Genomic DNA, 80,967 nt, shown 5'->3' with positions numbered 1-80,967 from the left:
TGTTTATGCAAAACTCTCTTGGCAATTATTCCAAAGAGCAATAAATATCCAAAACAAACCGCATTGACGATATAAGACTCATGAATGCCTATCATATCGGCAATTTTGCCTTGAAAAAAATTCTTTTTTTTATGTGTTTTTTTAGTCAATCTCGTCAATCGCAATACCTTGTTTATGCAAAACTCTCTTGGCAATTATTCCAAAGAGCAATAAATATCCAAAACAAACCGCATTGACGATATAAGATTCGTGTATACCTATCATATCGGCAAGCTTTCCTTGAATTGGAGGCAATATTCCCCCTCCTAAAATCATCATAATCAAAAACGAAGAACCTTGAGCCGTATATTTCCCTAACCCCATGATAGCAATATTAAAGATTGCAGGCCACAGCACGCTACAAGCCAATCCACCAGCTAGAAAGGCATATATAGCAAGCATACCCGTAGAAAAAAGTCCAACGACCATTGCCAATAAACCAAACAAGCTAAACAGAACCATGGTACGGGCAGACTTATTTTTACTCCAAAAAGAGAAGGCAACTTGAATCAACACGCACAAGCTATAGTAGTATAGGTGTTCAATTTCATTTCCTGCAAAGAAGTTAGCCAATAAAATAACCAAATAGGCTGCAAAAGGCACGAGGATAAGGGCAAGTATTTCCTTCGTTCTACTGAGTTGGAAGACGCTCACTGCTCCGGCCCATCTTCCAATCATTAAGCTTCCCCAATACATTGAGACATATGGAGCAATTTCTGCCGATTGCAAAGCGCCAAATTCCTCCAATTTCAACAGTTCCCCTAAGTTGCTTCCGATTCCTACCTCCACCCCTACATAAGCGAAGATAGCCAACATGCCTAACAAAAGTTGAGGATATTGCATGGCGCCCCAGCCTTTTTTGTTTTTTTGACTGTTGAAGTAAGCGAAGCAAATACTCCCAACAATTACAACTAAAGCCCCAGCCAACAAGTAAATACGCTTATTTTCTATAGGGGTAAGTGTTTCTTTTATTTCTGTTTTAATTTTTGCCAATTCAATAGCAGTATTAGCCTTATCAAGCGAAGTACTTTCGCTTTTGAGGCTTAACGTTAGTTCTTCTTGTTGTTTTTGAAGCGTAGTAACGCGCAAATAAGCATCGCTTTTATACGTTCCAAATACAGGTATGAAAACCGCTACTAGCAAGATGGTCATCCCAACTAATAAGCCAATGGCTTTTTTGGCGGGTTTTATTTCAGCTTGACTCCTTCCTGCGGGAATTTTTTTTGAAAAGAAAAAAAGCAAAGCCGCTAGTAGAAACAATCCCCCTACCGCACCGTATAAGACTGTCATCGAATCCAAGCTTAGATGTTGAATTTGATCATCTGTCAATGTTTTAGCGCTCCCATACAGGGCATAGGCCATCAACAGGGGACCTATCGTCGTTCCTAAAGAATTGATTCCCCCGCCTAAGCTAACGCGGCTCGTTCCCGTTTTGGGATCACCCAGTGAAATAGCAAAGGGATTGGCAGCGATCTGCTGAAGAGAAAACCCTAGGGCTACAATAAACAAACCAACCAATAAAGCGGCATAAACACTGATTTGAACTGCCCAAATCATAGCTACTGCTCCAACAGTTGAAAACAATAATCCATAGACAATAGACCGTTTATATCCCCAATTACTTACGATATCACGTTTTTTCCACGCACTGAGTATAAACAGCAACAAGGCACCAAAATAATATGCGGTATAAAAGGAAAAATCGATCAATTGGGACTGAAACTGATCTAAATTAAAAAACGCTTTACAAAAAGGAATAAAAATGCTATTCCCCGCGGCAAAGAATCCCCAAAAAAAGAATACAGTTACTAAGGTATATAGTGCAGGGTAATTTGTTTTAGTAGGCAATGAATTCATAGCGAGCAGCTTATATTTTAAGTTATCTTTAACGTAACCAAAGATAATTAAATAACCTATATCTGCTCTTAAATGTCCCTACTTAAGATAAAAAAAGTATTTTTGTACTCTCGATAACGATATATTTACTTTATGAAAAAGGTTTATACGCTAGCTACTGCTATTTGCTTATTCGGATTAAGTTCTTGCGACGATGGCAAGCTTACCTACAATGATATTGATTTCTCTACTGTAACAACGGTAAACCGCTGTTCAGATCAAGGAGATGGGGCAAAAGTTTTCTACAAATTAAAGGAAACGGATGCTTTTATTTTAATTGCAGACATGGATAATTTCATGCGTGATGAGAGTATTTCAGTGGTTGACGTGGAGATTGATGGAACAAACACGAGTTTAGCCTATAGAAAATACAACGGCAGAGTGGAGAATACCTCTATTTGTACATTTCCATCGCCAAGTGTTCCAACAGTTGTAGAAGAGATTCAAGCTTCACCAGGAGCAACATTGCGTACACAGCGCATGGTTTCTATTCGAAACAACGACCTTACTGAATTGATTGGCGATCATTCTGTGGGGTTAACCTACCAATACAATTTCACCATTTTGAACGTTAACTTCCAAGATGGAGAAACGAGTATTAAATACGATCGCATGCCTTTCGGTACCAACAACTATCGATCGAACACCCTTGCATTCAAGTTTTTAAACAACGACAATACGCTAAAAACAATTAACGCATGTCAAACGCAGTGGATTACGCTTTCCGATAAAGAAGCGATGATACTTCAATTGGCTGCTTCGGATTTCCCAACAGAAGAAGGTGAAAAAGTTATTCCATTATCCGATACACGTCCATTGGTTTACAGACAATATGCCCGTGCGGGAATTAACTTCACAGAAGTTTGTGAAAACGAAGGAGATATACCAGGAAATACTCCAGCGAACAACAATCGCTTAGTAGAAAATTGGAGTGCTACTGTGGGAGAAATTGTCATCAATACGCGATGGACAAGACCTGCAGGAGATGAAGAGCCTAAACTAAGACACGAAATCACCTTAAAAAATGTGGTTTTCATGAAAGCTTTATATGATAACTTAACGTTCCACAAAACAATCTTACCATTTGGAACATTCGTACAAGAATAAAATAGCATTACCCTAAATAAAAAAATCCCCATATTAGCTGGGGATTTTTTTATTTATCGATTTGGATTTTGTTTGATGTAAATTTGCATAGCTCCAACGCCGTATTTTTGGTAGTTTGCATCTTCTGCAACAACCTCTGCGTATCGGCTAAACAAAAATTCGAGTTCTGCTTTTAAGACACCTTCTCCCACGCCGTGAATGAAAACAATACGCGGAATACGGTTGCGAATAGCAAATTCTAGCTGTCCTCTTGCCGCATCCAGTTGTAAGGTCAACATATCGTGCTTTTCCATGCGTTTATAGTCTTTAGTTAGCTTTTCGATATGCAAATCAACTTCGAGAATAAACTCCTCTTTACGCGATTTCTTTTCCTTTACAAAAGAGCGTTTTTTGGGCTCTACTTTGCTTTCTAAGGCTTCTTGAATAGATCCTTTTGAACTTGCTGCTCTAAAATCTACCTCGTCCTCTTTGACTATTTTCAATAACTCTGACGGCTTATAATTCAAAACAAAACCATCTTTCGTTTCAATGGTTACTTGATCACCGATTAGATTGATGACAATGCCCTCTTCGTTTTCATCCAATACTTGTACGTAATCTCCTTTACTCAACATCTTACTTGAAATTATTTTTTTGTTTCATCTGTTATCGAATACATTTCTTCCGCTTGCTCCTCTTCTATTGCTTGACGATCCGTTCGAATGACCAAGGATTCTTTAGGTTTATTACTCGGTGTTTTTTGCATCAAACGCGCCATAGCTATAAAGAATAAAGCTACTCCGATTATTTGTACCCACAGTTTAGGTTGTTCCGATGCTTGTTCCATCAAAGCCCAGATCATAAAGGCTACTACGGCAAGTGGTAGTACTATTTTTTGTATTTTCATGTGTTTATCTTTCTTAAGGGGCTAAGCGCTCCAACGTCCAATCCAGCTGATCTTCCGTAAGGGTATATCGAATACGATCGTGTAATCGATTTGGTCTTCCTTGCCAAAATTCAATACTAACCGGTGCAACGCAAAAGCCTCCCCAGTTTTTAGGTCGTTTTACTTCGCCTTCCACAGCGTTATTCTCCAGTGTTTTCAATGCTTGTACGAGTTCGTCATAGGAAGAAACAACTTCGCTTTGATTGGATACAATAGCGCCTAAGCGACTCCCCAGCGGTCGACTGTCGAAGTAGTTATCCGATTGTTGTTCTGACACTTTTTTTGCAATACCCTTGATGATCACCTGACGTTCCATCGACGGCCAAAAAAATGACAAACACACCTGTGGGTTGGCTAAAATTGCCTTGCCTTTTTCCGAGTTATAATTCGTAAAAAATACGAATCCATTTTCGTCATAAGATTTCAACAAGACCACTCTCGCTTTTGGAAATCCATCCAATCCTATGGAGGAAACTGTCATTGCATTGACTTCCTCTACTCCACCGAAGTCTTCTACTTCACAAAACCAATGACGGAATTGCATCATGGGATTTTGGTCCACTTCAGTTTCGATCAATACTTGTTTTTCGTATGATTTTCTATAGTTACTTAAATCACTCATGCTCTAGATTTAGGAATTAAAGATCAAAGATAACACCATCATCGGCATTTAAAATCGTTCCGTCAAAAACTTCTTCAGCTTCTGTTTTAAAAGCGGTAATATCGGTGTAACGCGTAGAATAGTGTCCTAATATAAGCACCTTAGCCTGAGCGAGTTTTGCAATGGTAGCCGCTTGTTTGGCCGTACAGTGTTTGGTTCGCTCCGTATAATGCGATTCGGACTCGAGAAATGTACTTTCGTGATACAAGGCATCGACTCCTTTTATTATTGGCACAATGGCTTCTGAGTAATAGGTATCCGAACAAAAAGCGTAGCTTTCCGTTGGCTCCGGATCATAGGTAATATCCTTATTTTGGATGACCGTACCATCATCTAAGGTAATATTGCCGCCTTGTTTAATTTTTTGATAGTAACAACGATCAATTTCCAGGTCTTCAATAGCCCCTATTCTCAGTTTTCGATCTCCAGGTTTTGATTCAAACAAATACCCATTGGTGTAAACGCGATGATCCAAGGGAATGGTGCGTACTACTACGCGTTCATCTTCAAAAACGACTACACTTTCTTTGCTTTCTAACTCGTGAAAATACAACCCATATCCTGTATAGGAATTGCTCAATCGCAATTGCAACAAGATAATTTCTTTGATCCCTTTGGGGCCGTAAACGTGTAAATCACTTTGTCTATTTAACAAGGAAAAGGTGGAGATCAATCCGATCAACCCAAAGAAGTGGTCACCGTGTAAATGGGAAATAAAGACGTGGTTAATTCGCTGAAACTTAATCTTGTTCTTGCGCAATTGAATTTGGGTTCCCTCTCCCGCATCGATTAAAAACATATGACCATTCAGTTCTAACACCTGAGAGGTGGGGTTGGTCATGGTTCTTGGTGTTGCGGCATAACAACCTAATATAGTAAGTTTCAATAGATCAGAATTTAATAGTTTGTGGATGTAAGGTACGAAAAAGCCCCTATCATGCAAAAGAAAAAGGCTTAATTACTTAAGCCTTTTCTGTTCTTTATAATTCTAAATCGCGTTGTATTTCGTCCATTTCGATCAAATCGAAGGCCTCTTGTTTGGTAGGCACTACAATTAGATCTCCATCAAAATCGTTAAAGTTCACGGCTTCTGTTACGATGACAAATGATTTATTTGCCTCTTCCATATGCTCAATGGCCAATTCTTCAATAGCTTCCAATTTGTCTTCGGTTACCTCTTCTTGTGAACCTGACAAGTCGATCACTAGGTTATAATCCATAAACAAAGCTTGGTACTGCGCTGTTATTTTTTGCAATACGCCTGCAATGGTATCCGTTCCGATTTGGATTACTTTGGTATGTCCTTTTTCTGTAACTTTCATTGTATACTAATTTTGATGGCACTAAAATAGCTATTTAATCTTTGATGCCAAAAGATAAATAACCGCCATGCGGATGGCAACTCCATTTTCTACCTGATCTAAAATCACAGATTGCTGTGAGTCCGCTACATCAGAAGTAATCTCAACTCCTCTATTAATAGGACCCGGGTGCATGACGACAATTTCTTTGTCCAAGGAGTCTAAGATCTCTTTGGTCAATCCAAATTGTTGGGCGTATTCACGGGTATTGGGGAAATAACTGAAGTCCAAGCGCTCATTTTGCACGCGCAACATATTTGCTACATCACACCACTCTAGTGCTTTTCTCAGGTTTGACTCTACCTTTACCCCCAGACTTTCAATGTGTTTTGGGATTAAGGTTTTGGGACCACAAACGCGCACTTCTGCTCCTTGCATTTGCAAAGCAAAAATATTAGACAAAGCTACACGTGAGTGTAAGATATCCCCAACAATCACAACCTTTTTACCCGCTACATCACCCAATCGCTCGCGAATAGAGTAACTGTCAAGTAGGGCTTGCGTAGGATGTTCATGTGCGCCATCTCCCGCATTAACGATACTCGCTTTCACATTTTTAGACAAAAAATAAGCGGCTCCAGGATGGCTATGACGCATAACTACCATGTCCACTTTCATAGCTAAAATATTATTAACCGTATCAATTAATGTCTCTCCCTTTTTAACAGAAGACTGGGCTGAAGAAAAACTGATCACATCGGCAGAAAGGCGCTTCTGTGCTAATTCAAAAGACAATTTAGTTCGCGTACTATTTTCAAAAAAGATATTTGCAATAGTAATATCTCGCAGTGAAGGTACTTTTTTGATGGGTCTGTTGATTACTTCTTTAAAGTGATCCGCCGTTTCAAAAATTAAATCAATATCGTCTTTATTTATATATTTTATTCCTAATAGGTGATTTACACTTAATTCTTTCATTACTTCAAGTAGGTTTTCCGTTTAATTATGATCAAATTCTTCCAGATAGATGCAGTCGCTTGATCCGTCTTCTGACCAGTGTACGCGTACCGCTTCACGATCAAAAGCATCTACTTGTCTTCCTCTATAATCGGGTTGGATCGGCAAATGACGACTAAAGCGTCTATCGATCAACACCAATAATTCTATTTCTGCAGGTCGTCCAAACGACTGAATAGCCGTTAAAGCGGCACGAATGCTGCGCCCTGTATATAAAACGTCATCTATAAAAACGACTTTCTTATCTTCAACAAGAAAATCTATTTCAGTTCGATTGGCTTCAAGTGGCTTTTGATTTCTCCTAAAATCATCGCGGAAAAAAGTAATATCTAAATATCCCAATGGAATATCTACGATACCATACTCTTTCTCTAAAATGGCTTGAATTCGCTTTGCAAGGTATTTACCACGAGGCTGAATACCAATTAGTAAGGTGTCAGAAAAATCAAGGTGATTTTCTACCAACTGACAGGCCAAACGATGAAGAATAATATCAATCTCTTTTGAAGTAAGTAATACTTTTGGATTCATATAAAAAAGAGTTGTGTTTGGAGGGTAAAATTACAATTAATTATGCTACCCTCACAATTTATCCCCAATAATTTAAAAAGATAAAACCACCCTTTTTTGGGTTCTAAGCGATGCTTTGTTTCCGCTTTACATATTAGGATGAAGTTAACCATACAAAAAACGCAATATCAAAAGTTAATTTACTATCTTTAAATGCCTATAAAAAAAACTGCTTGACTCATGAATAAACACTACATCATCCTCTTCTTTTTGTCCATATTTAGCAGTATGACTATGGCTCAAATCCCTCAGGACTCGATATTGAACACCACCTGGATCTTAACAAAAACCACAAATACGCTTCCTATACAAAGACAAACTACCCTACAAATCAATACGTTAAAATACGAGATTAAAGGTTTTGCCGGTTGTAACAACTATATTTTACCGCTGAGGCGTATTAAAGAACGCAAACACTATACGCAAATACTCACGGATAAGATCATCACTAATGATAGGGAATGCACGCAGCATGTCAATGCTTTCGAAAAAGAATTCTTGGCTGGTATGAGTGATCAAAAAATTCGCATTACCACAGATCAAGGGGTATTGACTATGGTCAATGAAAAAAAGCAAACGTTTGTCTTTTCGATGAAACCGCAAAATCCAATACTCAACTATATTGAGCGCTTTGCGTGGAAGCTGATTCAATTTAAGGGAAACAGCGATAAGGTTTACCATCCCTATCTCACCTTTGACTTTAAGGAAAATACCGTTTCTGGTTATACAGGTTGTAGCTATTTCACAGGAAAGATTGCTATTTCAAACGCATTCAATAAGATACAGTTCATGGACTTGGAGGTAAAGAAAAAAGAATGTGCATCAACCAATCGCAAACAAATGGAAAAGGAGTTTATTGACCTTATAGATGGAGAGACTTTTTCTTTTGACGTAGCCGAACAAACCCTGAATTTATACCAAGACGACAAACTCCTATTGATGTTTGGCTTCATTCCCAAACAGTTCGTCTCAGAACAGGAATAAGTGATTTTAGCAGGGGAAAAGAGTCGCATCACAAATATTTATCGTAAATTTAGGCCGTAAAAAAAAACACTTAATAGTTTTATGAAAGCTTTAATTTTTAATGGTTCTTTGGATGAAGAATCTTTTAGAACGTCACGACGTATTGCACAATACTATGCGGACGAATTCATAAAGGCTAATCTAGAGGTAGAACAAGTACACTTATCTGATTATCAGATCCCTATATTCCAAGCAAAACACATGGAAACCCCTCCTCAAGATGTACATCGATTTATCGAGGCCTTCCGCTCTGCGGATGTGATGATTTGGTTAACCCCTTTATATCACGGAGGAATGACAGGTGTCATGAAAAATGCCTTGGATTGGTTAGAGTTAACTGCCCGAGATATGCCAGCGTATTTAACCAATAAAATAGTTGGTTTTACGTGTTGGTCAGCAGGAAATCAAGCCATGCAGGGAATTCAAGCCCTAGACAATGTTGCTAAAGCATTAAGAGCCTGGTCATTACCTTATAGCATTCCCATTAGCAATATGGATTTGTATATAAATAATGAATTATCTGACGTATATCGAAAAAAAATGAGTATGTTAGCGGAACTTTTGATCGAAAGCAAAAATCGATAAAAAAGAACAAGGTTGGGGATGTAGCTCAGTTGGCTAGAGTGCTTGACTGGCAGTCAAGAGGTCGTGGGTTCGAGCCCCATCTTCTCCACTTTTAGATAAAAAGCTACCTAATAGGTGGCTTTTTTTGTTTTTATACCTCTACTATTCAATAGATTACCTCAAAATCTAATTTTGTATACTAAATACTATACTGATTTAAAGGTTGCAAAATAGGTTGCATGTTTTAAGTGGAGGTTGCATGTTTAAAACTCTTAATTTTGTAAAAACAATACTTTTTCTATTTTTGCATAATTTTAATATAATAATCAACTATTTTCACACATTAAACATTGCTCCCTTCATACCATGAACAACACACATGAACATTATATCATAATTTCAGCAATTATACTTGGAATTGGATCACTTGCTGGAATAACTAATTTTTTGAACTATTATTATAAAAGTGAAATAAAAAATAGATGGGAAATAGTAAAATATGTTTTGGGAGGAATTGGTGCAGCTATTTTAGTTCCCCTATTTTTAAATATGCTATCAAGTGACCTAATCAAAGAATCAGAAAAATACAATTTCTTAAACTATTTTATATTTGCAGGATTTTGTTTTATTGCAGGTTATTTTTCAAATAGATTTATAAATTCAATTGGAGATAAAATACTCAAAGACTTAGAAAATACTAAAATTCAAGTTCAAGAGAATGAAGCTAAGATTGATTTAATGGTAGCTTCTGAAACTGAAAGTGACGAAATTAATGAAAATACAAATATTGATTTCACAAAATTCAGTAATCAATCTTTATATACAGATGATCCTATAGATATCCAAATAAACCAGATTATAAAATCTTTTACCAACAACTTTAAATTTAGGACTGTGAAAGGCATATCTAAAGAACTTAATTACCCTGAATCAGTTACTATTAACATTCTCAAAGGATTAGAAAAAAATGGAATAACTAAACAATTCAAAAACAATGAAGGAAAAACTTTGTGGTCTTTAACCCATATGGGGGTAGCTTATGCAAATTCACTACAAAAATAAATATTCTTTATTTTTTTTTGTTAAAATACATAATTATCTAACTGAACTAACTTTAATTCAAAAAATTCATCTAACAAAATGAGTAAACCTAAAATCTTTATTGGATCTTCTGCAGAAGGGCTTGATATTGCTTATGCAGTTCAACAAAACCTTGAACATAATGCAGAAATAACAATTTGGACTCAAGGAGTATTTGAGCTGTCAAAGACAACAATTGAATCTTTAATAAAAATCTTGGAACAAAGTGATTTTGCAATTTTTTTATTTACTCCTGATGATATTGTAAAAATTAGAAAAGAAGAACACCTAGGTGTGCGAGATAATGTCATTTTTGAATTAGGACTATTTATTGGAAAAATAGGGAGAGATAGAACCTTTATCCTAACACCAAATAAAACAGAAATGCATATTCCAACAGATCTATTAGGGATTACAACAGGTAAATATGAAACAGGTAGAACAGATAATAACTTTCAAGCTGCAACAGGACCTGTCTGCAATCAAATAAAAACACAAATTAATAAACTTGGTAAATTACATACCTCTGAAAATTTGAGTGAAGGAAATACTAATTCTAAAAATAGTAAAAATGAAGCATTAGCTTGGTGGGATTATTATTATAAGAAAGATTATGAAACAGCAATTGAAGTAATTGAAACAGAAAAACAAAGTCTTTCTAACAATAATGAAAAAGTACAATTAGATTATTGGAAAATTTTTTTACAATACCATTTAAACAGCAACGAAACAAAAAATTTGATGTTGAATAGTATTAAAGAAGATTCTGAAAATATAGAATTATACAGAGCCTATTCAAAAATTTTCATCCTCTTAAATGAAACTGAATCAGCTAGAAAATTGATTGAAATAGGTTTGAATAAATCGCCCAAACATCAAAAACTTAAACAAAGAAAAGCAGAATATCTTAATAGTATAGGTAAACATGAAGAAGCAATTGAAATTCTACTGACACTAGATTATCAAGAAGATGAAGATCTAATTATTCAAATAATCAACTATAATGAAAGATTAAATGTAGAAAAACAAATTCTATTTGAATTTGCAGTAGTAAACTATATATTAAATCCATCTTTTTCTAATTTAGGATTAATACTTGCAAAAATAGCTCAAGAATTAGACAAAGATAAAATCGCACTATACATTTTGAATAAAATTTCTAATGATCGAAATAAAAATTCAGAATATTTTGCATATCTTGGAAACGCATGCTTAAATTTAGAGTTAAATAATAAATCAATGTTGTTCTATAAAAAAGCTAATGAATTTGCTGAATCAAAGGAAAGTTGGATTATTAGTAATATAGGAAATATGCTTAAAAATTTAAACTTATTTGAGGAAGCAAAAGAATATCTAAAAAAGGCTATTGAAATTAATCCAGATTCTGATTATGCTCATAATAGACTTTCTGAAACAATTAGATTAGAAAACGAAGAAAACAAGAAGTATCAAGAATACATTGAAGAAGGATTATTAAAATTAAATGAAGAATTTGAAATAATTCAGAATAAAAAAAATAATTAATAAACTTTTTAATCACAAACTACCTCATCAGGTAGTTTTTTTATACCCTAAACCCAACAAACGATGGAACTACATAAATTAAATATACTGTTCATTATTTCTAGGAGTAGAACCAATAAGCAAGGCTTAGCTATCTATTGAAAACAAATTGAAGTATTTTATTGTATTACGCAACATTTTGTTTTAAACAAGAATACTACATCACCACATAAACACTAAAAAAGCCTTATAATATTCAAAATAAATAACAAAATACGGCACATTACCACACCCTTATTAAGTAATCATTCTTGCAAATGTTAATAAATTGTTTATTTTTGCCAAAAAATTTAACAATGAAACCAACCTTACTTACACTATTCTTATTGCTTCCTTTTTTTCTTTTTGCCAAATCGTATAAAGGAACTATTTATTACAAGGGAGATAACAGAGCTGTTAATCTTGAAATTGAAATGCCTTTTAAAGTAAATGCTAAACAACTAAAGGTTAAAATCAATGGCAAAAAAGAGAAAATTGATGCTACTACCTTAGCGTATATGGATATCTATATCAATAATGGACAAAAAAAAATAGTCTTTAAACGTGGAAAGATATCACATTTCAAAAAAAATGGGGAAATTAGAAAAAGACAAAATGTCGACGTATGGTCAATGATCACGGATGTTCGTGAAAACATTATTATCTCAGCCCCAGGATTAATGTACGACGTTAAAAAGCAGAAAGGAGAAGAATACATCCTAATTATTTTCGATCCTACAACACAAGGGTATTACTTAAGCAAGCCCGATTCTGATATACTTGTTAATACTGATCCTTACTTTGACGAGTCTTTTGAGTCTAAAATAGGTGGAGCAAAAGAACTTTTGTTCCCAGAATGTGAAGACATTATGGAGCGTTTTGCTGAAGCTCAAAAGAAAAAAAAGAAATCTGAACGCCTCCACGTTCTTCTTGAAACCTATGAATCATGCCTAACAAAGTAATCATCAGATGAAAACAAAAATACACCTTACTCTCGTTTTGTTTTTTCTTTTTTTCTACTCCTCTTATGCGCAATATTATGGCAATGGTTTTTTCTGCTATACCTGTGATTTTGGTATTGAAATCGGAGGAACTGCTTCTAATATCAATGGATTAGATACAAGTGAAAAAGCAGGAATTTACATAGGTATTTACAACTCTTATGAATTTAACGACACTTGGGCTATCCGTTATGGATTGGGTTATGCAAATCTAGGAGCAAGAAGTAAGGAATACAAAACCAATGTTGTTTTACACACCATGCTCATTGAGCCAATCAGTGTGCACTATAGTTTCAAAAATAAATTTAAGACTTTTACAGGAGTCAATATTGGCAGTACTATTGTATCTAAAAATCCATACAATGAAGAAGAGCCAGGAATGACTCTCTTTGGAAAGGGAATCAAGTTTATGGACATGAGCGTTTTTGCCGGTGCAGGATACAAATTAACGGAAAACATAGACCTTAATCTCAAATATGATCTAGGTTTAACCAATATCAATGACATTGAAGGTTCAAAGGATAAATGGAAAAAAAATTGGCTTACCTTGAGTGTTGCCTATACGTTTAGATAAAGCATTCTTCACCTAAATTAATATGCTTAGGCAGTTCTAACTTAATGGACTGCCTTTTATTTTCCCTTTTCTGTCAAATGGTTGTCTACAATTAAATCTATATATTTGAATTTATTCGAAAGTATTCAATACGATGTACACAAAATGGTCTATTTTTTTGATTCTACTATTTTTCTCTCCTTTTATATGGGCGCAGCCCTTCAATACTGCTAAGGCAGATGAATACATAGAACGCATCAATTCTTTTCAAAGGGGAATTGGTTCTGTGGCTATCTACAAAAATAACAAAGTCATCTACGCTCGTGATTTTGGACATCAATTGGTGGGTGAAGATCAACAAGCTCCTCATTTATATCACATTGGTTCGATTACCAAAATGTTTACTGCTGTTCTGATTTACCAATTGGTTGATGAAGGTAAACTCAAACTTGACGATCGCGTTGCCTCTTACTTTCCAGAGCTCAACATCCCGAACTTATTTATGATTAAAATTAGTTATTTACTCAGTCACACCAGTGGATTAGACGACTACACTTGCTATGAAGACGACTTTTACTGGCTTAGAGAAAGCCAAAGTGAGCAGGCAATTCAGGAGAATATCACACAACAAGGAACCCCACATTTTGGGCTAAAAAAGAAAAACTTTTTCTTTTCCAATACAGGCTATTACCTCCTGGCTCGAATCGTCGAACATAAGCGCCAAATGAGCTATGACGAAGCCGTAAAAAAGTACATCATAAAAAAAATACACTTAGAAAACACCTATACGGCCAGTGATGTTTTACCTTATCCCGTTCAATCCTATCAACTCTTTGACCAATGGGAAGTAATGGATGAAATTAGCTTTGAAAACACTAATGGGGTCAACGACCTCATTTCTTCTGTTGATGATTTGGCTCAGTTTAATCAAGCGTTGTTTTCGAACAAATTAATCTCTAAAAGTAGCTTGGCGAGTATGAAACCCGTTCCATACAAAGAAAAATACGGACGTGGGATGATGTATTACCTCTACAACAAGAAAAATTTTGTCGGCCATACGGGTGGCACCTTTGGTTCTTTTTCGTTGCTCTATTATAGCGAAGAAGAAAAATTGACCCTTGTTTATGCCATTAATGGCGCGGCATTCTCGCATTATCAGCTCTTTGACGCTATGCTTGCGATTTTGTATGCAAAAAAATATACCCTTCCACAATTTGACACTATTCCTGTTACAGATGAACAGCTGCAGCACTATGTAGGCTCGTACCACAATCCCCAATTAGACCTTACCATCGAATTTGTCATTAAAAAAAATAAGCTCTTTTTAAAACCATCGGGTTGTAATCGATATGCCTTATTGGATGCTGTGGGAGAAAATACCTTCCGCTCTCCTGAAGGAACGGTGACCTATAGTTTTATCCCACAGAACAACCAAGTAACAGTACAACAGTTAAAAGCAAATTTTATCCTGAATAAAGTTGAACCAAAAAAATAGAAATCCGCTGCTTTTAGGGTTGTAGAATGATAAATTCTGAACGCCTGTTTTGCTGATCTTCAATTTCCGTACAGCTAGAACAATCAACTTTGGGTTCGCTGCTCCCTACCCCTTTTGTCTCTATGCGATCCCTTGTAATTCCGTGGTCAAACAAGTACTGAGCGGTAGCATTTGCTCTGGCAAGAGACAGTTTTTTGTTGTATTTTTCTCTTCCTACTTTATCTGTATGAGCAACAATTAAAATGCGCAGCGTTTTATGTTCCTCCATCAAAGCAAGGAGTCGATCCAATTCGCGTTCCCCTGCGGTGGTAATGGTTGCTTGATCAAATTCAAAAGGAATATCGTTGAGTATCACTTTATTGTCTTGAATGACGGGTTTCTCTTGTTTTCTCAAGGCAATAGTCTGGAACGTCTCTTGAACTTTAGGATCAATTGCCTCCTCTTCTTTGTAGAAATAGCCTTCTTTAACTACTTGGACGCGATAGGTTTTATGGCAGGGCAAAACCGTGGTATATTGTCCTGTTTCGTCAGTTTGTAGACGAGCTAAAACTTGGCGCGAATGATCCACGAACACCACTTCGGCTTGATTCAATGGTTCTTGTGTTTCCCCGTCCATCACCACACCTGTTACAGTTGCTTCACATTTGGGTAGCACGCGGTAAATATCCTGTCTTCCGACGCGATTGGTGGATAGAAAACCATAGTCGAGCTCGCTGTTGTAAACGAAATTAAAATCGTCTTTTGGCGTATTAATGCCCTCCCCCATATTCATAGGATGAGCAGTGGGGTCATTGAGATCCAAAACATAAATATCCATACCGCCATAGCCTCCCCATCGATCGGAAGTAAAATACAAGCGTCCATCAGCACTGACAAAAGGGTATCGTTCGTTAAATGCCGTATTTATTCGTTCACCTAAGTTTTCTGGTGTTCCAAAAGCCTTTCCCCCTTCGAGAATAGCCACGCGCCACAAGTCTAATTCACCCGAAGAACCTGCCTGATCCGATGCGTAATACAAATAATCTCCCTGTGGTGTAACAAAAGGATCAGTATAGGTATAAGCAGCTTCTACAAAAGGTAATACCTTTATTTTTTTCCACTTTTTCCCTTTTCGTTCTGCCCAAAATAGACTCATTCTCCCTTGTCGTTTCTTGACTTCTTTATTTTTTCGAAACTTGCGATTGCGGTAACTTTCAGAGGTAAAATAGATCATTCCCCCATTGGGATGCATGACGGCTTGTCCATCCATAAAACGTCGGTTGATCGGCCCTCGGAGTAGACTATGTTCTCGCAAGGGTTCATCTTTGGATTTGCGCATCGTTTGATATAGGGCGGTATTGGGTTTTTGCGTACCCTTTTCGCGCGCCTCAAACAGTTTGCGTACCCAGGTTTGACTGTATTTTGTTCGATTTGAAACGAAGAGTAGCGTGTCGGCCGTCGACCACGACAAGCTGTGATCCTCATAAAAAGAATCGTTAATCCCCGATTCCTCTACATAGTAAGCTGAGGGAGTATGCTCCAAATCTACATAGGCCTTGGCGTGTTGTAAAAAATAGCGCCCACGCCCGTCTTCTACTGCATCAGTTGCGAATTTCCTCATCGCTGTTTCTGCAGCCTCATATCGCCCATTTAAATTGAGGTTATACGCCAAGCGATACTGCCATTCTACAGGCAATGTCGGGTCTTGCTCTAAGGATTTTGCATAAAACTGTGCCGCTTGAACGGCAAGTCCCAATTTGTCATAACACACAGCCAATTGCTGGTTGATGTACTTCGGAGTATGTCGCCCCCTCAACAAACGCGTATATTCGTCTTTCGCTTTGACATAGGCTGTCTTTGCGAAATACTTATCCGCTTTTTTTAAACTGGGCTTGCGTTTTCCTTGTGCCGTTACCGTTAGGACAAGAAAAAATAATACTGCAATTCTTCTCATTTTTCTATTCGTTCGCTTTTCTAGCAAACTAACGTCTCAACAGTCGCCTACATTGTCAACACACTGTCGTTTTAATAGCTAATTAACACCGTACTTCCCCCTATTTAAACAATATTCAACTACAGCCCTCTTTTGTTATGATTCTTCTAATTTTAATAGTTTTTCATTTCCATCCTCAAAAAAGCGTAGCTCTAATTTTTATTTTAACGTTTTTTTCGCATTACAAACCCTAACAATCAACTATTTATAAGCATATTTTAAAAAATAAAAAGAATTCTTTGGTTGAATTTTTAAAAACGTTAAATCCTTAGTAATTGTAAAATCAATTCGTAATTTTAATACATCAAAAAAACTATGGATTTACGTCCAAGTAAATCCTTCCAGCAAATTATCGAATGAGAAATTATGTTTTGGCATTAGCTTTATTAGCAGTAAGCCCATCAATTGTAAACGCAAACGAATACGTAAAACAAACATCAACCATGAAAGAAACTTCAAAAAACCAACAAACAATTTATCAGTTTAAGGTAAAAGATTTGTATGGCAGTGATTTTGACTTTGCATCCTTAAAAGGAAAAAAAATAATGATTGTCAATACGGCATCAGAATGTGGACTAACGCCTCAGTACGAACAATTACAGAAATTATATGAAGAGTTTGGCGGGGATGATTTTGTGATCATCGGTTTTCCTGCAAATAATTTCGGCAATCAAGAACCGGGAACCAATGCTGAAATTGCTACTTTTTGTAAAGCTAACTTCGGTGTTACCTTTCCTATGATGGAAAAAATATCTGTAAAAGGAGATGACATGGCTCCTATTTATCAATTCTTAACACAAAAGAGTCTGAATGGTTTTGCCGATAGTACGGTAGAATGGAATTTCCAGAAATACTTAATCGATGAAGAGGGTCATGTAGTCAAAGTAATCAATCCAAGAATACTTCCAAACGATACTGAAATCAAGGAGTGGATTAAAAAGAAATAAGGTAGAATACGGACGCCATAGTAATTTTATTCGTAATTTTATCTTTTTGAAATTACTATGGTTTATCCTTCAATACAGTTAGCCCAAAGCATTATTGCGCTTTGTAAAGCAAAAAATCTAACTAGGGTTGTTATATCACCGGGATCACGTAATGCACCTTTGACGATTGGTTTTACCAACGATCCTTTTTTTACCTGTTATAGCCTTGCTGATGAACGATGTGCGGCCTTTTTTGGAATGGGACTTGCACAGCAAACGAACAGCCCGGCTATTCTTGTTTGTACTTCAGGTTCGGCTCTTTTAAATTATTACCCCGCCGTTGCTGAGGCTTTTTACAGCCAAACACCATTGATTGTACTATCTGCAGATCGTCCTCTGCACAAAATTGACATTGGAGATGGACAGACCATCCGACAACAAAATGTATATCACAATCACATCCTATACAGTGCTAATTTAACAGAAGAAGCGAGTACAGCCAATGACCAAATGATTCAAGAAGCGATTCACATGGCTCTGACTCAAAGAGGTCCTGTACACATAAATGCGCCTTTTGAAGAACCCCTATATCAAACGACGACCGAATTAACAGTTCATCCTACGCTAGTAAAACCAAGTGTTCCTACTTTAGCACCGGTGGATTATACAAAGTATACCCAAGCCTGGGAAAAAGCACCTAAAAAGTTAATTCTTGTGGGGAGTTGTGCTCCCGATACAATTAGTAGCGAAGTCATCACTCGACTCTCTTCAGATGGTTCTGTACTATTTTTAGCAGAAACACTGAGCAACATCAACCATCCCAGCGTAATTAACGCCATTGACCGCTTTGTTATTCCGATGAGTGAGGCTGATTTACACAGCCTTCAACCAACGATTTTGCTGACATTTGGCGGTATGGTAGTAAGTAAAAAAATCAAGCAATTCTTGCGACAATATCGCCCAGAACAGCATTGGCATATTGATACCCTGCGCCACTATGATACCTACGATTGCCTAAGCGATCGCATTTACACAGATCCTCAATCGTTTTTAGACCAGCTAACGGCTCGTGTACAACCTGTTGACTCCCCGTATAACAACTGGGCAAAAGAACTGATGCGCAAGCGTGATACCAAACACAATCAACTACTTGAAGAATCTATTTTTTCCGATTTTACAGCCATTGATTTCTTGGTTCGTCATTTACCTGCCAACAGTCAATTGCAGGTAAGCAACAGTGCCGTTATTCGCTATGTACAGCTCATTGCGCTTGATCCGACTATTGAAGTATTTTGCAACCGCGGTACAAGCGGTATTGATGGTTGTACTTCTACAGCAATTGGTGCTGCCATTGCTTCCGGAAAACCAACCGTGCTCCTAACAGGTGATATTAGCTTCTTTTACGATAGCAATGCCCTGTGGAATAACTACATTCCCAAAAACTTTAAAATCATCCTAATCAACAACGGTGGGGGCGGTATCTTCAGAACCCTTCCTGGGCATCAAGAAAACGAAGTATTCAACACCTATTTCGAAACCAACCACCAACATAAAGCAACACATTTAGCCGACATGTATGGCTTTGACTATGTTCAAGCAGCTGATATGGAAACACTGAAAAAAGCCGCAACTGCCTTTTTTCAACACTCCGATCGCCCTGCAATATTAGAGGTGCAAACCCCTACTTTTTTAAATGACGAAGTATTTAAAAATTATTATCGCAATTTGTGATCTTTTCTATCACTATCTCTTTTATTTTTAGTAACTTGTAGCAACAAATAAATAAAATTATGAGTAAAAGAGCTGAATTAATTGAAAAGTACGCTGCCGATTTAAAGGATAAGTGTGGCGTTAAACCCAACATGGAACTATTAGAAAAAGTAACCATTGGTTGTGGACCATCGATTTACAATCAAGATTCATCCACAGTAGCGAGTTCATCTGCTTCAGAAATGGCAACGGTTCGCAATAATTTCTTAATTAAAAAATTAGGATTAAAAGACGACGCTAAATTAGATGAAGGCTTAAACAAAGTAATCGAGCAGTATGGCGCTTCCAATAAGCACAAATACAGAGTAGTTTTATATTATCTATTGACGGTTCACTTCAAAAAAGAATCGGTATATTTAAAATAAAAAAACAGACGAAAATAGAAAAAGAGCAAGTATTCCTTGCTCTTTTTTGTTTCTGTACCTTATCAACAACGCAAACGCATCAGTTAAAGCAGTAAACTCCTCGGGATGATCGACTTTTTCTTTAGGCCCAACCTTCCTCTTCAAAGAGCAAACTAGCTGTCGTTGCTGTGGTTCAATTTTATACTTCTTTTCTCTTTAACCTTTCTTCCTACTATAGATGTGCACCGGCTGCTTCTAACAAGTTAATTATGTCGGTGAATTTTCTTGATTTTGCGTGATACAGTGGCGTTTTACCATCGTGATCGGGAATATTTACATCCACTCCCCCCTTAATCAATGCCTCAACAATAGCGGTGTGTACGTCACCGCCATCACTCAGTACAATTGCCTCCATTAACGCTGTCCATCCTAAGCGATTCACGTGATCAATAGGGAAGTTTGGCGTTTGAACTAACAATTGCACAACCGCTAAATGGCCTTTTTCTGCTGCGGGAATTAATGCTGTTCCGTGGTATCGGTTGAAAACTGTGAAATCCGCACCATGAGCCAACACTTTTTTTACTAAAGCTAAATTGCCTTCTGCTCCAGCGTATAAAAAGGGACTATTGAGTCTTTCGTCTTGGGTATTGACATTTGCTCCTTGCTCTATCAAGTAAAACGCAATCGCATTGTATTGCTTATATGTAGCTACCATCAAAGGGGTTTCTCCTTTGCTGTTCTTCACTTCGAGGTTAATCGGTGAAGCTGCTACAATTTCTTGCACTCGCTTTAAATTATTAGACGAAACCGCTTGAAATAAATCGCTTTCCATAACTGTAGTGGTATTTTTTAAATCATTATTGTTATTATTCGAACAACTCGCTGCCAAACTCGTAGACAATCCTACGGAAAAAATAAACAGCAAAATATAAGTTACCTTTCTGATCATAAAGCATATAGATTAAAATTACTAGCTACAAATATAGGCTATCACCAAAAACAGCCGTTGTGTTTTTACTATTCTTTCTTGTACATATTATAACTATCTCTAAATTGCCCAGGTGTTTTCTTCCTCCATTTTTTAAAGTAATGGTTAAAATAACCCGTATCGTGAAAGCCCAGTTCAAAAGCGATCTCTTTGATGGACAAGTCAGTCGTAATCAACAAGCGTTCTGCTTCTAGTATAATGCGTTGCTGTATAACGTGACTTGCGGTTATTCCCACTACTTTTTTCGACCGTATATTGAGGTAATTGGGCGTTATATGTAGTTTATCTGCGTAAAACGACACTTGATTTTGCTCCTTAAAATGGGTTTCTAACAAGGACTTAAATTCCAGTATCTTTCGATCAGTCCCTCCTGTTTCAACCCCGTGTACTTTGTTGTAATAGCGCTGTATTTTTTTTAGCACTAAAAAGAATTGCAACACGCTAATTTCTTGTCCAAGAGTATCTCCTTGGGGCAATAATTGATGTAGTTTAACCAACGCTTGATGGATATCTTCGTATTCATCAGGCGATAAAGACAATACAGGCGGTGCGTCAATTTGAAAAAAAGGCAGTGCACTCAACTGCGTAAGCAGGTGCAAGGCGCTAGGAGAAAACATCAATTGATACCCCTTAGTGCCAGGCTCCAATTTCCAATAGTGCACTTGTTGTGGACGTAAAAAATGAATCTGATGGGAATGAACGCCTAATCGGGTGAAGTCAATTTCATGAATACCATCGCCTTGTTCTACAAAGAGAATAAGATAAAAATCGTGTTTGTGTGGTGCTTGAAGATCATTTCTTCCCTTGTCTGCGTGCTCAAAGAGCGTAATATCCCAAGGTTCCTCTCCTATTATCTTAGCGCGACTCCACGTTTCTATGTTCTTTGTACTTTTCATCTGACCTCCTTTTTGCTTCTCCTTTTTTGTTTCAACAAGATAATCAAAAAAAAAACTCGCTTCGAAATTGAAGCGAGTTTTGTGTAGGTTACACTACAGTAACCGGGTTTATTTTTCCTTTTTTAAAGCCACAGCTTTGTCGTACAGCTCTTCATACATCGGTAGGATTTCACTAATCTGAAAGCGCTTTGCCGTTGTGCGAGCTCCCTCTTTAAAGCGACAAAGGGTATCTTCGTCTTCTAAGATGGCTAAGGCATTTTTAACCATGTCATCTACATCTTTGACATCGCTTAGATAACCTGAAACTCCGTGCTCATTTACTTCAGGTAAACCACCTGTATTACTTGAGATCACTGGAACTCCCACAGCCATTGCCTCTAATGCTGCTAATCCGAAACTCTCCGTCTCTGAAGGCAGTAAAAACAAATCAGAATATCCTAAAATTTGATTGACTTCATTGCTATTTCCAAAGAAGATAATCTTATCGTATATTCCCAATTCCATGGCTAAACGCTCTGCTTTTTCCTTTTCAGGTCCGTCTCCTACTAGCATTAATTTGGCTGGTACTGCTTGTTGAATGCCATAGAAAATTTTTACTACATCACCAATGCGCTTTACCTTTCTAAAATTGCTAATATGCGTAATAATGAATTCTCCTTTTTCTGCCATAGCACTGCGTTTACACGGTGTTTCGGCACAATCTACTTCTTTTACTTCAATAAAATTTGGGATAACGCAGATTTCCTTCTTACTTTGAAACAACTCATAAGTCGATTGTTTCAGCGATTCTGATACTGAGGTTACAAAATCAGAATGGTTAATACTAAAAGAAACAGCTGTTTTATAGTTGGGATGATTCCCTACTAAGGTAATATCAGTACCGTGTAGCGTTGTAATCATCGGCAAGTCAATTCCCTCCTCTTTCAGCATTTGTTTAGCCATATAGCCTGCGTAGGCATGAGGAATAGCATAATGAACGTGTAAAACGTCAATATTAAATAGTTTAACAATATCCACTAATTTACTAGACAATGCCAATTCATATGGCTGATAGTGAAATAAAGGATATTCAGGTACATTTACTTCGTGATAGTAAATCTTAGGATTTAATAAGGCTAAACGAACGGGTTGACTATAGGTGATAAAATGTACTTCATGATCTCTTTTTGCTAGTTCCAAACCTAGCTCTGTAGCTACAACACCACTTCCTCCGAAAGTTGGGTAGCATACGATTGCGATTTTCATATGTGAATTATTTGGTGCTTAAAGATACTTCGAATTATTTATACACAATATAAACTTTTCCTGTAGATTTTATACAATACAAATAATTTAACATCACATCATGCAACTATTAATCTATAATTGACTCGTATATAAGCTGTTGTATATTTTCTCGAATATTTTCTTTGGACAGTTTATTTACATTAGAATCGGGATAAGTTCGATTGGATAAAAACACATAGATCAGTTCATTTTCAGGATCTGCCCACGTCATGGTACCAGTGAATCCCGTATGACCAAAGCTGGTTACAGACGCACATCCACAAGTGGGACCTGGCTTTCCTGCCAATTGTGGTTTGTCAAATCCAATCCCTCTTCTATTGCCTTTTGCACAATATACGCATGCATTGAAGACTTCAAAAGTTGCTTTGGAAAAGAAGTGTTCTCCTCCGTATTCGCCTTCGTTTAAGTACAATTGCATCATTTTAGCTACGTCTAAAGCCGTACCAAAAAGACCGGCATGTCCGGAAACTCCTCCTTGCATGGCAGCTCCCATATCGTGTACATATCCATGAACAGTTGTATAGCGATAATAAGTATCGACTTCCGTTGGTGGAATTTCCTTAGCATTAAATTTACGCAACGGCAAGTATGTCAATCGCGTAGCCCCAATAGAGCGATAAAATTTGTCTTCTACCAATTGATCCAACGTACCATGGTACAGTCTCTCTATGTACTCTTTGATCGAAATAAATCCCAAATCGCTGTATTTGTAATCAGGCTTGCTCGCCAATTTACTGTTGGCGATTTCCGCTAACATCACTTGCGTATAATCCTTCTTCAAAAACAAATTTTCGCTTACTTGTGTGGGAAACGCTGTGGAATATTGTAAACGATATAAATTATCCGCCGGATGAGAAGTACTGTCGAGCGTACTTTTGTAAAAGGGAATCCACGCAGCTAAGCCAGACTGATGTGTCAATACATCTTTCAAGGTAATATTCGCTTTATCCGAATGTTTGAATGCAGGAACTAAGTCACCCAGTTTACTTTGTAGGGTGATTTTTTGTTCGTTATACATTTTCATTACCATCGGCAGGGTTGACAGAATTTTTGTCAACGAAGCTAAGTCGTATAAATCTGTATTTTTCACCGGCTCATTTGCTTGATAAGTATGGTAGCCAAAGGATTTGTTGTACACCACTTTGCCGTGACGCGCAACCAAAATTTGTGCCCCCGGTGTCAATTGATTATCAACGGCATATTGAGCAATACTGTCAATTTTTTTTAAGACTAAGGGATTTAATCCTTCATTTGCAGGTGTTGAGAACCCCAAACGGTGAAGAGGTTTAGTTTTGATTCCTGTACCCACGTCATATTTGTCTGTAATGGTAACGGGCAATTCACCTTTTGCACCTAAAGCGCCAAAAATAACCTGTGCGGCTGCTTGCTCTGCAAACACATTGTTTTGATAGCCGACAACCAATCCTTCTAGATCGCGGATCTCTGCTTCAATACCCGTTAAGGCATAGGGTTTAGCAAAGGAAACTAAAAGCGTGCGATTAGCCTTGGCAATTTCCCCCACTATACGTTTTTCATCTGCCGAAAAGTTTTGATTTCTCCATGGATTATCTACTTTGTGGTAGCCAACAACTACTAAGGAATACGCTGATAAACGCGCCAAATCTGACGGTTTTACCACATCTACTTGGGCAAAATTTCGCATCATTTCCAAGAATGGTGTTCCATCGTCATCACCAAGTTGCACATAAACGATCTTTTCCTGGTCTAATTTGCGAATTGGAACAAGCTTATTGTGATTCTTTACTAACGTAATAGCTTCATTGTATAGTTTTGTATTTAAGTCATCATAAGTTGAAGCATTCAAATCCTCTACAAGATTGTTTCGATCAATTTGCAAAGGCTTGTTCAACCCTGCTTTGTATTTGTAGTCTAGTATTTTCTTTACTGAATAAGCCAATCGACTTTCGGTAATATCTCCTTTTTCATAGGCTTCTCTTAACTTACTTGCTGCTTTGGCTACATCTTCAGAAAACAACAATAAATCATTTCCTGCTTGAAATGCAGCTAAATCAACTTCACCAGGAGCCAAATAAGAGGAAACTCCTTTCATGTTTAGTGCATCGGTAAAGATCAACCCTTCAAAGCCCAATTCTTCTCGCAACAACTTTGTTACTACATTATAAGACAAAGAGCTAGGAATGGCATCATTAGGCTCATAAGCCGGCAAATTTAAATGTGCCACCATCACACTAGACAAGCCTTCATTAATCAGCTTCTTATACGGATACAACTCAACGCGGTGTAAACGGTCTTTATCTAAATCAATAAGGGGCAATTTGTGATGAGAATCAGTGGAGGTATCACCATGCCCAGGAAAGTGCTTCCCAGTAGCAAAAAGTCCTTCACTTTGGTAGCCACGGGTGAAAGCCAAGGCGCGATCAGTTACAATTTCGCGTGTTTCACCGTAGGCACGCACGCCGATAATCGGATTTTCAGGATTTATATTGATATCCACAACAGGGCCAAAATTAAATTGAATCCCCAAACGCTTGGATTGCTTAGCCATCGCTTGTCCAACAGCCTCAATCAAATCGAGATTTTGAACTGCACCAAGTGTCATATTATAAGGAAATCGGTAGGTCGAATCCAAGCGCATACGCAATCCCCATTCTCCGTCAATTCCCACTAGCATAGGCAATTTACTCTGTCTTTGTAAGCGATTGGCAATTGCCGCTTGTCTTTGGGGACCACCTTGAAAGAAAATCAATCCGCCAACCTCATTTTTTTGGACTAAACTTTCAAGTTCCTGCACGTGTTTTTCATCTTTATTTGAATAGGCCGCAACCATAAACAATTGTCCTATTCGCTGATCCAACGACATCGAATTGTATACGCTATCTACCCATTGCTGCTGTAGCGTTTCTGGAGAATAAAACTTGTTTTTTGTTTGTCCTATCGACAATAAAGGCAGTAATAATGCTGTTAGAAGTACTTTTTTCATAGATTTTTTTAGCTTTTTTAAATATAGGATCCTCTGCAGAAATACCAAGACGATGTTGTACCTCTTGCAAACTTAACAAATCTACTTTATTTAAAAAAGAAGGTTAGTTAAGTTTGCGTTGTAATATTTCTATAATTTTATAAAAAAAAGTACACTAATTCAGTAAAAAAAACAATATTACTGTGAATATTTTCACACAATTTGTCCCAACATTCAACACAACTCCCTTACTGTCAGTCGATTTTTATATTCTTGCAAAGTTTTCCGCACTACTTCGCAAAATAAAAGGATCTAGCATAAAAAGCAAGCAAAAAAAAATCATCGTCAAGTATTGACGATGATTTTTTTGGATATATCTACCTTGTAGGTTGTATCACTATTTAAAAAAGCGGCTGTGCCAACTTTCTTCAGCTGGGACTTCCCAGTATTCTCTATATTCGCCTAAATCGTTTACTAAATTATTAAACACAATAGTACTAGCAGAAACTGCTTTTGTTTTCACCATTTGTTTAAATTCGACAACGGTTTTAAAAGCGATAAACTCACCTGTTTTATATGTTACGTTCATCTTATCTAGTAAATCAACGCCATATTTTTGTTCTATCTCTTGAATAACGCGTACCGATGCATCAATAGAGCATCCAGAAGCAGGGTGAATTTCTTGATCCACAGCTAGGATGATAAATCGGTTGTATTTAATCTCATAAGAAGCAGTTAAGGGGGTAGCATGGGCAACCCAATCGGCTGTAAAACGACTTAATACTTCGTCTATTTCTCGCACCTCTTCATCGGAAAACTTTCTATTTGACTGATAAATCCAAACTCTTGAATGATCAGGCATTTCTTCAAATGGCTTAAACATAGTTATAAATCTTCTGCGTTTGCAATTAATTCGGCAACGTCAAGCACTTTAACTTCACCTTCTTTTTCTTTAAATTTTACCCCATCGGTAAGCATGGTATTACAGAATGGACATCCTGCAGCGATAATTTCAGCATTCGTTCCAAGGGCTTCTTCTGTTCGCTCTACGTGAACTTCTTTCGTTCCGTTTTCTGGTTCTTTGAACAATTGTGCTCCACCTGCTCCACAGCAGAAACCATTTAACTTAGAACGCTTCATTTCAACTAATTCAGCATCTAATTTCTCGATTAATTGACGAGGAGCTTCAAACACGTTATTTGCACGCCCTAGATAGCAAGGGTCGTGAAACGTAATGCGCTTTCCTTTAAAACTTCCCCCTTCAATTGTTAATCGTCCTTCGTCTAAAAGAGATTTTAAAAATTGAGTGTGGTGGACCACTTCATATTTACCGCCTAAACCAGGGTATTCATTTTTCAACGTATTAAAACAGTGAGGACAAGCCGTTACAATTTTCTTCACCTCATAACCATCTAATACTTGAATATTCATCATGGCTTGCATTTGAAATGCGAATTCATTTCCTGCGCGTTTTGCTGGATCACCCGTACATCCTTCTTCTGTACCGAGTACCGCAAAAGGCACATTGGCTTTATTCAACAATTTTACAAATGCTTTTGTTATTTTTTTTGCTCTATCGTCAAAACTACCTGAACAACCAACCCAAAATAAAACCTCCGGTTGTTCTCCTTTTGCCATCATTTCGGCCATTGTAGGCACTACTAAATTTTCTGACATAATTTATTGGTGTCTATTTAAAATCAACAGCTGTTGTCAATTTATTTTGTTAGTTACTTAGTTTTCGTCCTTCCAGTTTAAGCGATCCATTTGGTTGTACTGCCATGGCGCACCGTTGTTTTCGATATTCTGCATCATATTGTTTAATTCAGTAGGTGCAGCACTTTGCTCCATTACCAAGAATCTTCGCATATCCATAATAATAGACAACGGACTGATATCAATCGGACATTCTTCTACACATGCGTTACACGTATTACACGCCCATAATTCTTCAGGCGTAATATAATCGTTTAACAGTGTTTTACCATCATCTACAAACTTACCGTTGTTTGCATCCAATATTTTACTTACATCTTCCAAACGATCACGTGTTGACATCATGATCTTACGAGGAGATAGTTTTTTTCCTGTTGTATTTTGAGGACAAGAAGAAGTACAACGACCACATTCTGTACATGAATAGGCGTTCATGAGTTGCACCCAATTCAAATCCATCACGTCTTGTGCACCGAATTTCTCAGGTTCTCCTACCGCTTCTGCAGGTGCAGCGAAAGGATCTGCATTTGGATCCATCATCAATGCTACTTCATTCTTAACTGACTCTAAGTTGTCAAATTCTCCTTGCGGCTCTAAATTCGCATAGTATGTATTAGGGAAAGCTAAGAAAATGTGTAAGTGTTTAGAGTAATACAAGTAGTTCATAAAGAACATAACTCCTACAATGTGAGCCCACCAGCAAAAGCGCTCAATAAACGCTACTGTTGCTAGGTCCATGCCACTGAATAACGGTGTAATCAATCCCGAGATAGGGAATGATCCTGCTTCGATATAATGCGGATAATTATTTAACTGAAGATAGTAATCTGCTGCATTCATTACCAAAAAGAACACCATAAGGATGGATTCAATATAGATAATATTATTGGCATCTCGTTTTGCCCATCCTTCTAATTCCGGTTGGTTCAAACGCTTTAATTTGAGAATATTTCTTCTAATCCAAAATACTGCAACTCCAAAAATAACTAAGAATGCTAGTACTTCAAAACACCCGATAAGTACGTCATAAGCAGCGCCTAAGAAACTAAAAGCACGATGCGTACCAAATAATCCATCCACAATAATCTCGAGCATCTCGATGTTGATGATGACGAATCCTACGTACACAAAAATGTGCAATATCGCAGGAATAGGACGTTTTACCATTTTGGATTGCCCCAATGCCACGCGAATCATATTGCGCCATCTTTCTTTAGGTCTATCGGTACGGTCAAGGTCTCGCCCTAACTTAATGTTGCGAATTAATTTCTTTACATTTCGAATAAAGAAGCCAAATCCAGCGATCAGTAATATTAAAAATAATGCTTGGCCTAAATACTGCATAGTTGTAATAAATTGTTTCTGTAAAGTTGTTAGTTTTTTTGGTTAGATTGGTTCTAAATTTCGATTAATTATTGTTGTCCTCTTTTTCTTGGTAAGGTGTCGCCTTTTTACCAAATAATGAAAAGTGAACATAACGCTTTGGATTTTCTTTCAAATCGCGCATCAACTCCTCTAGTTCTTTTGATGCTCCCGTTAGGTTTTTATATAATTCTTCGTCTTTTAAAAGCTTGCCAACTGAACCATTGCCATTCTCAATATCAGCTAAGAGTTTGTCGATATTAGCTGAAGCACTTTGTAAGTTAGCAAATGTTCCGTTAATATCCAACTCACTTAATTCTTGTGATAGCCCCACAAAATTCTTGCTCATGACATTTAAGTTTGTCATTGTACCATTTAATTGAGGCTCAATACCGCGCATTAATCTATTTGCACCGGCTAAGGTTCCGTTCAATTCTGAAACACTAGCTTTTAAATCGGCTTGCATCTGCTCATCTAGGACTCCGTTTACAGCTAGCAACATCGCATTTGCATTAGACAGTACTTCCTCTACTTTTGCTTTTAATGGCTCTAACTCACCCACTAATTTTTCTGTAATATCGAACTGTACGGCTCCTTTTAAATATTGTCCTGTTTGGGCATAATCCGTATCTCCAAATTTTGGATCAATTGAAATCCCTTTTCCACCGAGTAATCCTGGCGAATAAATCGTTGCTACACTTGACTTTGAAATTTCAATGGGATGAGACATCATTAATTCCACTACAAGCTTCCCTGTTTGGGCATTAATATTGATACGAGAGACCTTCCCTACGACCAAACCATTGATCGTTACGTTGGAAGAGGTAGTTAGTCCTTCAACATTATCATATTCAACATAATACTTAGTACTATTATCAAAAATATTTCTTCCATCTAAAAAAGAATATCCCCAAATAAATAAAGCAATTGCTCCTAATACTAAAATAGCTGTTTTAATTTCTCTAGATATTTTCAAAACTCTATATTTTTATATAACACGCAAAAATAAACTTTTATTTTTTAAAAAGCAGTGTTTATTTCAATGCCTCTTCTACAGATATACTCTTCCCGTCCTTATACGCCACAATAAATGAGGAGCTATGTCCTTTTGCCTTAGCTTCTTCTAAGTGTTTTTTAGCTTGATTGTAATCGGAAGTTTGAGCGTAAAAATACTTATGTACAGTTGTTCCTTTTTCCATTGTGACATTCGAAAGCCCTTTGAAATTTTTAGGTTTCAGTTCTAAAACGCGGGAGCTAGCAGCAATTTGCACTTTAAAAATCACGCCTTTGGCTGTCGTAGAGGAAGCGGTAGTTTCTGTATTTTCTTTTGTTTTGGTCGCTTTTGATGTTGACGTAGTTGATGTCGTTGATTTGGATGGTGATTCAATTAAGGTGGCTGTCGCATCACTACCGTAATATGTATTCTTGTAATCAATAATACCCTTAGCAATTGATTCTGCTAATTCTTTTTGCCCTTGTTTCGATGACAAATAAGCGCCTTCATCCTTGTTTGACACAAAGCCCAATTCAATTAATATACTTGGCATAAAAGCACCGTGCAACACCCAGAACGGTCCTTGTTTAACTCCCCTATTCTTACGTTTCAATTCATAGGTAAATCCATCTTGAACACGACTAGCCAAGTCAATACTCTGGTGGATATAATCTTCTTGAAGCAGGGTTAAACCGATAATTGATTCTGGAGCACTCGGATCAAAACCTGCGTATTTTGTTTTATAGTCGTCCTCCATCATAATAACGGAGTTCTCCTTTTTCGCTACATCTAAATTGGATTTATTTTTACTCAAACCCATCACATAGGTTTCAGTACCAAACGCAGTGTTGTTATCCACACCATTGCAATGGATCGACACGAATACATTACCTCCTTTTTCGTTTGCGATCACGGAGCGCTGTTTTACTTCGACAAAAACATCTTTATCTCGAGTGTAAATCACTTCTATATCTTTGTGTTTTTCGAGAATTTTTCCCGTTTCTAAAGCAACAGCTAATACGATGTCTTTCTCCACATTCCTAGAGTGATTCGTCCCCGAATCTTTTCCTCCATGACCAGGATCCAAGACTACTTTAAATTTTTTACTTTGCCCTAAGGTAGCTACCGTAAAGCACAAGAAAGAAAAAACTAACAGCAATTGAGCAACTCTATTGTTCATAAAAAAAAGTCGTTTAGAATTCGTTTAATATAAATTAAATTACATTTTTCAGAAAAAATATATGTAAGTTTGACACGTTAAAAACAACGGGTTTGATTTTACAAAAATAGCACATATTCATAGATTTGCGTACTAATATTTTCAATATCGTCATAGTTTTGTTTGTTTTAGGGATGTTTTCATTCCCTAGAGTGAAAGCTCAAGAGTTCAACAAAACAACTACTTCACTGAAAGCCAATACTAAAGACTCTAAACTCTTTGATAGTTTAGATACGGATACTATGGGATCCATTCAAGATACAACGCCTCCGGCACAGCGTTTGAAAGACAGCATTCAACCTCCTGTAAAGGGGTATTTAGAAGATATTGTTTTTCGCAAGGCAAAGGACTACAACAAGCTTGATCAGAAGAAAAAGCAAATTACGCTCTATAACGAAGCAGAGTTAAAGTACCAAGATTTTGAATTGACTGCTGGAATCATTGTCTTCAACTATGAGCAAAATCAAATTTACGCAGGGCGTATCAAAGACAGTCTCGGGAATTTGAGTCAAGCACCTGTATTCAAACAAGGTGGTCAAATTGTTGAACCTGACTCCATTGTATACAACACTAAATCACAACGTGCCTTAGTGTGGCAATCGAGAACCTCACAAGGGGAATTCAATATCAAATCAGGTATGACTAAAAAGGAAAATGACTCGGTTTATTTTATGGAGGACGTAATTTTTACGACTGCTAAAGATTTGGATGATCCTGAATACTACTTCAAAACGAAAAAAGTAAAATTAGTTCCCAATAAAAAAGTGGTAGTAGGCCCTACCAATATGGTGATTGCTGATGTACCAACACCGCTAGGTCTTCCATTCGCCTTTTTCCCTATGTCGGAAAAAGCAGAATCGGGTTTTATTATTCCCAGCGTTGGGGAAACCAACCAACAGGGGTACTATTTACAAAACGCGGGCTACTATTTTGCCATGAGTGAAAAAGCAGATTTAACCGTGCAAGGGGATTACTACACTAATGGTAGCTGGGCATTGCGCACCAATAGTAACTACGCCAAGCGCTATAAATACAACGGTCGGGTTTTGGTTCGCTATGAAAACAACATTTTTAGCGAACGCGGCTTACCTGACTATCAAAAGAATACCATTTACAACATTCAGTGGAACCACTCCCAAGATCCAAAATCAAATCCTGGTTCGCGTTTCTCTGCTTCCGTAAATATGGGTAGTGGTAAGTACTTTAGACAGTCGAATAACTCCTATAATATTGGAGCTTCGTTGAACAATACGATGAACTCATCCATCAGTTATTCTAAAACATTTGAGAGTACGCCTCAAGTCAATATGTCCTTATCGGCTACACATTCTCAATCGACCAACACGGGTAGAATCAATATGAGTTTACCAACCCTACAGGTGAGTGTAGATCGCATGTTCCCTTTTGCTCCAAAAGTAGGATCGAAAAAAGGATTAATCAAAAACTTAAACCTTTCGTATAACGTAAGAGGGGAAAACAGCGTGAATATTCACGAAGACAACTTCTTCAAGCAAGCGATGTTTGACAGCTTAAACACAGGTTTTCAACATACTATTCCGTTAACGACAAACTTTAAGTTGTTTAAACACCTTTCTGTTACCGCAGCGGCTAGTTATAATGAGGTTTGGGTATTTAACACAATCAAAAAGCAATACAATCCAGAAACGAACCGCGTAGAAGATATTCGTACCAATGGGTTTGATCGATACAATACGTATAATGCATCTACCAATATTGGAACGACGATTTACGGTACGTTTAACTTTGGCAAAGACAGTAAGATCCAAGCCATTCGCCACGTGATGCGTCCAAGCGTAGGTTACGCCTATACACCGAGTTTTGAGAAGTATTACGACACTTATGCCATTGATGCAACAGGGCTAACCATGCAAGACTATTCGCGCTTCCAAGGAGGGTTATTTGGAGCACCAGGTAAGATGAGTTCCAACATGTTAAACATGCAAGTGAGCAATACCTTTGAGGCTAAAGTACGCGATGAAGAAGAAAAAGAAGGATTTAGAAAAGTGATGTTATTGAATAACTTAAACTTATCTACTAGTTATAATATGTCTGCCGATTCACTGAAATGGGCGCCAATGCGCGTTACTACAGGAACTAGTATCCTCAAAGACAAAATGCAAATTAACGTAGGGGCTACTTTAGACCCTTATGCTTTAAATAACAACAATCAGCGTATTGATATGTTCAATATCAATAATGGTGGTAGTTTATTCCGTTTAACTAGTGCAAACGTCACAATTAACTGGTCGATGTCAAGTAGCGATCCTCTATTTGGGAACACGGAAAATCCAAACCAAAACTCTGTAGATAACGGAGGACGTGGGGATGATTTATTCGGTCAGGGAGGAAATTTAGGAGACAGCAGACAAAGTATGTTTGACAATAAGGAAGACCGTCCATTTGAAGGTTTTTACAATGCTAAATTGCCTTGGGATCTGACCTTTGCATATTCCTTGACGTACAACAACTCCGCTAGACAAAATGAAATTACCAATAATACCGTGATGATGTCTGGAAATATCGAGCTTACTCCTCGTTGGAAGGTTGGTTTTTCTTCGGGATATGATTTTGCACAGAAAGGAGTGACTTTTACACAACTTCGCTTTGAACGAGATCTATTGAGTTGGCGCATGGACTTTACTTGGGTACCTATTGGAACCTATACCAGTTGGGGCTTCTTTATTGGAATCAAGTCGTCTATGTTAAGTGATATTAAGTGGGAAAAACGAAAAGCACCAGATAAACGCTATTTTTAATTCTATATCAACATGAAAAAAACAATCATCAATTCTAATCAAGCACCTACTCCCATTGGTCCTTATAACCATTCAGTACTAGTAGGTGATTTGCTTTTTATATCGGGTCAAATCCCATTTAATCAAGCCACTGAGACTTTAGTTACTACAGGTATTGAAGATGAAGCTAACCAAGTGATGGCGAATTTAAAAGCCATTCTATCAGAAGCGGGAATGACGTTTGAGAATGTGGTAAAATCAACTATTTTCCTCACAGACATGAATGATTTCGCCAAGGTAAATGAGGTTTATGGCAGTTTTTTCCAAGCAGCCACTGCACCAGCAAGAGAATGCGTTCAGGTAGTCAAACTACCGCGCAACGTAAACGTCGAAATTTCAATGATTGCAACGAAGTTTTAAATAAAAACACAAGGGGGTCCAAATGGACCCCCTTGTATTTTATTTGGCACTCCTACCCTTATAGCTCACAAGGGTTTGATTTCTGCTATTCAATAGCATTTAACAACAACTGAGCACTGGCTTCGTTTGTTGCTAAAGGCACGTTGTGCACGTCGCATACGCGGAGTAGCATATTAATATCTGGTTCATGGGCGTGTTTTCCCAACGGATCTTTAAAAAACAAAACCATATTTGTCTTGCCCTCAGCCACCCGTGCTGCGATCTGAGCATCTCCTCCTAGCGGACCTGAAAGCATACGTCTCACTTCGAATCCCTCTTTTTGAGCAATTCCACCTGTAGTGCCCGTAGCAATCAATGTTATACCTTCGCCAGTTAAAACCGCTCTATTCTTTTGAATAAAAAGCAGCATTTCATCCTTTTTACCATCGTGGGCAATTATTGCTATTTCCATTTTTCTATTTGTGATAATCAATTAATCCATCCAACGGTTTTTGCATGATTTTCCCAACCGTTATACCCTTTTCTAAGAGTACCGCTCTAAACTCATCTTGTAAAAAATAGGCTACTGACCCCACAAAATGAACAGGTACTGTACTCGCTTCCTCATGGCTTTTAATGTAGTGCTCTACAAAAAAAACTAGTTGTTCTTTAATCATTTGCTGAAAGAAAGGATGGTTTTTGTGTTCAATCAAGAACGGTAAAAAGGAAGCCAAATACGCATTGGGATTTTCCTTTTTATAGAAATTATACTTCACGACATCGGCATCTAAATCGTACTTTTGCGTGAATTTCTTTGCCAATTCCTCTGGCATATAATTTAAGAATAATGCCTTAATCATCAATCGTCCAAACGCACTTCCGCTGCAATCATCCATAGCCATATATCCCAAGGATTGTACCTTTTGATGGATTGTATGTCCGTCGTAATACGAGACATTTGAACCTGTTCCATTAATGCATACAATACCTTTTTCCGTTTGACCTACTGTAGCATAAACTGCCGCATAGGTATCTTCATGTACGTGTATGCCTTGACAATTGACAAAATAAGACGCAAAAAAATCGCGTACAGTTGTTTTACTTCGATTTGATCCACAACCCGATCCATAAAAAAACAATTGCCCGACGTTGTCCTTGTTTTTTGCAATGTCAGGCACTGTATTTACGCGAGTGTAAAACTCTTCTAAGGTAATAACTTCGGGATTAAGCCCGAGGCTAGTCACCGAAGTTATCACTTTATTATCTTGATCAAAAAAGATCCAATCTGCTTTTGTAGAACCGCTATCGACGATTATTTTCATTTGTATATTGTATTACTTTACTGTAGTTAACAACACAGCCATATCTACCATTTTAGCAGCATATCCGTATTCATTATCATACCAAGCAACGAATTTATAAAAAGTTTCGTTTAAAGCAATACCGGCTTTTGAATCAATAATACAGGTATGCGTATCCGAAACGAAATCTTGAGAGACTACATCATCCTCCACAAAGGCCATGATTCCCTTTAGTTCGTTTTGGCTTGCTTGTTTTAAAACAGCCATCACGGCATCATAAGAAGTAGATTTCGCCAATTTTACTGTTAAATCTACAACGGACACGTCAGCAGTCGGTACACGCATAGACATCCCCGTTATTTTTCCCTTTAATTCGGGAATGACTTTTCCTACTGCTTTTGCCGCTCCAGTAGAAGCAGGAATAATATTTACCATAGCCGAACGCCCTCCTCTAAAGTCTTTTTTAGAAGGTCCATCTACAGTATATTGTGTGGCAGTAGCTGCGTGGATTGTCGTCATTAATCCCTCGACGATGCCGAAGGAATCGTTTAACACTTTTGCCAAAGGCGCCAAGCAATTCGTTGTACAAGAAGCATTGGACACAATTGTATCTGTTGCTTTCAATTCTTTTTCATTTACCCCCATCACAAACATAGGAGCATCAGGAGATGGAGAAGAAATCAACACTTTTTTCGCTCCTGCGTCTATGTGTTTTTGTGCACCGGCTAGGTCTTTAAAAACGCCCGTACAATCGGCTACAACATCCACTTGCACGGCATCCCATTTCAACAACAACGGATCGCGTTCTGCTGTTACGCGAATTTCTTTTCCATTGACAATTAAATGTCCATCTACAACCTCAACTGTACCGTCAAAACGACCATGTACGGAATCATACTTAATTAAATAGGCCAATTGATCTACGGCCATTAAATCGTTTACTGCAACGATCTCTATATCATTACGCTTTACTGCTTCTCTTAACATTAGACGACCAATGCGTCCAAAGCCATTAATACCAACTCTTGTTTTCATCTTTGCTTTTTTATTTAATTCGTTATATTATATGGTGATAATATCGGACACGCGCAATAATTCTGCGTCCACAGCCGTATGTCCTTTCACAATATGTTCTAAGGGTGTCAATGCCACTTGATCGTTGATTAGTCCAACCATGAAGTTCTTTTTTCCTTCCAACAGGGTCTCCACAGCTTTCACGCTTAATCGACTGGCAAGCACGCGATCAAAACACGAAGGAGCTCCGCCTCGTTGCATATGCCCTAAAACCGACACACGCACTTCGTATTCAGGCAAGTGTTCTTCTACATATTCTCCTAATTCGAAAACGTTCTTCCCCAACTTCTCTCCTTCAGCTACAATCACAATACTCGATGATTTTCCAGAGAGTTTGCTCTTTTTCAACGATTCAAGCAAGCGCTCCAATCCCATATTCTCTTCGGGAATAATGATCTCCTCTGCCCCTGCGCCAATACCTGCATTTAAAGCAATATGTCCCGCATCACGTCCCATTACCTCCACAAAAAACAAACGCTTGTGAGAGCTAGCGGTATCTCTAATTTTATCTACTGCATCCACAACAGTATTCAAGGCCGTATCAAAACCAATGGTATGACTGGTTCCGTTGATATCGTTGTCTATCGTTCCAGGAATTCCCATCACAGGAATATCAAATTCTTTACTCAACAACATCGCTCCAGTAAAACTACCATCACCGCCAATAACAATTAAAGCGTCAATTTGCGCTTGTTTTAAATTGTCATACGCCGCTTTACGACCTTCTGCTGTGCGGAACGCAGCACTGCGCGCTGTTTTTAAAATAGTGCCTCCTTTGTTGATGATGTAATTGACATCACGAGGTCCCAATACTTCAAAATCACCTTCTACCAATCCTTGAAAGCCTCTAAATATTCCAACACACATCACATTGTGATAGGAACAAGTACGCACAATCGCTCGGATTGCAGCATTCATACCTGGTGCATCACCACCAGAGGTCAAAACCCCTATCTTTCTTATAAGGTTACTCATAATTGCATTTCTTTTTAGTAAATTTAAGCAATACCCTAGATTAAATCAATCCATAAATGCGATTTATTTGCCTAATTGCTATTATATTTTTGTTAAAAATCAATTATTTTTTACTCAAACTTCTCTTAATCAAACTAACAAGCATAAAAAATGTTAATTGATTTCATAACTAACGTTTAAAAAACAAACAAAAAACAACTGATATACAACACCTTACACCCCAAAAACAAGCGTTATCCCCTATTCATACAAACCAAGTTCCACTTAGAGTCCCAAAGGAAGATTCCCCTTCTCGCTCAGCACATAATCTAGATTGAGTATAAATTACAAAGCTAAAATTATCACATAGACATAACTGTTTATATACCAGTACTTTACATACAAAAATAACTTCCTTTACAAATCCTTAAAAAAATTCTACGAATAAAAAATAAAGCTATTTTTGTGGCATGAAAAGAAAGAGAACAGAAAGAATCGTATTCGAAAACGTAGAAGTCCTTGATGCAGGTGCAAAAGGCGTTTCAGTGGCTAAGGCTCCTGACGGGAAGGTTATTTTTATTCCCAATGTTGTTCCGGGAGATATCGTTGATATTCAAACCGTTAAAAAGAGAAAAGCCTATTATGAAGGGATAGCTATAAAAATCCACCATTTTTCTAAGAATCGCATTGAACCCGTATGTCAACATTTCGGTGCTTGTGGTGGTTGTAAATGGCAAAATATGTCATATGAGCAACAGTTATTTTACAAGAACCAAGAAGTTCAAAATAACTTAAAGCGAATTGGCAAAATAGAATTACCGGAGTTTGAACCCATTTTAGGTTCTGAAAAAACGTTATTTTACAGAAACAAAATGGAATTTTCGTTCTCTAATGCTCGTTGGTTAACGCCAGAAGAGATTGCAAGTGGAGATGAAATAGGAAAGGAAAATGCGCTAGGTTTTCACATTCCAAAAATGTGGGACAAGATTTTAGACATTCAAAAATGTCATTTGCAACAAGATCCTTCCAATGCCATCCGCAATGAGATTCGCGAATTTGCCAATGCCAATCAACTTTCTTTTTTCAATCCAAGAGAGCAAGAAGGACTATTGCGTACTTTAATGATTCGCACGAGTTCAATAGGTGAAATCATGGTGATGATTCAGTTTTTCCATGACAACAAAAAAGAGAGAGAATTACTATTAGATCACTTAGCGGAGAAATTCCCAGCAATCACTTCCCTACAATACGTGATTAATGGCAAGGCGAACGATACCATATACGACCAGGATGTTGTTTTATACAAAGGACGCGACTATATCTTAGAGGAGATGGAAGGGTTGAAATTTAGCATCAATGCAAAATCGTTCTACCAAACCAATTCGGATCAAGCATATGAGTTGTACAAGATCACTCGCGATTACGCCGAGTTAACGGGCAATGAATTGGTTTTTGACTTGTATACAGGTACGGGAACTATTGCACAATTCGTTTCTAAAAAGGCGAAAAAAGTAGTAGGTGTTGAAGCCGTTCCAGAGGCGATTGCCGATGCGAAAATCAACGCAGAACGCAACGGTATAACCAATTGTGATTTCTTTGTTGGAGACATGAAAAACGTATTCAACGATGAGTTTATTGCCACACACGGTCATCCTGATGTAATTATCACCGACCCACCGCGTGATGGTATGCACAAAGACGTAGTGGAAATGCTGTTAAAAGTAGCGCCTAAACGCATTGTCTATGTAAGTTGTAACTCTGCTACACAAGCAAGAGATTTAGCTTTACTAGACGCAAAATACAAGGTAACAAAAGTTCGTCCAGTTGATATGTTCCCACAAACCCATCACGTGGAAAATGTGGTTCAATTGGAATTAAAATAATACTAAAAAGCACACCCAAAAAGGAGTATCTCTTATTGAGATACTCCTTTTTTTATACCCAAGATGATTCACTCTTCTACACTAGTTCTAAAAAAGAAGCCTCTACACTATCATTTTCTCGCTATAGCCCACCAAACACATCAACAAAAGAAGTATTTCTTCGCGAAGAAGGATGTTTTTGAAATAAGCGCAAAAAACAGGTCTGTTTTTTGAATGACAAATTGTACATAATAACTTAATTTTTAAAAAAATGAAAAGATTTGTACTCGGATTTGGGCTTATTGCCTTACTCCTATCCAGCTGTAGCAAAGAAGAACAAGAAGCTGCCCCCAAGAACCTTCAACATCCTTATCAATTAACAGAAGATTCCTATCAAGCAAAAATTGTTCAAATGGAAACCCTTTTTCATCAATATGGTTTTGTTAATGATTTAGAAGATCCCTATGATTACAATGACCCCAAAAACAGAAAAGCCATTGAAGAACTTGATTTAAAGGAACTGAAACTCTTTCTTGAAGAATTTAGTTCGGAAGAAGGGCTGAAAAATTTAGATGAGGCAGGAAGTATTGAAAAATCAAAACAATATGCGAGAGAACACAATGCTACAAATACAAAAGGGATTATCACCATGTGATAATCCCTTTTGTATTTAACCTATAGGGTATACACCTAAAAATTTGGTTTCAATGTATATTTCTTGTAGAAAGCATCAATGCGTTCCACCACTTCATCTGCCGAATCAACCAATTGGATTAAATTCATATCTTCTGGTGAAATCGTTGCATATTTGTCTAACAACACTTTTTTAATCCACTCCAACATGCCGCCCCAGAAGTCAGTTCCCACTAAAATAATTGGGAATTTAGCGATTTTCTTGGTTTGAATTAGGGTGATTGCTTCGAACAATTCATCTAGTGTTCCGAAGCCACCTGGCATTACAACAAATCCTTGTGAGTACTTAACAAACATTACTTTACGCACGAAAAAGTAGTCGAACTGAATGTTTTTATCACTGTCAATATAGGGGTTAAAGTGCTGTTCAAAAGGCAGTTCGATGTTTAGCCCAACGGAAACCCCTTGTCCAAGATGTGCACCTTTATTTCCAGCTTCCATAATTCCAGGACCACCACCTGTAATTACACCATATCCCGCTTTACTTACCTTAAAAGCAATTTCTTCAGCTAATTTATAGTAAGGATCCTCTTTTTTTGTTCTCGCTGATCCAAAGATAGAAATACAAGGGCCAATACGTCCCATTTTTTCATATCCATTAACGAATTCAGACATGATTTTAAAGATTCCCCATGAATCGTTTGTCTTTATCTCTGTCCAAGATTTTTGCTTGAATTTTTCTTGGATTTTCTCCTCTTCATTTCCTAAATTTTCTTTCATAATTCAATTATTTTTTAAGCTCTTTTTTCAAAAACTGAGCAGTATAACTCTTCTTAACTTTACTTATTTCCTCAGGTGTTCCCTTGGCGAGTACTTCGCCTCCATTAGCTCCACCTTCGTACCCTATATCAATGATATAGTCGGCGAGTTTAATCACATCGAGGTTGTGCTCGATAATCAATACGGTATTCCCCTTTTCCACGAGAGTATTGATTACTTCCATCAATACGCGAATATCTTCAAAATGCAAGCCCGTAGTGGGTTCATCTAAGATATAGAAGGTATTTCCCGTATCTTTTTTTGACAATTCTGTTGCCAATTTAATGCGCTGTGCCTCTCCTCCTGACAGGGTTGTACTTTGTTGACCTAAGGTAATATACCCCAATCCCACATCGTTAATCGTCTTTAGCTTGCGGTAGATCTTCGGTATATTTTCAAAAAATTCTGTTGCATCTGCCACGGTCATTTCCAGCACATCGGAGATTGATTTTCCCTTATATCTAATTTCCAGTGTTTCGCGGTTAAATCGCTTGCCTTGACAAGTTTCACACTCGACGTAAACATCGGGTAAAAAGCCCATTTCAATGGTGCGTACCCCCGATCCTTCACAGGTATCGCATCGGCCTCCACTGACATTAAAACTAAATCGCCCAGGCTTATATCCGCGAATAGAGGCTTCGGTTGTTTGTGCAAACAAATTTCGAATATCAGAAAACACATCGGTATAGGTTGCTGGGTTAGATCGAGGTGTACGTCCAATTGGACTTTGATCAATGCCAATTACCTTGTCAATATGCTCCAATCCACTAATCTTTTTATAAGGCTGTGGTTTAGTCACGGCGTTAAAGAAATGCGTATTCAAGATTGGATAAAGTGTTCCATTGATTAAGGTTGATTTTCCTGAACCTGAAACTCCTGTCACACAAGTTAGTGTACCTAATGGAATTTCAATGGTAACATTCTTTAGGTTGTTTCCCGTTGCTCCTTCTAATTTTATTTTCTTACCATTGCCTTTTCGGCGTTCTTTTGGAACAGCAATCTCCAATTCACCATTCAAATATTGAGCCGTTAGCGTATGTTCTTTCAACAATTCTTGAGGCGTTCCAGTGCTGATAATTTTACCTCCGCGTTTTCCAGCATACGGTCCAATATCAATCACAAAATCTGCGCGTTCGATCATGTCTTTGTCGTGTTCCACCACCAGAACGGAATTTCCAATATCGCGTAGCGATTCCAACGATTTAATCAAGCGTTCGTTATCGCGTTGGTGCAACCCAATACTCGGTTCATCCAAAATATACAAAACGCCCACCAATTGAGAACCAATTTGCGTCGCCAAACGGATGCGTTGTGCTTCTCCTCCTGACAGGGTTCTCGAGCTTCGGTTTAAAGATAAATACGTCAATCCAACATCTTTCAAAAACGACAAACGCGTATTGATTTCTTTAAGGATTTCCTCTGCAATGCTCTTTTGTTTTTCAGAAAGTCTAGCATCAATATCAGCAAACCAAAGAATCAAATGCTCAATGTCCATTTGAATGAGTTCTCCAATATTTTTATCCGCAATTTTAAAGTACAACGCTTCTTTTCTCAAGCGGGTACCCTGACAAGAAGGACAGTCAATTTCGTCCATATATTCTTTTGCCCATCGCTTGATGGATGCTGTTTCACTTTCTTCAAACTGATTCTTGATGAAATTGTTGATTCCTTCAAAATCTATTTTATAATTCTTAGAAATTCCCGCAACTTTGTGTTCTACAGTAAAACTATCTTGTCCTCCATGTAGGATGACATCCATAGCTTCTTTGGGTATATCCTGAATGGGGTCGGACAATTTGAAATTATAGCGCTGAGCGATCGTTTCCAATTGTTTAAATATCCAAGTACTTTTTTCAGGCCCCAAGGGAGCTAAACCACCTTTTTTAATGGAAATTGATGCATCGGGAATTACTTTATGTTGGTTAATTTCATGTATTGTTCCCAGTCCATTACACGATTCACAGGCTCCTTTTGGGGAGTTAAAGGAAAAGTTATTAGGCTCGGGTTTGGCATAGGATATTCCAGAAGTTGGACACATGAGGTGGCGGCTAAAAAAGCGCACTTCTTGCGATTCCTGATCCAAAACAACAAGGGTATCATCGCCGTGATACATGGCAGTTTGGATACTTTCAGCCAAGCGCTGAATGGTTTGTTCATTGGTATCAATCGCCATGCGATCAATTACTATTTCGATATCGTGGGTTTTATATCGATCGGCTTTCATGCCGTATTCTAAATCCTTAATTTCTCCGTCTAGGCGCACTTTCAAAAATCCTTGTTTGGCAATTTGCTCAAACAATTCGCGATAGTGTCCTTTTCGTGAACGAACCACAGGTGCTAAGATATTTATTTTTTTTCCGTCAAAATCCTTTAGAATCAATTCTTGGATTTGACTGTCGGTATAGCTGACCATTTTTTCACCGGTATTATAGCTATACGCCTCACCTGCTCTTGCGTAAAGCAAGCGCAAGAAGTCATAAATTTCAGTGATTGTTCCAACGGTTGAACGCGGACTTCTATTCGTCGTTTTTTGTTCGATTGCAATTACAGGAGATAGCCCATCAATTTTATCCACATCTGGACGTTCTAGACCGCCTAAAAATTGTCTTGCATAGGCAGAAAACGTCTCAATATAGCGGCGTTGTCCCTCTGCATATATCGTATCGAAGGCTAAAGACGATTTTCCAGAACCCGACAAACCGGTTATTACAACGAGCTTTTCTCGTGGAATGCGGATATCAATATTTTTTAGATTGTGAACGCGAGCTCCTAAAACTTCTATATAATCTTCTACTTTAGACATAATTTTGTGCAAAAAAACAAAGATACGTATTAATCTTGTTTTATGTAATCTGCTGTTCTAATGTTTTGCGGTGATTTAGCATTATTTAACAGCGGGAATGTCTTGATTATTAATTCCCTCAAAGCATCCGTTCTACTTTTAAAAATCGTATTTTTATCTCGAAAAAAATGAATACGATGAAAGGAGCCCTATTATATGAGTTGGGTCAAGTTCCCAAATTTGGCACAATAGAACAACCAACGGTACAAGAAGAAGGACAATACGCCATCCGCGTAACGGCGGCGGCGGTAAAGAACTTAGATAAAGCTCGAACAAGCGGCAAGCACTATGCTAGTTACACCCATTTACCTGCCGTAGTAGGCAATGACGGGGTTGGCTATTTAGCAGATGGAACTCGGGTATACGGACAAGGAATTACGGGTATGATAGCGGAACACGCGATTATCACAGGCAATTACACCCCTGTACCCAAAGAACTAGACGATGCGACAGCGGCGGCTTTACCCAATGCAATTCTGGGATCTGCAATGCCTTTGATCATTCGCGCGCGTTTACAAGAAGGACAAAATGTTTTATTCAATGGCGCAACTGGTGTTACTGGTCAGATTGCCGTGCAAATTGCCAAACACTATGGGGCAAAAGAAATCATTGTAACGGGACGTAATCAGGCTATCCTAGAGCAATTAAAGGCCTTTGGAGCTACTCAAACCCTGGTACTCACTGAGGACTATACAAAATTAGAAGATCAAATTAAAGCCATGCACCAAGTTACACCTATCGATGTGGTGATTGATTATTTATGGGGCAAGCCTTTTCAGTCTATCCTCAATGCCTTTAAAGGCAACGATATTCATCACCAATCTTCTACAGTAAAAATAGTTACTGCAGGTGATATGGCCGGCAAAGAAATCCAGTTGACTTCTGCCATTTTAAGAAGTACAGATATTCAACTGATGGGTTCTGGATTCGGCAGTCTTACCAAGGAAGAACTCATTGTCTTCAACAAAGTAATTCTGCCTGAAATGTTTTTACTCGCTGCTCGTGGTAAATTGCATATTCAAACAGAAGTACATCCAGTGGAAGCCATTGAACAAGTGTGGAACAAAGCCTTAGATCCAGGTACACGTTTGGTCATTACCTTGTAAATCCACACATAATAAGGCCACAAACTAAAGAAAACTCTTGCCCTTGTTTTCGCAAAAACTCGCTATTTTTGCCAGCAAATGAATCATACGATGAAGATCTTTTTAGAAAATTACTTTCAGTTAAGTAAACACAACACCACCATCCGCAAGGAACTGATGGCTGGGGTTATCACCTTCTTAACGATGTCCTATATTTTGGTTGTCAATCCCAATATTCTCGCAGATGCGGGCATGGACAAACAAGCGGTTTTTATGGCCACAGCCCTCGCTACGGTTTGCGCAACTCTCTTAATGGGATTCATGGCAAAACTGCCGATTGCTCAAGCACCTGGTATGGGGTTAAACAGCTTTTTTGCCTATACAGTCGTACTAACGATGGGGTATAGTTGGGAATTTGCCTTAACTGGTGTATTTCTAGCAGGTTTGATTTTTCTCGTTTTGACCCTATTCAACATTAGGGAGTTAATTGTCAAAAACATACCCAAAGTCTTAAAAGAAGCAATTCCTGTAGGCATTGGATTATTCATTACCTTAATTGGATTAAAAAGTGCGGGCATTGTGGTTAGTAATCCCAATACGCTGGTTACATTAGGTGATTTTAGTCAACACAGTGTATGGATTGCCCTAGCAGGGCTGTTGGTAACGGGTATTTTGTTGATCAAGAATGTCAATGGTGCCATCTTAATCGGCATTGTTGTGGCTACACTTTTCGGGTTTATTCTTGGTGATGTGCAGCTACCGTCAAGTTTACTTACTGCTCCTCCTTCGATGGAACCTACTTTTGGAAAAGCCTTGTCATTCTTGTTCTCACCGGAAACGGCAAACAGCGTTTTTTCTATTGATATGGTCGTTGTCGTTTTTACCTTTCTCTTTGTCAATCTATTTGACACCATAGGTACCTTAATCGGCGTGGTTTCTAAAACGGGTATTGCAGATAAAGAAGGGAATTTTCCTCAAATGAAGAAAGCGCTCTTAACGGATGCTTTGGGAACGACTTTTGGGGCTATACTTGGTACGAGTTCGGTCACTTCATATGTGGAAAGTGCCTCTGGAGTTGCCTCAGGTGGACGCACAGGATTAACAGCAGTAAGCGTGGCTTGTATGTTTGCCTTATCCATTTTCTTAGCGCCCCTATTCTTAATCATTCCTGCTGCAGCTACAGCGCCTGCCTTAGTGATTGTAGGGTTGTTTATGATCAGTTCGGTGGTCAATATCGACTTTAGCGATTTCTCTGAAGCTTTACCTGCTTTTATTACCATCGTCTTTATGCCATTCACCTACAGCATTGCTGAAGGTATTGTATTTGGTATGCTTAGTTTTACACTATTCAAAGTTGGAACACAAAAACACAAGGACGTCAGTCCAACACTTTATATTTTATCCCTCCTATTTTTGATTAAAATAGTTCTGGATGCCTTATAAAAAAACAGCCCTAAACTGCAGTGTAGTTTAGGGCTGTTTTTTTACTTCTTTAATTTATCTGCAACAAGTTTCGCTAGGTTTGATTGCTTATCTGTTTCAGAAAGACTTTCATATACCTCGGTCAGCTGGGTTAAATCATCACCGCTCGTGTAATACAAGTAGTACAAAGCCGTTAATGATGTTTTGTGTTGCTCTAAATAGTTGGAAACAAAGATATTCTGATCGTCTTGTAGTTTTTTATAAGTAGCTACAATCTGATTCATCTTTTCCTCATCCTTGTTCTGTAGGGCTTCCATATAGGCATTTTGTTGTTGCCCTTGATAGCTCAATAAATTGTATTTATACAAACTTAAATTGCGTTCAAATTCACTCAACACCTCGTTGTTTTCCGTTCCTTTTAGCGCAAAAGAAGTAAAGTTATCTTGGTTGATATTGACTTCCGTTTTTCCACTTTCTATAAACAGCGGAATTCTTCCCTTTTGATTTTGAAAGGATAAGTAGCCTAACGTAGGTTGATCAATTTTCCCTTCAAATCGGAACACATTACCTTGCACGACCATGGAGTCAAGTTTAACTCCCGTTTCGTCTTGCGCATTGCCTACTTGATTCAAGTATACATAAGTCCCATCAGGTACATTAGTCAACGAACCCGTAATTTCAAAATTAGTTTTTGAATTACAAGCGGTTAACGCCAAAGCAATTCCTAGGAATAGCCCCATTTTATATATTTTCATAGCCTTATATTTACGATATTAAACAATTAGTCTGTCCTTACACCTACAAGGATAAAAAGGAAACAAACAACATAATCCATCCTGCAACTAAGGACAATCCTCCTATAGGCGTAATAGGACCTAGTATTTTTATTTTCTTGCCAAAAGTAGCGCTCAGCACCAATCCATAGATACTAAAAGAAAACAGAATCACACCGATGATAATCAGGTTAGCAGCGTAATACACATGTTCAGTTTGCGGTAAAATTCCGATGAGAATCAACAGAATGGCATGGTACATTTGATACTTTACTCCTGTTTCAAAACTTTCTAAACGTTCTGCATCCATGTGTTTTTTTAACGCATGTGCGCCGAAAGCGCCAAAGATAATAGCTAGAGCACCAAAGATGCTTCCAGCGAGTAAAGGGGTTGTATTGATACTGTCTATCATGTTTATTTTTATATTTTTAATTTAACGTCAATTGTCCTAAAATCTCTTCAGACATAAAAGGTCCACCAGGATAGCGAGCGGTATAATCGAGATTGAGCCATATCTGACCGCGTTCATCCACGTGATAATGTACTTCTTTTCCTTGGCTTTCTTCTTTAAACAAAACCTCTTTAATCAGGAAAATCACTTTTTCAAGGTGAGCTTTATTTTCGATGAGCATTTCGGGATACATATGTTCTTTGGTGTGAATCAATCGCGGTGTTCCACCAATAGAGCGAATCAAGGCAGCCATCAGGATGGAATAATCATCACAGTCGCCAGAGAAATGCATAAGTGACTCAGAAGCTGTGGCAATATACTCTCTTCCTTTAGGGTCATTAACGTAGTTCCAACGGGTTCGCACTTCTTTAAATATGGCTAAGCACTGTATAATTTGTCGATATTCACCATACCCTTGTACTTTAGAGAAGTTTTTGGTTGTTGCTAATAGGGCAAAATTTCTCACTTTCGGATTGTCGTACTCAATGGCTTTAATCACTTTTGATTTATTTGGAAAGGGCAAAAGTTTAGAGATAATCAGATCTTGTGGATTTTGAGTACTTGCCATGGCATAGATCATGACGCGATAATCTTCAAAGATAGATTCGAGATCATAATCTTCGTGAGATGTTCCTATAAAAAAGATCCCTAAATAAGCGATGATACAAATAAACAAAATGGTTTTCAGTTTTGATAAAATAAACTGAAACAGCGCCAAAATTGCTAATCCCAACAAAATACGATCGAGCTGCCAAGGCCATTCGGGGTCAATTACATTTTGGTGAACGATAATAAATACGGGAATAGTAAGTAGTACGTTTAATATAAAAATAATGATTTTGTCCCATGGAGAAGGAATTCTCAGGTACTCATACCATTTTTTCTTCTTTTTTATAATTTGTACTTCTTGGTTGTTCATTTAGTTTTCAGCAAAAAAAATTACATCTTGACTTCTTCGTATTTTTTTGGTTTTTCAATTAATTGGAGGTCCATTAATTGTTGTTGTATTTTGTTGAAATTTGCGGCTGATAGTTGCTTTTGCGACCAACGCGTCAAGGAAAGCCAAAGTTGAATATCTTCAATTTTTTGATCATAGCGTTCAGCTAGTGTGCGATCGATACTCGGAATCCATTTAAATTCTTCGGTGGTTGCATTAATAATTTCGAGGATGTGAGAAACGAGTCCTTGATTTTCGGCTACAAATTTTTGATTTCCCACCAGTAAAAACGAGGGCCAAGGGGTTGGGCACTCACCAATTCTCCTAAAAATATGTTGATCTACCATGGGTTGAGTCATGAAGCGTTCCCACATAAAATAGTCGGCTTCTCTATTTTTCAGGGCTAATACAGCTTTATCTAACGTATCTACCACTACAAACTCGAGTTGATCTATATTCCAGTTCATTTGTTTGGCATGTACGATAGCCATTAGGTGAGAACCCGATCCGAATCGACTGATAGCAATGCGCTTATGCGCTAGGTCTTCAACGGTTTGAAAAGGCGCATCTGCGGCAACGTGAATCCCCCATAACAAAGGAGAAGCAACATATTCTTGTAGAATAGTCGTAGGGTTTCCCGCTGCGATATCTCGGATAATTCCTTCGGATAAAATGATAGCTAAGTCAGTTTCATTCTGGCGTAACATTTGACACATTTTCCCTGTTCCTTCTGGGATATCTTCCCATTGCAAATCAATTCCAGCTTCATCGAATTCTCCATTTTCTATGCATAGGTGCCAAGGTAAATTAAAGTGTTCGGGTACTCCCACTATTCTAACTGCTTTCATTTTTGTAAGTTCTAGTCATTTTACTGCTAAGATAATAAAAAGTATCTTCAATGACTCGCAAAATGGTGTCAACAAAAAAAAATCTCTACAAGTTTTGTAGAGATTTAAATGGCTAGGGTTTCATCGAGCCTGTTTGTTTTAGACGTGTATGAAATTTAAAGGCTTCTTCCAAAATATGAGGCGTATGTCCGCCCAGTTCTTTGGCCTGTTCAAAGTAGGCTCTTAACTCATCTTTATACTCTGGATGCACGCAATTTTCAATAATAACTTCTGCGCGTTCACGTGGTGATAGTCCGCGTAAATCTGCTAGGCCTTGATCCGTCACTAAGATATCCACATCGTGTTCCGTATGATCCACATGGGAAACCATAGGTAAAACGTGTGAAATTTTATTTTCTTTAGAAGCCGCTTGGGTCACGAAGATACTCAGGTAGGCATTTCGCGCAAAGTCTCCAGAACCTCCAATACCATTCATCATCTTATTCCCTCCAATATGTGTAGAGTTAACGTTTCCATAGATATCAAACTCAATGGCAGTATTGATAGCTATAATTCCCAAACGACGAATCACTTCTGGCGCATTACTAATGTTTTGCGGACGCAACACTAATTTGTCTTTATAACGATCAAAATTGTGGATTAACTTCTCATAACAAGCTTCTGTAACCGTAATAGACGAACCTGAGGCAAAAGTCATTTTCCCTGCGTCAATTAGGTCAAAAGTACTGTCTTGAAGCACTTCGGAATACATTGTTAAATCCTTAAAAGGCCCTTCGATAAACCCAGTCAATACAGCATTAGCTACTTTTCCAATTCCCGCTTGCAAGGGCAATAGAGATTCTGTCAAGTTTCCTTTTTTCACTTCCTCTTCGAAGAAATTTAATAAATGCGTAGAGATGGCAGTTGTCTTCACATCTGGCTCAGGCAAAATAGCAGGTGTATCTTCAATACTAGAAAATACAACAGCTACTACGCGATCAGGGTCCAATCGAATAAATGACTCTCCAATGCGGTCTTTTACCGTGTGAATAGGTATAATTTCTCTTCGTGGTTGTTTGATTGGCACACTGTTATCGTGAATCCCTTCAACACTCAACGGAATAGCTGTATTAACCTCAATGATAATTTTTTTTGCTACACTGGCAAAATAGGCCGAATTTCCGATTGAAGTTGTTGGAATAATAAATCCTTGATCGGTAATATAGGTCGCCTCAATAATCGCAATTTCGACTTGAGGGATATGTCTTTCTTGTAATTGTTCAATTGTTTCGCTCAGGTGTTGATCAATATACTTGACCTGTCCACTGTTGATTGCGTGTCTTAAATCCGAATCTGCTTGGAAGGGCATTCTGCGGATTAACGCATTATTTTTTGCCAAATCGGCATCTGTTGTCTGTCCTAATGAAGCCCCTGTAATTAAGGTAATTGCTACTTTTTCATTTGCTGCTCGTTGAGCAAAAGCAGGTAAAACGGATTTGCTATCTCCTGCTTTGGTAAATCCACTCGCCCCTACTATGGCTTTATCGTGAATTAGTAAGGCTGCTTCTTCTGCAGATAGAATTCGATCTCTATATGGAGCGAATTTGATTCTGTCCAAATTAGAATCTTCTGTTGTCATTTCTCATTTGTTTAATTAGCTCCTTAAAAATAGAGCTTTTTTATTAATATTTGATATGTATATAACCCTTCCGGTAATTTATACGATAATATATCGTAATTATCATAAAATATTTACGACAGACATAATATTTTAAGACCATAAAACGAAAATGATAATTTAACTCAAGTATTCTTCCCAAAAAGCAAAAGACTTTCTTCTGTGTTTTTTACGATTGTTATTTTTTCGTCTTCAAACCTCTTCAATCTGCGCAAAAAAAGAGAAAAACACCAAGTAATTTTTTGTTTTTTAACAGTTTTTCATCTTGAACGGAGTTGCTTGTCTGTTGGTGGTTATCGGATAATTAGGTGCAATTAGCGGCTTACACTCGGAAAAAGGTCCAAAAAAAAACAGCAGTAGAAATCTACTGCTGTTGTATATTAGAATTAAAAACGACTCCTTGAGTTGTCGTTCTATTATTTTAAAAGTTCTTCCACTTTTTGGTACAATTCTTCACCGTATAAGTTAATCGCTAAAATTTGTCCTTTTTCATCGATTAAGTAGTTTGCAGGAATTGCTTTTACGCCGTATTCAGCAGCGATTTCGTCATTCCAGAACTGTAAATTAGACACCTGTCCCCAAACCAATCCGTCTTTTGCGATTGCTTGTTCCCATTTATCTTTGTCTTTGTCTAAAGAAACACCGATGATATCCAATCCTTTGTCTTTAAATCCGTTGTATAGTTTTACTACATTTGGATTTTCTACGCGACAAGGACCACACCAAGATGCCCAGAAATCAATTAAAACTAATTTTTTTCCTTTTTTGAATTCCTCTAATGAAAGGTCTTTTCCTTCTGGAGTTTTGCTTGTGAAGTTTGGAGCGATATCCCCTACTTTCAATCCAGCAGCGTCCTCAGATAAGCCCATCATTTTTAGCATTGCATCTACTTTTTTTCCTACTTTCGATTCTTTTAATTCAGCAGAAAACTTGTCAAACTCTTTTACGAAGTCCATTTCGTCATCTTGAGAAGACATCATTTGCTGTGAAAGCAATAATAATCCGAAAGCCGTGTTTTCGTTATCTTTCAAATACTTTGTATATACCTCATTGATACTATCCACGTAGCCCATATACTCTTTTTGCAACGCTTCCAACGCTGTGCGGTCAGCTTCTTCTGTCGATTGACTCAATTGCATCAATTTCATTTGATTTTCGTCAATAAACGATCTAAGCTTAATTACAGTAGGTTTAACCTCTTCTTGTAGTTTTTGTAGTTTTACGTTATTCTCGCTTCCACCTAAAACTGTTTCAGTAGGCTCGTCTTTTGTATATGAAATAGTAATATGCCCTGGCTCACCAATGAAAAACACATTTGTATTCATTTCGCCACCCAACACCATATAAGCTTCTTCTAATTCAGTAAAAGGGTTCTCGAAAACTAGTTTATTTCCTTTTACAGTTCCCGTATAAACAACAGTTGGAGATGGATTACCCAATTCTGAAGTCATGATTTCTACTTTTGTATCGTCAGCGACATCCTTCGTAGTAATCTCAATTGTATTATCTTGCTTACAAGAAAACATAGTTAATGCTAGCAAAACAACTGCTAATTTCTTCATAGTAATGATTTATAATTTTACGTTCTTGTAAAAGTATTAATAAAATCATTATCTCAAAACGATGTGGCGTTAATAAATTCGTTAATATTCCACTTGAATCTTGAATAACTGACTATTCGCCTTGTTTTTCGATAAAATACTGCATGTATTAACTAAGCCAAAGCTTAAAATCATTCACTTTTTCTCTGCTTACGATCAAATCTTCCTCGAAATCAACATGTAAATTCAACTTCAATCGCGAATTGCTATAAGCAACAATATCTTTTATGCCGTCGAGGGCTACGATGTGTTTTCTGCTAATGCGGAAAAACTGTTCGGCTTCAATTGTTTTTTCGACCTCATCGAGGGAATTATCTAGGATATACTCTCGACCTTCTTTAGTTTTGAGGTAGGTCAATTTATTTGCACTAAAAAAACACGCTATTTCTCCTATAGGTACAATCTTCAATTGGGTGCCAATTTTGATCAAAAAGCGCTCTTTATTTTCTTTAGGTGTAGTTGACAAGAATGATTTAAACAGGTTTAGCTGTTCCGTAAAGGCAAAGAAAGAGGCTCGTTGTTCATTAAATTTATCGATAGCTCCTTTTAAGTCTGCATCAGCAATGGGTTTGAGCAGGTAATCAATACTATTGAGTTTGAATGCGCGCAGGGCATAAGCATCGTAGGCTGTTGTAAAAATAATAGCGCTTTTCACTTCGACTTGATCGAATATTTCAAAGGATAGTCCATCTGATAATTGGATATCCAAGAAGATTAAATCTGGTTCTTCATTTTGTTGGAACCAATGTACGGCATCTTCCACGCTAGTCAATTTTTCGAGCACTTGATAGCCGAATTTTTCTATTTTTCGCTCCAGCAATCGCGCCGCTGGTTTTTCATCCTCAATAATAACTATTCGCACTGGTTTCATTTTTTTCTTTCAATTGATATTCGTAGGTCTGTTTTAAACGTTTAAACTCTTTGCGTTCCAAGAGATCTTGCCATTTAGCTACTACAGGCAGATGCTCAGCATAGTAAAAACCGAATTGGATCAGGAGAAGCAGCAACCAACACAAAGGTAGTTCATAAAACGGTCGTTCTGCACTCGAATAAGATCCTGCCTTAATGCCGATAAAACTAACGCCCGAAATACCAAAGTAGTGCTCATAGGCCATTATCCCTGTAAAAAACAACCAAATGCAGCAATGGATTAGCAATCGCCTTTTTGTTTTTGCTCTCATCCTACAGTAGGTAAGATACTTGGTTTCTACCTCTTTTGTATAAAATTCCATGACACCTACTTCCAATTCGCACTGCGATTATTTTGTTGATCCATATACTCGCGGATCTTCTTATCCTCCCAGTCTTTTCCTAAAAACAAGGTGTAATTATAGGTTTTCATCCAATCCGCAACTAGGCCAATTCCCCAAGAAAACACCACGATTAAACTCCACATAAACCTAGAATCAGTCATCATATTTAATACCAGTAAAAAGGTGTTTACCATAATATACATCGTTAGATGAGCATAAAATCGCTTAATTTTTTCTACGTTTTTCTTAGCTTGAATTAATATTTCTTGCTCATTTTCTTGGACATCAATAATTCTCATCGGTTCAAAAATTTTAGTTAATATGGGGATTTGCACAACAAAAGTTGTTTCTGTTTGGTTGATTTTTATGGGTTTACTCGTCAATAAAGCATATCGATCAGCAATATTGGTCAGTCCGATTCCCTTTCGGTCCTCATTCACTTGGCGCAGGTTTAGGTTATTCTCTACCATTAGGTAGCCACTTTCTTGTTTAATAACAATATGCAAGGGTTTATTGGAGGTGGCTTTGTTGTGTTTGATTACGTTTTCCAATAACAATTGCAATGACAAGGGAACCACTTTGGCGCCTTCTTGTTTAATCTCATGGTCAATTTCGAAAGTTAAACTTTCTTCAAACCGCATCTGCAGTAGTTCGATATAGGTTTTGGCAAAGTCAAGCTCTTCCTCTAATGGGACCAATTCTTTGTTCTTTTGGTCCAGAATATAGCGATAGGTCTTAGATAGTCCATTGGTAAATTCTTGTGCTTTTTCCGGATTTTCTTCAATTAATGCATTGAGTACATTCAAACTGTTAAACAAAAAATGGGGATCTAATTGATTCTTCAAACTTTCGAACTGGGCAGACACACTTCCGGTGATTACCTTTTGTTCGTTAATACTCATTTTTTTGTCCAAAGACGTAAAATAGGTATAGTAGTAGATGTATACCAAAATACTAAAGAAGAAAGAGGTACTAAAGATAGCGCTAAAGCTACTCGAGTCCATGAAATAGTAAAACGACTTATTCCCTATAATATGGATATCAAAAATCTTTAATCCCAAACAGACAAACCAAATAAATCCAAAGTTGATTGCTGTGACAATAGCTGTTACTTTGTGAACACTATTCTCTTTGCCATCGAGATTTTTTGCTAACTTCTTCCAATACATTTCCTTCCAATATTGGTTGGCCAAAACGATAATACCAACAAAGGAAACCAAATACCCCAAGAATAGCGATAAATCCATAAAAAGTAGCTTGAGTACTTTTGTAAATAGGATGAATACAATAAAGGCTAAGAGTACTAATTTGAAATAGTTATTTCTCATTTTGGTCTGTATATAATTTAGTTTCCTTGCCAAGTTGTTGCTTTTCTTCTTTTTCTTTTGCAGTCCAATTGGTTTGATCTTCTTTAGTATAAGAAGAAGATACCTTTGAAACAGGGATCCATTGTAGGATTAAGTGCATCAGCGTTAGCATGATCAAAAATATAAATTTCATCTGTACTTCGTTTGATTTGTATACAAATATGATAGGATAATTTAACGTAAAAAAAAAATAGTCGATGAACTGTCATTTTAGGAAGATGAATTGTAAAAGCGGGTAATCTTTTGATTTCCAACCTTGAAAAAACAGAACATTGATTCCTAAATAAAAAGAGTTCATTTATGGGAAAAGAGTTAATAATAATTTTAAATTTGCAGTTCTAATTGGTTTAAAAAATTATGGTTTATAAATTCAGAGTTATCCTTGATACTGAGGAAGATATTTTTCGCGACATTGCTATTTTAGAGGACGATACGTTAGAAGATTTACACAATGCTATTGTGAATGCCTTTGGTTTTGACGGTATGGAAGCGGCTTCTTTTTACGCTTGCGACGATAGCTGGACACAACAAGAGGAAGAGATCTCTCTTTTTGACATGAGTGATGATCCAGCGGGAGGAAGAACAATGGGATCAACTACCATTGGTTCCGTATTAGATGAAGATCAAACAAAAATTATATACGTGTATGACTTCCTTAATATGTGGACGTTCTTCGTTGAATTAGCAGCGATTGAAGAAGAAGAACCGGGAACAGCATACCCTGAGTTGTTGTTTTCTCACGGGATCTTACCTGACTATATACCAACCAAGTCTTTTTCTGCTGATCCTGTATCCAACGACGATATCTTCGGCGATTTTGACGACGATTACGACGAGGAAGATTATGATATGTTCGAAGGCGATGATAGCTATACGGACTATGGAGAGGATAACTACTAGACTTTTTTAATTATAAAAATAACAGATCTATCAACGATCTACTACATACTTAAATAAATTATGATCAACCTTTTTAATGCACACATAGAAACGCTATCTATTCATAGAGTTGGAAATAAGAGTAGAAATGAGGCTATCTTTTTATCGAATGAACCGTATAGTTTAAACGATGAAATAGCTCCTTTATTAAAAGAATATTTCTTCAAGCCTTTCCGTGAGAAAGAAGAAAATTACTTCCAATTCGTTCACGATGTTGATTTAGAGTTCAACGATATGTTTAATTATGCAGCAGAGTTGTTTAATGCGCCTTCTTCTGATAAAGCACATGAGATCTCACAAAAAATAACTAGACACTTATTTGAGCAGTCAAATCACCCGCACATTAAAAATGGAGAAGTATATGTAACCTATTTAACAAATACATCTATTGACAACAATGTAGTTGATGCGATTGGGATCTTCAAGAGTGAGATTAAGTCAGATTTCTTGCAATTTCAAGAAAACGGCGCTAATCTAGAGATGATTTTACAACAAGGAATCAACTTAAACAAATTAGACAAAGGTTGTATTATCTTCAACTACAAAAAAGAAGAGGGATACAAGATTCTTACAATTGACAGCAACCGTTATGACGCCCGTTACTGGTTAGAGCACTTCCTAAGTGTAGATATCTTTCAAGATGAGGCATTCATGACCAAAAAATATTTAAAATTTTGTCAAGACTTTGCAAAGGATGTAGTTTTACCAGCAGAGGACAAAAAAGAAGAAGTTATGTTTATGAACCGCTCTGTAAACTACTTCGCTAAAAATGACGAATTTGAAGAGAGCAACTTCTTAAACGAAGTAATTGACAATCCAGATTTAATTTCGGAATTCAAAAACTATAAGGTAGACAAAGGAGAGAAGTATAGTATTGAAGATACCACTTCGTTTCCAATTGCAAACAATGCGGTTTCTGATGCGCGTAAGAAAATTAAGAACGTGATTAATTTAGATACGAATATTCAGATTAAGCTTGACTTTATCAATCCAGAGAGTGCAGATAAATTTGTAGAAAAAGGTTGGGATGAAGAAAAGCAAATGTACTACTACTTAGTGTACTTCAACAAAGAACAAAAATCATAAGGATAGGACATAAAAAAAACCGAAACGCAATAGTTTCGGTTTTTTTATTATGTTTATTTTACTACGATCTTCTCTGATACTTTTCTGTCTGTACTCTCGTAAGTCACGATGTAATTTCCTGTTTTCAATTGAGGAACGTACACTTTATTTTCTCCTTTTTCCAGAGGGAAATCTTGGGTTACTTTTTGTCCAGCCATATTGTAAAAGGCTACTGTCCCTTTGTCATCTTTAATCAGTATGGTTAATTCACCGTTTGTTATTGGGTTCGGATACATACTGAATACATCTTCCGTTAGTTCAAAATCTTCCAATCCCATATTTTCTCTTGGATTATCAATTAGTCCAACACCATACCAAGCATCGTATACCGCAAAGTATTCTTCAGAATCTGCTCCAAATAAATCTTCAACTACGGTTAATGTACCTAGTACAGCATCTGCATATTGAGAGTTAGGTCCTAATTGAGACATTAAAGTTTCGTAGGCTATTTGTTCTGCTTTTTGAAATCCAATTCCCGAAACAACATACTCTTTTGCGGGTTTTTGTTCTTGCCCCAGACTATTTCGGATCGGATCGGTCATTCCACTTCCACCTTCACTCACTAAATAAAACCAATAGTTAATCACACCACTATTAACGTGTACTCCACCATTATCCCACGATATATTTCTCGGATTTGCCCAATGCTCTCCTTCATAAGTATGCGGTTGCCTGCTGTACTGTCGTCCCTCTTTGGGATTTTTCATACTTCTCATAAAAGGAAAAGAAGGATCTTTTAGCACGCCCATTCCGATATACCAATCAGCATCAGCTACAGTATAGTGTTCTACTGCTGTTCCAAAAATATCGGCAAAACCTTCATTTAAAGCGCCTGATTCTCCAACGTATTGCAAACCACCTCTTCCATTACTATTTATCACTAAGTGCGTAAATTCGTGTCCGGTAACATCTAAAGCCGTAAGCGGATTGTAATTCGTTGAGCCTCGACCAAATATTAAAACATTAAATGGAGGCCCCATTGCCACAGCATTATTAGGAAAACCCGATTCATCACCATCCATGATAACTGGATTGTAGAATGCTTTTATTTCGCCTTTTCTATTATCATAACTAGCTCTATTGTGAACTTCTTTGTAGTAATCATAAGTACGGGCTAATCCCCAATGCACATCGTTTGAAGGATCTTCTGCAATTGTTGGCGAATCGTATTCATAGAGCACACCATTGCCTCTATAGATGTCCCACTCATTGCTCAAAGCTGTTCCATCAAAAGTACGTATCTTTCGTTCTTCGTCTTCTAATTGGAATTTACCGTTTACCTCATTTAATTCCAAAGGTAAATTATCGCGGTAGAAACCATTTCCTGAGCCAGTTACATTAGCATGGGCTATCAGGGATATTTCTGAAACGATTTCTCCTTTTTCAACGTCAACAAAAACATTTTTACTAATGAGTTTGGCATTGGAATAATCATCTACACGTACCTTGTGTGCTAAAACAAATACACCGTCTTTATTGGAACGCGTAAACACTGTTTCAACTGGAAAATCAGTCACCTTGTCGGCAACAATTACCTTACTCGCTTTGAAGGCAATACTAACTGCCTTGTCCTGCGAAATAACGGGTTTCTTATTCACATTCGCGCGCAAGCTATAGGTGCTTTTTTTGTTCTCAATATTGATAATATTCCCATTTACTGAAGTCACTCTCCCCGCCTTATCTGTATGAACGATAAACATTTGCCCATCTACACGATACTGACCTACAAAATGTTGATAGCTGTTGTGTGTTTTTCCAAAACGATCAACATAGCTATCTATCAACTGAAACGTATTTGTGTCATTAAATCCAAAAAGTGTATTGGCTTTTGCTAAGAATTCTTGTTCTGTAACAAAGGATTTCTTATCCATTCGCATAACAAATGAACCGTAATCATTTAGTGGTTTATACGTTGGCAATTGTGTAGCATTCACTTCTAACGCAGTGATAGCACCTGTGTCAACAGCTGCAACAGCGCTATTTCCCACAAGGAGAAATGAGGCGAACGCTACATATAAAGTTGAAGCATATAGGTAATTTTTTTTCATGAGTGGTTTTTAGAGGATTAAATTAATATTATCAGTTTCGAAATATAGTGAAAAATACTTGATATACATTTAACATAACGTTCGCTATTTATATTTAACAATATTTTACAACAAATCAACTTAATGCTTAAAAAAACATTTATTTAATTCAATTCAAACCTTTTTTTACTTATAAAAATCAAATCCACAAAAGTGAATTGCGTGTACACAAGCCTTATTTTACAACAATTTTAGCAGAAATCTTTCGCTCTTTGCTCTCGAACACTACGATATAGTTAGCAGTACCTAAGTGAGGAATGTAGATTTTATTTTCTCCTCTTTCAACAGGAAAGTTGGGCGTAACTTTTTGTCCAGCCATATTGTAAAAGGCTACTATTCCCTTATCGTCTTTGATTAAAACAGTTAATTCTCCATTGGTTACTGGATTGGGGTACATACTAAACACCTCTTCAGTTAATTCAAACGATTCCAATCCCATATTTTCTCTTGGGTTTTCGAGTAATCCTACTGCATACCAAGCGTCGTAAACGGAGAAATACTCTTCAGAGTCTTGACCGTATAGGGTTATTGCTGCGGTCAATGATCCATTCACAGCATCAACGTATTGTGAGTTACTACTTAGCTGTGTCATCAAAGTATGGTAGGCTATTTTTTCTGCCTTTTGGATTCCTATTCCAGAAACAATATAATCTTTCGCGGGTATAAGCACTGTATTTTGTTGATTTACAATAGGGTCAGTCATACCACTTCCTCCCACACTAAGCAAATAGAACCAATAATTCATGACGCTACTATTGATGTGCACACCGCCATTGTCCCGAGCACCTAAGCTAGTATTGGCCCAATTTTGTCCTTTATACGTTGTGGGTTGTCTACTTCCTGGATGGTTATTTTTGGGATTTTCCATATTTCTCATGTAGTTATATGCCGGTAGGTTGACAATACCTTTACCAATTAACCAATCAGCATCTTCTACGGCAAAATGTTCAATAGACGTACCAAAAATATCGGCAAAAGCCTCGTTAAGCGCTCCAGATTCACCTTGGTAGGTTAATCCACCTCTCCCATTTTTTCCTACAACTAAGTGGCTAAACTCATGTCCGACTACATCTAAAGTAACCAGCGGATTAAAGAATCCCGATCCCCTTCCAAATACCAAAAAATTTCCATGAACGGAATGTACAGCAAATGCGTTATCGGGAAAGCCAGAATCAGGATCACCATCTAAGAAAAGCGGGTTGTAATAGGCATAAATTTCTCCCTCATTATTATCAAAGCTCTTGCGATTGTGTACCTCATTAAAGTAATCAAAGGTTCTCGCTAATCCCCAATGAATGTCATTACTAGGATTTTGAGGAAAATTGGTTGACGTATGTGTGATATGCTCCCCAATACCACCGTAAAAATCCCACTCGCTAGTGGTGTGCTCGGCGCTATAGGTTGTGATCTTACGCTCTGTATCGACCAACAAATACTTGCCGTTCTCTTCTTTTAATTCCAAAGGTAAATTCGAACGATAGTGCCCATCGCCTCTTCCTCTGACATTTGCATGGGCTATTAATGAAACTTCATTTACAATCGTTCCCTGCTCTACTCCGATGAAAACGTGTTTACTTACCATTCGGTTGGCGTTGAGCTCCTCAATGCGCACTTTATGTGCTAAGACGAATAATCCCTTTTCATCGGTTGTTTTCACAAAAACCGTTTCTACCGGATAATCCGCTGTTTTTGCTTTTGTAATCTTATTCGCTTTAAAGGCAATATTCATCGCCTTTTCTTTCGAAATAGCTGGTTTTCGGTTTACATTTGCCTTTAAGCTATAACTACTTTTCTTGTTTTCAATATTGATAATTGTTCCATTTACTGAGGTTAGGCGTCCTTTTGGATCCAAGTGAACAATAAACATTTGTCCTTCAACAGCATAAGATCCAACGTAGTGCTGATAGGTTTTATGCGTATGACCTACATCATCAGTAAAGGTGTGGATCAATTGAAAGGAATTGCTTTCGTTTAATCCGAAAAAAGGAAGGACATTTGCTAAAAATGCTTGCTCCGTAACCTGTGAATTTCGATCCATGCGAACGACAAAAGAACCGTATGCATTCAACGGCTTATAGCTTGGTAAGTCTGTTGCATATACAGCATGACTACTCGTCCTATGTTCAGCAATAGAACTTGCATAACTTCCACCAGTCAATAGGAGAGCCGCAAATACAGTATAAACAAAAGGGGCACGTATGTAGTTTTGTTTCATTTTTTCTTTTTATTTAGATTGAATTAATTTAGAAGCGAAATATACTACAATTCAACCAATATATACAACCTAAATCGCGCTTTCTTTTCCTTCTCCATTGCCAAATTAGCTTTCTATAAGCTCGCTATAAACGCATCCACCAACTCAACTACATGTAGCCTAGGCCTCACACGATGAAACATATTATGTAAATAACTCAACATCAACTTCTTAGTTGTGACAAAAAATAACAATTCGAAAAACGATCCGCGACACCTCTTTTTGAGGAAGGAGTAACGACTATCCCTCCTTAGTTCTTCTATCCTCATTATGGCAGACTATTCTGATTTTAATTTTATATTTGTGGTATCACGCATCCTTTATCCCAAAATCAGTGTCATTTGAGAATTGTACGTTACACGTCTGAATATCGAGCCATATGGAATCATTTTCTCCAACGCGCAACGCATGGGAGTTTTCTATTCCACCGCGATTTTATGGACTATCACCAAGCGCGTTTTACGGATCACTCCCTTTTAGTATATGAGGGAGCTACACTAATTGCCCTCTTACCTGCCCATGAGGAAGAACAGGTATTATGCAGTCACTTTGGCTTGAGTTATGGCAGTATCATTCAACTGCCTAGACTGAGCTTTCATCAATACTTAGCCCTAGTGGAAGCCATAGCAATGCATTGTCAAGAAGAGGGATTAACCACCTTACTAATCAATGAGATACCTTCAATTTACAACAAATTGACAACCAATACGCTTGCCTTTATCAGTCATGCTCTGCAGGGCGGTAAGCCTACAGTACAATTGCTATCCACATTAGATTTTGAGTTTCCTATTCAGCTGAATACCAACCGAAAGCGCATGGTACAAAAAGGGATAAAAAAGGGATACACCATCAAGGAAGATCTTATGCCAACTGCATTTTGGCGAGACATTCTCCAGCCTCGTTTACGCGATCGCTACCAAACTAGCCCTGTACACAGCGTGGCGGAAATTTCCCAATTGATGCAGGCATTTCCTGAGTCCATCAAGCAGGTCAACGTCTACAATGCGGAAGGGGTGCTCGTTGGTGGAACCACCTTGTTCATTCATCCACAAGTTGTGCACTTGCAATACATTGCTGGAAAAGAGGAAGACAACAAAAACGGAGCCTTAGATTTGTTGATCTACACGTTGTTGAAGGAATACCAAACGCAGGTACGCTATTTTGATTTTGGTAGCAGTCACCTCAGTCCCAAGCAACTCAATGCGGGTTTGCTCTATTGGAAAGAGAGTTTTGGTGCGAGAAGTACGCCTCAATACTGCTATTCATTTCAAATAGAAAACCTTTTAAAAGTTCGCGCGCTAATCGATTGATAATCCTTATTTTTGTGCCTATTGATCTTGTATTCCCAGCTTATATATGCGCATGTCCCAATCGTTTAAAATACCGTACAATCGCTTGATACACTTAGACAAAGCGTCTGCAACGCCTATGTATATGCAAATTGCCAATCAGTTTAGCAATGCAATACAGCGCAATATTATTCCCGTAGACACTAAACTGCCGGGAACGCGAAAGCTAGCAACACTTCTACAGGTCAATCGCAATACAATAATTGCTGCATATGATGAACTTATTACACAAGGTTGGTTAATCAGCCTACCCAACAAGGGGACCTATGTCCATCAAGCCAAGCAAGTAGTACACAGCAATTCCAATGCATTTCCCCTTAGCACAGGCTACGATTTCCCTAGGGATAACCGCTTGGATTTGCCTAGTGATCAACACCAGTGTCGCTACTATTTTACAGATGGAACCCCAGATATACGCTTGGGGTTACAGGAAGAACTCGCCTCTATTTTTAGTGCTAATCTCAAGCGAAAACAACACAGTACCTACTTTGATCCTTATGCCAAAAAAGCGGAACTAGCCCTTAAAAAGCAAGTGACAAACTACTTCAATCTGACGCGTAATATTCAGGCTACACCAGCAAATATACTAACCACACCAAGTTCCACTACGGCTTTATACTTATGTTCAAAACTACTGTTGAACAATGGTGATCACGTTGCAATCAGTGAGTATGGCTATTACGGCAGTCATGCGATTTTACAAAATACAGGCGCCCAATTACACCCCATCCCATTACAAACAGAGGGGTTAGACCTAATCGCTTTAGAGAAGCTGTGTCAACAAATGCCTATTCGCCTTTTTTACCTCAAAGCGAATCATCACTATCCAACAACGCAATCTCTCCCGATACAGCAACGCGTAAAACTCTTGCAGTTGGCGCAGCAGTACGGTTTTATCTTGTTGGAAGACGACACTCATTTCGATTTTCACTACAACAACAATCCTCCGCTACCTCTATTGAGCAGCGATGCAAAAGGCATGGTCATCTACTTGAGTTCAATTGGAACATCCATTGCATCAGACTTCAGTTTGGGTGTTGTGGTAGCACCAGAGAATATCATACCAGAATTGGAAAAACACCAAGCCTTGTTGATGGAAAATAAAAGCTATTTTACCACACATGCGCTAACGGAATTAATTGAAGAAGGGGTTTTGTTTCGACACCAAGTAAAGGTAAATAAAATATACAAGGAGAGACGCGATTACTTCTGTAGTGTATTGAGGGATTTATTTGGCGATAGTCTACAAATTTCGATACCAGAAGGCGGTTTAGCTGTTTGGATTAGGTTTTCGTTTCCGGTGAATCTCATGCGCGTACGGGCGTTGTGTATGCTCAACAACCTCTACATCCCAACCACCTTGTTGTATCAGAGTAAAAAATTAACGGGTATTCGCTTGGGGTTTGCTCACTTAACAACGGATGAGATCGACCTTTGTTTGTCTATTTTTCATCGCGCTTGTGTGGAGTAGCCCAATGATACACTCCACAACAGTATACAATAAAAAAACCGAGCCATTGGATGACTCGGTTCTTCAATTATAACTATAAAAACTTTAGGGTTCTTATTTCACTTCTTCGTACTCAACATCTTGAGGACCTTCAGCATCACCCCCACCTTGGTTAGCTCCTTGGTTTGGTTGAGCATCTTGCGCGCCTCCTTGTTGAGCCTCCGCTTGTGCTTTGTACATTTCTTCAGAAGCTGCTTTCCAAGCCTCATTGATTTTGTCTAAAGCTGGAGTAATTGTCGCTACGTCTTTTGTTTCGTATGCTTTTTTCAACTCCTCTAAAGCACCTTCAATCGCAGTTTTGTTCGCTGCTGATAACTTATCTCCAAATTCGCTCAATTGCTTGTCTGTTTGGAAAATCATCGCATCTGCCTCGTTGATTTTATCTGCTGATTCTTTAGCTTTTTTATCGGCATCAGCATTTGCTTCTGCTTCTTTTTTCATTCTTTCGATTTCTTCTTCAGTCAAACCTGACGAAGCTTCAATTCGAATATCATGTGATTTACCAGTTCCTTTATCTGTAGCAGAAACTTTGATGATTCCGTTGGCATCAATATCGAAAGTTACTTCAATTTGAGGCACCCCTCTTTGAGCTGGTGGAATACCATCTAAGTGGAAACGACCAATTGTTTTATTGTCATTTGCCATCGGTCTTTCTCCTTGTAATACGTGGATTTCTACTGATGGTTGGTTGTCTGCTGCTGTAGAGAATACTTGTGATTTTTTTGTAGGAATTGTTGTGTTGGCTTCAATTAATTTAGTCATTACACCTCCCATTGTTTCAATACCTAAAGAAAGTGGAGTCACGTCTAATAAAAGAACGTCTTTCACATCTCCAGTTAGTACTCCACCTTGAATCGCAGCTCCAATCGCTACTACCTCATCTGGATTTACTCCTTTGTGTGGTTTTTTACCGAAGAATTTCTCAACTTCTTCTTGGATTCTTGGGATACGAGTTGAACCTCCTACTAAGATTACCTCATCGATATCTGATTTAGACAATCCAGCATCTTTCAACGCTTTTTCACAAGGAATCATCGAACGACGTACTAAATCATCTGACAATTGTTCGAATTTCGCTCTTGTCAACGTTTGTACTAAGTGTTTAGGTCCTGAAGCTGTAGCCGTGATATACGGTAAGTTAATCTCTGTTTGAGTAGCAGATGACAACTCTACTTTTGCTTTTTCAGCTGCTTCTTTTAAACGCTGTAATGCCATAGCATCTTTGCGCAAATCTACACCTTCAGCTGTGTTGAATTCCTCTGCTAACCAGTTGATGATTACGTTGTCAAAGTCATCTCCACCTAAGTGTGTATCTCCGTTTGTAGATAATACTTCGAATACACCGTCTCCTAATTCTAGGATAGAAATATCAAATGTACCCCCTCCTAAATCGTATACTACTACTTTTTGATCTTTTCCAGTTTTGTCTAATCCGTATGCTAAAGCAGCCGCTGTTGGCTCGTTAATAATACGTCTTACTTTTAATCCTGCAATTTCACCTGCCTCTTTAGTTGCTTGACGTTGTGCGTCATTAAAGTATGCTGGTACAGTAATTACAGCTTCTGTTACTTCTTGTCCTAAGAAATCCTCTGCCGTTTTCTTCATTTTTTGTAACGTCATGGCAGAAATTTCTTGAGGTGTGTATAAACGTCCGTCAATATCAACGCGAGGGGTATCGTTATCACCTTTTACTACACTGTAAGGTACAGCTGTAATTTCTCCAGGGATTTGGCTGAATTTCTCACCCATAAATCTCTTGATAGACGCTACTGTTTTTGTTGGGTTTGTCACTGCTTGACGTTTTGCAGGGTCTCCCACTTTAATTTCTCCTCCTTCAACAAATGCTACTACTGAAGGTGTTGTTCTTTTTCCTTCTGCATTCGTAATTACTACTGGCTCGTTCCCTTCCATTACAGAAACACATGAGTTCGTAGTTCCTAAGTCAATACCAATTATTTTACTCATAGTATGTTTATCGTTTATTTTTTTATACTTTACTTTTTCAATTTGTGAGCGTCAAGCTCGCTTACTATTAGTCAATCTTTGTGCCAAGAACAATCTATGCCATTTCTGACTTATTTTTTGTAAAAACAGCCCTTAGACAATGTCACTTTGTCATAAAGAAGGTCTTTTCACCTGTCGATATCGTCAGTTTCCCTGACAGTTCGTATGTATCACTATTCCCATCTTTTATCATAATAGTATGACTTTTCGGCCTATATCATGCTAAATCACCTAGAATTCAATGAAATACCCCCAACAAAAAACTTTAATCTGTCTATACGTTAAATCCAATTCCGACCGTTGTGACTCCGCACTTTTTACTTATCTTCGTGACGATTAAATCATGCAACATTATGGAATGTATATCTGTTTTTGATATGCTCAAGATTGGCGTTGGACCTTCGAGCTCACATACGTTAGGTCCGTGGAGAGCAGCAGAGCTTTTCTTAAAAGAACTGAAAGAACGCCAACTATTTAACCAAGTACAGGAGCTTACCGTAGATTTATACGGATCGCTTTCACTGACTGGCGTTGGACACGCTACAGATCTAGCCGTCATGTTAGGTTTGAGTGGCGCTGATCCAGAATATGTTCCCGTAGAAAATATCAGCAGTATTATTGCTGAAATAAACAGCACCAAAACCATCAACCTTGGAGCGGAATTGCTCCTTACATTTGATCCTAAAACTCATATTGTCTTTAATAGAAACTTCTTGCCTTTCCACGCCAATGGGATGACCTTCACCGTTCAAACACAAGCAGGTGAGACCTATACCTCTACCTTTTACTCCATTGGCGGTGGGTTTGTTGTAAAAGAAGAAAGCGCAGCAAACGAAAAGAACGAGGAGATTAAAGCGAGTTTTCCTTATCCCATTGACAAAGCAACCGAACTTTTAGCCTATTGTAGAGAACAAAATATGACGGTTTCGGAATTGGTTTATGAAAATGAAAAATCACTGCGCAGTGAAGAGGAAATTCACCGTGAACTAATGCGCGTTTGGCATACAATGTTGGAGTGTATGTATATAGGTTGTCATACGGAAGGAGTTTTACCTGGGGGATTAAATGTCCGCAGACGTGCGTATGACTCACATCAAAACTTAAAAAGTGATTTACCATATACCAATCCACAAGAATGGTTGGGAACGATTCGCAAAACCAAGGTATACTTCCGTCAAATTTTGAAATGGGTAAGTTGTTTTGCCCTAGCGGTCAATGAGGTAAATGCTTCATTGGGTCGTGTAGTTACAGCGCCTACGAATGGTAGTGCAGGTGTAATTCCGGCCGTATTAATGTACTATTTGGTAATTGAAAACCACAAAGCAAGCGAAAAAGAGATCAAACAGTTCTTACTAGTAGCAGGAGAAATTGGCAGTATATTCAAAAAAGGGGCGACCATTTCTGCAGCAATGGGAGGATGTCAGGCTGAGATTGGCGTATCTAGTGCCATGGCAGCTGGTGCACTATGTGAGCTAATGGGTGGATGTCCAGAACAAGTGATGATGGCGGCAGAAATTGCCATGGAACACCACTTGGGACTAACATGCGATCCCATAGGTGGATTGGTACAAATCCCGTGTATTGAACGCAATGCTATGGGGGCAATTAAAGCCATTAACGCAGCAGAACTTGCGCTGGATACGGATCCTAAAAATGCTAAAGTGCCTTTGGATAAAGTAGTAAGCACCATGTGGGAAACCGCCAAAGACATGAATAATAAATACAAAGAAACCTCAGAAGGTGGATTGGCAGTGGCCGTGAACTTATCTGATTGTTAATACAAAAAAAGATGGCATAATGCCATCTTTTTTTTATGTCGGTTGTGTGGTGTATCTCACCTAGTTTATATATTGTTTTGGTGTTCGATGAATCTACGCTACGATTTGTTATTTGCGCGGTTTGTTTTTCGCGCGGTTTGCGCGGTTTGTAATTTGCGCGGTTTGTTAAATCTCTTCATTTGTAATATAATTGTGCTTTACAACGAGCAAAGAGCAAAGAGCAAAGAGCAAAGAGCAAAGAGCAAAGAGCAAAGAGCAAAGAGCAAAGAGCAAAGAGCAAAGAGCAACGAGCAAAGAGCAACGAGCAAAGAGCAAAGAGCGACGAAATCTGTGCGGTTTATCTCACCTAGTTTATATTTTGTTTTGGTGTTCGATGAATCTACGATTTGCTACGATTTGTTTTTCGCGCGGTTTGCGCGGTTTGTTCTTTGCGCGGTTTATCTCACCTAGTTTATATTTTGTTTTGGTGTTCGATGAATCTACGATTTGCTACGATTTGCACGGTTTGTTCATTTGTAAGATAATTGTGCTTTACAACGAGCGACGAGCAAAGAGCAAAGAGCGACGAGCAAAGAGCAACGAGCGACGAGCAAAGAGCAAAGAGCAACGAGCAACGAACAAAGAGCGACGATTTCCACTCACCACTCACTACTCTTTTATCCTCAAAACCACTTCTTTTTTACCTGCCTGATCAAATCGATACACGGTTAGTTCACTAGAATTGGCTTCTTTGGAAATAATATCGCCTTTGTTGATTACTTCTGGCGTATCAAAAGTATAGCTCTTAAAAGCATTTCCTTCTGCATCGTAAATCGAATAGGTATTATCAGGCCAAACCTCTACACTTTCGACAACAAAATAAATGGCTTCACTAGCGGCTTCATGGCTCGCTTGTCCTTTCATAAAATAACTGAATTGAAGAATCGCTACTAAAACGACAACGACAAAAACAATAAGACCTTTTTTCACTGGGTGTTTATTTAATTGGGATAAAACTACAATTTAAAATCTTGATTGTGAAAAAAAAGTGGAAGGTGTGGGTGATGTGCTATATCTCACCGAGATTATATATTGTTTTGGTGTTCGATGAATCTACGCTACGCTACGATTTTCACTTCGTTACGATTTGTTATTTGCACGGTTTATCTCACCTAGTTTATATTGGTTTTGGTGTTCGATGAATATATCTCACCAAGATTATATTTGTTTTGGTGTTCGATGAATCTACGCTACGCTACGATTTGTTCTTTGCGCGGTTTGCACGGTTTATCTCACCAAGATTATATTTGTTTTGGTGTTCGATGAATATATCTCACCAAGATTATATTTGTTTTGGTGTTTGATGAATCTACACTTCGTTACGATTTTCGCTACGCTACGATTTGCGCGGTTTGTTCATTTGTAAGATAATTTTGCTTTACAAAGAGCAAAGAGCAAAGAGCAACGAGCAAAGAGCAACGAGCAACGAGCAAAGAGCAAAGAGCAAAGAGCAACGAAATCTGCACGATTTGTCCTTTACGCTGGTCGCGCGGTGTTTGTGAGATTGTCTTAGCTTAATCGTTTATTACCTTAATACCCTCTAACCTCCTTATTCGATGGCGCGGATGTGTTTACTCATTACTATTTTTTGGACGATTGTTCTGTGCTATCTGCGTTCTACATGGTTAAACTGCAAACCTAAGCAAGTCGAAATTAACTTGTAATACCCCCTTCCGTATTCTTACACATATTGGACAAATAAGGAGTTATTGTCCATTCTTGTTCAAATTAAATAAAACACAACAAACTGTATTTCAGTATTTTAAACAACAAAGAAAAGTAGTTGTAAAGGGTTTGTAAGGGGATCGTTAGTATTTACAAGGGTTTTAGGCCATTTTACCTTACAAACCCTTTACAAACCCCTTACAAACCCCTTACAAACTATTAACCATCTACCTATACGCTCAAACTTATCCGATGGCGTGGATGTGGTAACCCGTGCCTTCATTTATACCATGGTGAATATAATTTATCTTCTCTTTTGTAAAAGTATTTGTATAAATCGATTCTGCATGCTAACCATCTTGCCAAACGGTATACTGCTGTAGACGTTTTAACTGTACACAAGCTTCACAAAATATCTTAGCAGCAACTGTTGTTAGGGGTATGAATATCCGTTGCTTTGTGTTTTGTTGACCTTGTTCTATAGATTGAAATAAATATTTTTACCGCACGATTAAAAAAACGCGCGATTGGGTAACGTTTCAATTAGGCAAAGGAGGAGGAGGTACTACATGGCTTTCTAATATTACCTCTATCTTTTTATCCTTTACTATACTTTCAAACAATAATACTATATTCATAAAATCATCATTATGTTGTTCAATAACACAATATGGTAATTCTATTATTCTTTCTATTTGCCCTTCACGAAATAAAATTTTCGCATTAACTCCATCCTTAATATTATCATTTGAGCAATCCCAATCAATATTTTTCTTTTGTAATGATAAAATAGCATTATAAATTTTTAATTTTTCCTCTTTCTCATAATCATACTTTTCCAATTGTACATTACAATCTACATCTCTGACCATTCTTATTCCTTCTCCCTTAGAATTAACATAATAAGAATCTAATGTGTACTTTTTTTCAATACTAAACTCAATAGACCAATTTTTCATTTTATCTTTATTAGCTATACAGCTTCCAAATACAAAAGAAACTAACAATACCACAATTACATTATTTATTCCAATCATTTCAATTCATATATCTAGTTGAATTTTTAACAATCTCTTCATCACTAATTTTAATTCCTTTCTTTTGATAATACCCCTTCATTATAGGAATTAAGTTATTCATCAATAAAACATTATTATTATTTCTTTCTTGAAAATGTTGTGCCTTATTTGCTCTATCCCATTTATATATTTTACCTTCTTCAATTTTTTTATCTACATAATCAACAATATATTTATCCACACTACTTAAATCTAACTTACCATTATCATAAAAATCTTTTGCATCTAAAAATGCATGTATGAATGCCTCATGTCCCATATCATCTAAATATCTTTCAACTAACACGCCTTTTTGAGATAATTTAATTGTAGTATCAATTCCCCCCTTATCATTATATTTGGAGCTTGTTGATGCATCTGCATGTGTCACTTTATCAAATCCTTTAAAAAATAAATTAATCCCCTTATTATGATACTTCCCATTTTCTTTAAAAGTATAGCCTCCTATTGTTTGTCCTTTAATAGCATAATCCGCTAAAAACTTACGACCTTCATCTGAAGCAGCAAAAAATTCAAAAGCATCCACTAAGCTTTGATTTACATAATTTCCTTGAGTATTTTTACTATATATCCAAGAAAAATCTATTTCTTCTCCTTTAGGATCAATAAACATGATGGGATTATTGTTCACATAAGTATACAAAGAAATATTCGGATACTTCTCAGCCAACGGGTCCACATTCATCCAACGACCGATAGCCGCATCGTAATTACGGGCACCATAATCATAGACATTGAAGCCTAACTCATCTTGGTTTTCTTTGCACTACGTGCGTTATCTTCGTCCAAAGCTACGCTTTGTTCTCGAAAATAAATTGATACTTATAATTCTTGGCAATCGTATTATTCTTTTCGTTGTACCCACTATGAGCCAATCCAAATGGGTAATAATTCGTTTCTTCTACAATTTCATCGTCTCATTTTTATCATCGGACTAACCCGACTAAATATAGTTCTTTTTATTATTCTAAAAATAACTTTTGACAAATAAAGTAGGGATCATATTACTTAGAAGTTGGAAACATCTTACTGTATTTTATCCTAGATGCCCTATCTAATATTTTAAAATGAGACAAGCTCTTGCGAAGTAAAAAGTTAATGCTAGCTATTTTATAAAATACAAAACCCGCTCGTCGTTGATTAGCGGGTTTATTTTTTAAGGACAAATAAAATATTCACTACAATATATTAATCATTTCATTACTAAATCAGGAGTTAAATGTCTATAATGAGATTATTATATAATAAATCATCATAAAGATTATCCCAATCAATATAGTTATAATATGCTTTTAGTGCAGATTCAAATCTAATTGGAGCAATATAATTTCTATATCGCAATCTATTTATATCCTCTTTACTTGCCTTTCTTATTCGATTTTCAAAAAAATCTTCAACATAAATAGAGTCTGTTCCTATTTTGTAATACGGCATTTTTATTCTAGGTAAATTAGATTTTTCATTAGTAAAAACAACCCAATCACCATGATAAAATTTTGCATCAAAAGTATTTCCAAATAATAAAACTTCTTTATTAATGATATCTTTCACCTCAGGTCTTCTATCATACGTGCCTACAAAACATACAATACTAAAAGCTTTCTTTTTAAAAGTGCTTACAATCTGTCCATATACTAAAACATCTTCAGCAATTTTAATTTCAAATAAATCCCCTTCTTTTAATTTCATCTTAATTTTGTTTTTTCCTCATTAGATTTTTAGCATTTGAAGTTCCTCCATTTGGATTTGATTTATTAGTTGGACCGCCAAATCTATCTAATGCTCTTTGCTCCCTTATATCTAACTGCGTTGGGAACTTCCCTTTAGCACTTCCTCTATTCAATATTTCGAATTCAAAATCTGCATTCGGATGTTTTCTTGCATGCTCAGCCTGACGAGCTAGAAATCTTGCTTCATTTTTTGCTTGGCCAACATAAGGTTTTAAACCTCCTGTTAAATCTTTTCTTACCCCCCCTCTCCTGTAAAAGATTGTCTCAATTTAGCGATACTCCCCATCACAAAAAATGGAGAATCAAATTCCATTGGCTGAATTCCTTGACTTTGAGCTTGATACTTTACATCATGTTTAGCCCCAGACCCTCTAATTGTTTGAGCTGTTTTTCCATTAAGTACAGATAAATTTGTATCAATCTTCGATTCAGAATGTTGAACAAATTGAACTTCTGTAGTTGTTTCTGGCGCATAGGGAGCTGATGTATCTAAATTAACATCATAGACGTTTAATCCTAACTCATCTTGGTTTTCTTTGCACTACGTGCGTTATCTTCGTCCAAAGCTACGCTTTGTTCTCGAAAATAAATTGGTACTTATAGTGCGCTCCAATCGTATTATTCTTTTCGTTGTACCCACTATGAGCCAATCCAAATGGATAGTAATTCGTTTCTTCTACAATTTCATCGTCTCAATTTTATCATTGGACTAACCCGACTAAATATAGTTCTTTTTATTATTCTAAAAATAACTTTTGACAAATAAAGTAGGGATTATATTACTTAGAAGTTGGAAACATCTTACTGTATTTTATCCTAGATACCCTATCTAATATTTTAAAATGAGACAAGCTCTTGCGAAGTAAAAAGTTAATTCTAGCTATTTTATACTGTTAAAAGTAACTTTTTATTTTTAATACCAAGAAAATGATTCCTACAACAAACAGCAAAAAATTACTTAAATAATAATTTGTTTTTATTGAAAAACCAGGACCATCTTCATATTTCGGCCATTTATTTTTCAAAATCCCTCTTAAACCTATTATGATCATAATCAAATAAATTATTATATACATCATAAGCTTTCATTTATTTTGTTAGCCATTTTTCAATTTCACTTCCTATTTGTTTTTCTGTTGTTATATTAATGCCTTCAATTAATGTTTTAGTTGAAGTATTTACACCTTTTCCAATAGCTCTTTCTGTAGCTTGTACACCATAATTTCCACTACGTGCAAAAAATATAGATAAACCAAATTTTACTGCTGCTTTTTTCTCTTCTCCTTGTCCTGCTAGAAATAATGATTCAATCCCCGCACCGACTAAACTCATTCCTCCACCAACACTCATCATTGCCCCCCCTAGTGGAGCTCCAACACCTGTAATTGATAAAGCTAAACCTGCATATGTCATTCTATCTCCTGCCTTTTGTAAACCTGTAGAAAAGGATTTTAATTGGCTATTCTCACTGATGTAAAAGCCATCACTCGTTCGAATTGCATTAAACCCTACATCAGTAGTAGTACCGTTAAGATTATCTGTTACTGATCCGTTGGCGTTTAAGTTATACGATTCTGTACCTGAAGTACCATTGTAAGACATCGTTTCTGATACCCCTTTTACATTTCGATATCCTCTTCCTATTGCATCTTCTTCACTATGAACAAAAGGATCATATGTAAGTAATTTTTCTCCCTTATCAGTAGCATGATCAACCCAATCTTCTCCTATCATCCCCGTAGGATCAATCAGATTCATCGGATTATTGTGTACATAATGGTACGGATTCCATCCTGGGAACTCTTCCGCCAACGGATCCACAATCATCCAACGACCGATAGCCGCATCGTAATTCCTTGCACCGTAATCATAGACATTGAAGCCTAACTCATCTTGTAACTCGAGTAAATCTACAATATAATTTCTAGATTCTAAAAATACAATCTAGAAGACAGCTGCATCTACCTCCTCCCCCAAACAACTGCCTATTGGTTTATTGGGCAATTTACTTTTGACAAAATTTTCTCTTTTTATCGAGGCATCCACTACAAAATCCTAAACAGTAAACCACAAACGAATCGCTACTCCCCAGAAATAGTGAAATTCAGCTCGCCTTTTCACTTTTTTACGAACAGCGTTATTTTTTTCAGCACATTTGCATCCTCAATTAAACGATATTGAATAATAGAACAACCGTATGAAAACACTCGTTCAAGCCTTGCTAATATGCTTTACCTTACAAGCATCAGCTCAATCTCCAACCCTTTATACTTCAAAGCCCACAGAAGCTTACAAAGACAAAGCAGCCACGCAAAAAGCGGGAATTTTTATTTCCAACGCTCATCTCTCTTACTATGAAAAGATCAACAAGCGTTTGGTACAAGTCGATCGCGATTATGAAAGTCCGCTTTATATTGTCGATACCCAAAATCTAAAGGAATACTATACAGAAGATGCACCCGAAGCGCCTGCTCCTATTATTGAAATGGACGAATATTACGGCTCTCCTCACCTCTTTACTACCGTAGCAGGACTTAAAGTGCGCGAATATCCCAGCAGTACGGCTAGTGTATTGGGAACAGTATTAATTGGAACGGCTGTGCCTATCGAATTTTATCCTTACGACAAAGACGCTTGGGTTCCCATTTCGTATAATGATGGCTATGGTTATATAGCTGCTCAATACTTGGGAGAGCGTCCCGTGATGAGTGAATTGATCCAAGCGTATAAAGCTACTTCTGATGTAAGTGAGCAACGCAAATATGCGGAGCGCATCTTAGAATTGGGGTGGAATAGCGAAGACGCAACAACGCAAAAAGCCATTCAATTCTATATTGACTTCGCAAATAAACAAGATGAAACGGAAAAAGTAGCGCTGTTGAAATTGCAATTGGAGGCCATAAAAGCAATGCCGAAAGAAGGTGATACATCAAAAGTAAGTAAATTGATCAGAAAACGTCAATTTGGCTTTGCATTAAATGAAAAAATAGAACCCATAGACGGTTTTGATATCGATTGGATTCACACCTATATCGGTTATCCCCTTGATGAATCGGCTAATTTAGAAGATTGTGCCTTGGGAGATTACGAGGGAAATTCCTATTTTAACTCCGCTGAATTTATTACCCATGACCTCGACCACACCTATAAAGTGCGCAAAATGGACATGATTAATAAAAATGGTTTTATCATCGACAATCAATTGATGGAACAGTACACCACAGAACAGGTATTTCTAAAATTAGCCAAAGGATTGATCACGCTAATTGAGCCATTGACCCACACATATTACATTGCAGTAGACGATGTTCTCTACAGTTTTGAGTTTTACAATAATGAATTATTGCGAATAGAATTGATTTATTACTGCTAAATTTTTTATTTGAAGTCTTTTTACTCTACTTTTACAAGGAATTACAAAATAAACAACAAATGTCAGTAGCAAAGAAAGATTATAAAAAAGTGACAACTAAGTCGCTGATTGATATGAAAGCCAATGGAGAAAAAATATCAATGCTTACTTGTTATGATTACTCAATGGCCAAAGTTTTAGAGGCTGGTGGAATTGATGTTATGTTAGTTGGAGATTCCGCTAGTAACGTTATGGCTGGACACGAGACAACCTTGCCTATTACATTAGATCAAATGATATACCATGCACAATCGGTAGTACGAGGTGCAGATCGAGCGCTTATTGTGGTTGATTTACCTTTCGGTTCATACCAATCTGATCCAAAAGAAGCCCTGCGTTCTGCGATCCGAATTATGAAGGAAAGTGGTGCACATGCTGTAAAAATGGAAGGTGGTATTGAAATTAAAGAGGGAATCAAGCGCATATTAGAAGCGGGTATTCCCGTAATGGGACATTTGGGATTAACCCCTCAATCTATCTATAAATTTGGAACCTATACGGTAAGAGCAAAAGAAGACGAAGAAGCGGAGCAATTGATGCGCGATGCGAAGATGTTAGAGGAAATCGGTTGTTTTGCTGTTGTATTAGAAAAGATTCCAGCGAGTTTAGCGAAAAAAGTTGCGCAAAGCATTTCGATTCCTGTAATTGGAATTGGCGCAGGAAACGGTGTTGATGGCCAAGTATTAGTTATTCACGATATGATCGGTTTAACCCATGAATTCAACCCTAAATTCTTACGCCGTTACTTAAACATCTTTGATCAGATGAAAGAAGCTGTTTCTCAATATGTAGATGACGTAAAATCAGTTGATTTTCCAAATGAAAATGAACAATACTAAGTTTTATTTTTCACAAAAAATACACGCAAAAATATCCTTTTAGATTTAACCCAGTTTAAAAGGATATTTTTGTTTTAAAATTCACCGTATGAAAGTTGTTACTACTCCCGATAATTTACAAATCCTACACGAAGACAATCACATTATTGTGGTAAACAAACGCGTGGGCGACCTCGTACAAGGCGATCAAACGGGAGATATGCCGTTGAGCGAATGCATCAAAATCTATTTAAAGCAAAAGCACAACAAACCTGGAGACGCGTATTTAGGCGTAGTTCACCGCTTAGACCGTCCAACTTCTGGACTTGTGGTATTTGCCAAAACCTCCAAAGCACTTACTCGTTTAAATGAGTCGTTTAAGAATAGGGAAACAAAAAAAACCTATTGGGCCGTTGTCAAAGATGCTCCTCCTAAAGTAGAGGATACACTGGAACACTTTTTAGTGCGCAACCCTAAAAACAACACGTCTAAAGCACATAACAAAGAAGTACCCAATAGCAAAAAAGCAAAATTGACGTATCGAATGTTTCATCAACTCAAAACGTATTCTGCCTTAGAAATTGATTTACACACGGGACGTCATCACCAAATTCGCTGCCAATTAGCTGCAGTAGGTTGCCCTATCAAAGGCGACTTGAAATACGGTGCGGATCGAAGCAATCCCGATGGCGGAATTCACCTTCACGCACGTGCGTTGACGTTTACACATCCTGTAACCAAAGAACTATTGACTCTCACTGCCCCTACCCCAGATGACGTCATTTGGAATGAAATAACGAAATAGTGATTTGTACGTGGTGATTTGTGAGTGGTAACTTTTTCAATAAAAATAAAAACTTCTGTGATAAGAAGTTTTTTTTGTTTTTATGTGGTTGGTTAATGGTGATAAGTAAACCGTAAACAAAAAAAACATAACCTTTTCTATAAATTATGTAACAGTTTAATCCCAAAAAAAGCCGAAATTAGTGTATTAAAAAACACCCTATTGCATGAAAAAAGTATATAAAGTAAGTGGAATGACCTGCAATGGTTGTCGCACCAAAGTAGAAAATACCTTAAACGAGATTCATGGCGTTCAGGCAGAAGTTTCTTTAGAGCAAGAACAAGCCCATCTTGAATTGCATCACGACATCGACACCTTAACCCTACAAAAAGCGCTGCTTCAAAAGGGGCACTATATTTTACAAGAGGTGATTACCAAAGAAGACGGCACTCAAGAAGTGCTTCCCCCAGTGGAGTTGAGTGAAGCCGATCACTTTCATCAAGAAATTCCAGCCGATATGGCAGATAAAGCAGGCAAGTATTTTTGTCCGATGTTGTGTGAAGGCGATAAAGTATACGACAGCAATGTAGGTTGTCCGGTTTGTGGAATGAATTTAGAACAAATTCCAGCAACTAAAATCGAACAAACCGTTTACTATTGCCCTATGCTTTGTGAAGGTGATAAAACCTATGAAGAACCTGGATCTTGTCCTGTATGTGGTATGGACTTAGTTGCGAAATCCATCAGTATTGAACCGGAAGACACCACCTATACAGATCTATTGCGCAAGTTGAAATATGCCATTCTCTTTACATTACCTGTATTCATCCTTTCCATGGGAAGTATGCTACCTGGTGATCCGATAGGCAAGATTATTCCCATGCACCTCAACAACTACATCCAATTGATTTTTACGATTCCCGTAGTATACGTCTGTTGGACGTTTTTCCAACGTGCTTGGGTTTCTTTTAAAACGTGGAATCTCAATATGTTCAGCTTAATTGGATTGGGAGGAGCCGCTGGATTGCTATTTAGTGTAATCGCCCTCTTTTTTCCCAACCTATTTCCAGAAGATTTTAAAGGCGAACACGGTATTCACTTGTATTTTGAATCTGTAGCAGTGATACTTACTTTGGTAATGTTAGGACAAGTGATGGAAGCTAAGGCACACAGCAGAACCAACACAGCTATCAAAGAACTACTCAAACTTTCACCAACAGAAGCAACGCGTATTAACGCAGACAATGAAGAGGAAAAAGTAGCCATTGAAGCCATTTTAAAACACGATAAACTCCGCGTTAAACCAGGAGAAAAAATTCCAGTGGATGGGATTATTCTCGAAGGACATGCTACCATTGATGAGTCCATGATTACTGGAGAACCGATTCCGGTGGAAAAGACAAAGCAAGACAAAGTCGTTGCTGGAACAATAAACAGCAATACTTCTTTTGTTATGCAAGCAGAAAAAGTAGGAAAAGACACCTTGTTATCCCAAATTATTGACATGGTTAATAATGCGAGTCGCTCGCGTGCACCTATTCAGAAATTGGCAGATAAAGTATCGACTTATTTTGTTCCTACGGTGATTATCATTGCCCTTGCAACCTTTCTTTTATGGAAGTTCTTAGGCCCTGAACCAACCTTAGCCTATGCGTTTATCAATGCCTTAGCTGTATTGATTATCGCTTGTCCTTGTGCCTTAGGATTGGCAACCCCCATGTCCATCATGGTGGGAATAGGAAAAGGAGCTCAAAATGGCATTCTAATCAAAAATGCAGAGGCTTTAGAAACAGCCAACAAAATCAATGTTTTAATTACAGACAAAACAGGTACACTTACCGAAGGAAAACCGTCAATCGAAAAGGTAGTCTCTACCCATTCGGATTATGATGCAGACGCTTTGTTGCATCTAACTGCCTCCTTAAATCAAAATAGTGAACACCCTTTGGCCTTGGCATTTACCCAAGCAGCAAAAGAAAAACAACTGGCGCTAACGCCAGTAAAACTATTTGCTAGTGTTACGGGCAAAGGGATTCAAGGTGTGGTGGATAAAAAACGTATTTCGTTGGGAAATGCCGCCTTGATGCAATCCTTAGAAGCCTCCTTGAGCGACGAATTGATCGCTGAAGTAACCACCATCCAAAAAGAGGGAAAAACAATTTCCTACATCGCAGAGGGCAATGTGGTGCTCGGTTATGTTGTGATGCACGATAAAATAAAAGCGTCGAGCTATGCGACCATTGAAAAACTACACCAGCAAGGCATTGAAGTAGTTATGATTACTGGAGACAATCACAATACAGCACAAGCAGTATCCAAACAATTGGGCATTCATCAGTTTCTTGCCGAAGCACTCCCAGAAGACAAGCTCAATGCAATCAAAAAACTTCAAGCAGAAGGAAAAATTGTGGCGATGGCTGGCGATGGAATCAATGATGCTCCTGCCCTGGCACAAGCCAATGTGGGTATTGCCATGGGTACAGGAACGGATGTGGCAATTGAAAGTGCAGAAATCACCCTTTTACAAGGAGAAATCGACAAAATTCCACAAGCTATTCAACTAAGTCACAAGGTGATGAAAAACATCAAGGAAAACCTCTTCTTTGCCTTTGTGTATAACAGTATTGGTATCCCCATTGCAGCAGGTATCTTATACCCCGTTTTTGGAATTGTGTTGTCACCGATGATCGCCGCAGTAGCTATGAGCTTTAGCTCAGTATCCGTAATTGCAAACTCCTTGCGCTTAAAAAATACCAAATTATAAACCTATTTGACGGTGAACAACCTAGTAAAATAAAAGAGGCTATCTATACAGACAGCCTCTTTTGTTTTTTCGTATTTGTTCCATTCTAAAACCAAGTCCCCACAAAGTAAAAAAGAATGACTAAATACTCATTTTTAACAACTAATAAAAAATACAGTAATACATTTATTTACCCTATGCAAGATAATAAAAAAAATCAATAATAAAATATTTTAATACAAAAATTATATAAAAAACTAAATATTAATAAAAACACAAGACTTAAGATTTTTAAAAATCTTCATTTAACACATATAATAGAAAAAATTAATGAATGGTAAGTCGTGAATAGTGAATAGTGAATAGTGAATAGTGAATAGTGAATAGTGAATAGTGAATAGTGAATAGTGAATAGTGAATAGTGAATA

The 80,967-nt window shown here is 37.5% G+C and carries 69 protein-coding genes, 1 tRNA gene and 1 pseudogene; 27 read left to right on the top strand and 44 right to left on the bottom strand.

What is annotated here, in order from left to right; translation table 11 throughout:
* Positions 1-141: 141 nt before the first annotated feature.
* Positions 142-1,896: an MFS transporter gene (locus HX062_RS07915; RefSeq protein WP_286467041.1), complete on the bottom strand. Its 1,755-nt coding sequence runs from the start codon at positions 1,894-1,896 to the stop codon at positions 142-144.
* A 132-nt stretch (positions 1,897-2,028) separates the two neighbouring features.
* On the opposite strand from HX062_RS07915, the gene HX062_RS07910 reads away from it, so the two are divergent.
* Positions 2,029-3,042, top strand: a complete 1,014-nt coding sequence (locus HX062_RS07910; RefSeq protein ID WP_182628133.1) for a hypothetical protein — start codon at positions 2,029-2,031, stop codon at positions 3,040-3,042.
* A gap of 53 nt (positions 3,043-3,095) precedes the next feature.
* Here the strand turns inward: HX062_RS07910 and HX062_RS07905 are convergent, their stop codons facing one another.
* The 7 genes from HX062_RS07905 to pyrR form a co-directional block, all read right to left on the bottom strand.
* A complete protein-coding gene (locus tag HX062_RS07905) occupies positions 3,096-3,656 on the bottom strand; it encodes a DUF8465 domain-containing protein (protein WP_182628132.1) in 561 nt (186 codons plus the stop codon).
* Between the two features lie 11 nt (positions 3,657-3,667).
* On the bottom strand, positions 3,668-3,928 hold the full coding sequence (locus tag HX062_RS07900) for a hypothetical protein (protein WP_182628131.1): 261 nt from the start codon (positions 3,926-3,928) through the stop codon (positions 3,668-3,670).
* A 13-nt stretch (positions 3,929-3,941) separates the two neighbouring features.
* Positions 3,942-4,589 carry a pyridoxamine 5'-phosphate oxidase gene (pdxH, locus tag HX062_RS07895; RefSeq protein ID WP_182628130.1) on the bottom strand — a complete coding sequence of 216 codons (648 nt, stop codon included), beginning with the start codon at positions 4,587-4,589 and terminating at the stop codon, positions 3,942-3,944.
* Between the two features lie 16 nt (positions 4,590-4,605).
* Entirely contained in the window at positions 4,606-5,514 is a 909-nt protein-coding gene (locus HX062_RS07890; protein ID WP_182628129.1) for a ribonuclease Z, read from the bottom strand.
* 94 nt (positions 5,515-5,608) lie between these two features.
* Positions 5,609-5,950, bottom strand: coding sequence for a ribonuclease Z (locus HX062_RS07885; protein WP_182628128.1), 342 nt, complete (start codon positions 5,948-5,950; stop codon positions 5,609-5,611).
* Between the two features lie 30 nt (positions 5,951-5,980).
* Positions 5,981-6,907, bottom strand: a complete 927-nt coding sequence (locus HX062_RS07880) for an aspartate carbamoyltransferase catalytic subunit (RefSeq protein ID WP_182628126.1) — start codon at positions 6,905-6,907, stop codon at positions 5,981-5,983.
* A gap of 21 nt (positions 6,908-6,928) precedes the next feature.
* Positions 6,929-7,477 (bottom strand): bifunctional pyr operon transcriptional regulator/uracil phosphoribosyltransferase PyrR, encoded by a 549-nt coding sequence (gene pyrR / locus HX062_RS07875; protein ID WP_182628124.1) that lies wholly within the window; start codon positions 7,475-7,477, stop codon positions 6,929-6,931.
* A gap of 219 nt (positions 7,478-7,696) precedes the next feature.
* Between pyrR and HX062_RS07870 the strand changes: the two genes are divergently transcribed.
* From HX062_RS07870 to HX062_RS07835, 8 genes are all read left to right on the top strand, one after another.
* Complete coding sequence (locus HX062_RS07870; protein WP_182628122.1) at positions 7,697-8,500, top strand: META domain-containing protein; 804 nt, start codon at positions 7,697-7,699, stop codon at positions 8,498-8,500.
* Positions 8,501-8,581: 81 nt separating this feature from the next.
* Positions 8,582-9,124: an NADPH-dependent FMN reductase gene (locus HX062_RS07865; protein WP_286467039.1), complete on the top strand. Its 543-nt coding sequence runs from the start codon at positions 8,582-8,584 to the stop codon at positions 9,122-9,124.
* Positions 9,125-9,138: 14 nt separating this feature from the next.
* Positions 9,139-9,212 (top strand) — tRNA-Ala (locus tag HX062_RS07860).
* Between the two features lie 257 nt (positions 9,213-9,469).
* Positions 9,470-10,165 (top strand): YEATS-associated helix-containing protein, encoded by a 696-nt coding sequence (locus HX062_RS07855; RefSeq protein WP_286467038.1) that lies wholly within the window; start codon positions 9,470-9,472, stop codon positions 10,163-10,165.
* Between the two features lie 78 nt (positions 10,166-10,243).
* Positions 10,244-11,707, top strand: a complete 1,464-nt coding sequence (locus tag HX062_RS07850; protein WP_286467036.1) for a TIR domain-containing protein — start codon at positions 10,244-10,246, stop codon at positions 11,705-11,707.
* A gap of 335 nt (positions 11,708-12,042) precedes the next feature.
* A complete protein-coding gene (locus HX062_RS07845; protein WP_286467034.1) occupies positions 12,043-12,687 on the top strand; it encodes a hypothetical protein in 645 nt (214 codons plus the stop codon).
* A 7-nt stretch (positions 12,688-12,694) separates the two neighbouring features.
* The gene (locus tag HX062_RS07840) at positions 12,695-13,300 is read left to right on the top strand and encodes an outer membrane beta-barrel protein (protein ID WP_182628106.1); all 606 of its coding nucleotides are present in this window, start codon (positions 12,695-12,697) and stop codon (positions 13,298-13,300) included.
* A gap of 157 nt (positions 13,301-13,457) precedes the next feature.
* Positions 13,458-14,774, top strand: a complete 1,317-nt coding sequence (locus HX062_RS07835) for a serine hydrolase domain-containing protein (RefSeq protein WP_286467033.1) — start codon at positions 13,458-13,460, stop codon at positions 14,772-14,774.
* A gap of 13 nt (positions 14,775-14,787) precedes the next feature.
* Here HX062_RS07835 and HX062_RS07830 read toward each other — a convergent pair whose 3' ends face one another.
* Positions 14,788-16,707, bottom strand: coding sequence for an OmpA family protein (locus HX062_RS07830; protein ID WP_286467032.1), 1,920 nt, complete (start codon positions 16,705-16,707; stop codon positions 14,788-14,790).
* A gap of 395 nt (positions 16,708-17,102) precedes the next feature.
* On the opposite strand from HX062_RS07830, the gene HX062_RS07825 reads away from it, so the two are divergent.
* The 3 genes from HX062_RS07825 to HX062_RS07815 are packed head-to-tail and all read left to right on the top strand — an operon-like array spanning position 17,103 to position 19,807.
* Positions 17,103-17,693 (top strand): glutathione peroxidase, encoded by a 591-nt coding sequence (locus HX062_RS07825; RefSeq protein ID WP_286467031.1) that lies wholly within the window; start codon positions 17,103-17,105, stop codon positions 17,691-17,693.
* Between the two features lie 57 nt (positions 17,694-17,750).
* Positions 17,751-19,403 (top strand): 2-succinyl-5-enolpyruvyl-6-hydroxy-3-cyclohexene-1-carboxylic-acid synthase, encoded by a 1,653-nt coding sequence (gene menD, locus HX062_RS07820; protein ID WP_286467030.1) that lies wholly within the window; start codon positions 17,751-17,753, stop codon positions 19,401-19,403.
* Positions 19,404-19,462: 59 nt separating this feature from the next.
* Positions 19,463-19,807, top strand: a complete 345-nt coding sequence (locus HX062_RS07815; RefSeq protein ID WP_182628095.1) for a DUF2853 family protein — start codon at positions 19,463-19,465, stop codon at positions 19,805-19,807.
* Between the two features lie 211 nt (positions 19,808-20,018).
* On the opposite strand, the gene HX062_RS07810 is transcribed toward HX062_RS07815, so the two are convergent.
* The 9 genes from HX062_RS07810 to HX062_RS07770 form a co-directional block, all read right to left on the bottom strand.
* Complete coding sequence (locus tag HX062_RS07810; RefSeq protein ID WP_286467029.1) at positions 20,019-20,735, bottom strand: ankyrin repeat domain-containing protein; 717 nt, start codon at positions 20,733-20,735, stop codon at positions 20,019-20,021.
* A gap of 68 nt (positions 20,736-20,803) precedes the next feature.
* On the bottom strand, positions 20,804-21,670 hold the full coding sequence (locus HX062_RS07805) for an AraC family transcriptional regulator (protein ID WP_286467028.1): 867 nt from the start codon (positions 21,668-21,670) through the stop codon (positions 20,804-20,806).
* 108 nt (positions 21,671-21,778) lie between these two features.
* A complete protein-coding gene (gene bshA, locus HX062_RS07800; RefSeq protein WP_182628090.1) occupies positions 21,779-22,915 on the bottom strand; it encodes an N-acetyl-alpha-D-glucosaminyl L-malate synthase BshA in 1,137 nt (378 codons plus the stop codon).
* A 109-nt stretch (positions 22,916-23,024) separates the two neighbouring features.
* Entirely contained in the window at positions 23,025-25,919 is a 2,895-nt protein-coding gene (locus HX062_RS07795; protein ID WP_286467027.1) for a serine hydrolase domain-containing protein, read from the bottom strand.
* 376 nt (positions 25,920-26,295) lie between these two features.
* The gene (locus HX062_RS07790) at positions 26,296-26,781 is read right to left on the bottom strand and encodes an ABC transporter ATPase (RefSeq protein WP_286467026.1); all 486 of its coding nucleotides are present in this window, start codon (positions 26,779-26,781) and stop codon (positions 26,296-26,298) included.
* A 2-nt stretch (positions 26,782-26,783) separates the two neighbouring features.
* The gene (locus HX062_RS07785; protein WP_182628087.1) at positions 26,784-27,575 is read right to left on the bottom strand and encodes a (Fe-S)-binding protein; all 792 of its coding nucleotides are present in this window, start codon (positions 27,573-27,575) and stop codon (positions 26,784-26,786) included.
* Between the two features lie 57 nt (positions 27,576-27,632).
* Positions 27,633-28,958 carry a 4Fe-4S dicluster domain-containing protein gene (locus HX062_RS07780; protein WP_286467025.1) on the bottom strand — a complete coding sequence of 442 codons (1,326 nt, stop codon included), beginning with the start codon at positions 28,956-28,958 and terminating at the stop codon, positions 27,633-27,635.
* A gap of 64 nt (positions 28,959-29,022) precedes the next feature.
* Positions 29,023-29,952, bottom strand: a complete 930-nt coding sequence (locus HX062_RS07775) for an MlaD family protein (RefSeq protein WP_182628085.1) — start codon at positions 29,950-29,952, stop codon at positions 29,023-29,025.
* Between the two features lie 58 nt (positions 29,953-30,010).
* Positions 30,011-31,150 carry an N-acetylmuramoyl-L-alanine amidase family protein gene (locus HX062_RS07770; RefSeq protein WP_182628084.1) on the bottom strand — a complete coding sequence of 380 codons (1,140 nt, stop codon included), beginning with the start codon at positions 31,148-31,150 and terminating at the stop codon, positions 30,011-30,013.
* Positions 31,151-31,323: 173 nt separating this feature from the next.
* Between HX062_RS07770 and HX062_RS07765 the strand changes: the two genes are divergently transcribed.
* Both HX062_RS07765 and HX062_RS07760 read left to right on the top strand, forming a co-directional pair.
* Positions 31,324-33,966 (top strand): putative LPS assembly protein LptD, encoded by a 2,643-nt coding sequence (locus HX062_RS07765; protein ID WP_430530248.1) that lies wholly within the window; start codon positions 31,324-31,326, stop codon positions 33,964-33,966.
* Positions 33,967-33,978: 12 nt separating this feature from the next.
* Positions 33,979-34,365: a Rid family detoxifying hydrolase gene (locus HX062_RS07760; RefSeq protein ID WP_182628082.1), complete on the top strand. Its 387-nt coding sequence runs from the start codon at positions 33,979-33,981 to the stop codon at positions 34,363-34,365.
* Between the two features lie 85 nt (positions 34,366-34,450).
* On the opposite strand, the gene HX062_RS07755 is transcribed toward HX062_RS07760, so the two are convergent.
* The 4 genes from HX062_RS07755 to pfkA are packed head-to-tail and all read right to left on the bottom strand — an operon-like array spanning position 34,451 to position 37,694.
* Positions 34,451-34,816 carry a methylglyoxal synthase gene (locus HX062_RS07755; protein ID WP_182628081.1) on the bottom strand — a complete coding sequence of 122 codons (366 nt, stop codon included), beginning with the start codon at positions 34,814-34,816 and terminating at the stop codon, positions 34,451-34,453.
* A gap of 4 nt (positions 34,817-34,820) precedes the next feature.
* Positions 34,821-35,666 carry a BadF/BadG/BcrA/BcrD ATPase family protein gene (locus tag HX062_RS07750; RefSeq protein WP_182628080.1) on the bottom strand — a complete coding sequence of 282 codons (846 nt, stop codon included), beginning with the start codon at positions 35,664-35,666 and terminating at the stop codon, positions 34,821-34,823.
* Between the two features lie 12 nt (positions 35,667-35,678).
* Positions 35,679-36,680 carry a type I glyceraldehyde-3-phosphate dehydrogenase gene (gene gap / locus HX062_RS07745; RefSeq protein ID WP_182628078.1) on the bottom strand — a complete coding sequence of 334 codons (1,002 nt, stop codon included), beginning with the start codon at positions 36,678-36,680 and terminating at the stop codon, positions 35,679-35,681.
* 27 nt (positions 36,681-36,707) lie between these two features.
* The gene (gene pfkA, locus HX062_RS07740) at positions 36,708-37,694 is read right to left on the bottom strand and encodes a 6-phosphofructokinase (protein ID WP_182628076.1); all 987 of its coding nucleotides are present in this window, start codon (positions 37,692-37,694) and stop codon (positions 36,708-36,710) included.
* Between the two features lie 449 nt (positions 37,695-38,143).
* Between pfkA and rlmD the strand changes: the two genes are divergently transcribed.
* Together rlmD and HX062_RS07730 are read left to right on the top strand one after the other, a co-directional pair.
* On the top strand, positions 38,144-39,556 hold the full coding sequence (rlmD, locus tag HX062_RS07735; protein ID WP_182628074.1) for a 23S rRNA (uracil(1939)-C(5))-methyltransferase RlmD: 1,413 nt from the start codon (positions 38,144-38,146) through the stop codon (positions 39,554-39,556).
* Positions 39,557-39,806: 250 nt separating this feature from the next.
* Positions 39,807-40,190 (top strand): hypothetical protein, encoded by a 384-nt coding sequence (locus HX062_RS07730; RefSeq protein ID WP_286467020.1) that lies wholly within the window; start codon positions 39,807-39,809, stop codon positions 40,188-40,190.
* A 35-nt stretch (positions 40,191-40,225) separates the two neighbouring features.
* On the opposite strand, the gene HX062_RS07725 is transcribed toward HX062_RS07730, so the two are convergent.
* Both HX062_RS07725 and uvrA read right to left on the bottom strand, forming a co-directional pair.
* Complete coding sequence (locus HX062_RS07725; protein WP_286467019.1) at positions 40,226-40,948, bottom strand: LOG family protein; 723 nt, start codon at positions 40,946-40,948, stop codon at positions 40,226-40,228.
* A 7-nt stretch (positions 40,949-40,955) separates the two neighbouring features.
* Positions 40,956-43,790 carry an excinuclease ABC subunit UvrA gene (uvrA, locus tag HX062_RS07720; protein ID WP_286467018.1) on the bottom strand — a complete coding sequence of 945 codons (2,835 nt, stop codon included), beginning with the start codon at positions 43,788-43,790 and terminating at the stop codon, positions 40,956-40,958.
* A gap of 176 nt (positions 43,791-43,966) precedes the next feature.
* Here uvrA and HX062_RS07715 point away from each other — a divergent pair, with 176 nt between their 5' ends.
* Together HX062_RS07715 and HX062_RS07710 are read left to right on the top strand one after the other, a co-directional pair.
* Positions 43,967-44,935 (top strand): quinone oxidoreductase family protein, encoded by a 969-nt coding sequence (locus HX062_RS07715; RefSeq protein WP_182628064.1) that lies wholly within the window; start codon positions 43,967-43,969, stop codon positions 44,933-44,935.
* Between the two features lie 90 nt (positions 44,936-45,025).
* Positions 45,026-46,357, top strand: coding sequence for an NCS2 family permease (locus tag HX062_RS07710; RefSeq protein ID WP_182628062.1), 1,332 nt, complete (start codon positions 45,026-45,028; stop codon positions 46,355-46,357).
* A gap of 41 nt (positions 46,358-46,398) precedes the next feature.
* Here HX062_RS07710 and HX062_RS07705 read toward each other — a convergent pair whose 3' ends face one another.
* The 10 genes from HX062_RS07705 to HX062_RS07660 form a co-directional block, all read right to left on the bottom strand.
* Positions 46,399-47,091 carry a DUF4369 domain-containing protein gene (locus HX062_RS07705; RefSeq protein ID WP_286467017.1) on the bottom strand — a complete coding sequence of 231 codons (693 nt, stop codon included), beginning with the start codon at positions 47,089-47,091 and terminating at the stop codon, positions 46,399-46,401.
* A gap of 43 nt (positions 47,092-47,134) precedes the next feature.
* Positions 47,135-47,518: a DUF423 domain-containing protein gene (locus tag HX062_RS07700; protein WP_182628186.1), complete on the bottom strand. Its 384-nt coding sequence runs from the start codon at positions 47,516-47,518 to the stop codon at positions 47,135-47,137.
* A 19-nt stretch (positions 47,519-47,537) separates the two neighbouring features.
* Entirely contained in the window at positions 47,538-48,479 is a 942-nt protein-coding gene (locus HX062_RS07695; protein WP_182628059.1) for a transglutaminase domain-containing protein, read from the bottom strand.
* Between the two features lie 20 nt (positions 48,480-48,499).
* Positions 48,500-49,345, bottom strand: coding sequence for a substrate-binding domain-containing protein (locus HX062_RS07690; protein ID WP_286467016.1), 846 nt, complete (start codon positions 49,343-49,345; stop codon positions 48,500-48,502).
* Between the two features lie 112 nt (positions 49,346-49,457).
* Entirely contained in the window at positions 49,458-50,963 is a 1,506-nt protein-coding gene (gene scpC / locus HX062_RS07685; protein WP_182628055.1) for a succinyl-CoA:acetate CoA-transferase ScpC, read from the bottom strand.
* A gap of 455 nt (positions 50,964-51,418) precedes the next feature.
* A complete protein-coding gene (locus tag HX062_RS07680; RefSeq protein WP_182628053.1) occupies positions 51,419-52,564 on the bottom strand; it encodes a TlpA disulfide reductase family protein in 1,146 nt (381 codons plus the stop codon).
* 148 nt (positions 52,565-52,712) lie between these two features.
* Positions 52,713-53,474, bottom strand: coding sequence for a LytR/AlgR family response regulator transcription factor (locus HX062_RS07675; protein WP_286467015.1), 762 nt, complete (start codon positions 53,472-53,474; stop codon positions 52,713-52,715).
* Positions 53,446-53,784, bottom strand: coding sequence for a hypothetical protein (locus tag HX062_RS07670; RefSeq protein ID WP_286467014.1), 339 nt, complete (start codon positions 53,782-53,784; stop codon positions 53,446-53,448). The genes HX062_RS07675 and HX062_RS07670 overlap by 29 nt, the downstream gene beginning before the upstream one ends.
* A 56-nt stretch (positions 53,785-53,840) precedes the next feature.
* The gene (locus tag HX062_RS07665) at positions 53,841-55,184 is read right to left on the bottom strand and encodes a histidine kinase (RefSeq protein ID WP_286467013.1); all 1,344 of its coding nucleotides are present in this window, start codon (positions 55,182-55,184) and stop codon (positions 53,841-53,843) included.
* Positions 55,174-55,356 (bottom strand): hypothetical protein, encoded by a 183-nt coding sequence (locus HX062_RS07660; RefSeq protein ID WP_286467012.1) that lies wholly within the window; start codon positions 55,354-55,356, stop codon positions 55,174-55,176. The genes HX062_RS07665 and HX062_RS07660 overlap by 11 nt, the downstream gene beginning before the upstream one ends.
* Positions 55,357-55,580: 224 nt before the next feature.
* On the opposite strand from HX062_RS07660, the gene HX062_RS07655 reads away from it, so the two are divergent.
* Together HX062_RS07655 and HX062_RS07650 are read left to right on the top strand one after the other, a co-directional pair.
* Positions 55,581-56,123: an IS1096 element passenger TnpR family protein gene (locus tag HX062_RS07655; RefSeq protein WP_182628043.1), complete on the top strand. Its 543-nt coding sequence runs from the start codon at positions 55,581-55,583 to the stop codon at positions 56,121-56,123.
* 60 nt (positions 56,124-56,183) lie between these two features.
* Positions 56,184-57,248, top strand: coding sequence for a nucleoid-associated protein (locus HX062_RS07650; RefSeq protein WP_182628041.1), 1,065 nt, complete (start codon positions 56,184-56,186; stop codon positions 57,246-57,248).
* A 53-nt stretch (positions 57,249-57,301) separates the two neighbouring features.
* Here HX062_RS07650 and HX062_RS07645 read toward each other — a convergent pair whose 3' ends face one another.
* Together HX062_RS07645 and HX062_RS07640 are read right to left on the bottom strand one after the other, a co-directional pair.
* The gene (locus HX062_RS07645; protein ID WP_286467011.1) at positions 57,302-59,335 is read right to left on the bottom strand and encodes a M4 family metallopeptidase; all 2,034 of its coding nucleotides are present in this window, start codon (positions 59,333-59,335) and stop codon (positions 57,302-57,304) included.
* 214 nt (positions 59,336-59,549) lie between these two features.
* Positions 59,550-61,589: a M4 family metallopeptidase gene (locus HX062_RS07640; protein WP_286467010.1), complete on the bottom strand. Its 2,040-nt coding sequence runs from the start codon at positions 61,587-61,589 to the stop codon at positions 59,550-59,552.
* Between the two features lie 380 nt (positions 61,590-61,969).
* Here HX062_RS07640 and HX062_RS07635 point away from each other — a divergent pair, with 380 nt between their 5' ends.
* Positions 61,970-62,938 carry a GNAT family N-acetyltransferase gene (locus HX062_RS07635; protein ID WP_286467009.1) on the top strand — a complete coding sequence of 323 codons (969 nt, stop codon included), beginning with the start codon at positions 61,970-61,972 and terminating at the stop codon, positions 62,936-62,938.
* Between the two features lie 46 nt (positions 62,939-62,984).
* A complete protein-coding gene (locus tag HX062_RS07630) occupies positions 62,985-64,448 on the top strand; it encodes an aminotransferase-like domain-containing protein (protein WP_286467008.1) in 1,464 nt (487 codons plus the stop codon).
* Positions 64,449-64,541: 93 nt separating this feature from the next.
* Here HX062_RS07630 and dnaK read toward each other — a convergent pair whose 3' ends face one another.
* Positions 64,542-66,452, bottom strand: a complete 1,911-nt coding sequence (dnaK, locus tag HX062_RS07625) for a molecular chaperone DnaK (protein WP_182628035.1) — start codon at positions 66,450-66,452, stop codon at positions 64,542-64,544.
* 392 nt (positions 66,453-66,844) lie between these two features.
* Between dnaK and HX062_RS07620 the strand changes: the two genes are divergently transcribed.
* On the top strand, positions 66,845-68,269 hold the full coding sequence (locus HX062_RS07620) for an L-serine ammonia-lyase (RefSeq protein ID WP_182628033.1): 1,425 nt from the start codon (positions 66,845-66,847) through the stop codon (positions 68,267-68,269).
* A 648-nt stretch (positions 68,270-68,917) separates the two neighbouring features.
* Here HX062_RS07620 and HX062_RS07615 read toward each other — a convergent pair.
* From HX062_RS07615 to HX062_RS07585, 7 genes and pseudogenes are all read right to left on the bottom strand, one after another.
* Positions 68,918-69,238: a hypothetical protein gene (locus tag HX062_RS07615; protein WP_286467007.1), complete on the bottom strand. Its 321-nt coding sequence runs from the start codon at positions 69,236-69,238 to the stop codon at positions 68,918-68,920.
* A gap of 1,274 nt (positions 69,239-70,512) precedes the next feature.
* Positions 70,513-71,010, bottom strand: a complete 498-nt coding sequence (locus HX062_RS07610; protein ID WP_286467006.1) for a hypothetical protein — start codon at positions 71,008-71,010, stop codon at positions 70,513-70,515.
* Position 71,011: 1 nt separating this feature from the next.
* Positions 71,012-71,665, bottom strand: coding sequence for a hypothetical protein (locus tag HX062_RS07605; RefSeq protein ID WP_286467005.1), 654 nt, complete (start codon positions 71,663-71,665; stop codon positions 71,012-71,014).
* Positions 71,666-71,704: 39 nt separating this feature from the next.
* Positions 71,705-71,752, bottom strand: a pseudogene (locus HX062_RS07600) (hypothetical protein); the annotation flags it as partial.
* A 515-nt stretch (positions 71,753-72,267) separates the two neighbouring features.
* Positions 72,268-72,741, bottom strand: a complete 474-nt coding sequence (locus tag HX062_RS07595; protein WP_286467004.1) for a hypothetical protein — start codon at positions 72,739-72,741, stop codon at positions 72,268-72,270.
* Between the two features lies 1 nt (position 72,742).
* A complete protein-coding gene (locus HX062_RS07590) occupies positions 72,743-72,895 on the bottom strand; it encodes a hypothetical protein (RefSeq protein WP_286467003.1) in 153 nt (50 codons plus the stop codon).
* A 976-nt stretch (positions 72,896-73,871) separates the two neighbouring features.
* Positions 73,872-74,621, bottom strand: a complete 750-nt coding sequence (locus HX062_RS07585; protein ID WP_502888501.1) for an RHS repeat-associated core domain-containing protein — start codon at positions 74,619-74,621, stop codon at positions 73,872-73,874.
* A gap of 358 nt (positions 74,622-74,979) precedes the next feature.
* Here HX062_RS07585 and HX062_RS07580 point away from each other — a divergent pair, with 358 nt between their 5' ends.
* The 4 genes from HX062_RS07580 (at position 74,980) to HX062_RS07565 (ending at position 80,560) form a co-directional block, all read left to right on the top strand.
* Positions 74,980-76,155 carry an SH3 domain-containing protein gene (locus HX062_RS07580; RefSeq protein ID WP_286467002.1) on the top strand — a complete coding sequence of 392 codons (1,176 nt, stop codon included), beginning with the start codon at positions 74,980-74,982 and terminating at the stop codon, positions 76,153-76,155.
* A 59-nt stretch (positions 76,156-76,214) separates the two neighbouring features.
* A complete protein-coding gene (gene panB / locus HX062_RS07575) occupies positions 76,215-77,033 on the top strand; it encodes a 3-methyl-2-oxobutanoate hydroxymethyltransferase (protein WP_286467000.1) in 819 nt (272 codons plus the stop codon).
* Between the two features lie 88 nt (positions 77,034-77,121).
* Entirely contained in the window at positions 77,122-77,817 is a 696-nt protein-coding gene (locus HX062_RS07570; RefSeq protein ID WP_182628013.1) for an RluA family pseudouridine synthase, read from the top strand.
* Between the two features lie 205 nt (positions 77,818-78,022).
* Positions 78,023-80,560, top strand: coding sequence for a heavy metal translocating P-type ATPase (locus tag HX062_RS07565; protein WP_286466998.1), 2,538 nt, complete (start codon positions 78,023-78,025; stop codon positions 80,558-80,560).
* Positions 80,561-80,967 lie beyond the last annotated feature (407 nt).

This window comes from Myroides sp. DF42-4-2 (genome assembly GCF_030326445.1).
Lineage (GTDB): Bacteria > Bacteroidota > Bacteroidia > Flavobacteriales > Flavobacteriaceae > Flavobacterium.
The sequence above is the reverse complement of the archived record's forward strand: the minus strand, read 5'-3'. Positions and strand labels throughout refer to the sequence as shown.

Bases quoted from the DNA above. Each gene is read 5' to 3' on its own strand.
- pfkA (WP_182628076.1), bottom strand. From the start codon at position 37,694: ATGAGTAACCTTATAAGAAAGATAGGGGTTTTGACCTCTGGTGGTGAT.
- HX062_RS07670 (WP_286467014.1), bottom strand. From the start codon at position 53,784: ATGAGAGCAAAAACAAAAAGGCGATTGCTAATCCATTGCTGCATTTGG.
- HX062_RS07695 (WP_182628059.1), bottom strand. From the start codon at position 48,479: ATGAACAACCAAGAAGTACAAATTATAAAAAAGAAGAAAAAATGGTAT.
- HX062_RS07865 (WP_286467039.1), top strand. From the start codon at position 8,582: ATGAAAGCTTTAATTTTTAATGGTTCTTTGGATGAAGAATCTTTTAGA.
- HX062_RS07780 (WP_286467025.1), bottom strand. From the start codon at position 28,958: ATGCAGTATTTAGGCCAAGCATTATTTTTAATATTACTGATCGCTGGA.
- HX062_RS07705 (WP_286467017.1), bottom strand. From the start codon at position 47,091: ATGAAAATATATAAAATGGGGCTATTCCTAGGAATTGCTTTGGCGTTA.
- menD (WP_286467030.1), top strand. From the start codon at position 17,751: ATGGTTTATCCTTCAATACAGTTAGCCCAAAGCATTATTGCGCTTTGT.
- HX062_RS07785 (WP_182628087.1), bottom strand. From the start codon at position 27,575: ATGTCAGAAAATTTAGTAGTGCCTACAATGGCCGAAATGATGGCAAAA.
- HX062_RS07880 (WP_182628126.1), bottom strand. From the start codon at position 6,907: ATGAAAGAATTAAGTGTAAATCACCTATTAGGAATAAAATATATAAAT.
- HX062_RS07730 (WP_286467020.1), top strand. From the start codon at position 39,807: ATGAAAAGATTTGTACTCGGATTTGGGCTTATTGCCTTACTCCTATCC.
- HX062_RS07630 (WP_286467008.1), top strand. From the start codon at position 62,985: ATGCGCATGTCCCAATCGTTTAAAATACCGTACAATCGCTTGATACAC.
- HX062_RS07610 (WP_286467006.1), bottom strand. From the start codon at position 71,010: ATGATTGGAATAAATAATGTAATTGTGGTATTGTTAGTTTCTTTTGTA.
- HX062_RS07825 (WP_286467031.1), top strand. From the start codon at position 17,103: ATGAGAAATTATGTTTTGGCATTAGCTTTATTAGCAGTAAGCCCATCA.
- dnaK (WP_182628035.1), bottom strand. From the start codon at position 66,452: ATGAGTAAAATAATTGGTATTGACTTAGGAACTACGAACTCATGTGTT.
- HX062_RS07660 (WP_286467012.1), bottom strand. From the start codon at position 55,356: ATGAAATTTATATTTTTGATCATGCTAACGCTGATGCACTTAATCCTA.
- HX062_RS07805 (WP_286467028.1), bottom strand. From the start codon at position 21,670: ATGAAAAGTACAAAGAACATAGAAACGTGGAGTCGCGCTAAGATAATA.
- HX062_RS07765 (WP_430530248.1), top strand. From the start codon at position 31,324: ATGTTTTCATTCCCTAGAGTGAAAGCTCAAGAGTTCAACAAAACAACT.
- scpC (WP_182628055.1), bottom strand. From the start codon at position 50,963: ATGACAACAGAAGATTCTAATTTGGACAGAATCAAATTCGCTCCATAT.
- HX062_RS07855 (WP_286467038.1), top strand. From the start codon at position 9,470: ATGAACAACACACATGAACATTATATCATAATTTCAGCAATTATACTT.
- HX062_RS07715 (WP_182628064.1), top strand. From the start codon at position 43,967: ATGAAAGGAGCCCTATTATATGAGTTGGGTCAAGTTCCCAAATTTGGC.
- HX062_RS07655 (WP_182628043.1), top strand. From the start codon at position 55,581: ATGGTTTATAAATTCAGAGTTATCCTTGATACTGAGGAAGATATTTTT.
- HX062_RS07565 (WP_286466998.1), top strand. From the start codon at position 78,023: ATGAAAAAAGTATATAAAGTAAGTGGAATGACCTGCAATGGTTGTCGC.
- HX062_RS07605 (WP_286467005.1), bottom strand. From the start codon at position 71,665: ATGTTTATTGATCCTAAAGGAGAAGAAATAGATTTTTCTTGGATATAT.
- HX062_RS07850 (WP_286467036.1), top strand. From the start codon at position 10,244: ATGAGTAAACCTAAAATCTTTATTGGATCTTCTGCAGAAGGGCTTGAT.
- HX062_RS07595 (WP_286467004.1), bottom strand. From the start codon at position 72,741: ATGAAATTAAAAGAAGGGGATTTATTTGAAATTAAAATTGCTGAAGAT.
- HX062_RS07870 (WP_182628122.1), top strand. From the start codon at position 7,697: ATGAATAAACACTACATCATCCTCTTCTTTTTGTCCATATTTAGCAGT.
- HX062_RS07915 (WP_286467041.1), bottom strand. From the start codon at position 1,896: ATGAATTCATTGCCTACTAAAACAAATTACCCTGCACTATATACCTTA.
- HX062_RS07725 (WP_286467019.1), bottom strand. From the start codon at position 40,948: ATGAAAGAAAATTTAGGAAATGAAGAGGAGAAAATCCAAGAAAAATTC.
- HX062_RS07680 (WP_182628053.1), bottom strand. From the start codon at position 52,564: ATGAAGAAATTAGCAGTTGTTTTGCTAGCATTAACTATGTTTTCTTGT.
- HX062_RS07795 (WP_286467027.1), bottom strand. From the start codon at position 25,919: ATGAAAAAAGTACTTCTAACAGCATTATTACTGCCTTTATTGTCGATA.
- HX062_RS07620 (WP_182628033.1), top strand. From the start codon at position 66,845: ATGGAATGTATATCTGTTTTTGATATGCTCAAGATTGGCGTTGGACCT.
- HX062_RS07885 (WP_182628128.1), bottom strand. From the start codon at position 5,950: ATGAAAGTTACAGAAAAAGGACATACCAAAGTAATCCAAATCGGAACG.
- HX062_RS07900 (WP_182628131.1), bottom strand. From the start codon at position 3,928: ATGAAAATACAAAAAATAGTACTACCACTTGCCGTAGTAGCCTTTATG.
- pdxH (WP_182628130.1), bottom strand. From the start codon at position 4,589: ATGAGTGATTTAAGTAACTATAGAAAATCATACGAAAAACAAGTATTG.
- bshA (WP_182628090.1), bottom strand. From the start codon at position 22,915: ATGAAAATCGCAATCGTATGCTACCCAACTTTCGGAGGAAGTGGTGTT.
- HX062_RS07815 (WP_182628095.1), top strand. From the start codon at position 19,463: ATGAGTAAAAGAGCTGAATTAATTGAAAAGTACGCTGCCGATTTAAAG.
- HX062_RS07760 (WP_182628082.1), top strand. From the start codon at position 33,979: ATGAAAAAAACAATCATCAATTCTAATCAAGCACCTACTCCCATTGGT.
- HX062_RS07755 (WP_182628081.1), bottom strand. From the start codon at position 34,816: ATGGAAATAGCAATAATTGCCCACGATGGTAAAAAGGATGAAATGCTG.
- HX062_RS07675 (WP_286467015.1), bottom strand. From the start codon at position 53,474: ATGAAACCAGTGCGAATAGTTATTATTGAGGATGAAAAACCAGCGGCG.
- uvrA (WP_286467018.1), bottom strand. From the start codon at position 43,790: ATGTCTAAAGTAGAAGATTATATAGAAGTTTTAGGAGCTCGCGTTCAC.
- HX062_RS07645 (WP_286467011.1), bottom strand. From the start codon at position 59,335: ATGAAAAAAAATTACCTATATGCTTCAACTTTATATGTAGCGTTCGCC.
- HX062_RS07750 (WP_182628080.1), bottom strand. From the start codon at position 35,666: ATGAAAATAATCGTCGATAGCGGTTCTACAAAAGCAGATTGGATCTTT.
- HX062_RS07830 (WP_286467032.1), bottom strand. From the start codon at position 16,707: ATGAGAAGAATTGCAGTATTATTTTTTCTTGTCCTAACGGTAACGGCA.
- HX062_RS07580 (WP_286467002.1), top strand. From the start codon at position 74,980: ATGAAAACACTCGTTCAAGCCTTGCTAATATGCTTTACCTTACAAGCA.
- HX062_RS07690 (WP_286467016.1), bottom strand. From the start codon at position 49,345: ATGAAAGCAGTTAGAATAGTGGGAGTACCCGAACACTTTAATTTACCT.
- HX062_RS07650 (WP_182628041.1), top strand. From the start codon at position 56,184: ATGATCAACCTTTTTAATGCACACATAGAAACGCTATCTATTCATAGA.
- HX062_RS07570 (WP_182628013.1), top strand. From the start codon at position 77,122: ATGAAAGTTGTTACTACTCCCGATAATTTACAAATCCTACACGAAGAC.
- HX062_RS07640 (WP_286467010.1), bottom strand. From the start codon at position 61,589: ATGAAACAAAACTACATACGTGCCCCTTTTGTTTATACTGTATTTGCG.
- HX062_RS07810 (WP_286467029.1), bottom strand. From the start codon at position 20,735: ATGATCAGAAAGGTAACTTATATTTTGCTGTTTATTTTTTCCGTAGGA.
- HX062_RS07905 (WP_182628132.1), bottom strand. From the start codon at position 3,656: ATGTTGAGTAAAGGAGATTACGTACAAGTATTGGATGAAAACGAAGAG.
- rlmD (WP_182628074.1), top strand. From the start codon at position 38,144: ATGAAAAGAAAGAGAACAGAAAGAATCGTATTCGAAAACGTAGAAGTC.
- panB (WP_286467000.1), top strand. From the start codon at position 76,215: ATGTCAGTAGCAAAGAAAGATTATAAAAAAGTGACAACTAAGTCGCTG.
- HX062_RS07770 (WP_182628084.1), bottom strand. From the start codon at position 31,150: ATGAACAATAGAGTTGCTCAATTGCTGTTAGTTTTTTCTTTCTTGTGC.
- HX062_RS07710 (WP_182628062.1), top strand. From the start codon at position 45,026: ATGAAGATCTTTTTAGAAAATTACTTTCAGTTAAGTAAACACAACACC.
- HX062_RS07790 (WP_286467026.1), bottom strand. From the start codon at position 26,781: ATGTTTAAGCCATTTGAAGAAATGCCTGATCATTCAAGAGTTTGGATT.
- HX062_RS07840 (WP_182628106.1), top strand. From the start codon at position 12,695: ATGAAAACAAAAATACACCTTACTCTCGTTTTGTTTTTTCTTTTTTTC.
- HX062_RS07665 (WP_286467013.1), bottom strand. From the start codon at position 55,184: ATGAGAAATAACTATTTCAAATTAGTACTCTTAGCCTTTATTGTATTC.
- pyrR (WP_182628124.1), bottom strand. From the start codon at position 7,477: ATGAATCCAAAAGTATTACTTACTTCAAAAGAGATTGATATTATTCTT.
- gap (WP_182628078.1), bottom strand. From the start codon at position 36,680: ATGAAAACAAGAGTTGGTATTAATGGCTTTGGACGCATTGGTCGTCTA.
- HX062_RS07910 (WP_182628133.1), top strand. From the start codon at position 2,029: ATGAAAAAGGTTTATACGCTAGCTACTGCTATTTGCTTATTCGGATTA.
- HX062_RS07845 (WP_286467034.1), top strand. From the start codon at position 12,043: ATGAAACCAACCTTACTTACACTATTCTTATTGCTTCCTTTTTTTCTT.